The sequence below is a fragment of the Roseateles sp. P5_E4 genome, assembly GCF_054049255.1.
In genome coordinates, this window is the sequence record NZ_JBFUMS010000017.1 from 1 (window position 1) to 109439 (window position 109439).

Sequence of the window (109439 nt, forward strand, 5' to 3'; positions counted from 1 at the left end):
AACGCAATGGAGCCTGTACTGCCTAGTTCACAACATCGAAAAGCTATCGAAGGCGGGGTTCGGGCAATCCGGGGTTCAGTAACCGGACAAGCAGACGACACAATTGAGGTCAGGCAGGCGCGCAGGCGCCATGGAACCGAAAATTCAGCCCATGTCACCGATGAAGTCACCGACTCGATTCAACAGCCATTCATGCGGGCTGCACGGCAGGAGTGCTTGCGGATACAGGGTTTTTGGACAGCCTCGTTATGCGTCCTGAGATCAAACGCCTCTTGCTGCTGGGGCCGTTGCCTGCGGAGTCCGATGCCACGGTCGAGCATGTACGCCAATTTGAAGGAGTGCTTCGCTCCGTCGCTAAGCCTGTGTCAAATGAAGAGGCCCGCGCTTTGGTCAAACTGTTTGGGCAGGACAACTGCTTTGGCCTTGCATGGTCGCTTCTTCATCTGATCGAGTCCGCACCAGCTTGGCCTTTAGTGGATTGCTTGGCGAACTTGGACAATGAATGGGTGGCATCTCTGAGAGATCGAGCGGTTCGTGGAGGGGTGCTGTGATGCGGCGAGCTACACGCGTCGCAACGCATAACCTTTCGCTGCAGCGGACGGCTTCGCCGCCCGCTGACTTCTGACGTTATGCAGCTTGAGAATTTCACCGAAGGTTGGGACCCTGTGCATGTTGGGGTCGAAGGTGCCACGCTTTCTATTGGCGGCATCAATCCGTGGCTGCACATCCATGACTGGAAGCGAGTTCAGCAAGATTGCATCGTTGTGCCGCATCCCTCCTATCGGCAAGAGCGCCATCGAGCGTGGGTTTACGAGGTCTCCTCGAATGGAAAGACAACACGCTTTGCGGCAACCGAACTCTCGAACGGTGTTTGGGGCTTTTATGTGCCGTGCCATGCCGCTGCATAACCGGTTGCTCAAGCGGACCTGCGCCAGCTACGCTGGCTGGTCCGCTTAGCGCCAACGTTAGGTTGCTTCAATTCACTTCCAATACTTCAATGAACACTCGGTATTTCTTGCTTGCTGTTTCGTTGGCACTGACCGCATGCGCTGCGCCAAACATTTCGCGAGACTTTTCACTTGAAAAGTCTTCGTCCACCGGCGTCGCTACGGGCAGCATTACTTACGATGGCGGCTATGCCGCTTACCGCCTGCACGTGGAAAACAAGGTTGGCGGCCAGAAGTTCCTAATCGAGCACGGTAGTTCGCAAACTCTCAACCTCAGCCTTGCGTTCAAAGGCGAGGATCCCAATCGAGCACTTGGCAAGAAGGGCTCGCCTTTCGCCATTGAATTGCCAGCGGGAATTTACATTGTCAAATCCTGGCAAGTTAGCCAAGGCATGGCAAATGTTTGGTCCACCGCGCCTACCGGAATTGAGTTCGAGGTCAAGCCGCGTGAAGCCATTTATTTGGGCGGCTTCTATTTCCGTGAAACATCAAGGTTTGGTCGCGCGGTTACGGCCTCGACGGTGACGCTGTCCGATCAATCGACCCGCGATCTGCCCGCAATCCGATCCGAGTTTTCTGCCTTGGCAACAGTTCCGCTAACGCAGTCGCTGTCTACCGGAGCAAAGCTTGAAAATATCGGTGGCGCAAGCGATGGCAAGATTAGCATTCCCATTTTCATTCCAGTCGTTCGTTGAGGCAGCAAGCAACCTCTCAAGAAACACCCACCAAATAGTTGATCTGCAAAGAGGTTTCAGGCGGTCTGTGCCACGGGCACGATCTGCATGCCGAGTTGCTCAGCCCGCTGCCGCAGGTTCCTGAGCACCCGCTCCCGGTAGCGCTCCTCGAAGGAGTCCTGACCCGCATCGGTGTACTCCTGGCCTTTGCTGAGCATCGCGTAGATCAACCGCGCCAGCTTGTGAGCTGCCGCCGTCACCGCCTTGCCCTTGTCCATGCGCGCGCACAGCCGCCGGTAGTAGGCCCCCGAGCGCCGACTGGCTGGAGCGCAGCCCGGTTGTTGAGGTGAGCGTTGCGAACCCCAACACGATCAGCGCCTCCGGGTCTGTTGGGGTTCAGTACCCACAGCGAGTGATTGCCGCGACGGCACGCAGTGTGCTTGTGTGACGGCATGGACCGAACTTCAACAGAACCGCCCGTTCACACCTGGCTTGATGACGGCCATGCACTAATAGCGGGCTCGTTGTTCGTCGCCTTGGGCCTCACCATGTTTGCACATGCCGGCCTGCTGACGGGAGGGGTCGCGGGAGTTGCCTTCCTCGCCAGCTACACCAGCGGCCTCAGTCTGGCGCTGTGCTTCTTCGCCTTCAGCCTGCCGTTCTTCCTGCTGTCCTGGCAGCGCCTCGGCAGAGAGTTCACGCTCAAAAGCCTCCTTGCCGTCTCGCTGGTTTCCGCCTGTACGGCGTTGGCACCCAGGGTGGTCCGCTTCGAGTTCCTGAACCCTTGGGTGGCCGCGGTACTTGGTGGCTTTCTCGTCGGATTCGGCCTCCTGGCCCTGCTTCGTCATCAGGCGAGCGTCGGCGGCGTCAATATCGTGGCGCAGTGGCTCCAGCAAACCAAGGGTCTGAGTGCAGGAAAGATTCAGATGTCGGTCGATGTCCTGGTTGTGCTTGCAGCGCTTTTCACCGTGCCGCCCGTTCGGGTTCTGCAGTCAGTCGTTGGCGCCGTGGCCATCGGCGCCATCCTCACACTGAACCACAAACCCGGCAGGTATCTGGGCGTGTAGACAGAGCGCCGTCCCCGGCTTCACCGTGTCGACGTGCCCGACCGGGAAGCCGCCCACCGCTGGGCCGCCAAGATCGCCGCCGCCTGCCGCTGCGCGCAGGACGTGCGCGAGTTCATGCCGCTGCCGCCGGAGGTGGCGGCGCGCCTGAGCAAGGCTTGAACGCGGGCGCCGCTCAGGGCGCCGCAATGCCGTCGATTCGGTCCAGGCGGACGACGATGCGGCCGTGCTGCTGGTTGCGCAGTTCCACCCAGCGGCCCGGCTCGATGCGCGTCACGGCGCCCGAGATCGCCTGCCCGTTCACATAGAGCGTGATACCGCGCTTGTCCTGCAGCGCTGCGTTGAGCGCCTGCTCGATGCCTTGCTCGGCATCCGCCGCATGGGCCAGGCCCGAAGTGAAGGCGAAAGCGACAACAAGTGCGGCAAGCACATGGCGAGCAGAGGATGCTTGGAAAGGTTGTGAAGGCATGACGGTCTCCTGGAACTAAGGCATCGCACTGTGCCTGCCGCCTGTCGCGCGGCGGTTTCAGGCCGGACGGGCGTTTGTTTCGTTTGTTCATGTGCCCACGAGGGCCGTTGACGACCGCGATGCCGGAGGGCCAGTCGCAATGCTGGATTGACGCTCGCATCCCCCGCGGCAATCCTCAACCGAGAGGACACCGAGCCATTGCGCCGCCTTCTAGGGGTTGCTGGGCCACCAGGGCGGGCGGAGCCTCGCAGCGTCGACTGCAAAGGAGCCGCGATGACACTTGCCGCTTGGAGATGCCTGCTGGCCGCCGTGCTGGCGACTGCCCTGCATTCGGCGCGAGCCGACGTTGTCACGGACTGGAACGTCACGGCGCTCGGCCTCACGGCGTCCAGCACGCCGCAAATCGAGATGCGTGCCTTGGCTCTCACGCACGTCGCCATGTTCGACGCCATCAACGCCATCACGCGCACGCACCAGGCCTACATGAGTCCCGCCCCCGCGGCACCGGCCGGCGCATCGGCCGAGGCGGCGGCGGCATCGGCGGCACATGCAGTGCTGGCGTCGATCTACCCGCTGCAAAAGCCTGCACTCGACGCCGCGTTGCAGGCGTCGCTTGCCAAGGTGCCCGATGGCGCCGGCAAGAGCGATGGCAGCGCCCTGGGCCGCCAGGTCGCCGAGCAATGCATCGCCATGCGCAGCAGCGACGGCTGGAACGCCCGCGTCGTCTACACGCCAGCCACCGCCCGAGGCAGTTGGCAGCCGGCGCCGCCCTCGATGGGCGGCTTTGCCTCGATCCACTGGGCCGAGGTCAAGCCCTTCTTCCTCAAATCAGCGGCGGAAGTGACGGCGCCCGGCCCGTTGGCGATTGACAGTGTGCAATACGCCAAGGAACTCGACGAGGTGAGGCGCCTGGGCGGGCGCAACTCCACCGAGCGAACTGCCGACCGGACGGCGGCGGCCATCTTCACGCTGATAAACGGCGGCCAGATGTGGAACGCCGCCGCGCGCGCCGCCGCCACCGCCAAGGGCACGTCGACGCCGGAGAACGCCCGGATCTTCGCCATCATCAACATGGCCGCGCTCGACGCCGTGATCGCCAGCTGGGAGGTCAAGCGCAAGATGGGCACCTGGCGCCCGGTGACGGCCATCCGCGCCGCTTCGAGCAATGCGGACCCGACCTGGGAGCCGCTGATCAACACGCCGCCGCACCCGGACTACCTCTCCGGCCATTCGGCGACGTCAGGCGCCTGGTCCAGGTCGCTTCAACTGCTGTTCGGCAACGACGGCGTGCCCTTCAGCGCCACCTTCAACAACGCGCTGACGCGTCATTTCAGCAGCTTCTCCCAAGCGGCGACGGAGATCGAGAACGCCCGGATCTGGGCAGGCATTCACACCCGCACGGCTGACGAACACGCCACGGCTCTCGGCCGGCAGGTCGCGGAACTGGCCGTGCAACGAGGAATGCAGAAGCTGCCATGAAGCGATCCCCGCGGCTTGAATGAGCGCGATGAGCGCGCACTCGCTTGAGGCGATCAGCACCGTGATCTGAATCAGCGACCCGTGCCCGCCGCGCGCGTGATCTGCACCTGCACCTCGCCCACGCCGGCGAACACATGCCGCGACTGCTGGCCGATGCGGATGTCGTGCACGCCGGTGATCATGCCGGTCGAGATGACGTCGCCGGCGCGCAGGATCTCGCCCTGCTGGGCCCGCTTGTTCAGCGTGAAGGCCAGCGCGCCGAGAGGCCCTGGCTTGATGGCGACCTTGCCGGTGCCGACCGACTGGCCGTCGATGAAGGTCTCCACATTGATGGTTTCCAGCTCGCGCCAGTTGGCAATCTCGGCACCAACGACGACGCCCCAGTTGTTGCCGAAGTCGGAGATGACTGCCCCCGGGCCGATGTCGTTCAGCGTCGCCAGCGGGCTGCTGGCGACTTCCACGCCGATGTGCATGGACTTGACCAGCGGGGCGACGGTGTCGGCCGTCCAGTCGGCTTTGCCTGCCGGCGCATCAGCCGCGACGACGATGACGACTTCGGCCTCGACCGCCGCAAAGCCGCCTTCGAAGACCGGGCATTGCGCGGCAACACCTTGCGCCACGTGGTGGACGTTGGCGGCAAAGGCGGGCCCGATGAGGCGCTCTTCAGGGAACTGCGCCGCGAACGCCGGGTTCACACGAGCGACCTTCCAGCCCTTGACCGCATCGGGCCAGCGCGCGATGGCGGCGGCCTGGATGGCATAGGCCTCGGCCAGCGTCGCGGGCGGCGTGCCGGGGTAGGCTGCGATCGCAAGGCCGGCGGCGCGGGCGGCGGTGAAGGCTTCGGCGATTTGCTGGGTGGCGCTCATGAAGTTCTCTCTGTGCGCCGACCGGCGCGGTGATGCATGCGGTCGGCAATGTACCGCGCAAAACGAAACATGGTTTCACTTCTCGGGAGAGCGGTCCTATCCCGCCTGCTCCATGCGCACCGCGAACAGCGCCAGCTCGACATCATTGCGCACGCCGATCTTCTCCAGCACCCGAGCGCGGTAGGTGGACACGGTATTGGGCGAGAGCACCAGCTGTTCGGCGATCTCGCCCACGCTGCGGCCGGCCGCCAGCAGCTTGAAGACCTGGTATTCGCGGTGCGACAGCAGTTCGTGCAGCGGCTGCGTGTCGTCCGCCTGCCGGCCTCCGCCCGGCCCACCCGCGCCGATGGCGCCGGCCAGCTGCTCGGCCACGCTGGGCGTGATGAAGAGCTTGCCGCGGGCGACGCTGCGCACCGCGTCGATCATCTGTTCGCTGTCCGCGCTCTTGTTCAGGTAGCCGGCCGCGCCAAGCTTCAAGCTGCGCACGGCGTATTGGCGGTCGGGATAGGTGGACAGCATCAGCACCGGCAGCTTCGGGAACTCGGACTTCAGCGCCTTCAGGATGTCCAGGCCGTCGCGCTGGGGCATGGCGATATCCAGCAGCACGACGTCGATCCCGCCGGCGCGCACGCGCTGGATGGCGTCGGGCCCGTTGGCGGCCTCACCGACCACTTGCACGTCCTCGGCTTCAGCCAGCACCTGCTTGATGCCTTGGCGGATGATCAGGTGGTCGTCGCAGATCAACACACGGATCATTTGTCCTCCACGGGCCGAGCGCCGGGCCGCTCCCAAGCCGGCCCGTCCGGGCGATGTGCTTGCCGGTCAATCCGGCAAGCATCGCCGTCCCCCCGGGGGCTGAGGCCGGACATAACGCGCCCAGTGGGCGCGTTGTGCCTGCCGAAGCGCTGCGGCCACTGGCCGCAGCGCGGTCCCGGCCAAGGTATTCCTTGGACGAGGGGCTTCATGCTTGCTCCAACGGCATGACGAGCCTGACGGTGGTGCCCCGCCCTGGAAAACTCTCGATGCCGACCCGCCCGCCGAAGTGTCCCGCCCGCTCGCGCATGCCCAGCACGCCGTAGCTGCGCGCATCGTTGAGCGCCTCGGGCGCCGCGCCCACGCCGTCGTCGCGCACCTGCAGGTAGAGCACCGGTCCCGGCGGCGCGTCCACGTCGAGGCGGATGGCGACGTGCCGCGCCCGCGCGTGCCGGGCGATGTTGGACAGCACCTCCTGGAAGATGCGGAACACCGCGATGGCCAGGCCCCCTTCCGGCGGCACCACGTCGGCGGCCACGTGCATCTTGAAGTCGACCTGGCGCTCGTCGCTGCCGGTCAGTTCAAACTCCTGGGCCTGCCACTCCAGCGCCGCCCACAGGCCCTGGTGGTCCAGGATGCTGGGGCGCAGGTCCGTGATGATGCGGCCGACCGAGTCGACCGCCGTGTCCACCAGGCCGCCCATGCGCTGGCACTTGTCCACCATGGGCTCACGCTGTGTCGCATCGCCGACGCGGCGGGCCAGCCAGTCCAGGTCCATCTTCAGCGCGACGAGCAGCGAGCCAAGTTCGTCGTGGATCTCGCGGGCGATGCGCTTGCGCTCGGTCTCGCGCACCGCCTCCAGGTGGTGGGCCAGCTCGCGCAGCTCGGCGGTGCGCCCCGCCACGCGCTGCTCCAGCTCGTCATGGCTGGCGCGCAACAGCGCCTCGGCCTGGCGGCGCGCCGAGATGTCAACGAAGGTGACGACGGCGCCCTGCACCTCCCCGGCTTCGATGACGGGATAGCTCGAATATTCGGCGGGGAAAGCGCTGCCGTCGGCCCGCCACAGCACCTCGTCGTCAATGCGGCATGGTTCGCCACGGCGAAAGGCGTTGAAGATGGGGCAGTCGCACTCCGGATAGTGGGCACCACTTTCTCGCGAGTGGTGGATCAGCTCATGCATGTTGCGGCCCAGCACCTGTTCCGTGCGCCAGCCCAGGGCCTCGCAGGCGGCACGGTTGACGAAGGTGCAGCAGCCGGCCATGTCGATGCCGAAGATGCCTTCACCCGTGCTTTCCAGCAGCAGCGAGGCGGTCGAGGGGTGGTCAAGGGCAAACGGCATGCTCATGAGATTAGCAAGCAGCGCGCCACTCAATGCCTTGGAACGAATAAGGAAATAAGAAAACTGTCCTTCCGCGAATAAGAGACTTTGGGCACCCTCTCGGCTTTCGTTCACCCGACGGCCCAGTCATGCCCCCTTTCCTGCCCACCCGCCGTGCCCTGGTCGCGCTGATGGCCGCCACGGCTGCCCTGCCCGCCCTGGCCTCGGACGCGACGCTGCTCAATGTCTCCTACGACGTCGCCCGCGAGCTCTACAAGCAGATCAACCCGGCCTTCGTTGCCGCGCAGAAGGCCAAGGGCCAGGCCGTGACCGTCAACCAGAGCCACGGCGGCTCCAGCAAGCAGATCGGTGCCGTCATCGGCGGCCTGGAGGCCGACGTCGTCACGATGAACCAGGCCACCGACGTCGACCAGCTCGCCAGCGCCGGCCTGACGCCGGCCGACTGGCGCAGCCGCTTCCCGAACAACGCGGCGCCCTATTCGTCGACGATGACCTTCCTCGTGCGCAAGGGCAACCCCAAGGGCATCAAGGACTGGAGCGACCTGGCCCGCCCCGGCGTGCAGGTCATCATCCCCAACCCCAAGGTCACCGGCAACGGCCGCTACAGCTATCTGGCCATCTGGGGCAGCGTCATCGCCACCGGCGGCAGCGAGGCCCAGGCCAAGGAGCTGGTGACCAAGGTGCTGACCAACGTGCCGGTACTGGACGGTGGCGGCCGCGGCGCAACGACGACCTTCACGCAGCGCGGCATCGGTGACGTGCTCGTCACCTTCGAGGCCGAGGTCGAACTGATCGAGAACGAGTTCGGCAAGGGCCAGTTCGAGCAGGTCAACCCCAGCATCTCCATCGAGACCGACGCGCCGGTGGCCATCGTCGACAAGGTCGCGGCCAAGAAAGGCAGCGCGGCACTGGCCAAGGCCTACCTCGACTTCCACTGGAGCCCGGAAGGCCAGGAAATCATCGCCAAGAACAACTTCCGTCCGCGCGACCCGGCCATCTTCAAGAAGCACGCACAACGCTTCGCCAACATCAAGCTCTTCACCGTCGACCAGACGCTGGGCGGCTGGGCCAAGGTCAGCAAGACCCACTTTGCCGACGGTGGCTCGTTCGACCAAGTCATGGCCGGGATCAAACGCTGATGGCCTTGTTTCTCTCGGCACGCCGCCGCGTGCTGCCCGGCTTCGCGCCGACGCTGGGCTTCACGTTGTTCTACCTGTCGCTGATCGTGCTGGTGCCGCTGGCCGCGGTGTTCCTGAAGTCCTCGGGCCACGGCTTCGATGCTTTCTGGGCCGCCGCCACCGCGCCGCGCGTGATGGCGTCCTACAAGCTCAGCTTCGGCGCCTCGCTGCTGGCCGCGCTCATCAACCTCTTCTTCGGCCTCATCCTGGCCTGGTGCATCGTGCGCTATGAGTTCCCGGGCAAGAAGCTGGTCGATGCGCTGATCGACCTGCCCTTCGCCCTGCCCACGGCCGTCGCCGGCATCGCCTTGACGGCGCTGTACGCACCCAACGGCTGGGTCGGCGCCCTCTTCGCCAAGTACGACATCAAGATCGCCTTCACGCCGCTGGGCATCCTGCTGGCGCTGATCTTCATCGGCCTGCCCTTCATCGTGCGCACGGTGCAGCCGGTGCTGGAGGACATGGAGACCGAGTTGGAAGAAGCCGCGGCATCACTCGGCGCCCAGCGCTGGACGACCTTCCGCTATGTCGTGTTGCCCACGCTGCTGCCCGCCTTGCTGACCGGCTTCGCGCTGGCCTTCGCGCGTGCCGTGGGCGAGTACGGCTCGGTGATCTTCATCGCCGGCAACATCCCCATGGTCAGCGAGATCACGCCGCTGATGATCATTGCCAAGCTGGAGCAGTACGACTACGTGGGCGCCACGGCGATCGCGGCCGTCATGCTGATCGTCAGCTTTGTGCTGCTGCTGGCCATCAACGGCCTGCAGGCCTGGAGTTCGCGCCGGGGAGGAAAGCGATGAGCACGGCTTTGCACCTCGCACCACCGCGTGCCCGCGCCAAGTATCAGGACAACCCGGCCACGCGCGAATCGCCCGCGGTGCGTTTCACGCTGCTGGCGCTGGGCCTGACCTTCTTCGCCGTCTTCCTGCTGCTGCCGCTGGTGGCCGTGTTCACCGAGGCGCTGCGCAAGGGCTGGGAGGTGTACTTCGCGTCCATCGCCGAAGAGGAAACCTTCTCCGCCATCAAACTGACGCTGATCGCCACGGCCATCGCGGTGCCGTTGAACCTGGTGTTCGGCCTGAGCGCGTCGTGGCTGATCGCCAAGCATGAGTTCCGCGGCAAGCAGCTGCTGATCACGTTGATCGACCTGCCCTTCTCGGTCTCACCCGTCGTGGCCGGCCTGATGTATGTGCTGATCTTCGGCGCCCAGGGCTGGTTCGGCCCCTGGCTGCAGGCTCACGACGTGAAGATCATCTTCGCCGTGCCTGGCATCGTGCTGGCGACCGTCTTCGTGACCTTCCCCTTTGTCGCCCGCGAGCTGATCCCGCTGATGCAGGCGCAAGGGCGCGACGAGGAAGAGGCGGCCACTGTGCTCGGCGCCAGCGGCTGGCAGACCTTCCGCCGCGTCACACTGCCCAACATCAAATGGGGCCTGCTGTACGGCGTCATCCTGTGCAATGCACGCGCCATGGGCGAGTTCGGCGCGGTGTCGGTCGTCTCTGGCCACATTCGCGGCCTGACCAACACGCTGCCTTTGCACGTCGAGATCCTCTACAACGAATACCAGTTCGCGGCCGCCTTCGCCGTGGCCTCGCTGCTGGCGCTGCTGGCGCTGGTGACGCTGGTGATCAAGCAATTCATCGAGTGGCGCGCCAGCCAGTCGTCGCACGGGAGCGAATGATGGGTATCCAGGTTCAGAACATCCACAAGAGCTTCGGCAACTTCACCGCCTTGGGTGACGTGTCGCTGGAATTCCCGACCGGCGAGCTGGTGGCTCTGCTCGGCCCGTCGGGCTGCGGCAAGACGACGCTGCTGCGCATCATTGCCGGCCTGGAGCAGGCCGACCGCGGGCGCGTGCTGCTGGACGGCCAGGACGCTTCCGACACGCATGTGCGCGAGCGCCAGGTCGGCTTCGTGTTCCAGCATTACGCGCTGTTCCGCCACATGACGGTGTTCGACAACGTCGCCTTCGGCCTGCGCGTGAAGCCCAGGAAGCAGCGCCTGCCCGAGACCGAGATCAGGAAGCGCGTCACCGAGCTGCTCAAGCTCGTGCAGCTGGACTGGCTGGGCGACCGCTTTCCGCCCCAGCTCTCGGGCGGCCAGCGCCAACGCATCGCCTTGGCGCGTGCGCTGGCCGTCGAGCCGCGCGTGCTGCTGCTGGACGAGCCCTTCGGCGCGCTGGACGCCAAGGTGCGCAAGGAGCTGCGCCGCTGGCTGCGCCGCCTGCACGACGAGCTGCACATCACCAGCATCTTCGTCACGCACGACCAGGATGAAGCCCTGGAAGTCGCCGACCGCATCGTGCTGATGGACCACGGCCGCGTCGAGCAGGTCGGCACGCCGCAGGAGGTCTACGAGCGCCCAGCCACGCCTTTCGTCTACGGTTTCCTTGGCGCGGTCAACCGCTTCGTCGGCCACTCACGCGGCGGTGTGCTGCACATGGGCGAGCACCAGTTGCCGCACCAGGGCGCGCATGGTGACGGCGAAGTGCAAGCCTATGCACGGCCGCATGAACTCCAGATCCTGACCGACGAGTCGGCGCACGGCTTGTCGGCCACCGTGGAGCGCGTGCTGTCCTTCGGCGCGAGCGCGCGTGTCGAGCTGATCGGCCCGGATGGCCAGCCGCTGGAGGCAGAGCTGACGCGCGAGGAGGCGGACACGTTGCGGCTGCAAGGCGGGCAGCGCGTGAAGCTGAGCGCGGCACGGTTGAGTCTGTTCGAGGCCGGCGCGGGCATCTAGGGGGTCACCCCCGCCGGCTGTCCGCTTGCTGGTCGGGTTTGCGTCCGTCCAGGCAAGGGTCAGCGTCGACGAAGTCCGCCGGCGGGCCCTGCCAGGAGCCCGCCATGCCCATCCCCGCCCTGCAGCGCCGCCTGATCGGCCTCGCCGCCCTCGCCGTCCTCGGCGTCTACCACCTCACCCGGCCTGCTCACGCCTGTGGGCTCCCACGCCCTGCATCGGCCGTCGTGCCCGAGTCCGCTGCCAGTGCCGCCAAACGCCGAAACGACACGGCGCTGCGGTTCGATCCGCCCGCAGCCGGGAAGCTGCGTCCGACCCGGGCCGATTACGAGGACTGCATCGATCACCCTTCACTCGACGGCCTGGTCACCGATTGCTCAGCGCTGCTGCCCGAAACGCCAGCCAAGCCCGCGCGCCCGGCCAAGGCCCGCTGAGCCGCGCCGCACCCGGCTGGCATATTCGGCCCGCGCATGCGCTGCTGCGCATTGCTTCCTTCCTTGATCGCAGGGCGCTGACCACACTGGGGGTTCCACTGTTCAAGGAACACCCAATGAGCATCACCGCCATCAACGTGCGCAACCAGTTCCGCGGCACGATCAAGGAAATCATCGAAGGCCCGGTCGTCTCCGAGGTCGACGTCCTCACCCGCAACGGCGACATCGTCACTTCGGTCATCACGACACGCTCGGTCAAGGACCTGGGCCTGGAGGTCGGCCGCGAGGTCGTCGCCCTGGTCAAGTCCACCGAAGTGTCGATCGCGACGCTGTAAGCCATGGCCTACCAGCCGCCGCGCGTTCTCATCATCCCGGGCCTGCACGACAGCGGCGCGGCACATTGGCAGACCTGGCTGCAAGGGCAGTACCGCGACGCCCGCCGCGTCACGCAGCGCGACCCCAGCAAACCCGAGCTGGAGCGCTGGGCCGAGCGCATTCAGCGCACGCTGGAAGTGGCGGGTGAAGGGGAATGGCTGGCCGTGGCCCACAGCTTCGGCTGCCTGGCGCTGGCGCGCCACCTGGCTGACCACCCTGACTCCCCCATTCGCGAGGCCCTTTTCGTTGCCCCGGCCGAGCCTGACAAGTTCGGCATCGCCGAGTCGCTGCCCCACCATCGCCTGCCGCGCCGCTCGCGGCTGATCGCCAGCAGCACTGACCCGTGGATGAGCGCCGCCAGCGCCGCGCGTTGGGCGCACCGTTGGGGAGCGAGTTACAGCAATCTCGGCCCGGTCGGGCACATCAATGCCGAGGCCGGCTTCGGGCCCCTGCCGCTGGCCAAGAGCTGGATCGAAGCGGCCCGGGCGCGCGCCGCTGCCGAGCAGCGGCCGCGCCATGCCGAGTTCCGCGAGTGGGCCTTTGCCATCTGAAGTGGCGGCTCGGCAGCCGAGAGTTCAACAGCCGTGGACGAGGAACTCGACCCGCCGGTCGAGCGCGTCGGACAGGTCGTCGCGGCCGTTGCCGATCAGCGCCTGCCTGGAGCCGACGCCACTGCTGGCCAGTCGCGGCGTCAGCTTGGGTGCCACCCGCTTCAACTCGCCCGCGACCATCTCCGCGCGCATCAGCGAAATCCTTTCGTTCACCGGCTCGGCGCCGCTTGCGCTCGTGTGGCCGACCACGTCCAGGCAACTCGGCCGCGCCGCAGCGCGGCGGCCGATCTCGCTCATCCACATCGCATAAGGCAACGCCGTGGTGCCCGGCGGCGACCAGATCGCCGCGGTGCCGGGCTTGAACAGCACCTTCACGCCCAGCCGCTTCTGGTCGAGCCCTTGCTCGACGATGTCGCCGAAGGCCTTGGCCGCCGCCGACCGCTGGCCGAGCCGCATCCGCGTGAGGTACAGCCCGGTGTGCACGCGCAACTGGTTGCCGCCGGGGCTGGCCAGCGCCGTCTCGAACAGCGTGGCGGCTTGCGCATAGCGCTTGGCGGCATAGGCCTCGCTGGCCTCAGCGATGGTCGCAGCCGTCACGATGCGGTCGATGTACAGCGGGTGGATGGCGTCGCCGGGCTTGGTGCCTTGACAGGTGCGCACATAGCCGGTGGTGGCATCGTCCGGCGCCCAAGCCGGTGAATCGGCGAACAGCGGCAACGGCGTCGTGTCTACGCCCTCGGGCAGCGCGAAGGCCAGGCCTTTGCTGACCAGCTTGCCGGTCTTCAGGTCCGCCAGGGCCAGGCAGATCCGGAAGGCTTCGCGCCTGCCCTCGCTCTTGCGCTCGGCATTCACGCCGGTGAAGGTCCCGGTCAGGATCAGCGGCCCGCGCACGACGTTGACCGGGTTGAACGGCTTGACGTTGTAGCGCGGGTACTGCTGGCCGATCAGCTTGACCAGTTGCGCGCCCAGCGTCTGCGTGGCATTCGATTGAAGCCCGGTCACACCGTCCACCAGAGGGTCGATCACCAGCTCCCGGGCCTCGGCCGGCTGCGCATCGGCGAGCAAAGCCGTGGCGGCGCGCAGCACGGCGGCATCGAACGGCAGCGTGGGGGGTGGCACCGGCGCCGGCGGCGGTGCAGGCACGGCGGCCGGGACCGGCGCTGCCGCGGGGGCCGTGGCAGCGCCGGGGGCACCGCAAGCGCCCAAAAGGCTCATGAGGCTCACGGCAGCCAACACCGCCAGCCGCCAGCCGGCCCTGGCCGGCCGGACCTGGAAGACAAAACTGCCGCGTCTGATTCGATGCTGTGTCATGGCGCGCTCGCGTCGGGCCTCGGGAGCCGCAAGCGTATCGCGCCTGCGCGCCCTAGCCGAGCGTTGACTTGAATACCGCCAGCGTCCTCTCCCAGGCCTGCTGCGCCGCCGCGGGGTCGTAGCGTGGCGTCGTGTCGTTGTTGAAGCCGTGCTGGGTGCCGGCGTAAACGAACTGCTCGTAGCGCACACCCGCCGCCTTCAATGCGGCTTCATAGGGTGGCCAGCTGGCATTGACGCGCTCGTCGTTGCCGGCGTAGTGCAGCAGCAGCCGCGCCTTGATGCGCGGCACGTCTTCCAGCGCCGGTGCGGCGCCGTAGAAGGGCACGGCCACGGCCAGCTCAGGCACCTGCGTGGCCACATGGTTGGTCAGCGAGCCACCCCAGCAGAAGCCGACCACGCCGACCTTGCCATTGGCATCCGGCAGCGCCAGCAGCCCGCGGGCGGCAGCGACGATGTCTGCACGCGTCTTGCCGGCGTCGAGCTTGCCGAAGAGCTCGCGCGCCTTGTCCTCGTCGCCCGGGTAGCCGCCCAGCGGCGCCAGTGCGTCGGGCGCATAGGCCACATAGCCGGCGAGCGCGGCACGGCGGGCGATGTCCTCGATGTGCGGGTTCAGGCCGCGGTTCTCATGCACGACGAGCACGGCGGGCAGCTTGCCCGCGGCACTTGCCGGCTTGGCCAGATAGCCCTGCACCTTGCCGTTGCCTTGCGGCGACTCGAAGGCCTGGCGGCGCGTCACCAGGCGCGGGTCATCTGGCTTGACTTGCTGGGCCGCGGCGAAATTGGGGCTGAGTGTGGCCAACAGCGCAGCGGCACCAGCCGGGCCACCGGCAAAGCTGGCGGCCTGCTCAAGAAACCCGCGCCGGCTCAGGTCGCCGTGCACGTAGCGATCGAACAAGGCCCAGGCCTGGGTCGGAATGGCTTCCTTATGCATGCATTGACTCCTTGGATGCCGGCCAACTGTAGGCGTACCAAAACCGCCTGACACCACCACGAAGTGCATAACGATATGGCGAATGGTTCGACGACAGAAGTGATCGCTGTTCGCAAAATCGCCTCGCATGAACTTCCAGCAACTCCGTTCCGTCCGCGAAGCCCAGCGCCGCGGCTTCAACCTGACCGAAGTCGCGCAGGCCCTGCACACTTCGCAACCCGGCGTCAGCCGCCAGATCCGCGAGCTGGAAGAGGAGCTGGGCATCGAGCTCTTCGTGCGCGTGGGCAAGCGCCTCACAGGGCTGACCGAGCCGGGCGAGCACGTGCTGCCCGTCATCGAGCGACTGCTGCTGGAAGCCGAGAACCTCAAGCGCGCGGCCGATGACTTCGCCCAGGCGGGCAGCGGCCGCCTGCGCATCGCAGCCACGCACAGCCAGGCGCGCTACGCGCTGCCGCCCGCCGTGCGCGACTTCCGCGCCCATCACCCCGACGTCAGCCTGCATCTGCAGCAGGGCTCGCCCCAGCAGATCGCCCGCCTGCTGCTCGATGGCGAGGCCGACGTGGGCATCGCCACCGAGGCGCTGGCGCAATACCCTGAACTCGTCGCCCTGCCCTGCTACCGCTGGACGCACTCGGTCGTCGTGCCGCCCGACCACCCGCTGCTCGATGGCCCGCTGACGCTGGCCCGCCTGGCCCAATTTCCTATCGTCACCTACGAGCCCGGCTACACCGGCCGCTCCCACATCGACGAGGCCTTTGCCGCGGCCCAGCTGCAGCCCCACATCGTGCTGAGCGCGATGGATGCCGACGTCATCAAGACCTATGTAGAGCTGGGCCTGGGCGTGGGCATCGTCGCGGCCATCGCCTTCGACGAGGAGCGCGACCGCCATCTGCGTGCCATCGATGCCCGCCATCTGTTCGAGGACAACATGACGCGCCTGGCCGTGCGGCGCAGCGCCTATCTGCGCGACTACATCTACGAGTTCATCCAGACCTTTGCTTCGCCGCTCAAGCGCGAGGTCGTCGATGCGGCCCGCCACGAGCTGCCGACCGTGGCGGCTGAACCCGTGCTGGCCTGGTCGAAAGCCGCATGAGCTTGCGCGCTCTTCTTCTTTGCCCGCTCCTGCCCTGATCCCTAGAGTGAACCGCCTTACCCCTAACTCAAACACCATGCGCCGCCTTCTCACCGCCCTCTCCTTCGCTCTCGCCGCCACCGGCGCCTTTGCGCAGACCTCGCTGCTGAACGTCTCCTACGACCCGACGCGGGAGCTCTACCAGGACTTCAACAAGGCCTTCGCCGCGCAGTGGAAGGCCAAGACCGGCGAGACCGTCAGCGTCAAGGCCTCGCATGGCGGCTCCGGCAAGCAAGCCCGCGCCGTCATCGACGGGCTGGAGGCCGACGTCGTCACGCTGGCGCTGGCCTATGACATCGACGCCATCGCCGACCACAAGCTGCTGCCCCTGGACTGGCAGAAGAAGCTGCCCAACAACGCCAGCCCCTACACCTCCACCATCGTCTTCCTGGTGCGCAAGGGCAACCCGAAGAAGATCAGCAACTGGCCCGACCTGGCGCGCAGCGGCGTCGACGTCATCACCCCCAACCCCAAGACCAGCGGCGGGGCGCGCTGGAACTACCTGGCCGCCTGGGGCTATGCGCTGAAGAACGGCGGCACGCCCGACTCGGCCAAGGACTTCGTCAAGCGCATCTACGCCAACACCAAGGTGCTGGACTCGGGCGCACGCGGCTCGACGACGACGTTTGTCGAGCGCGGCATCGGCGACGTGCTGATCGCCTGGGAGAACGAGGCCTACCTGGCCGTCAAGGAGCTCGGCCCGGACAAGTTCGAGATCGTCACGCCCAGCGTGTCCATCCTGGCCGAGCCGCCGGTGGCCATCGTCGACAAGGTCGTCGACAAACGCGGCACGCGCAAGCAGGCCGAGGCCTATCTGAACTACCTCTACAGCCCCGAGGGTCAGGAGATCGCGGCCAAGAACTACTACCGCCCGCGTGACGCCAAGGTCGCTGCCAAGTACGCCAAGCAGTTCGGGCCGGTCAAGCTCTTCACCCTCGACGAGTACTTCGGCAACTGGCGCCAGGCCCAGAAGGCCCACTTCGACGATGGCGGCGTGTTCGACCAGATCTACGCGCCGGGTTCGAAGTAAGCGCACCAAGTCGGTCAGAAGCGCATGTGGTCGACCACCTCCGGTGGGTAGTGGCGCAGATAGGCCCGCCGGAGCGCCCCTTCGGCGACGGCCCGCTCGAACATCTGCACCAGCAGCACCAGGTCGGCGGCGTCGAGATTGCGCCTGGCCAGATAGACACCGTTCTCCATCAGCGGCAGGGTCTCCAGCAGCTCGATGCGAAAAGCCGTCTGCGACAGCGGCATCCGTGGCGCCAGGTCCAGGGCACCCTGGCCGGTCACGTGGGGCAGCAGCGTGAAGTCGGCGCGGCCCGCTCGCAACATGCGGCTGAGCGCCTCGATGTCGGGCACGATGTCGGCACGTTTGTCCGCCAGCAATTGGTCGACGAAATCGCCGTAGGCCTGCCCGAAGTAGTAGCCACGCACGAAGATGCCGCGCAGGCTCTTGTCGGCCAACAGCCGACTCAGGTCGGCCGGCACCGGCGCGTGCGTGCGTAGCGTCGCCACGGCCACGCCCTGGCGACTCAAGGGTACGAAGAGATGGGTCTGATCGCGCTCGGGTTTGCGCAATGCCGGCAAATAGAGATCGCCATCCTGCGCCTCGAACACCGTTCGCGCGGCGCGCGCGCGGGGCACGACGCTGAAACGGAACTCGCAGCCAAGCAGCGCGCCGCGCTCGCGCAGCAGTTCCGGCAGCACGCCCTCGACGCGCTCATCTTCGACGAACACCAGCCGTCCCGCTGGCGACACCGGCACGTCAATCGCACGCGAACAACCCGCCTCGGCAGCCGGAGCGAACAACCCGGCTACCGCAAGCACCAGCCCTACCCTGAGCGGAACTCGACGACCGCTTTGCATGCGCAAACAGTAACGGCTGCGTGCGTTGACAGCAAGCCCGGCAAGTCCAGGGCCATGCATCCGCTGCACGCCGGGTGGCCGGTGAGCCGCCCGGCGCTGCCCAACGATGCTCAGCGGCGTCGACGCTGCCAGGTCACCCCGCCCAGTGCGGCCATGCCGGCCAGCAACAGAGCCGACGGCGTTGGCTCCGGCACGGCCGCGGTCGTCAGCGTCACGTCGTCAATGAAGCTGGCCGCCACAATGTGGCGGGCACCGGTGTCTGGCATGTCTTCGAAATAGCACCGCCTCGACACAAAGGGCGGCAAGGACGCGGTCCAAGACCACAAACCAGCAACATGACGGCAGCCGACAGACACATTAGGGGGGCGGCGCGTCTGCTAGCCTGCCGGGGTCAACGCCGGGCCGCGACCGACCGTTGGCCCGGACTCAGCCCGAAAGGCCCGCCCGCCATGACAGCCTTGCCCCGTCTCGCGCTTTGCACCGCCGCATTGCTGGCCGGCTGCGCCGCTGCGCCAATCCAGGCGCCCACGGTGGGCAGCCACAGCGCAGCCGCCGACACGCTGTGGTTGGATCGCTTGAGTTGGGGCGCCAGCAGCGCCGATCTCAGCCAGGTCCGCCGCCAGGGCCGCGAGGTCTGGCTGGAAGCCCAGCTCCAGCCTCGCATCCCGGGCGCACTGCCAGAAGCCGCTCAGGCGCAAATCCAGGCTCTCGCCGTCACCCAGCAGCCGTTGTTGCCCCTGGTGCAGCAGATGGAAGCCCAGCGCAAGGCCGCCGATGCACTGACCGACGACATGGCCAAGGCGGAGGCGCAGAAGAACTACCAGCAGGCCCTGACCAAGCTGGCCCGCGAGGCGTCGACGCGCCAGCTGCTGAATGCCCTCTACTCGCCCAACCAGGTCCAGGAGCAGATGACCTGGTTCTGGTTCAACCATTTCAACGTCCACCAGTACAAGAGCAACCTGCGCGTCATGGTGGGCGACTACGAGCAGGGTCTGCGCGAACGCGCGCTCGGGCGCTTTCGCGACCTGCTCGGCTACACGGCCCACCACCCGGCCATGCTGCGCTACCTCGACAACGAGCAGAACGCCGCCAACCGCATCAACGAGAACTACGCCCGCGAGCTGCTGGAACTGCACACCCTGGGCGTGGGCGGTGGCTATAGCCAGAAGGATGTGCAGGAGCTGGCCCGCGTGCTGACCGGGCTGGGCGTGAACCTGACCGACAACAAACCCAAGCTAAAGCCCGCGCAGGAGGCGCAATACCGCCGAGACGGGCTGATGGAGTTCAACCCGGCGCGGCACGATTTCGGCGACAAGCAACTGCTCGGCGTCACCGTCAAGGGCCAGGGCGAGGCCGAACTGGACCAGATGTTGGACCTGCTGGCCAAACACCCGAGCACGGCCCACTTCGTGTCGCGCAAGCTGGCCCAGTACTTCGTCGCCGACGAGCCGCCGCCGGCGCTGGTGGAGCGCATGGCGGAGCGCTGGCAGCAGAGCGATGGCCGCATCGCCGAGGTGCTGCGTGCCATGGTGGGCTCGCCCGAGTTCGAGGCGTCCCTGGGCCGCAAGTTCAAGGACCCGACGCATTACGTCGTCTCGGCCGTGCGCCTGGCTTATGCCGACAAGGTGGTGCTGAACACCGGCCCAATGATCGGCTGGCTCTACCGCCTCGGCCAGGCGCCCTACAACCGCCAGACGCCCGATGGCTATGCACTCGACGAAAGCGCCTGGGCGGGGCCCGGCCAGATGACGACGCGCTTCGAGATCGCGCGCGCCATCGGCAGCGGCAGCGCCGGCCTCTTCAAGGTCGAGGGCGAGACCAAGGACAGGCCGGCCTTCCCGCAGATCGCCCACCCGCTGTACTACGAAGGCATCGCGCCGCGGCTGGCCGCCGCCACGCAGCAGGCGCTGGGTCAGGCCACGTCGCCACAGGAATGGAACACCTACCTGCTGGCCTCCCCCGACTTCATGAACAGGTGACGCCATGAACCGACGCCTTTTGCTCCAGCTCGGCCTCGCTGGCCTTGGTACGGCCGCCCTGCCCACACAACTGTGGGCCGCAGCAGCCGACACGCCGCGCCTGCTGGTCGTCTTCCTGCGCGGTGCCTATGACGCGGCCAACCTGCTGGTGCCCACCTCATCCAGCTTCTACTACGAGGCCCGGCCCAACATCGCCATCGCCAAGACGGCCGCGCTGCCGCTGGACGCGAGCTGGGGCCTGTCGCCCGCGGTGGCCGACAGCATCCACCCGCTTTGGCTCAAAGGCCAGGCCGCCTTCGTGCCCTTTGCCGGCACCAACGACACGACACGCAGCCATTTCGAAACCCAGGACCACATCGAGTTGGGCCAGGCCGACGAGGGCAGCCGTGACTTCCGCAGCGGCTTCATGAACCGGCTGGCCGGCGTACTGGGTGCGGGCTCGCCCGTCAGTTCGAGGTTGGAAGCCATGGCCTTCACCGACCAGGTGCCGCTGATCCTGCGTGGCAATCTGCCGGTGGCCAACCAGGCACTGCGCGACCTCGGCAAGCCGGCCATCAATGCCGCCCAGGCCCAGGTCATCGCCGGCATGTACGCCGGCACACGCATGGCCAACACGGTCAGCGGCGGCTTCGAGGTGCGCGACGAGGTGTCACGCGAAATGGCCGGTGAAATGGAAGCGGCCAGCCGCGGTGCCATTGCCGCCAAGGGCTTTGCGCTCGAAGCACGGCGCATCGCACGGCTGATGCGCGAACGCGTGACCCTGGGTTTCATCGACGTCGGCGGCTGGGACACCCATGTGGGCCAGGGCGGTGCGACCGGCCAGCTTGCCACCAAGCTCGGTGAGCTCGGCCGCGGCCTCGCGCTGTTTGCCGACGAGATGGGCCCGCAGTGGAACAACACCGTGGTGGTGGTGGTCAGCGAGTTTGGCCGCACCTTCCGCGAGAACGGCAACCGCGGCACCGACCATGGCCACGGCAGCGCCTACTGGGTGCTGGGCGGCGGCGTGAAGGGCGGGCGGGTGATGGGCGAACAGGTGGAGGTCAAGGCCGCCACGCTGTTCCAGAACCGCGACTACCCGGTGCTCAACGAGTACCGGGCGCTATTTGGCGGCCTGTTCAAGCGTATGTACGGCCTGAACGACGCGCAGCTGGCCGCCGTCTTTCCCGGGGCCAGCGCGCGCGATCTGGGCCTGGTTTAAGCCTTGCTCAGTCGGGCGGCAACCGTCTTGATGCGCTCGCCGAAGGCCTTGGCCGTGGCGAAGTCGCCCGCGGCCATTTCGTCCGTGGAGGCGTCGCTGGGCGAGACCGTCATCAGGCCGCCGAAGGACGCGACGTAGTTGATGTCGTCGCGCGTCGAAGCCTTCTTGTTGGCCGGCATCATGCCCGTGCCCACCCACAGCATGGAGTGCTGCTGGCTCAGCGTGAAGAAGTAGTGCAGCGTCGACAGCTTGTCGCCGTTCATGGAGGCGCTGTTCGTGAAGCCGGCGGCCAGCTTGTCCTTCCAGCCCTGGCCGAACCAGACCTTGCTGGATGCGTCGGCAAACTTCTTGAACTGCCAGCTGGCCGCGCCCATGTAGGTGGGCGAACCGAAGACGATGGCGTCGGCCGCGGCCAGCGCTTCCCAGTCTGCGTCCTTCAAATTGCCTTCGGCGTCGATGGCGATGAGCTGGGCGCCCGCGCTCTCGGCAACGGTCTCGGCGATGCGCTTGGTGTGGCCGTAGCCGGAGTGGTAGACGACAACGATCTTGCTCATGGAGGAATTCCTCTGTGGGTGGGGGATAAGAAACTCAGGCTGCCAGGTCGAAGACGAGGACCTCGGCATCATGGCCGGCCGTCAAGGCGAGGCGCGATGTTTCGCGAATCTGCAAGGCATCACCGGTTGCCAGGTCTTGTCCATTCACGCTGAGCGCGCCGCGCACGACGTGCACATAGGCAAGGCGACCGGGCGCCAGTTCAAGTTCCGCTTGCTCGGCGCCATCGAACAGGCCCGCATACAGCTTGGCATCGGCATGGATGGTCACCGAGCCTTGCGAGCCGTCGTTGGCCGCGACGAGACGCAGCCGGCCGCGCTTGGAGTCGGCGTCGAAGTGCTTCTGCTCATAGCTCGGCGCGATGCCGCGGGCGTCAGGTTGGATCCAGATCTGCAGGAAGTGCGTCGTTTCGTCCTTGGCATGGTTGAACTCGCTGTGCATCACGCCGGTACCGGCGCTCATCCGCTGCACATCGCCGGGGCGGATGACACCAGCGTTGGCACCACCGGCCTCGCCGTTGCCCATGCTGTCCTTGTGCGCCAGTTCGCCGGAGAGCACGTAGCTGATGATCTCCATGTCGCGATGGCCGTGCGTGCCGAAGCCCTTGCCAGCAGCGACCTTGTCCTCGTTGATGACACGCAGCGGCCCGAAGCCCATGCGGGCCGGGTCGTAGTAGTCGGCAAAGGAGAAGCTGTGGAAGGACTTCAGCCAGCCGTGGTCGGCGTAGCCGCGGTCACTGGACTTGATCAGTTGCATCACTGGGTTTTGCATGCTGGCTCCTTGCTTGTTGGCGATGGACTCAATGTAGGAGCGACCGTCGTATCCGGGAGTCGGCCTGCGTTGAGGACATCATTCAAATAGACTGAACGCATGCCGAATCCTCAGGACAAACGCCGCGCACTGACCCCGGAAGCCCTGTCCATGATGGACACCATCGCCCGCACGGGCAGCTTCGCCGCCGCGGCTCGCGAGATGGGTCGGGTGCCGTCGGCGCTGACCTATTCCGTGCGCCAGCTGGAAGACGCGCTCGACGTGCTGCTCTTTGACCGCAGCTCCCGCCAGGCCGTGCTGACAGCGGCCGGCCAGGAGCTGCTGCACGAGGGCAGGCGCCTGCTGCAGGAACTGGACGCCGTGGCCAACCGCGTGCGGCGCATCTCCACCGGCTGGGAAAGCGAGTTGACGCTGGCCGTCGATGACGCCGTCGCCCGCCGGGCCCTCTTCGACCTCATGGAAGCCTTCTACGCCGAGAAGATCGACGGTGGCGGCCCACCGCCGACCCGGCTCAAGCTGCGCGTGGAGGTACTGGCCGGCACCTGGGAGGCCTTGCTGCATGGCCAGGCCGACATAGCAGTCGGTGTACCGGGGCAGCTGCAGAACAGCGGCATTCACTGTGAGTTCGCGGGAGAGCTGGAGTTCGCCTTCTGCATTGCGCCCCACCATCCGCTGGCCAGCCTGCCCGAGCCGCTCAGCGCAAGCCAGATCGCCGAGCACCGCATCGTTGCCGTGGCTGACAGCGCCCGGCTGATGGCGCCGCTCAGCGTCGGTCTGCTGCCAGGCCAGGACGTGCTGACCGTGCCATCGCTGGCCATCAAGCTGGAGGCCATGATGCGCGGCCTGGGCTGCGGCTCCCTGCCCGTGCCCATCGTGCGCCGTCATATCGAGGCCGGCCGCCTGGTGCGCAAAACCACCTACGAGGGCCACCGCACCGGCAAGATGCATTACGCTTGGCGCGACACCGGTCCCGCACCGGGCAAGGCGCTGGCATGGTGGCTGGACAAGCTGCGCAGCGAGACGACGCGCAAGGCACTGCTCGAACAGCACGAGGGGCTGCTGCTCTGATGAGCTATCGAGGCCGATTCGCGCCCTCGCCCACCGGCCCGCTGCACGCCGGCTCGCTGGTGGCGGCGCTGGCGAGCTGGCTGGATGCCCGCGCCCACGGCGGCGAGTGGCTGGTGCGCATCGAAGACGTCGATGGCCCGCGCTGCCCGCCGGGCATGGACGAGGTCATCCTCGACCAGCTCGATGCCCTCGGCCTGCGGCCCGACGAGCCGCCGGTCTGGCAGTCGCACCGCGGCGAGCTGTATCAAGCCGCGCTGGACCGGCTGATTGCCTCCGGCCATGCCTATGGCTGCGCCTGCACCCGCGCCGAGATCGCAGCGGCAGCCGGCCCCAAGCCCAGGCATGGTGAACTGATCTATCCCGGCACCTGCCGAGATGGCACCCACGGCCGGCCGGTGCGGGCATGGCGCTTTCGCGTCGCGGGCCGCATCAACTGGCAGGACCGCCGGCTGGGCGCGCAATCACAAGACCTCGAAACCGAAGTCGGCGACTTCATCCTCAAGCGCGCCGACGGCCTCTGGGCCTACCAGCTCGCCGTCGTCGCCGACGATGCCGAACAAGGCGTCACCGACATCGTCCGCGGTGAGGACCTGGCCGACAACACGCCGCGCCAGATCGCGCTGCAACGAGCACTTGGCTTTCCGACACCGCGCTATCTGCACACGCCGCTGGTGCTGGCGGTGGACGGGCACAAGCTGTCCAAGCAGAACGGCGCGGCGGCCATCGACCTTGCCGACCCTGCCGGGCGGCTGCGCGATGCCGCGAGTCGGCTGGGGCTGCGCTTGCCGGACGGGATGAACAGCGCCGAGGAAGTACTGACGGGCTCGGTGTCGAAATGGGAAGCGCTGGTGAGGGAATCAGCGGGCGAACGTTCGAGTTGAGACGCACAAGCTGGCGCGCCGAGCAGGAACAGGCTCAACCTTCCGACAACTGGCTCCACACCGGCCTGACCTCAATCGTGGCAACTGCAGCCATCGGGTGTTTGGCTGCGACCTCGACGGCGATGTCCAGACTGGCGCATTGGATGAGTTCATACGCGCACATTTGTTCGCGCGAGCGCGAGAACGGCCCTGAAGAGGGGCTGATCCTTCCATCCCTCACGCGCACGGTGACAGCCTCAGAGGCTGGCCGCAGTGGGTTGCCCTGGACTCGAATACCGCGAGCCTCCATCGACTTGATCCAGTCCATGATCTCCGCAACGAGGCGCTCCGTAGGTGCAAACCCGTCGTCGTGGGCGATGATGAGCAGATAGTTCATGCGTCTCTCTCAGAAGCGGCAGGGCAAAGGCGCCCTTCGACACGACGAACAAAGGGCTGAGCAATCGACACCAAGACCTCCCAGGCGACGAAACAGCCGCCTGGGCCAGGAGGCGACAATCCGGGGCTTTCCCCACAGCAAGGATTTCCCATGAACACCACGCCCACCGGCCTGCAGTTTGACGACACCGTCGAAGGCGATGGCAAGCAGGCAGCGGCCGGCCATGACGTCACCGTCCACTACACCGGCTGGCTCTGGGTCGACGGCGCCAAGACCGACAAGTTCGACTCCAGCAAGGACCGCGGCGACCCGTTCGAGTTCGAACTCGGCGCCGGCATGGTCATCCGCGGCTGGGACGAGGGCGTGCAGGGCATGAAGATCGGTGGCAAGCGCACGCTGATCATCCCGGCCGAACTGGGTTACGGCGCGCGTGGCGCCGGCGGCGTCATCCCGCCGAATGCGACGCTGTGCTTCGAGGTCGAGCTGCTGGGCCTCGCCGGCGGCCCCGAACATGTCGAGCTGAACCTGCACACCACCTCCAGCGGCCTGCAGTACGAGGACCGCGTGGTGGGCGACGGCGCCGAAGCCGCCAAGGGCCAGCGCGTGTCGGTGCACTACACCGGCTGGCTCTACAAGGACGGCATGCGTGGCAAGAAGTTTGATTCCAGCAAGGACCGCGGCCAGCCCTTCAAGTTTCGCCTCGGCGGCGGCGAAGTCATCCAGGGCTGGGACGAAGGCGTGCAGGGCATGAAGGTCGGCGGCACGCGCATGCTGGTGCTACCGCCCGAGCTGGGCTATGGTGCCCACGGCGCGGGCGGCGTCATCCCGCCGAACGCGACGCTGCTGTTCGAGGTCGACCTGCTGGCGGTCTGACCCGAAGCCATTTCAAGCGACGGCAGGCGACTGACAAGCGCCTGTCATTCGCGGATGCTTTGATCCAGCCCGTTCACGAACCCAGATCACATCATGTCGATTGACCAACGCCGCTTCCCTCGCGTCGAGTTCTTCCTGGTGCCCGACGAGCACGAACAGCTGCCGGTCTGGGTCATCAAGCCCGAGGGCCTGGCCGAGAAGCGCGGCGGTGTCGTCGTCAATCTCAGCGAGGCCGGCCTGCAGATCCTGGCCGCGGCCGAGCCGCCGCTGGATGCCCAGCACTACGAGTTGCGCCTGCTGCTCGGCGAGGACGAGGGCGTGCCCCTCTTCAGCGCCGAGGTGCGCCGCGTCTGGACGCGGCCGCTGAGCCGCATCGTGCAGCTCGGCGGCTTCGAGTTCGAGTCGCCCAACTCCCAGGCCGAGGAGTTCCTGCTCGCGCAGACCGCGCAGATCACGGCGCGCAAATGGGTGCGCTGCGTGCTCGTGGAACGCATGACAGCCCTGGCCTGAATCCCTTCGCGTCCAGCCCCCTGGCGAGCGGGGCTGGACTGGGTTAGCGTGGTCGCGGGGCAGGTTTGCCCCGCCATTGCCCACGTCATGCTCGAAACCGACCACCTGCTGCGCTACTGGACCGACAGCCAATGGGCGGCCAACGTGCTGATGCTGATGCATCTGCTGGGCGCCATGGTGCTGGGCCTGTTGCTCGGCTATGAGCGGGCCTACCACGGCCGTGCCGCCGGCATGCGCACATACGCGCTGGTCTGCATGGCGTCCTGCGCCGTGACCATCCTCGTCGGCTACCCCGACCAATGGTTCGGCGGCCACATGGCCGGCGGTTCGCTGCCGCAGTTCACCGACCCGACGCGGGTCATTCAGGGTGTGGTGACGGGCATCGGCTTCCTGTGCGCCGGCGTCATCATGCGCGAGGGCATGAACATCTCGGGGCTGACGACGGCGGCGTCGATGTGGGCGGCATCGGCCATCGGCATCGTGCTGGGCATGGGCTTCTATTTCGCCGCCATCGCGCTGACGCTGCTGTGTGCGACGTTGATGATGTGGGGCGCCAAGCTGGAGAGCCGCCTGCCCTCCCACCCGGCAATAGCAGTGACGCTGCGCGGCGAATCGGGCCGGCGCTTCACGCAGGCCGAGCTGGCCGAGTTCGCCGATGGCCTGGGCTACCGCTTCGCACCCGGCTCGCTGAGCATCGAGAAGCAGGGCGACCATGAAGAGTGGCGCTTCGTCTGCACGGCCAAGCAGAACTTCAAGGGGCAGACGCTGTGCCGCTTCACTGACCGGCTGCATGAGCTGCCTGGCGTGGCCGGATACCGCGTGACCCACGCTCGCAACTAGAGCAGGCTGACCGCCGCCAGATTGAGCAGCGAGGTCTCGCGCATCAGCCGCACGAAGTCGGCCAGGAAGGGCTTGGCCGCGAGCCCTTCGGTGCTGACGGCGTAGAGCCGCCCGGTCAGCCCGCCCTCCCCGATGCGTTGGCGCGCCACGTAGCCGCGCGCCAGATAGCCCTCCACCGCCCACAGCGGCAGCGCCGCAATGCCGCGGCCGCTGGCAACCAGCTGCAGCATGGCCACCGTCAGCTCGCTGGTGCGGCGCGGCGGCGTGATGCCTGCGGGCTGCAGCACGCGGCGCACGAGGTCCAGCATCTCGTCGGGCACCGGGTAGGTGATGAGGGTGTGGTCAGCAAAATCGAGCGCTTCGAGCCAGGGCTTGGCCAGCAGCGCATGGCCCTTGGGCAGCAGCGCAATGATCTCGAAGCTGAACAGCGGGTGCACGACGACGCCGGTCTCGTCGGCGTCCACATCCGACACGATGGCCAGCTCGGCGCGGTCCTGGTGCAGCAGGCCCACGGGGTCGGCCTGGAAGCCGGAGACGATGTCCAGCTCCACCTCCGGCCAGCGGCCGCGGAAGGCGTCCATGGCCGGCATCAGCCAGTCGAAGCAGGTGTGGCATTCCACGGCGATGCGCAATTGGCCGGCCGAGCCGTCCACCAGCCGGCGCACGTCGCGATCGGCCTCATCGACCTGGGTCAGCACGATGTCTGCCAGCTTCAACAGCCGCTGCCCGACCGCGCCGAACACCAGCGGGTTGCTCTTGCGGGCGAACAGCTCGGCGCCGTAGTGCTCCTCCAGGGCCTTGAGCTGGTGGGATAGGGCCGACTGCGTCAGGTTCAGCAACTGCGCCGCTCGGGACAGATTGCCGGCCTCGCGCAAAGCAACCAGGGTGCGCAGATGGCGCAGTTCGAGCGGCGTTTGCATGAGCGGAACTTGTGATGATTCAGAAAACGTTTCGTTTGAATCATAGTCATGAAGTGCCGATCATCACGAATCGCTTTCAGCATTGTTCGATTCATCATGATCAAGACTCATATCCTCGGCTTCCCGCGCATGGGCGAGCACCGCGAACTGAAGACGGCGCTGGAGCGCCACTGGCGCGGCGAGCTACCCGCCACCGAACTGGAGGCCCAGGCCGCCGCGCTGCGCGCCCGCCATTGGAAGCTGCAACAGGACGCGGGGCTGGACCATGTCACCGTCGGCGACTTCGCCCTCTACGACCATGTCGCCCACCTGATCCAGCTGTTCGGCTGCGAACCGGCCCGCTTCGGCTTCAACGGCCAGGAGACCCCGCTGCAGCGCTATTTCGCGATGGCCCGTGGCATCACGACGACCCATGCCCACACCGAGGCCTGTGGCTGCAGCGGCACGCACGTCGATGGCGTGCCCGCGCTGGAGATGACCAAGTGGTTCGACACCAACTACCACTACCTCGTCCCCGAGTTCGACAGCGCGACCGAGTTCAGCCTGAACGCCGAGCGCCTGCTCGCCGAAGTCGATGAGGCCATCGCCCTGCCAGCCAGCCCCAAGGTCGCGCTGCTCGGGCCAGTCAGCTTCCTGTATCTGGGCAAGAGCAAGCAGGAAGGCTTTGACCGGCTGGTGCTGCTCAAGCGCCTGCTCCCCGCGTACGAGCAGCTGCTGACCCGCCTGGCCGCCCGCGGCGTGACCTGGGTGCAGTTGGACGAGCCCATCCTCGGCCTGGACCTCAGCCCAGCCTGGCAGGACGCACTGCGCCTGGCCTATGCGCGCCTGGGCGTCGTCGGCCAGCCCCTGCTGCTGGCCACCTATTTCTCGCCGCTGGGCGACAACCTGGCGCTCGCCTGCGAACTGCCCGTCGCCGGCCTGCATGTGGACGCCGTCCGCGCCCCCGAGGAGCTGCTGCCCGTGGCCCTGCGACTGCCGCTGGACCGTGAGCTGTCGGTCGGCATCATCGACGGCCGCAACATCTGGCGCAGTGACCTCGACCAGGCGCTGTCACAGCTCAACAAGGTCCGCGAACTGCGCGGCGGCCGGCTGTGGGTGGCGCCGTCCTGCTCGCTGCTGCACGTGCCCTTCAGCCTGCGCCACGACGCAGCGCTGGACACCGAGCTGCAAGGCTGGCTGGCCGGCGCCGTCGAGAAGCTGGACGAGCTGCGCGTACTCAAGCGCGCGCTGTGGGGCAGCGAAGCGAGCGTGGCCCGTGAACTGGCCGAGTCGCGCATTGCCCGCGCCAACCGTGTCACCAGCCGACGCGTGCGCAACGGCACCGTCGCGGCCCGTCTCAAGGCCTTGCCGACCGATGCCGATCAGCGCCGCTCACCCTTCCCCACCCGTCAGGCCGCACAACGCCAGCGCCTGCGCCTGCCAGCCTTCCCGACGACGACCATCGGCTCCTTCCCGCAAACGGCCGAGATCCGCGCTGCCCGCGCCGCCTTCAAGCGCGGCACGCTGGGCGACGTCGCCTACCGCGAGGCCATGCAGCGCGAAATCCAGCTCGCGGTCAGCAAGCAGGAATCGTTAGGCCTGGACGTGCTAGTACACGGCGAGGCCGAGCGCAACGACATGGTCGAGTACTTCGGCGAGCAGCTCGCCGGCTTCGCCTTCACGGCCAACGGCTGGGTGCAGAGCTATGGCTCGCGCTGCGTGAAGCCGCCGGTGCTGTTCGGCGACGTGTCGCGCCCCAAGGCCATGACGGTGGACTGGACCGTCTTCGCGCAGAGCCTGACGGCCAAGCCCATGAAGGGCATGCTGACCGGCCCCATCACCATCCTGCAATGGTCCTTCGTGCGCGACGACCAGCCGCGCGCCACCACCACGCTGCAGATCGCGCTGGCCATCCGCGACGAGGTGGCCGACCTGGAAGCTGCTGGCATCGCCGTCATCCAGATCGACGAACCTGCCATCCGCGAAGGCCTGCCGCTGCGCCGCGCGGCATGGGGCGCCTATCTCGCCTGGGCGACGCGTGCCTTCCGCGTCTCTGCCAGCGCCGTGCGTGACGACACGCAGATCCACACCCATATGTGCTACTCGGAGTTCAACGACATCCTGCCCGAGATCGCAGCCATGGATGCTGACGTCATCACCATCGAGACCAGCCGCTCCGACATGGAACTGCTGCGCGGCTTTGGCGACTTCCGCTACCCCAACGAGATCGGCCCTGGCGTCTACGACATCCACTCACCGCGCGTGCCCGACGCGGCCGAGATGCTGCGCCTGCTGCGCAAGGCCGCCGAGGTCATCCCGGCTGACCTGCTCTGGGTCAATCCCGACTGCGGGCTGAAAACGCGGGGGTGGCCGGAGACGGAGGCGGCGCTGGCCCACATGGTGGCGGCGGCGCGCGAGCTGCGGGCGGAGGCGACGCCGGCCTGAATGCTCAGTGCTCGGCCTTCTCCTGAGGTTCGGCCAGCATGTCGGCGTGACGGTGGACGATCTTCCATTCGCCGTCTTCGCGACGGAACACCTCGGTGACACGCAGCGTCATCGACAGCAACTCGTCCTTGCCTTTTATCTGCACCCTGGCGTGCTGCAGGCCGGTCCAGTAGCCAACCTCGTGGTCGGCCGCGCTGTGGAAGATCTCAAAGCGGCTGCTTTGCGTGCCCTCGTCGAAGGCCTCCGCATCCTTGGCCTGGCGCTCCTTCACGGCCACCGCGCCGCGCACATGGCCACCGCCGGGGGGAAAGAAGCTCGCCTTGCCGTGCGCGGCAGCCAGCGCCAGGAAGTTGTCCGGCTGCCCGCGCACGTAGTCGAGCGAGGCGACTTCTCTCGCGTGCAGAAATTGCGTGAAAGATTCGGTCATGACGGCTCCCGAGGCGACGACGCATTCACTGTGCAGCCCAGTGCATTCACCCACTGCCGGAGCGGCCTGCATCGCCCCGTAGGCCAAGGCCTACTCGATGGCCGGATAGTCGCCGAGGCCGTCCGGCCAGGGCGTCAGGATCTCGAAGCCGTCGGCCGTCACGGTCACCATGTGCTCCCACTGGGCCGACAGCGAGTGGTCGCGCGTCACCACCGTCCAGCCGTCGTTCAGCTCGCGGATGCCGGCGGCGCCCGCGTTGATCATGGGCTCGATCGTGAAGATCATGCCCTCCTGCAGCTTCAGACCTTCGCCCGGGCGGCCAAAGTGATTGACGTGCGGGTCGTCGTGATAGACGTCGCCGATGCCATGGCCGCCGTACTCGCGCACGACGCTGAAGCCGGCCGCATGCGCAACTGTCTGGATGGCATGGCCCACATCGCCTAACGTCGCACCCGGGCGCACCTGGCGGATGCCGGCGCGCAGCGCCTCATAGGTCGTGTTGACTAGCCGGCGTGCCAGCACATTGGCCTCGCCAACGATGAACATGCGGCTGCTGTCGCCGAACCAGCCGTCCTTGGTCAGCGTCACGTCCACATTGACGATGTCGCCCTTCTTCAGCCGTTTGTCCTTGGACGGAATGCCGTGGCAGACGACGTGATTCGGCGAGATGCAGGCTGTCTTTGGGTAGCCGTGATAGCCGACGTTGGACGGGATGCACTTCAGCGTGTTGACGATGTAGTCGTGGCAGATGTCGTCCAGCTCCTCGGTCGTCACACCGGGCACGACATGGGGCTTGAGCATGGCCAGCACCTCGGCGATGAGGTGCCCGGCCTCGCGAGCCTTGGCGACCTCGGCGGGCGTGCGCAGTTTCAGGCTCTTCATGCCCGGGCCCCCTTGGCCTTGGGTGCCTGAGCCCAGCCGGCCAGGCGCGCCAGGTCCAGCCCGCCCTCCTGCTCGGCGCGGATCAGCAGCTGGCAGATCTCGCTGTGGCTCAGCTGCGGGTGCAGTTCGGCCAGCATGCCGATGCGCATCCAGTGCTCGGCCTGGGCATTGATGGAACGCGACAAGGCCTGGCTCGCAACGCGCAGGCTCTCGTGCATCGGATCGGAGATTTTGACGATTCCCATGCCGCGACTATATACGCTTCGTATACGAAACGTATATCACTCAGGCTTGGGCACCACCACCGTTTCGTAGGCGCTCAGGAACTCGGGCGGCATGCGCCGCGGCTTGCCGCTGCTGATCTCGATGCACACCAGCAACCACCGGCCGCGCACCAGCGTGACGCCGTCACTCGCGCGGCGCAGTTGGAAGCGGCGCTCCATCGTCAGCTTGCCGTCGCTGTCGGTCAGCCATGTGCCGAGCACCAGGGCCTCGCCCTCGAACGAAGGCAGCAGGTAGTCGTAGTGGCCTTCGCGAATGGCCATGGCGCGGTCCTGGCGGCGGTAGTCGTCAAGCGACAGGCCGAGCGCCTCGGAATGCGCCCAGCCGGCCTGCTCGCACCATTGCACATAGACGGCGTTGTTGGTGTGGTCCAACCCGTCGATGTGTTCGGCCGCCGGCGTCAGCGCCAGCGTGAACGGGGACGGGTAGTCCCAGTCATTCATACACGGAGACTTCCGGCCGGCGCGCCAGCACCGCGATGGGCGGCGCCCAACGCTCGCCGCGCGGCTTCTTGCTCGTCACCAGCGTGATCTCGCTGGGCTCAAACACCTCGACGTTGTGCGTGATCGGCGTCGTCAGCAGGTATTGCGCGCGGGTCGAGCGCAGGAAGTGCCCGACGAGCTGGATGTTGCGCACGTCCAGGTGGGCGAAGGGTTCGTCGATGAAGACGAAGCCGCCCGGCGTCTCGTCGTCTTTCATCAGGCCCACGAGCAGGATCAGGCTCTTCAGCACCTGCTGGCCACCCGAGGCCTCGCCGTCGTTCAGCCCCACCTCGCCCTTGCCGTCAAAGTTGAACTTGACCTGCAGGCCGGCCTGGGCGAGCACGGTGTCGTCGTTGTCCAGGTGCGGCAGCACGGCCTCGGCGGTAACGCCGGCCAGTTCGCCCAGCTCGGCGACGTTCTTCTTGTAGCGGCGCACGGTGGCGCGCATCACGTCGATGTAGCGCTCGCGGGCGTTGAAGGCGGCGATGCGGGCCAGCTCGTTGCTGGCGCGGCGGTCGCTGAGCTGGGTGTCCTGCTCGTGCACCTGGGCCGACATGCGGGCGTGACGGTCCACGACGCTGGCGTCGACCTCCCAGTGGCCGCCTTGCAGTTCCTGGTCGACGTGGTGGGCGCGGATCTCGGCCTGGCGGGCGTTCTCGAACTCGTCACGCAGCGCGGCCAGCGCGATGGGCGTGACCCAGGACTTGGGGAACTGGCTTTTCTGCGTGCGCGACTGACGCGATGCCGCACGCAGCGCCTCGCGTTTGGCCTCGTGCTCACGCACTCGGCCCGAAGCTGAGCCCTCGCCGTCGCGCAGCGCGATCTGCGCGGCTTCATAGGCCTGCTCGCTGCGCGTGGAGTCGCGCAGCATGCGGTCGTGCTCGCTGTCCAGCGTGCTCATGCGCGTGGACGCTTCGGCGCGCGCTTGGCGCAGCACCGGCAGGCGCGCGCGGGCTTCGGCGAATTCGTCGGAGCGTTCGCTCAATTCCTGCGCAGCCTTATGCCCAACGGCTGCGCGCTGCACGTCCTTGAACTGGCGTTCGACTTCCGCCTGCGCCTTGGCGATGCGGCTCAGCTCACCGTCCCAGCGGGCCAGCTCGGCCTCCAGCGCACCGCGGCGCGAGTCCACGGCCGACGCGCCGAACTGATGGTCGCGCGGCTCGACGAAGACGCTGCGGCCGCCGCGGCCGTCGCGGTAGTAGGCGTCGGTCGTGATCCATTCGCCGCCAGCCTTGGCGCCCTCTTCCGTCGACGTGACGCAGCGGATGCCGCCCAGCTGGCGCACCAGCCAGGTCGGCAGCGGCGCACTGACGTTCAGCGCCGCCAGCAGCGAGCCGGCCGGCGCCTGGCCTGCGGCCTGCGTGTCGGCGACGACGTAGTGGCGGTAGCGCTGCTTCGCCGCAATGTCGAAGGCGCGGCCTTCGTCGCTGCGGTGCTTCAGCACGACGACCCAGCGCGATGGGCGCAGCAGGCCTTCGGCGGCGGCGCGCCAGGTTTCGTCGGCGATGTCGACGCTGTCGGCAACGAGGTGGTGGGCGATGCCCGCGTCGTCCAGCGCGCGCTTCATCGGCGCGACCTCGGGCGGCGGCGGGGGCAGGCGCTTGCCGCTCAGCTCGCCCAATGCGGTCTGCGCGCGGGCGGCCTTGTCGCTGGCACGGGTGTAGTCGGCGCGCAGGCGCTCGCGTTCGCCGGCCAGTTCCTGCATGCGCGCCGTCAGCGCGGCGGCATCGGCCTCCACGTCGGCCAGCGCCTTCAGTTCGTCCTCACGCTTGACCAAGGCCTCGGCGGGCCGCTCGGCTTCGCGCGCCGAGTCGAACGCGGCGCGGGCCTCACGGCGTTCGCCGTCCAGCGCCTTCATGCGCTCCTTGGCCGCTTCCTGCGCCGTGAACAAACCATGCAGCGCCGCGCGCTTCTCGGTCAGCACCTTCACGTCACCCGAGGCAAACAGGCGCTGGCGGTGCAACTCGCGCGCATCGCGGGTGATGCGTTCGCGCACCTCGCTCCAGCGCAGCACGGGCAGCACTTCGGTGGCCAGGCGCTCGCGCTCCTGGATCTTGAGCTGGTACTGGCGGTGGCTGTTGACGCGGTTGGCCAGGTCGCTCAACTGCGCCTGCGTGTGCGCCAGCTCGGCACCGGCCTGCTCGACTTCCTTGCCCAGCTGTTGCTGGTGGCTGCGCGCCTGCTCGTAGCGGTCCAGCACCTCCTGGTCGCCGAACACCTCGAAGACGAGGCGCAGCAGCTCCTTAGGAGAAAGCTCGCAGAGCCGGTCGGTCTGGCCCTGCTCCAGCGCCAGCACGCGACCGATGGCGCGCGTGAGGCCGGCCGCTTCCAGCCGCTTCTTCCACGCCTCGATGCCCAGCCAGTCGCGGTCGCCTTTTTCGGCCAGTTGCTCGATCTCATGCGCACCGTCGAGGATGGTGTAGCGGCGCACCCAGTCGCCACCGTGGCGCTCGATGCGGCAGGCCAGCGTCACTTGGTCGCCGTACAGCAGCGACGAAGCGAATGGCCGGCTGCTGTTCTGGCGCGAGCGCGGGCGGTTGTCCACCAGCGCGCGCAGCCAGGCCGTCTCGGCGTTGGCGTGGCGGGCGTAGGTCTTGTACGTGCGGCCGCCGGAACACTCCAGGCCCAGCAGCGTGCGCATGGCGTCCAGCAGCGTGGTCTTGCCCGAGCCGTTGGGGCCGGCGATGGTGATGATGGCGCCGTCCAGCGGCAGCGTGACGCGCTGGCAGTAGTCCCAGTGCAGCAGTTCTAGCGATTGCAGGTGGAACATCAGTCGTCGATATGTTGTTGTTCTTCTTCACGCGGCAGCGCGTGGCCGGCGCGGGCGAGCACGTCGCCCATGGCGCCATCGAGGATGCGCGGCGCCAGCAGGTCGTAGTCGATCAGCAGGTCCAGCAGCGGCCCCTCGGCAATGTCCTCGCCGCGGCGCGTGATGAAGCCGTGGCGCTCCAGCAGCTTGAGGTTGGTGTCCAGCCGCAGCTTCTTGCCGAGCTGGTCGCCAAAGTCCGCCAGCAGGCTGCGGTAGCTGATCAGCGGCGCGACGCTGGCGGCCTGGGGCAGCGGCTTGTCGGCCGCGAACATCTCGCCCTGGCCGGCGTGGATGGCGTCGCTGCGCGCGACCTGGCGCTGGCGCTTCGGCAACACGATGAGCGACCACAGCACCACCAGCAGCGCCACGCCATCGCGCGGCAGATCGAGGTTGTTGTTAGCGGCCAGGCCCATCTCGCCGAACACGGCGCTTTCGGCCGGTCGCACGAGGGCGACGGCGATGTGGTCGGCGTGCACGTTGTCCACCACCTTGAGCCCGACGGCCCCCAGGCGCTGGCCCAGCAGGGTCCACAGCTCGGTGTCGATCAGCGCGCGGCGCACCAGCGGGTGGCTGCGCGGCAGCCAGCGCCGGGCCAGCAGTTGCGCCGCCAGTTGGGCGACGTCGTCGAGAGGTTGGCTCATGAAGAAGAGGCTTCAGGTGTGAGGACGCCGCGGCTCATCCATTTGACGAACTCGTCGTCGACGGGGCCTTGTTCGGCGGACCAGCGCACGCTCCACGGCTGGCGGGCCATGTCGCCGGTGGCGCCCTTGAGGTGACGCGCCTGCGCGTCGCCCAGCAGTGGCAGCAGCTGGGCGCGGTAGGCGGCGCGCGCGTAGCTGTCACCCAGCACGGCGGGTGACAGGTCGCGTTCGATGGGATCAGTGGCCGCCCAGGCCGTCAGCAGCGCCTGCATCTGGTCCATGTCAGGCGGCAACTGCATGACAGCCAGCTCGCCCGTCGGCGCGGCCTGGCCTTGCGGCAGCGCGGCGATCTCGGCAGGCTTGGGGCGGTCGCGCTCGAACTCGGCCTCGGCCGTGTCGACGAGGTCGTGCTGCGACACGAGCACGGGGTGCACCGGCCGCTCCCAGCCATCAGCCAGCAGTTTGGCCAGGTCGCCCTGGCTCTGCAGCCAGCGGCGAACATCGGTCGTCGTGATGCCGGTGGAGCCGAGCGTCACACGCTGGCGGTCGGCTTGCTGCAACGCGCGGTTGAACTGGCTGGCCATCGCCAGCAGCCGCGCCTGCGCCAGGCCCAGCTCGCGGGCCAGGCGCTCCAGACGGGCATCGCCGGCGGCTTCGGCCTGGGCAATGATGGCACCCAGCGCCTCGCCAGCGCGATCCACCAGCGTCAGCGCCTTCTCGAAACGGGTGCGTGCGCGGCGCAGCGCGAACTCGCTGCCGCTGGCGATGGCATCGGCAAACTCGTCGTACAGGCGTGAGAGTTGGGCCAGCAGATGCTGCAGTTGCGCAGGTTGCAAGGTGCCGAGCTGATGGGCGCCGGCCACGCCAGCCAGCAGCGAGGCCAGGTCGCCGTCGGGCGCCTGCTCCTGCGTCAGCGGCTGCAGCAGGCCCACGAGCTGCTGGGCCAGCGGCGTGACGGCATAGGTCTGCGCGGTCGCGTCCCAGGCCAGCAGGTCGGCCTCGCGCAGGCGCTTGAGCACGCTGTCCAGCACCTCGTCGCGCAGCACGTGGAAGGCCTGGTTCAAGGCCTCGCGGGTCAGGCGCGACTCGCGCAAAGCCAGCAGCTCGAAGAACACCCACAGCCGCAGCCGCGTGACGCCCGCCGGGCCCTGGAACAGCGCCCGCAGCGCGACCTGCAAGGAGTCCTGGCGTTCGAGCTGCCACCACAGCAGCGCATCCGCCGGCGCGGCGCCGTCGCGGAAGTAGTCCTCCACGCGATCGGGGCGCGCGGTGTCGTCGGTGTCCAGGGGTGTCGTCAACATGGGGCGCGGATTATCGACGRGCCCTGAAGCCGCCAAATTAGGTGGTGTCGAGGGGTTTGACAGTCGACAGTCGCCGTCGGACAAGCTCATCACCAATTTCAATATCGACATCGGCTCGGCCCTGGGCACCAACGACGCTTTCGTCGGCTTCACGGCCGCGACCGGCTCGGGCTACCAGAACCACGACATCCTGAACTGGCGGCTGGCCAGCGACACCTCCATCACCACCGATCCAGGCCGTCTGCCCGAGCCGGCCGACCTGGCGCTGCTGAGCCTGGCCGGCGTGACGGCCCTCGCAGCCTCCCGGCGTCGCCGCGGCGGCTGACGTTCGGCTTTTGCGAACGCCGGCATCAAGCCGACTGAACCCAGGCCCGCGCAAGCGGGCCTAGTCTTATGGGCATGCAAACCCCTCGCCTGCCCAGCTTCTTCCTCTCCCACGGCGGCGGCCCCTGGCCGTTCATGGACGGCGACTACCGTCGCGCCCACGCCAGGCTTGAGACCTCGCTGCAAGCCCTACCGGCCACATTGCCGGCCAAGCCGAAGGCCATCCTGATGATCTCGGCCCACTGGGAAGAGGCCGCCTTCACTGTCATGACCTCGCCCGCACCGGGCATGCTCTACGACTACGGCGGCTTCCCGGCCCACACCTACGAGGTGGTCTACCCGGCACCGGGCGATCCGGCGCTGGCCGAGCGTGTTGTCGCACTGATCCAGGCCGCCGGCCTGCCCGCCGCCCGCGACGCCCAACGCGGCTTCGACCACGGCGCCTTCTGCACGTTGGTACCGATGTACCCCGACGCCGACGTGCCCGTCGTGCAGCTGTCGCTCAAGCGCGGCCTGAACCCGGTCGAACACATCGCGCTGGGCCGCGCCCTGGCGCCGCTGCGCGACGAAGGCGTGCTCATCCTCGGCAGCGGCTTCAGCTTCCACAACCTGCGCCTCTACGGCTCGGCCGGCCGTGAGCCGTCCGCCGCCTTTGATGCCTGGCTGCAGTCCACCCTGCCCTCTCCGGCCGGCCGTGCTGAGCGCCTGCAGGCCTGGGCCCAGGCACCCGCTGCCCGCCTGGCCCATCCGCGCGAGGAGCATCTGCTGCCGCTGATGGTGGCCGCTGGCGCCGCCGAGGGCGAGACCGCCGCCTGCCACTATCACGAGACTGAATTCATGGGCGGCGTGACGGCGTCGAGTTTCCGCTTCGGATGACTCGCCGTGCAGGCCTGATCGCGAGGAGCGCCTGGGTGCTAGATTCGCCCACGCCGCTTCCTCGCCACAGGTCCTTATGAAACCTCCTCACGTCCTTGCCCTGGCTTTTGCGTTCGCCGCCCTCCCCGCGTTCGCGGCGGACGCACCGAAACCCATCCGTGCCCTGCTCATCACCGGCGGCTGCTGCCACGACTACGGTGCGCAAAAGGACCTGCTGAAATCGGGCATTGAGGCGCGCGCGAACATCGTCGTGGATCAAATGCACAGCGACAACACCACCGGCAGCCCCCCGCTGCCCCTCTTCGGCAACCCCGACTACGCGCGTGGCTACGACGTGGTCATCCACGACGAGTGCGCAGCCGACCCGCGCGACCCCAGCTCGTTCAAAAGCGTCTTGAAACCCCATCTGGACGGCATGCCCGGCGTCAATCTGCACTGCGCGATGCACAGCTTTCGCTCTGGCGACTACACCCAGCCGGTAGCCCGCGGTGCGGACAACGCCCAGTGGTACGAATACCTCGGCCTGCAATCGACCGGCCACGGACCGAATGAACCCATCGCGATCACCTTCGTCGACAAGGATCACCCGATCACGAGGACGCTCGACGGTTGGACCACCGTCAATGAGGAGCTCTACAACAACGTCCAGATCCTCGATGGCAAAGCGCTCGCAAAGGGCAGGCAGATCGTCAAGCAAAGCAGGCGGCAGCCCGACGGCAGCGTGACCGAAGAAGCACAGGCCGTCGAAACGGTCGTCGTCTGGACGAACGAATTCGGTCCAAAGAAGACGCGCGTGTTCAGCACCTCACTCGGTCACACCACGGCCACCGTCGCTGACGCCCGCTATCTGGACCTGGTCACCCAGGGCATTCTCTGGGCCACCGGCAAAGTCGACCAACCCGGCTACGCCAAGAAGAAGTAAGGCCACTCGCTGCTCCACTTCAAGCCATGACGCAAGCCCTGATCGATGCCCTGGTTGCCTGCCACCGTGACGGCAGCCGCTTGAGTGCCGCCGACTGGACCCACGCCGTACGTGACGAGGCCGATGCCTATGCCGTGCAAGACGGCATCGCCCGGGCGCTGGACTGGCGCTTCGACCGCTGGAAGTCCGGCGGCGCCAGCGCCCAGGGTCCGTTCAGCCATTCGCCAGTCAACCCCGTCCCCGGAACGTCACTGCTTGGCGTCGAGGCCGAGGTGGCGCTGCGCATTGACGCGGATGGGAGGGCGCAATCCATGTGCGTCGCTGTTGAACTGGTCGCCTCGCGCTGGCAGGAAGGGCTGGACGCGCCTGCCTTGCTGCGCATGGCCGACCACCAATCCAATGCCGGTCTGCTGCTCGGTGCCTGGCAACCCTATCGCCCGTTGCGGTGGGCTCAGCTCGAATGGCGTCTCAGCCTCGCCAGCCAGCCCGACGTCGTCCGCCGCGGCGGGCATTCCCTGGCCGATCCGGCCGCCGTATTGCCGACCTGGTTGCGCCATGCCACGCGCCATGGCGCTACCGTGCCAGCCGGCACCATCGTGACGACCGGCGCCTGGGGCGGGTTGCATCCGCTGACGGGTGCGGCCCGCGGCACGCTGGCCTTCGAGGGCCTGGGCGAACTCAGCTTTTCAGTAGCGGCGTGAAGATCGCGACGAAGGCCGCGATGTTGAGGATCACCGTCAGCCAGTAGATGCGCCGGAACGACGGCTTCACGTTCTTGTGGTGCAGCAGTTGCTGGGCGAGCAACGCGCCCGGCCAGCCGCAGGCCAGCGACAGCCCATGCAGGGTCTTCTCGCCCACGCGCCAAGCTCCCTGCCTGGCGGCCCGCTTGTCGAGCGCATAGACGATGAAGGTCGCCATGCTCATGGCGGAATAGATGCCCCAGAGCCAATTCGGCAAGCCCCAGAGGAGATGGCAGGCCAGTACAAAGCCGGCAAAGGCCGGCACCAGCAGCAGCACACGGCTGCGATCGCGCGGCGCTGCGGGCGGCGGCGGCGCCTTGATAGGCCGCACGGCCAGCGCCCTCGGCTTGCCCTGGGCGTCAGAACCCGCATGGAAGCTCAATCGCTCACCCACCACCGGCCGCTGGGCGCGGGCAGTGAAGGCCTGGATGTGGACAAAGAGGCGGGCCGCGCCGCCATCCGGCGCGATGAAGCCATAGCCCTTGGCGTCGTCCCACTGGATGAGGGTGCCGGTCTGTCTGTCGCTGGAACTGGTCATAAAAAAAGGGCCCGCACAGCGGGCCCTCCATCATCGCCGGGCGGCAGATGCCGCCGCGGGATCAGCGGCCGAAGCCACCCTTGCGCGGGCCGCTCGGCGGGCGGCGGTCGCCGAAGGCCGGCTTGGCGCCGAAGCTGGGCTTGCCGGCCGGCTGGAAGGAGCGCTCGCCGCGCGGCGCGAAGCCACGGTCGTCACGGGGCTGGAAGCCGCGATCATCACGCGGTGCGAAACCACGATCCTCACGCGGAGCAAAGCCGCGGTTATCACCCTGCGGCGCAAAACCGCGATCTTCACGGGGAGCAAAGCCACGGTTGTCGCCTTGCGGGGCGAAGCCACGGTCATCGCGCGGCGCAAAGCCACGGTCCTGGCCGCCAGAACCATGATTGAAAGGCTTGCCACCACCGTGGAAGGGGCGGCTGCCCTCTTCACGACGGAAAGGCTTGTTGCCGAAGCCAGGGCGGCCGCCACCGAAGTGGCCACGCGGGCCGCGGTCGTCGAAGGAACCAGCCGGGCGCGGCGGGAAGATGCGCGGCTCTTGCGTCTTGGGCTCAAGACCGGCGATCTGCTGCACGGGGATCGTCTGCGTCGTGAATTGCTGGATGCGGCGGATCATGGACACGTCGTCGCGCAGGCCCAGCGTGATCGCCAGACCCTGGCGGCCGGCGCGGCCGGTGCGGCCGATACGGTGCACATAGTCCTCGGCCTTCATCGGCAGGCCGTAGTTGATGACGTGGCTGATCGTCGGCACGTCGATGCCGCGGGCCGCGACGTCGGTGGCCACCAGCACGCGCACTTGCTTGCTGCGCAGAGCCTGCAGCACGCGGTTGCGCTTGCCTTGCGGCATCGCGCCGTGCAGCGGTGCCACCGAGTGGCCGATCTCGGCCAGGCGCTCGGCCAGCCAGTCGGCGTCACGCTGGGTGCTGGTGAAGACCACCGCCTGCTCCATCTCCGGCAGGGCCAGGATGGATTCCAGCAGCTGGTCCTTGTGGTGGGGGTTGTCGGCCCAGTGCAGGCGCTGCTCGATGTTCTCGTGCGTGTCGGTGTGGTTGGCGACCTCGATGCGCTGCGGATCCTTCAGCAGGTTCTGCGCGAGGCGGCCGACGTGGCCGGCGAACGTGGCGCTGAACATCACGGTCTGGCGCTCAGCCGGGGTATTGCCGGCGATCATCGTGATGTCGTCGATGAAGCCCATGTCCAGCATGCGGTCGGCTTCGTCCAGCACCAGCATTTCGACATTGCCCAGCACGCACTTGCCGGAGTTGATGTGGTCGATCAGGCGGCCGGGGGTCGCGATCAGGATGTCCAGCGGGCCCATCAGCTGGCGGATCTGCAGCGGGTAGGGCATGCCGCCCAGCACGGTGGCGACCTTCAGGCCCGGGATGAAGCGGCCGTAGGTCTGTGCGGCCTTGGCAACTTGCATGGCCAGCTCACGGGTGGGGGCCAGCACCAGGATCTTGGGGCCATAGACCTTGCCCTTTTCGCGCTTCTTGCTGTCGTCGCCACGTGCGGCCAGGATCTTTTCCAGCGCCGGCAGGATGAAGGCAGCGGTCTTGCCCGAGCCCGTGCGCGCCGAGACCATCAGGTCCTTGTTGGCGATGGCAGCGGGAATGGCGAGCGTCTGCACGTCGGTGGCGTTCTCGTAGCCGGAATCTTTCACGGCCTTCAGGACCACTTCGTTCAGGCCCAGGGTATCGAAACTCATGTCGTTCTTTCAGTCAAAAGCCCGTCCATGCCGCCCGAAAATCAGTGAGGGCGGACACGCAGGCGCTGAACAGACCATGCCGTTCAGCAGTCAAAGTCGCTGGGAGAAAGCTCGTGTCGGGCGGCTCGGGCTGCTGGTTGCAGTCGGGTGCGGCACGGGGGAACAGTCAAAGCGACGGCTTCATCGCCGCCGACCGATCCACGAGGGGTGTTCGAGAAGCCGTATGAACTACGGGCCGAACGAGGTCAGAGGAGACGTACGAAGCTCGGTTGGAACCGAGCGAAGCCGCGACTGTAGCACAGATCAGGGTTTTCACGGAAGCCACCCCTGAGGCGCGGGTGTGCGCTCTGGCACACTTGCGGCCCGGGTCGGCAGAACACCCAGGCCTTGCCGCGCGGCACCCGCCGCGAGCTGAACCTGCCACGCATACCGCCTTCGTTCACGTGGACCTCGCGTGCGCCCTGGCTGCAAGTCGGCAAGCCCAGCCTCTTTCGTCGTTGGCGTGCGCATGGAGTGCCATCATGGCCCGTGAATCCCTGCCTCTCGTCGTGGACGACCTGTCCACTTTCACCAAGTCCCTGCGCACGCAGTTGCTGGCGCACCCCGCCACGCCGGGCCACCAGACGCTGCTGAACATGCTGGCTCGCGCGGCCGGGCATCGCAATCTGCAGATGCTGAAGGCGCGTCCGCCGGTCCTGCCGCGGACCACCACCCCTGCCCGTGCGGAACACAGCGACATCGTTCGCCGCACGATGCGCCTGTTCGACGATCAGGGCCGGCTGCAGCGCCTGCCCGTCAAGCGCTCGCTGCAGTTGATGGCCCTGTGGGGCCTGTGGATGCGCTTCGACGCCAAGCGGCCCTACCGCGAGCGCGAGGTCAACCAGATCCTGACGGCCTGGCACTGCTTCGGCGACTACTGCACGTTACGCCGTGATCTCGTCACCCAAGGCCTGATGGCGCGCACGGCGGACAGCTCGGTCTACACCAAGCTGCCAGCGCGGCCGGGCGAGGACGCGATGGCGCTGATGCGGGCCTTACGTCAACTCGGCAACTAGCCAGCCGCGCAGGCTGTTGAAGAAGGCCAGGCCCTCGGCACGGGCCAGATCCTGCCGGGTCAGCCGTGCTTCCTTGAGACGGCCCAGGGCCAGCAGCTCAGCACGCAGCACGCCGGGCAACACCCCGGCGGCCAGCGGCGGTGTGAGCCACTGGTCGTCAAGCCGCAGGGCAAGGTTGCCGAAGCTGCATTCGGTCAGCTCGCCCGCCTCGTTCCAGAGGATGACGTCGAAGGCTTGGGCTGGCTTGTCGAAGGCATACAGCTCGCGGCGTGTCGTCTTGTGGGCCAGGAACTCGGCACTGGGACCGAGCGTGGGAATGGGCTGATCGGCCAGCGCCAGCAGCACCGGCTCGGCCATCGGAGTGAAGGCGGCCAGCGTGTGATGCAGGCGCCCCTCGGCGTCGCCGGTCAGGCGCAGGCGCCAGCTGCCTCGCGCGTGGGCCTCCGCCACTGCCTTCAGGTGGGCCCGCGCCTCGGCCAGCGAGAAGCGCAGGCCGAAGTGGCGCGCCGTGCGCTGCATGCGGGCCAGGTGAGCGTCGCCGCGCACCGCCACGCCGCCCTCCAGCCGCAGCGTCTCCAGCGCCTCGACGGGCGCCTCGGCGCGGGCCAGGAAGCGCGACTTGGCCCGCCATTCGGCGATTTCGGCAGCAGGCTCACTGTCCAATGTGATGGCGCTGCCGATGCCACAAGTCAGCGCCTCGCCGTGGAACTCGACAGTGCGGATGGGCACATTGAAGGTGGCAACGCCGCCGGGCTGGATCAGGCCCAGCGCGCCGCAGTACCAACCCCGCGCCGTCGGCTCCAGCTCGCGGATGATCTGCATCGCGCGGATCTTGGGCGCGCCGGTCACCGAACCGCAGGGGAAAAGTGCCGCGAAGGCATCGGCCAACGTCAACCCGCCGCGGCTGACGGCCGTCACGGTGGACGTCATCTGCCAGACCGTTGGCAGCGCATGCAGCTCGAACAGACGCGGCACGCGCACGGTGCCGAGCTGAGCGACGCGGCTGAGGTCATTGCGCAGCAGGTCCACGATCATCAGGTTCTCGGCGCGCTCCTTCTCGCTGGTGCGCAGGTGCGCCTGAGCCGCCTCGTCGTCGACACGGTCGCGGCCGCGCGGCGCCGTGCCCTTCATGGGCTGGGCCGCCAGCAGCCAGCTCGCCTTGGCACCGGGCACGGGACGCCAGTCGAAGAAGAGTTCGGGTGACACGCTGGCCGCGCCGGCTTCGCGCAAGAACAGGCTGAAGCCGCCGGGCTGGCTGGCGTGCAGGGCGAGGAAGAGCTGCTCGGCGTCCAGCGCGCCGGCCGCCGCGCGCAGCCGGGTGGTCAGATTGACCTGGTAGCAATCGCCGTCACGGATGTAGGTGCGGATGCGCTCGATGGCTGCCGTGCCGTCCGGTTCGGCGTCATTCCAGCCCAGGAAGCCGCTGTAGGCCGGAGGCAGCTCCGGCCAGGGCTCAGGGGGCGACTCGTAGACAGCGAACTCGGCCAGCGGCGCGGTGGCGCCGTGCGTCTTCAGTGCGGTGTCGAAAGCCGCGGCGGCCTCGTAACGCAGCCCCCCAAGCACCCAGGCGCCGGCTCGTGCCGCGGCTTCGGCCTCGGCGATGACGCCATGCACCTCATCCAGCCGCGTCGCCCGCAACCAGCGCGTCGGCGGCGTGGCCCAGCAGCCGCGCAGCCGCTCGCCGTCCTCGCGGGCCAGCGGGTGGCGGGGGAAGTCGAAAGCGGCGTGCAGCAAGCGCCGTGCGGCCCGGTCAGGCCAGGTTCAGGAAATGAGTGCGGTAGTGGACGAGCTCGTCGATGGACTCGTGGATGTCGGCCATGGCCGTGTGGGCCTGGGCCTTCTTGAAGCCCTCCAGCGCCGCCGGCTTCCAGCGCTTGGCCAGCTCCTTCAGCGTGGACACATCCAGGTTGCGGTAGTGGAAGAAGCTCTCCAGCTCGGGCATGTAGTTGGCGAGGAAGCGGCGGTCCTGGCAGATGCTGTTGCCGGCCATCGGGCTCTTGCCCTTGGGCACGTATTGCTTCAGGAAGGCGATGGTCTGGGCGGCGGCCTCGGCCTCGGAGACGGTGGAGGCCTTGACGCGGTCGATGAGGCCGCTCCTGCCATGGGTACCCTTGTTCCAGGCATCCATCGCGTCCAGCGTCGCGTCGCTCTGATGCACGGCGAAGACAGGGCCTTCGACGCGCTTTTCGAGGTTGGCGTCGGTCACGACGACGGCGATCTCGATGATGCGGTCGGTGTCGGGATACAGCCCCGTCATTTCGAGGTCGATCCAGATCAGGTTGTTTTCGCTGAGGGCAAGGGTGTCGGACATGCTGGGCTCACTCTGAAGATGCGGAATTCTCGCAGCCTAAACTTGAGGCTTATGTCTCCCCTGCTGTTGTCCCTTGCTTTTGCGGCCGCGCTCGCCGCCTCGACCCTCGTCAAGTTCTGGCTGTCCTCTCGCCAGATCCGCCATGTCGCCGCCCATCGCGGCCAGGTCCCGGCAGCCTTTGCAGGCAGCGTGACGCTGGTGGCTCATCAGAAGGCGGCGGACTACACCGTCGCCCGCTCCCGCTTCGGCCTGCTGGCCCTGGCCTTCAATGCGGCCGTGCTGCTCGGTTGGACGTTGCTGGGCGGCCTGAACGCTCTGAACAGCTGGGCGCTGGAAGCCAGCCGCATGCTGCCCGAAGCTTGGCAAGGCATGGGCTACCAGCTCGGCCTGGTCGCCGTCTTCGTGCTGGCGGGGTCGCTGCTGGACCTGCCCTGGGAGCTGTGGTCCACCTTCCGCATCGAGCAGGCCTTCGGCTTCAACCGCACGACGCTCAAGCTCTTCTTCGCCGACATGGCCAAGGGCCTCGCCGTGGGGGTGCTGATGGGCCTGCCCATCGTCGCCCTCATTCTTTGGCTGATGGGCGCGGCCGGCCCGCTCTGGTGGCTGTGGGCCTGGGGCGCGTGGATGGGCTTCAACCTGCTCATCATGGTCATCTACCCGACCGTCATCGCACCGCTGTTCAACAAGTTTGAGCCGCTGACCGATTTGGCGCTGAAGGATCGCGTCGAGAAGCTGATGGCGCGTTGCGGCTTTGCGGCCAAGGGCTTGTTCGTCATGGACGGCAGCCGACGCTCGGCGCACGGCAATGCCTATTTCAGCGGCTTCGGCCCGGCCAAGCGCGTGGTCTTCTTCGACACGCTGCTGACCAAGCTCAACGGCAGCGAGGTGGAGGCCGTGCTGGCCCATGAGTTGGGCCACTTCAAGCACAAGCACATCACCAAGCGCATCGTGTTGATGTTCGCCATGAGCCTGGCCGGCTTTGCGCTGCTGGGCTGGCTGGCGCAACAGCCGGCCTTTTACCTGGGCCTGGGTGCGACGCCGAATCTCGACGCACCCAATGACGCGCTGGCGCTGATCCTCTTCCTGCTCGCCGGCCCGGTGTTCGGCTTCTTCGTGACGCCGCTGGCGAGCCACTTCTCGCGCCGCGACGAGTTCCAGGCCGACGCCTATGCCCGCGCCCAGGCCAGTGGCGCCGACCTGTCCTCGGCCCTGCTCAAGCTGCACGAGGACAATGCCGGCACGCTGACGCCGGACCCGGTCTACGCGCGCTTCTACTACTCCCACCCACCGGCCGCTGAGAGGCTTGCAGCGCTTGGGGCCTCTTGAGGGCTCGGAGGTCGGATGCGTTGTCACTCAAAAGCCCGCGAGCAAGGCGCGATGCCGAAGCTGGGGTCGCCCCCAGCGAGGCTTCGCAACGCCGCGCGCGGGTTTTTGAGTGCCAACCCTTCGGGAGAGGGTCTGCGCGGGCGCATGGCGTCGTTGCGCGCCTGGCCTGGGCACGAGCCCAGGCGGCGTCGCACGCCTAGCCCTGCACCCGCGCAGACCCTCTCGCACCGATCTCCGAGCCCTCAAGAGGCCCCTCTCATGAACGATCTGCTGCTTGCCCAATGTGACCCCAAGGCCCCGCTGATGGATGCCGACACGCGCAACCGCGTGCTGGCCGCCTTGCCCGGCTGGCTGCCCGACCCCGAGAACAAGCTGATCGGCCGACGCTTCGGCTTCGCGAACTTCTACCAGACCATGGCCTTCGTCGACGCGGTCGCCGAGATCGCCCATGCGCAGGACCATCACCCCGAGATGCTGGTCGGCTACGACGCCTGCACGGTCAGCTTCACGACGCATTCGCGCGGCGGGCTGACCTTGAATGACGCGATCTGTGCGGCACAAGTGAGCGCCTTGCCCGAAGCGACCGGTACATGAGTAAATTCCAGGCGCTGGACCTGGGACTTGTCGTGCGCGGCCATGGCCGCCACTACATCGTCGAGGACTCGGAGGGCAAGCGCTTCGTCTGCCACCCGCGCGGCAAGAAGAGCGAGGCTGTCGTTGGTGACCAGGTGCGCTTCGCCGATTCCGGCGATGAGGGAGTCATCGAAGCCGTCGAGCCTCGGCGCAATCTGCTGTTCCGCCAGGACGAGTGGAAGACCAAGAGCTTCGCAGCCAACCTGGACCAGCTGCTTGTCCTCATCGCTGTCGAGCCGGTGTTCAGTGAGAGCCAGCTCACGCGCTCCCTGATCGCCGCCGAGTCCGCCGGCATCAGCATGGCCATCGCGCTGAACAAGACCGACCTGCCGGGCACCGATTCGGCCCGCGAGCGCCTGGCGCCTTATCGCGCCATGGGCCTGAAGATGTTCGAGGTCGCGCTGAAGGCCGACCCCGAGGGCTCCCGCGCGACGCTGGACCCCTGGCTGGCCGGCCAACGCACCTTCGCCCTCGGCCCCAGTGGCACGGGCAAGAGCACGCTGATCAACCTGCTCGTGAAAGACGCCAAGGCCCAGATCGGCGAGATCTCGCAGGCGCTGAACTCCGGCCGCCACACGACGACGACGACGCAGTGGTACTGGACCGACGAGACACGCACGACGGCGCTGATCGACTCGCCCGGCTTCCAGGAATTCGGCTTGCGCCAGATCGACGCCGCCGAGCTGTGGCGCTACATGCCCGACCTGCGCGAGCACGCCAACTGCCGCTTCGCCAACTGCAGCCACATCCACGAGCCCGACTGCGGCGTGCGCGCGGCGGTTCAAGCGGGGCTGATCAGCGCCAGCCGCTATCGCATCTACGGCGAGATCCTCGAAGAGCTGCAGCGCAAGACCTGGTGATGCGCGGCGCACTCGCCTTCAGCGCCCTGGCCTTGCTGGCCGGCTGCGCCACGACCGTCGCCCCGCCTCCAGCCGCCGAAGGCTGGCAGCCGCTGGCCCTGCCCGGCAAGAAGCTCACCCAGTACAGCTGGACGGAGAAGGACGGCCGCCCCGCGCTGGAAGCTGCTTCGGACCGCTCGGCCAGCATCTGGCGCAAGCGGCTGGAGCCGGCGCCGCCCAACGTCGGCGAGGTCAGCTTCTCGTGGTGGGTGCAAAGCCTGATCCCGGGTGCCAATGTCTCGGACATCGACCACGAGGACGCCGTCGCCCGCGTCATCTTCGGCTTCGCCGGCGACATCGACAAACTGCCGCTGCGCACGCGCATGAAGTTCGAACTCGCGCAGGCGCTGACCGGTGAGGTGCCGCCCTATGCGACGCTGATGTATGTCTGGGACAGCAAGCTGCCGGTGGGCACCGTCGTCATCAACCCGCGCAGCGACCGCATCCGCAAGATCGTCGTCGACTCCGGCCCGGCCGAGCTGCGCCGCTGGCGCGAGCATCGGCGCGACCTGGCCGCCGACTTCCGCCTGGCCTTCGGCGAGGCGCCGGGCCCGTTGACGTCGATGGCCGTCATGACCGACAGCGACAACAGCCGTGCGTCGGCCCGCACCTGGTACGGACCCGTGGAACTGAAATAGCTCAGCGCTGGTCGGGTGAGCGCAACGATAGTGGCGCGGCGTCGTGCACTTCACGCGCTTCGACGTCCACCACTTCTCCCGCCGGCTGGCGGCGCTGCGCCCACGGGTTCTTGTTGACACGGAACTGCAGATTCGGCTTGCGGCCGGTCAGCAAGCTGACGAGCAGGAAGGCCAGGAAGGCCAGCACGGCGATCAGGAAGAGACCGAGGCCGATGAGGGCGCCGGTGGCGATCATCAGCAGGCGCAGAAGCAGGCGGAACAACGACATGCCCTTATTCTGAACGCTGAAGGCTTGCGGGGACCGTGACAATCGTCACCCACCCTGCTCCAGAAACGCCCGTACAGCGGCGGCGGCGGCCCTGGGGGTGGCCTGGAGCAGCCCATGCGGCCCCTCGAGGCCGACAAATTGGAGAGACGGCAGCGCTCGTTGCAGGTCCATCGCGACATCGCGCGGAACGAGGAGGTCTTGACGCGCCTGAAGGTAAAGCACTGGCGCTCGAACCTGCATGAGTTGCTGGATGACGTCGACCTTCATCACGGCCTTGAGTCTGGCGCGCAGCACCGCTGCGGGCAACGCCGCGAGGGCCTGTGCGAGCAGCTTGCGCGACTCGGCCGGCGCCTGCCCGCCCAGCATCACACGCGACGAAACCACGGCCGGCATCGACGCTGGAGAAGGCAGGCCGCCCATAAACCTGCTGAGCCAGGACAGCCCTGGGCGAGGATTGCGAACGAAGGTGCAACACAGGATCAACGCCTGCACACGCGGACCCAGTTCGCTCGCCAACTGGATGGCGACAGGCCCCGAGAAGGACTCGCCCAGCAGCACCAAAGGCCCGCTAGGCGGCAATGCCGCGCGCGCCAGCGACGTCAGCTCCTCATAGCCCAGCCGTGCATCCGCTGGATAGCTCAGGACGATCACCCGCCAATCGGCAGGCAGCTCGCGGATCAAGGGTTGAAACAGCTTGCCGGTGCCGTCCATTCCGGGCAGCAACACCAGCGTCGTCATGGGCGAGCCGTCAACCCCGCCCGACAAACGGCATGCTCGTCGCCATCACCGTCATCGTCTGCACATTGGCCGACAGCGGCAGGCCGGCCATGTAGACGACGGCGCGGGCCACGTCCTCGACGTCCATGCGCGGCTCCACCGCCATGGTGCCGTTGGCCTGGAGCACGCCACGCGTCATCTTCTCGGTCATCTCGGTGGCGGCATTGCCGATGTCGATCTGGCCGGCTGCAATGTCGAAGGCGCGGCCGTCCAGGCTCAGCGACTTGGTCAGGCCGGTGATGGCGTGCTTGGTGGACGTGTAGGGCACCGTGTTCGGCCGCGGCGCATGGGCCGAGATGGAGCCGTTGTTGATGATGCGGCCGCCGCGCGGCGATTGCGCCTTCATCAGCGCGAAGGCCGCCCGGGCACAGAGGAAGCTGCCGGTCAGGTTGGTGTCGACGACTGCGCGCCATTGCGCCACCGTCAGCTCATCGATGGGCACGGCCGGCGCGGAGATGCCGGCGTTGTTGAACAGCAGGTCCAGCCGGCCGAAGCGCTCGCGCAGCGTCGCGAAGGCGGCGTCGACCTGGGCCTCGACACAGACATCGGTCTGCAGGGCCAGCGCATCCGGCAGCGTCTCGCGCAGGGCCGCCTCGCGACGACCCATCAACGCCAGCGTCCAGCCCTCGGCGGCCAGAGCGCGGGCCACGGCCCTGCCGATGCCGGAGCCGGCACCGGTGACGAGAGCGACCTTCATCAACGACCGCTCGGCGACACCAGGGTGCGCTGTACCCAGCCGCTGAAGTTGGCGGCGTCGACCTTGACGAAGCCGTCCTTGACCTCGCCGGTGGCAACGAGTTCATCGCTGCGGTTCAGCGTGGCGACGACCTTGCTGTCGCGCGACGGGGCGGCGTAGGCCTTCACGTTGGAGATCTTGGCCACGAGCATCTGGCCCGCGGGAACGGGCGCGCCAGCCTGCGTGGAGGCGCCCGCATTCGCGTCGCCGGCGGCGCTGCCGGTGCGGATCAGGCTCTGCTGGTCGCGGATGCCCAGCACGATCTTGTTGTAGTTGTCGAGCAGGCTGGCAGCGATGAGCTTGCCTTCGGGCGTGCTGGTGTAGCCGCCCGCGGCGCCCAGCGCGCCGCCGCCGTAGCCCCAGCCGCCGATGGAGAAGTCGGTCTTGGTGGCCTTGCCTTCAGCGGCAGCGACCTGGATGCTGGAGCGCACGTCGGCGATCAGCAGGCTGGTGCTGGCCTCCTTGAATTTCAACCCGCCGGCGATGGCGCCAATGCCACCCAGCCGGTTGCCCAGCAGGCCACCAATGGCGCCGCCGACACCGCCGGTGTTGCTGGCAGCCACCAGCACATTGGGCGTCATGACGAAGTCGGCCGCCTGCATCTGGCCCTTGCCGACATTGGATTCCTGGCGCATCTCGCCGGCGGCGGCGAGATTGCGCTCCTGCTGCAGGTTCTGCATGGCCACGCCGCGCTCGACGACGTCAAAGCAGCCTGACTGCTGCACCATCATGCGCAGCAGCGATGCAGGGGAGCCCAGGCCGTAGTGCGACAGGTGGTTCCAGCCGTGCTGGGGCTCGGCCACGGCCAGCACGCCGAGCTTCTTGGGGCACTTCTCGACATTGGAGCCCGCCTCCTGGGCCTGCGCGGCCATCGCGGCAAAAGCCAGAGAAGCCAGCACGGCCCTGCTGAGCGTCTTGTTGTTCATCGTGATCCTCGCTTCGTTATCGGGTGACAGGGATTGTGCCCAGCGGGCGGTTCGGCTGGCGTCCCCATTCCGCGGGAATAGGGTCGCCTGGATCAGGGGCGCAGCACGAGCCGGTGCACGGTCTCGCCGGGCAGGAAAGGCAGGGCCTCGCCGGCCAGCCAGGCGGCATGGTCGCCACGGTAGAAAGGCGACATCGGGTGGCCGCTCTGGCCACCCGGGATGACGAGGATGCCGCTTTCCTCATGGCCGGGCGACACCACCATGCGCTCGCTCTGGCCATGGCCGTGGTTGTGCACGCGTGGCATGTGGCTGTCGCCGGCCATGCCCTGGGAGGCCTGGTCCAGCCAGCTTGAGAGCGCCGGCACGGCGACGCTCAGCGGGTGGCGCACGCTGGTGGGGTTGTCGGCGCCCCAGGTGGCTGCGGCGAGGCTGCCGTATTTGCTCAGCAGCTCCTGGCGGCTGTCGAGCACGGCGCGTTGCAGGAGCTCGGGCCAGGTCTTGAAGCTGCCTGGCAGGGTGTCAGGCCGCGCCGCCTGGATCAGCGCCCAGCCGGGCGTCTCGGGCACCAGCTTCAGGTCGGACAGCTTCGCGCCTTGCGCTTCCAACAGGCCAGCCAGCGGGTCGAAGATGTTTTTCAGCGCCTGCAGCCGGAAGGAGCGCACGAGCAGATAACCGACCGCGTCGGGTCGGGCCGCGTCGGCGCCCTTCTCGACCTCGACGCGATAGTCCGTCAGGCCGTTGGCAGTGACGAAGTCGGGCGTCAGCACCTGCTCCAGCAGCAGCTTGCGCCAGCGCTGATGGAAGAGCGCGCGGTGGTCGAGCTGGATGGCGTGCAGGCCGGCCTCGTCGAACTTGTCCTGGGCGCGCAGGTCATCGCGGATCTGCTGGGCGCGAGCGCCGAGATCCCAGCCACCGTTGCCGAGCAGCTTCATCGCCTCGCCACCGACCATGCGCGAATTGGCCGTCCACAGCCGCCCGTCGGCCGGGTCGACGATGCGCGGCTGCTCGGCCGCGCCAAGATAGCCCTGCCAGCGCGAGCGACCGTCGCTCCAGTCCTGGGGGCGGTCCATATCCTCGGCGCCGACGCGTTTGGGCATCGCGCCGATGACGGTCCAGGCGATGCGCCCGCCGGCGTCGGCCACCAGCAGGTTCTGGGCCGGCATGCCGGCGCCCGCGGCCAGTTGCACGGCCTCGTCGACATTGGCGGCTGTCTCCATGTGCATCAGGCGCAAATTCATGCCCTCGTGGTCATGGGCCACCCAGCGCAGCGCATAGGCCTGCCCGCTCGCTGCCTTTTGAGGCATGACGGGGCCCCATTCGCTTTCCAGCACGACATGGTCGACCGCGGCTTCGCCGGCGATCTCGATGCGCTCGACGGCACGTTGCAGCGGCTTCTCGGCGCCGCCGGCCAGGTAATGCGTGCCAGCGCCATTGAGCTTGAGCGCCACGACATCCGCCCAATCGGAGGTCGTGTTCGTGAAGCCCCAGGCCACGTGGCCATTGCTGCCGACCACCAGCAGCGGCGCGCCGGGCAGGGTCACCCCAGCCACGTCATGGCTGCCGGCCGCGTCCTTCCACTTCATGCGCGCCTTGAACCAGGTGCCGGGCGAGCGCAGGCCCAGGTGCATGTCGTCGGCCAGGATGGCCCGCCCGCCCGCGCCATGCGCGGCCGCGACGGCGAAGTTGTTGCTGCCGATGTCACGGGCGTCACGCAGGCTGCAGTCGCTGCAGGCCGTCTTGGCAGCGCGCAATGCGGCCGGCAGCGGCCCCGCTGGCAGGGGCACGGCAGTCACGCGGCTGTCGTCCATGGCGGCCTGCCAGTCGGCGCTGTGCTGAGTCAGGAAGGCATACCAGTCGTCCGGCACGGCCTCGCGCAGCAAGCCCGTGGCGACGTCGTCGCGGCCCTGGGCGCCCTGCAGGTCGAGGTACATGCCATAGGCGACGAGGACGGTGTCGGCCGCGACCCAGGGCTGGGGTTGCTGGCGCAGCAGCAGGTATTCGGGCGGGCGTGCGCCGAGGCCGGCCAGGCCAGCGTTGACGCCGCTCACGTAGGCGTCCAGCAGCGCGCGCTCATCTGCGGCCAAGGCCGCGATGCCGGCTTCAGCACGGTGGCGGAAGCGATGCAGGCGGCGCGACTTGTCCAGCGGCAGCGCCTTCGCGCCCACCAGCGCGGACAGCTCGCCAGCCGCGTTGCGGCGCATCAGGTCCATCTGGAAGAAGCGCTCCTGAGCGTGTGCGAAGCCCAGGGCCCGGGCCACGTCCAGGCGGTTCTCGGCCGTGATGGTCAGGTAGCCGCGCGCGTCGCGCTGCAACTCGGCCGGCGCACTCAGGGCGGCGATGGCACGTTCACCGTCGAGCTGGGCCAGGCTGCCACGCAGGGTCAGCCACAGCGCCAGAGCGAGCAGCAGCACGAGGGCCAGCAGGGCAAGGAGGATGCGCTTGAGCCACCTCATCAGAATGTCCCCGGGTAGCCGCCGCCGTCGAGCAAGATGTTCTGGCCCGTCAGGTAGGCGGCTTGGGCGCTGCACAGCATGGCGCAGATGGCGCCGAACTCGGCGGCGTTGCCGAAGCGCCGCGCGGGAATGGCCGCGCGGCGCCTGGCCGCCAGTTCATCCGCGCTGACGCCCGCCTTGGCGGCGCCGGCGGCGAAGCCCTTCTTCAGCCGGTCGGTATCGAAGGCACCCGGCAGCAGGTTGTTGATCGTCACGTTGGCGCCGGCCAGGCGCGGTTGGCGGGCCACGCCGGCGACGAAACCCGTCAGGCCGGAACGCGCGCCGTTGGACAGACCCAGCGTGTCGATGGGCGCTTTGACCGCGCCCGAGGTGATGTTGACGATGCGACCGAAGCCGCGCGCAGCCATCGCATCCACCGTCGCCTTGATGAGCTCGATGGGTGCCAGCATGTTGGCGTCCAGCGCGGCGATCCACTGCTCGCGGCCCCAGTCGCGGAAATCCCCGGGCGGCGGGCCGCCGGCGTTGTTGATGAGGATGTCCACCCGCGGGCAGGCCGCGAGCGCCGCTGCTCGGCCCTCAGAGGTGGCAATGTCGCCGGCCACCGCGCGCACCTCAGCGTCAGGGTTCAGGGCCCGCAGCGCATCAGCTGTCGCCAGCAACTCGGCCTCGCCGCGTGCCGTGATGACGACGTTGACGCCCTCACCCACCAGCGCCTCGGCACAGCCTCGGCCCAAGCCCTTGCTCGCCGCGCAGACCAGCGCCCAGTGGCCTTTCAAACCCAGATCCATGTCAGCTCCTCGATCGCCATGCGCGGCCTTGACAGGCCCGCATCATCGCGCGGTCGAGGGTGCTGCGCGCCGAGTTCAGCGCTTGAACTTGCCGTCCTCGCCCACGATGGACACGTCGGTGTACTCCAGGCCGCTGTGCTCCTTCTCGGAGTAGTGCACCTGCAGGCCGCCCAGGTCGATGCGGGCGCCGTCCAGCGCCTTGGCCAGGCTCTCGCGCGTGATCTCCTTGCCCGGTGCGCGCTTGAGGGCTTCGACGATCAGTTTCGCCGCGGCAAAGCCTTCAACATGGGCCGGCGTCAGCTCGTTGCGGCCGGCGGACTTGGCCAGGCTCAGCGCCTCCCGCACCATCAGGTTGGCCGTCGAGCGCTCGTAGGGGAAGAGCTGGGTCACGATGACCCCACGGCTGTCGTTGCCCAGCGCCTTCACGAAATCGGCCGCGGCGTTGTTGGACAGCGTGGCCACGTGCGCCGTGGAGCCGGCCGCGCGCAGCGCCTGCACGCCCTCCACAACCGCATAGGCCGGCCCGATCAGCACGACGGCCTCGATGCCGGCCTTGGCGATGGCCTGCATCGTCGGCGCGAGATCGGGCTTGTTGCGGTCAAAGCGCAGGTTGGACATGGCGCGCAGCTTGATGTCGTCCAGGCCCTTGATGGCGCCCTTGCCGGCGTCATTGCCGAAGGGGTCGTTGACCTGCACGATGGTGATGCGCTTGACGCCAATGCCGGCCAGGTGCTTGACCGCGCGTTCCGCCTCCTTCTGGTAGCTGGCGCGCAAGTGGTAGACCCAGGGCTGGACCGGCTCGCGCAGGCTGATGGCACCAGTGGCGGGCGCGATCAGCGGCAGCTTGTTCTCCTTCAGCACGGGCAGCAGGGCCTCGGTCGGGCCGGTGCCACGGCTCAGCATCAGCGCCAGCACACCCTGGTTGGCCAGGGACTTGGCCGCGGCCACGGCGGTCGCCGGGTCGTATTTGTCGTCCTGCGTGACGAGCTCGATGTTCTGGCCCTTGATGCCGCCCTGGGCATTGACCGAGTCAAAGTACAGCTTCGCGCCCTCGGCGCTCTCCTGCACGATGCCGGCCACGGGCCCTGAAAAGCCCGCCACCATGCCGATGCGCAGGGTGCTTTGCGCGAATGCGCCATTCATACCAATACAGGCAGCGAACAAGGCCGCCAGGCCAACCCAACGCTTCACTGTTTTTCTCCAGGACAAGCGCCACCGGGGCGCGTTTATGGCCGCGGATTGTGGGGCCAGCCCCCCCGCCCCCAGCAGCCCCTCTCCCCCAGGAAAAACCCGCCCTCCACCGGGTCTGAATGCGCATTTGCACCGCTTTTGGCGGGCCTACACTCTGGCCGCCTCGGTGCCGTGTTCGCGCTGCCAGCGCTCGTCTCCGCGCCGCCCATGCCGGAAAGCCCCTTGCCGCCTATCGCCTTGCCCCGCACGCCCGCACCTGCATACGGTTGGCAGCGCAGTTCCCTGACCTTCGCCGTCGTGCTGGCCCTGCTGCTGGGGCTGCTGCTGCCGACAACGGCCGTGTTGCTCTATGACGGCCAGAAGACCCGCGCCACCGCGATGGAGGACTTGAAGCGCGACCTGTCACGCGCCACCGAGGTGATGGCCCTGTCGCTGGCCGAGCCGGTCTGGCAGGTCTCGCCGGACCTGGCTGACCCCATGGTCAAGGCGCAGATGGACGATCCACGCTTCGTGTCGGTGCAGGTCGTCGAGCCGGCGTCGTCGGCCCCCTTCCTGTCGCAGCAGCGCGCTGGCGAGCAGGGCGACAGCGATCTGGTGCTGAGCCAGACCCGGCCCATCCAGCGCGACGGCCGCGAGATCGCCAAGCTGACCGTTCGCATGAGCGCCGCGCCGCTGCTGCAGGCCAAGCAGGCCGAGGTCTGGCGCACGGTCTGGCGCAGCATGCTGACGCTGACGCTGTCGCTGGCACTGATGCTGTGGGTGCTGCAGCGCTATGTGATGCGGCCCATGACCGAGCTGACCGGCTCAGCCGAGGCGCTGGCGGCCGGGCGGCTGGACCAGCCTTTGCGTGTGGCCGGCGCCGACGAGATCGCACGCGTGGGCGTGGCGATGGAGCGCATGCGCCAGGCCCTGCTATCGGCCTTCGAGGCGCTGCGCCAGCACAACGTGAACCTGGAAGAAACCGTCGCCCAGCGCACTGCCGAGCTGACGACCAGCAATGCCGAACTGTCCGAGGCGCTGGAAACGCTGCAGAAGGCGCAGCGCGAGCTGGTCGAGTCGGAGAAGCTCGCCTCGCTAGGCCGCCTGGTGGCGGGCGTTGCCCATGAGCTGAACACGCCGCTGGGCAATGCACTGACCGTGGTGTCGGCCCTGGACGACCGCTACAAGCAGCTCGAGGCCATGCTGTCGGGCAGCGTGCAGATGCGCCGCAGCACGCTGGAGGAACTGGCGCGCGACACGCGGCGCGGCCAGGACATCCTGCAGCGCAACGTGCAGAAGGCCGCCGACCTGGTGCGCGACTTCAAGCAGGTGGCCATCGACCAGACGGCCGACCTCAGGCGCGACTTCGACCTGGCCAAGGTCGTCGAGGACGTGCTCGTCATGGTCGAGCCCAGCTTCAAGCACACGCCCTTCGTCATCGACACCGAGCTGTGCCATGGCCTGGTGATGAACAGCTATCCCGGCGCGCTCGGCCAGGTGCTGACCAATCTGCTGATGAACGCGCTGCTGCACGGCTTCGACAGCGCGGCACAGGGGCACGTCAAGGTCTATTGCACGGCGCTGGACGAAGAGCAGGTCGAGCTCAGCGTGACGGACGATGGCCGCGGCATGGACGAGTCCGTGCGGCGGCGCATCTTCGACCCCTTCTTCACCACCAAGCTGGGCACCGGCGGCTCAGGCCTGGGCATGCACATCGTGCACAGCATCGTGACCAATGTGCTGGGCGGCCAGATCGAGGTGCGCTCCTCGCCGGGCGAAGGCACGCAGATGCTGATGCGGCTGCCGCTCAACGCACCGCAACGCGCCAGCGGCGAGCCGGCATAGGCTTACTGCGACGCGCCAGAGGCCGGGGCGGACGCCGCCTCGACCGCAGCGGCGACGGCGGCCGAAGCCGCTGCAGAAGCGGCAGGCTCGTGTCCACCCGTCACGTCATGCTTCTCACCGCTCAGGTCGATGTTGCCGCCGCTCTTGGTCAGGATGAAAAGCGCCAGCGCGGCAAAGGCGATGAAGCCGACGATCAACTTCCACATGCTCGGGTCTCCACAGGTTTGTACTGCGGCGCATTCTGGCGACCGAGGCTGACGCTCAACTGAAGGCGAAGGTCTCCCGGCGACCACCCTCGCCGCCGTAGCTCAACTCGTGGGTGAGGTCGCGAAAGTTGACGCGCAGCGCCGCCCACTCGCCGTGCTGCTGCCAGCGCAGGTGCAACTCGTCGTCGCCACTGGGCTCGACGCGGAACTCGCCGCAGAACGCCGGGTGCTGGTTGCGCAGCCTGATCAACTCGATGAGCCGGCGCACCACGGGGCGTTCGCAGTCGCGCGCGATCTCACCTTCGCTGTAGTGATGGCGGTTGATGTCGCGGCCGACCTGCGTGCGTGCCAGCAGGGCCATGTCGTTGTGGCCGGCCAGCAGGCCGACGTAGTAGACCTGCGGCACGCCGGGCAGGAAGAACTGGATGGCACGGGCCAGCAGATAGGCCGTCTCGTTGCGGCCCATCGCGTCGAAGAAGCTGCAGTTGACCTGGTAGAGGTCGAGATTGCTGGCCGCGGCCCCGGTGGCGCGCCGACTCTCGCCGCCGCTGGCCGCGTGGATGCGCTCCACCAGCGCGTCCAGCTCCGCGGGCGGCACGAGGCCGGGGTGGGCCGCGCGGTCGCTCGCGTCGGCACCGATGTCGATGATGCCGATGCCGTCGTGGGTGTCGAGCACGGTCAGCGCGTTGGTCGGGCGGATGTCGATCCAGCGCTTCAGCGCGGCGGCGGTGTGGAAGTTGAAGGCGTGCAGCACCAGTGGCGGCAGCGCGAAGTCGTAGACCCAGTCGACCCTGGCAGCGATCTCGATCTGGCGCTGGTGATAGGCGTGGATCTCGACGAGCACCTCGATGCCCAGCGCCCTCGCTTCGCCCGCGAACTCGGCGATGAAGTCGAAGGTCTCGGCCATCATGAAGCAGCTGCCGCCGGCCTTCTTGATGGCGTAGCCGACGGCGTCCAGCCGCACCATGCGAATGCCGTTGCTGGCAAAGGTGCGCAGGATGCCAGCGAGGTAGGCGCGGCCCTGGGGGTGGCGCACGGCGATGTCCACCTGCGCGGCAGTGAAGGTCGTCCACAGGATGCGGCGCTCACCGTTCTTCAGCGTGGCATAGGTCAGCGGCAGGCCGGGGCGGGGGCGGTAGACGGCCAGCAGGTCTCGCTCGCTGGCGCCCTCCGGGAAGACGGCGTCCAGCGTCAGGAACAGGCCCGCGTAGGCCGAGGCCTCGCCCTTCTCGGCGTAGTCGAGGAACTGCGGCGACTCGCTGGACATGTGGTTGACGATGACGTCGGCCATCACGTCCAGATCCTTGGTCAGCGCCTTGATGTCATCCCAGTTGCCCAGGCGCGGGTCAACCTGCGTGTGGTCGATGGGGTCGAAGCCGGCGTCGGCGCCATCGATGGCATGGAAGAACGGCAGCAGGTGCACGCCACCGAACACGCCGTGCAGTGGCGAGCCCGGCTCGCAGAGCAGCTTGTGCAACCGTGCCAGGTCGGCGCCGTCGCGCTGGCCGCCGAGGCGGTCGACATAGGTGATGAGCTGGACTTGGTTCTTCATGAGGACTTGGGACTCTTGACTGCCAGCACGCACAGCGCAGCGAGCGCCAGCAGCACGCCGGCCAGGCGAATGACGTTCTCGGGCCGGCCGCCCAGCAGGCCGTCGTAGAACAAGGGCAGGGTCACCGCCTGGATCAGCATGGGGATGACGATGAACATGTTGAAGATGCCCATGTAGACGCCGGCGCGCTCGGGCGGGATGCTGCCGGCCAGCAGCACATAGGGGTTGCCCATGATGGAACCCCAGGCCAGGCCAATGCCGACCATGGGCAGGAAGAGCCAGGTCTTGTCATGGATGCCGGGCAGCGCCCACATGCCGGCGGCCGCACAGGCGAGTGCGAAGGCATGCACCCATTTCGCGCCAAGGCGTTTGGTGAACGGCACCATCGCGAAGGCGGCGACGAAGGCGACGGCGTTGTAGAAGCCGCCGACCTGTCCGTTGAGCAAGGCCGCGTCGCGAAAGCCGGCGCTGTGCGGGTCGTCCGTGCCGAAGACCGTCGCGGCCAGCGTCGGCACGATGTAGATCCAGTAGCACATCATTCCGTACCACTGGCAGCGCCATCCACCACAGCCGCCGCATCGTGGCTGGCATGTCGCGCAGCGCGGCCCAGATCTCGGTGAGCGTCGCGCCCAGGCCATGGGGCAGCGCGCGCAGGCGGGCGATCTCCTCGGCCAGCAATGGCAGCTCCGGCACGCGGCGCACCGACCACCACACCGTCGTGAACGACAGCAGCGCGCCGATGACGAAGGCCAGCGTCGTGACGACCGGGATACCGTTGGCGCCCAAAGCGTCCTTGTTCATCCCGAAGGCAACGAGCAGGCTGGGCGTGAGGTAGGCCAGCGTCTGCGCCAGGCCGGTGAACGAGGCCTGCGTGAGAAAGCCGCTGGCGTGCTGCTCTTCGCGAAGCCGGTCGCTGACGTAGGCGCGGTAGGGCTCCATCGTCACGTTGTTGGCTGCGTCCAGGATCCACAGCAGGCCGGCCGCGAACCACAGCGCAGGGCTGAAGGGCATGGCCAGCAGGCCCAGCGAGCAGATCAGCGCGCCGATGAGGAAGTAAGGCGTGCGCCGGCCCAGGCGGTGCGTCGTGCGGTCGCTCATGGCGCCGATGAGGGGCTGCACCAGCAGGCCGGTGATGGGGCCGGCCAGCCAGAGGTAGGGCAGGCTTTTGCCGTCGGCGCCCAGCATCTGGTAGATCGGGCTCATGTTGGCCTGCTGCAGGCCGAAGCTGAACTGGATGCCGAGGAAGCCGATGTTCATGTTCACGATCTGCGTGAACGACAAATGCGGCGACAGGTGGGGCTTGTTCATCTCATTCCTCGGCCGGCAGCGCGTGCAAGGCCTCGCGCCAGGGGGCCAGCGCTGCCGGGTCTGGCGGCAGCGGACCGCGCACGCCGCAGATCATCGCGGCGTAACGGTTGGCCAGGTGCAGGGTCGCACCCAGGTCACGACCCAGCGCCAGCCCGGCCAGCAACACCGCCGTGAAGCCGTCGCCGGCGCCGACGCTGTCGACGAAAGCCGGCTGGGCCACGCCCTCGCCTGTCGCCAGCACGCGGCCGTGCTCGCCGTGCAGCACGTAGCCGGCGGCGCCGCGCGTCAGTACCAGGCCTTGCAGCGCAAAGCGGGCCATCAGCGCCGGCAGCGTGGGCTCGAACCAGGTGAGCAGGCAGCCGAGTTCGTCCTCGTTGAGCTTGACCCAGTCGGCCAGCATCAACACTTCAGCGGCCAGTTCGGGCGTGTCGGTGCCGGGGCGCAGATTGAGATCCAGCAGACGCGGGCCGGCCATGCGCTTGACCGTGGCGCGGATGGCTGCGCGCGAGACGGCGTGGCGCTGGGCCAGGCTGCCGAAGTAGACGATGCCGGCGTCACCCACGGCCGGCGCTTCGAGGTGGTCCCAGGCCGCGTCGACATGGATCTCGAAGCGATGGCCGCCGCCCGCATCCTCATGCACGCTGACGCGTCCAGTCGCACGGGTCGTATCGCGCTGGATGCCGTCGATGGCGAGGCCGTAGCGCGCTGCACTTTCCAGCACGAGGCGGCCCGCCGCATCATCGGCACCGACGCGACTGACGAAGCGCAGCGGCACATCCAACGCGGCCAGCGAGCGCGCCACGTTGAAGGGCGCGCCCCCGGCGACCGGGCCGTCGTGGAACTCGTCCACGAGGGCCTCGCCCAGTACCAGGATGGGACTCATCGCGCTCAGAAGCTGTAGCGCAGCGAGGCCTTCACGGTGCGGCCCGTGTAGGCACGCGCGGCGCCGCGGCCGTCGTTGCTCTCGGTGTAGGCCAGCTCGTTGAAGAGGTTGTTGGCCGCCAGCGAGAGCGTCGCGCGGTCGGTGAGCGCGTAGCTGGCAAACGCGTTGACGACGGTGTAGGCCGGCAGCGTGATGGTCAGCGCACCGGTGGGGCCATCGTCCAGGCTCTTGGACGTGCCGACGATGCTGACGCCGAAGCTCAGTGCATCGTTGAGGTTGACCGTGGGCGTGAGCTGGTAGACGACCTTGGCCTGGCGCTTGGGAGCCCGGCCGTCGGCCTGCTTCGCGTCGGTGTAAGTCAGGCCGCCCAGCACGCTGACGACGCCAAAACGGGCCGAGCCTTCCAGTTCCAAACCGTTGCTGCGGTAGCTGTTGGCCTTGGCGACGATGGGGTTGGTCGTCACGTCGACGTTGACCTCGTCGGTCTTGGCGTGGAAGAGCGTGGCAAACAGGCTCATGCCACCGCCGCGGATCTTCACGCCGGCTTCCGCCTGCCTGACCTTGTTGGTCGGGATGGTCGGGCTCTTGCCGTTGACGAGGTTGGGGTTGTTGAAGAAGGTGATGCGGTCGGCGTTGTAGGCAGCGCCGTCGGAATAGCGGGCGAAGACGGACAGATCCTTGCTCAGCGCATAGTTGCCACCCAGCGAATACGAGGTGCGGCCGAAGTCGTAATCAATGGCGTTGGGCTTGGTCAGGTCGTAGCTGACGCCGGCGTTGGACTGGTAGTAGGCGCCGCTGGCCTTCTGGTTGTCGCGGCGCACACCGATGTCGGCCGACAGCGGGCCGGCCTCGTAGTTCAGCACCACGTAGGGTGCGTTGGTCGTGTACTTGCTGTCCTGCGTGTTGCTGCAGCAGCCGCCAAAACCCGGCGAGCCGTTGACGACGCCGGGCACGTTCAGCACGCGGGCGCCCTCGCCGCTGGCCGACAGCGAGTACTGGTTGAAGTTCCACGTCAGGTCCAACTGCTGCACCGAGGTGTACAGCCCGGCCACAGCGCTGAGCTTGGCGGCGCCGCCGAGCTCGAAGTCACGCGAGAACTTCAGGTCGTTGGCCATCAGGCCGGCGTTGTCGACCTTGGTGTTGAAGACGACGGCCGTGAACTTGTTGCCTGTGTAGGCCGCACCGGCATCGGGGCCAGTGGCCAGGGTGGTGCCGGCCGGCGCGGCGGCCACGTCGTCGCCTGGGAAGATGCCGATGAAGCGACCCGAATTGCGGCTCCACGAGAACTTGTTCTGCAGGCGAAAGCCACCGCCGGCGTCGAGGTCAAGGTCGGCGCCGAAAGCGTCGCTCCTGGCAGTGAGGCCGTCGCGGATGTTGCTGGTGGCGCGGCTGTTGGTGTTGGTCAGCGTGCTGTCCAGCGGCCAGGCGACGTCGTAGAAGGCGGCGCGGCGCGGGTCCAGGCCGGGAATCTCCTGGATGCTGCCGTTCACGTACTTCACCGGCGTAGGCATGAAGGTCGGGCTGTGGTCATCCAGGTGCTTGAGGCTGAAGCGCACATAGCTCTTGCCCTCCAGTTCGAAGGTGACGTTGGCGCGCACCTGACCGCCGTTCTCGGTGCCGTCGGCGCCTTTGCGGCCACCGTCGCCCACGCGGTAGAAGCCGCCGATGAAGAAACGCGTTTTGGCCGCCAGGCGACCGCCGTAGCCGAAGTCGACTCGGGTCTGGTCGAAGTCCAGGCCCTTGGTCAGCTGCAGGCTGCCACCGGGCTCCAGGCCGGTCTTGCCGATGAAGTTGATGATGCCGCCGGGCGCACCGGTGGCCAACAGCGCGGCCGAACCGCCGCGCACGACCTCCAGGCGCTCGAAGCCGGCGTCGGCGCGCATCCAGGTGTCGGGCGTGGCGAAGGCGATGTCGCCGAACTGCAGCACGGGCAAGCCGTCTTCCTGGAACTGGATGTAGCGCGCGCCGCCGGCCGAGACCGGGATGCCGCGCACGGCGACGTTGGCGTTGGACTCACCGCCGCTGGCCTCGGCGCGGATGCCGGGCACGCCCCGGAGCAGGTCCGTGGCACTGGCGGCGGTGACGGCCGCGACGCCTTCGCTCTCGATGGTCGAGATGGCCACGCTGGAGCGCATCTTGGACTTGGCCGTCGAAGTGCCGGTGACGACGACGGCGTCGAGCTTGAGGCCGTCGGCCGATTCAGCGGCGGTAGCGGCGACCTGTTGGCCTTGCGCGGCCACGCTCAACAGCGCCAGGGCCACGGCGGCGGACAGGGGTTGCAGAGACGGACGGCGGCTGGACCGCGCGGCGGTCGGATGGGGGCTGGGCATGGAGTCTCCTGGTGTCGGTGTTTGAGCGCCCTCTGCGGGGCGAAGCGGCTTGGCCGCCCTGTCGAGCGCCGATCCGTGCCGCCATTCTGCGTCGCCGTCGTTTGTTTTGCAATCGATTGCATTTCAGTAGAAACACGTATTCGACAAACATCATTGGTACTGATATTTGACAGAATGAAAACGATAGGCAGCCGTGCTCCGACCCACAGCTGCGCTGACCGGGCGGCGCGGGCCGCGCGGTCAGGGTGCTGCCGTCAGGCGTGGGGAGCGCTCTCGCGCAGCGTCAGGTAAACCGGCATCGTGCGCGGCCCGGCGCGTTCGCCACGCAGCTGGCCCAGCAGTGCTTCCACCAGCTCAGCACCCGCTTCGGCCACCGGTTGGTGGACGGTGGTCAGCGGCGGGTCGCAGTAGGCGGCCAACGGCATGTCGTCGTAGCCGATGACAGCCACATCGCCCGGCACGCTGCGGCCCACGGCGCGCAAGGCCTGGATGGTCAGCAGCGCCAGCACGTCGCTGCAGCAGACGACGCCGTCGAAGCCACGCTGTGCAGAACAGAACTCGCGCAGCACTTCGGTCGCCACGCCGGGCTCGAAGGGCGCGGCCAGCTCCAGCGCGGGGTCGACGTCCAGGCCCGCCTCACGCAGCGCCTGGGCGTAGCCCTGGCGGCGCAGCCAGACCTCGGGCAGATTGGCGTCGCCCACGAAGGCGATGCGGCGTCGACCCAGTTGCAGCAGATGACGCGCGGCCAGCGTGCCGCCCAGCACGTTGTCGCCACCCACGCTGCAGTAGAGCTGCTGCGGCATCTCGCCGCCCCAGACGACCAGCGGGAGCTTGCGCGCGGCCATGTCGTTGAGCTGGTCGTGGTGGCGCCATTGGCCGATGAGGACGACGCCAATGGCCTTGCCGGAGTCGAACCAGTGCGAGGCCAGGTCCAGCCGCTCGGCGTCGACGCGCGACAGCAGCATGTCGTAGCCGCGGTCGGTCAGCGCGTCGGCAATGGAGCCGACGATGGACAGGAAGAAGGGGTCGGAGATGTGCTGGCGGGATTTGGCGTCGTAGGGCACGACGACGGCCACCGTCTTGTTCTCCTGCAGCCGCAGATTGCGCGCACCGAAGTTGATCGAGTAGTTCAGCGAGCGGGCCAATTCGGCGACGCGCTGGCGCGTCTCGGCATTGACGAGCTCGCTGCCGTTCAAGGCCCGAGACACCGTGGACACCGACACGCCGGCCAGGCGGGCGATGTCGACCATCTGCAGCCGGCGTTGCTCACCAGCGCTGCTGTCGGAAGGGTCTTTGGACTTGGGCATCAGCGGCATCGTCGCAGGGCAGACTGCCATCGACAAGCAGGGCTAGCCAGAACGAAAAAGGCCGGCATGAAGCCGGCCTCGTGTAGACATCCCGGGAACTCCCCGGGAAAAACATGATCAGTCGCGGGCGTAGATGTCCACGTCCTTGGTCTCACGCACGAACAGCACGCCGATGACGAAGGTCGCCGCCGCGATGATGATGGGGTACCAGAGGCCGTGATAGATGTTGCCGTTCTGCGCCACCATCGCGAAGGTGATGGAGGGCAGCATGCCGCCGAACCAGCCGTTGCCGATGTGGTACGGCAGGCTCATCGAGGTGTAGCGGATGCGGGTCGGGAACATCTCCACCAGCATGGCCGCGATCGGGCCGTAGACCATGGTCACGTACAGCACCAGCACGAACAGGATGGCAATGACCATCGGCACATTGGCCTTGGCCATGTCGGCCTTGGCCGGATAGCCGGCAGCCTTCATCGCTTCGCCCAGCTCCTTCTTGAAGCCGGCGATGGCCTTGGTACTGGCTTCGTCGAACTTGTGCTCGGTCAGCTTGGTGGCGGTCGGGACGGCGATTTCCTTTTCGCCGACCTTCACGACCGTTGGTGCACCTGCGGGAGCCTCGATGGTCTCGGAGCTGGCCGACGACTGGGCCAGAGCACGCTTGGCAATGTCGCAGGCGCTGGTGAAGTCCACCTCGCGTGCCAGCGGGCTGCCCTGGAAGGAGCAACTGGCCATGTTGGTGGTCAGCGTGACCTTGGCGGTCTCCTGGGCCCTGGCGAGGTCGGGGTTGGCCGCAGCGGTCAGGGCCTTGAACAGCGGGAAGTAGGTCAGCGCGGCGAGCAGCAGGCCGGCCATGATGATGGGCTTGCGGCCGATCTTGTCCGACAGCGTGCCGAAGATGACGAAGAAGGGCGTGCCCAGCAGCAGCGAGATGGCGATCCAGATGTTGGCCGAGGTGAGGTCCACCTTGAGCACCGACGTCAGGAAGAACAGCGCGTAGAACTGGCCCGAATACCAGACCACGCCCTGGCCGGCCACCAGGCCGAAGAGCGCCAGCAGCACGATCTTCAGGTTCTTCCACTGGCCGAAGGATTCGGACAGCGGTGCCTTGGAGGTCTTGCCCTCCGCCTTCATCTTCTGGAAGGCGGGCGATTCGTTCATCGACAGGCGAATCCACACCGAAACGCCCAGCAGCAGGATCGACACGATGAAGGGAATGCGCCAGCCCCATTCGCCGAAGTCCTTGTCCGACATCGAGTTCTTCACGCCGAGGATGACCATCAGCGACAGGAACAAGCCCAGCGTCGCCGTCGTCTGGATCCACGAGGTGTAGGCGCCACGCTTGCCGTGAGGGGCATGCTCGGCCACGTAGGTGGCGGCACCGCCGTACTCACCGCCGAGGGCCAGGCCCTGCAGCAGACGCAGGCCGACCAGGATGACCGGGGCCGCGGCGCCGATGGTCGCGTAGGTGGGCAGCACGCCGACGATGAAGGTCGACAGGCCCATGATCAGGATGGTGACCAGGAAGGTGTACTTGCGGCCGATCATGTCGCCGAGGCGGCCGAACACCAGCGCGCCGAAGGGGCGCACGATGAAGCCGGCGGCAAAGGCCATCAGCGAGGCGATGAAGGCCGCGCTGGGATCCAGGCCGGCAAAGAACTGCTTGGCGATGACGGCCGCCAGCGAACCGTAAAGGTAGAAGTCGTACCACTCGAACACCGTGCCCAGCGAGGAGGCGAAGATGACCTTCTTCTCCTCTTTGGTCATCGGCGTCGCGGCCGTCGAAGTCGCAGTTGCCATTGATATGTCTCCATCAGTTGTCGGGCCGCCCCACAGGCTTCCCTCACCGCGACTATTCACACCGCCTCTGACCGTGTTCTGACGCCAGTCTGAATCGAGGCTGACAAACTCCGCAGGAACCCGCAGTCAGCATTTCTCAATGCGAGATCAGATGACCCTCGCGGGTAAATCCTGAGACGTTTTGAATCATGTCTGCCGGCCTGCATGCCGGCAGTCCTTCGCGAGGCGTCGAACAAGCCGCAGGGCTTGTTCTTGGTCCGCGCTCAGTGTTTCCGGGTGATGCCGGGCCGGGCCTGGGCCGCCGATTCCCAAATGCCGCTGCGAAACCAGGGGTCGTCCTGCAGCGCTGCGCGCAGCATCGGCAGCGCATCCTGGCCCCAGAACAGCCGGCCTTCGAACTCGACGGTCGGCACGCCGAAGACGCCCAGGGCCAGTGCCGCCTCGGTCTCGCTGCGCAGACGCTGCTTGACGGCCTCGCCGGCCGGATCCTGCGCGGGCGCAAGGCGTTCGGTCAGCGCGGCGATGCGGGCGGCGTCACTGGCATCGGCACCGGCGCCACGCCAGACGTGATGAAACAGCTGCTCGACGACCCAGCGCCCCGGCGTGTCGCCCGGCTGCCCTTGCGGCGCCGTACAGGCCCAGGCCAGCCGCAACAGCGGCAAGGGGTTGAAGGGATGCTGGGCCGGCGGATCCAGCACGAGGCCCTGGGCATGCGCCAGCCAGGCCACCTGGCGGAAGGTCCAGCGCCGCTTGGCCTCGATCTCGGCTGGCCCCTTCTGGCCCAGGGCCTGCAGCAGGGCCGCAAACAGGATGGGCCGGTAGACGACCTCGACGCTGTGGCCCGCCAGCGCTTCGGGCAGGGCCTCGAAGGCGAGGGCTGCGTAGGGCGAGATGGGGTCGAAATAGAAGGTCAGCCGCTTCATCGATCCTGTTCCTCGCTGTGGGGCCAGGGCCCCAGCCAAAGGCCGTGGCGATGCATTTCGACGCGCCTCTCGGGCAACTGGTCGAGGATGTGGCGCTGCACGGTCTCGGGCGCTCCGCCCCAGCCGGCAATCTCATTGATGCTGCGCCCGCAGCCGCGGCACCAGCCGCTGGCCGCGTCCATCTGGCAGACGTTCACGCACGGCGACGCGGCGACGGCTTTCATGCCTGGACAACGTCGATGACGGGCGCGCCCGTCAGCTTCTCCAGCTCGCCGGGCGTCAGCTTGAACACGCCGTTCGGGTGGCCGGCCGCGGCCCAGATGATGTCGAAGCGGAACAGCTCGCGGTCGATGAAGAGTTGAGGGGGTGCCGCGCCATCACTGGGTGCGAAGCCGGCCGGTGACACGCCACCGATGGAGAAGCCGGTGCGCGCCTTGACGAAGTCGGCGTCGGCGCGGCCCAGAGCGCCCGTGTGGGGCTTGAGCTTGGCCTCGTCGACACGCCTGTCGCCCGAGGTGATGACGAGGACGGCCGCGTCATCGGCCTTGCGGCGGAAGACGACGGACTTGGCAATCTGGCCCAGGGTCACGCCCAGGGCGTCGGCGGCCTCCTGGGCGGTGCGGGCCGCAACGTCCAGCCACAGCGGCCGGTGGGGATGGGCCAGGGCCGCAAGTGCGGCGCTGACGCGCTGGAAGCCTTCGGGCCGGGGATCGGTGTCTGCCATGGCCACGATTGTGTCGCGGCCAGCGCCGGCAGTTCGATCAGTCGTGGCCCTTGCCCTTGCCATGCCCCTTGCCGTGGCCCTTGCCTTTGCCGTGATCCCCGCCCTGGTCGTTGTCGTTCTGCGGCCGGGCATAACGCTCCTGGTACCAGTCCTCCTTGACGAAGTAGACCGGCACGCCACAAGCGTTGTACTGGGCGCAATGCTTCTCCCAATGCTTCTGGTGGCCCGGCGGGATGCGCATATAGACGGGCGCGACATGCACGGGTTGGCGCTGCACCCAGACAGGCTGAGCCATCATGACAGGCGGCGGCGCGGTGTTGCCGATGTCGATGCGGCCGTAGAAACCAGGCTGGCCAATCTGCACCGACACACCGACGTCGGTGGCCTGGGCGGCGCCAGCAATCAGCAGCAGCGTGATGAGGGGCAGGATCTTCTTCATGGTGTCTCCTTGCTTCAGGCCAGGTTTCAAGCTTAAGGCAGCGTGAAATCGAAATCGTAGAAATGCTGGTGGCCTTCAACGCGGATGTTCATGCGGCCCACCAGGCCGGCCAGTGCACCGGTCCCGGAGTCTGGCACAACGGTGATGGCGAGGCTGGGCGTGCCGCGCTCCATCAGGCCGTGATGCACGAGGGCGAAGCTACCCTCGCGGCCCTCCAGGCTGCCGGTCACGGTCTCCAGCGCCACATAGGCCGCCGAGCCGGCGATGCTGCCGTGCGTGGCCAGCATCTGGCCGGCGCCACGGGCCTCGAGGGCGCCGCGATATTGCTTGTCCAGCACCATGCGGCCGAGGGCCGGACTTGCCGCCTCGGCAGCCTGGGCCGTCATCCCCACCGTGAACTCACCGCTGACCGTCGCCATCACCACTCTCCTTCGAGCCGGGCCGGCTCGCCAACGCCGATTCGACCACGGGCTGCCCCTCGGCGGCGAGGGGTGTGAACAGCGGCTTGGCGACCCGCACGGGGATGACATCCAGTCGGGCCTGCAGCACCGTGTAGTCCTCGCCGCCGCCGCGGACGGCACTACGCCAGCCCACGAAGCCAGGGGCACGGCGCAGCCGGAACTCGAAGCCCACGTCGGGCGCCGGATCGTCGGCGTGCGGACGGGCGCGGTAAGCGAGGCCGCCCACCTCGGGCTCGGGGCCGTCCAGCAGCTGCGTCAGCGCGCCGAGGATGCAGCCGTCGCCGAGGATGTCGAGGAAGAACCGGTCGGACTGCAGGCGCGGCTTGAAGTCCGGGGCGCCAGGGTCGATGCGGGGCTCGCGCTGCTTGTGCGGCGCCGGCGTCGTCTCGCCGCTGGCCAGGTCGTGGCAGTCGCCATGGTCGAGATAGGACAGGCGCACGCCCTGCAGGTTGAAGGCCGGCAGCGCGGCGTCGCGTGTCGCGTCGCCGAGGTCGACAAGGACGGCGCCGCTGCCGCCGATGACCTCGAGTTGCCCGCCCTTGATGACGACGGCCGCGTTCTCGTCCACACCGAGGCCCAGGCGGCAGCCCAGGGACTGCAGGGCCGGCAGCATGCGGCCGATGCGGCCGCGCTTGAGGAAATGCTGGTCGATCAGCAGGTCGGGGCCGAGGAAGGCCAGGCCCCGGTCGTATTCCAGGCCCGCCCGCCACTGGCCCTTGAGAACGGCCAGGCTGTCCATCGCATCGCGGAACATCATGCGGCTCATGACCGCGGCACCGGCACTGGTGCCAGCGATGACGCCGCCGCGCTCGAAGACCTGGCGGATGGCCGCCAGCATGGCCGTCGGCTCGCCGCCCGGCTGCAGCGTGTCGACGATGAGCTCCTGGGCGCCACCGGAGAAGAAGACGGCGCGGCAGGCAGCGACGCGGGCGATCAGGGCCGTATCGTGCAGCGTTCCCTGCAGATCTCCCTCTTCTAGATTGGGGGCGACGGGAATGATCTCGGCGCGCGCGCCGCAGCGCTCCAGCGCGGCGGCGATCTGGGCCGCAACGCGCTCGGGCTCATAGGCCGCGGTCGGGAAGACGGCGATGGACGCACCGGCGCCCCCGGCCTCGTCGACGATGCGCTGCCAGACGGCGTCGCTGTCAGCTTTGAGCGCGCCGCCGATGACGATGACGGTGCCGACGGGGGAGTGGCTGGGCAAGATGGGTGCCGGGCTGGCGCAGTTCACGAGCCCGACATCTTGGCAGGCTCCCGCGCAATCCGACACCGGGTCAGGCCCGAGGAAAAGCAACGCTTGTGACCAAGCGCTGCAACCGGCTGCCGATTCACTGGCCTGAGGGCGCCGACGCTGCGGGAACGCTCGTGGCGGGCAGGCTGGTCGCAGGCTTGGGCGGCCCCGACCAGCCGCCATACAGCGGCATCGGCAGGCGCACGGGGCTGATGTCGAGGTAGAGGTTGGTGACCGTGAACTGTTCGCCGCCGAATTCCTCGGTGCTCCAACCCAGCGAGTCCGAGCCCTTGTAGAGCCGGAACAGGAAGCCGAGCTCGGCCAGCGGGTCGTTGGTGCGCGGCAGCACGTCGAAGGCCAGGCCCTTGACCTCCTTGCGCACGCTGTCGATGAGGCGTGTCATCGCGTTGGAGATGGTCGAGTCGCCCATCATGTCGAGGTGGAAGACATCGTCGATGTAGCTCGGCTTGAAGTTAGGCGACTCGGCGTCGTGCAACTCGCCGCGCAGCTTGGGCGCCGACGGCGTCGCCGAGCGCGCGCGCAGGTGGTAGCGGTCGCCGTGCTCGAGGTAGGACAGGCGAGCGCCCTGCACGTTGAAAGCGCCCAGCGAGGGATCGCTCTTGGCCTCGGTGAGGTCCACGACCAGACAGCCGCGGTCGCCGATGACCTCGATCTCGTCACCGCGGATGATGGCGGCGGTGTTCTCGTCCACGCCCAGGCCGAGCTTGTAGCCCTTGGCCATCATCAGCGGGATCATGCGGCCGAAGCGGCCGCGCTTGAGGAAATGCTGGTCGACGAACAGATGAGGGCCGACGAAGCCCAGCCCGCGATCGATCTGCTTGCCATCCGAAAAGCGGCCCTTGAGGATGTTGATGTTGCTGGGCGGGTCACGGAACATCACAGTGCTCATGATGGCCGCTCCGGCCGAAGTGCCGGCGATGACGCCGCCCTTGCGGTAGACGTCCCAGATCGCCTCCAGCATGGGCGTGCTCTGGCCACCGGGCTGCAGCACATCGACGATGCGCTCCTGCACGCCGCCCGTGAAGAAAATGCCCTTGGCGGCCTTGACCTTGGCGATCAGGGCCGGGTCGCGCACGACCTTGCTCAGGTCCACCCACAGGAACTTGGGCGCCACCGGCAAGGCCTCGGCCACCGCGCCTCGGCGCTGCAGCAGATCCACGATCTGCTTGGCGCTGGCCTCGGGATCCTCACTGGCAGTGCCAAAAACGACGAAGCGCGCGCCCTTGCCGCCGGCCAGTTGAACGATGCGTTGCCAGACCTCTTCGTTGTCGGCCTTCAGTGCGCCGCCGATGGGCACGGCATAGCCGCGGATGGCGGGCTCGGACTCGGGCAGCGGCTGCAGCGCCCCTGAGGCCTGTGCCGGACCGGCTTGAACGGCCGACGCGGCCTTGGCGGGCGCCGGTGCCGCAGCGCGTGGTGCCGATGCCGAGGCCGGCGCCGACGGACGCAGCAGCCTGAAGCCTTGCGGCGCGCTCGCCGCCGGTGCCGTCGCCGGCGGAGCCGCCTGTACGCCCATGGCTGCCGCCATTGCCGCCACACCGGCCCAGATCCATGCCCTCATGCCCACACCCCTCCTTGGTCAGACCGCGCATGATGACAGAGCGCCGATGACCGTTCGCCCCTAATTCGAACGACGAGGGCGTGGCGCGCACGAGACGAATCGCCGGCTTGGAGCCCGGCAGCTAGCGCCGCCGTGCCTAGACTCGCCCGAACCACGGAGAGCCGCCCATGAAAACCCCCTGCCCTTCCCGCATTGCCGTCACTGCTGCTGCAGCGGCCCTGCTTGCGCTGAGCTGCGCTGCCCAGGCCCAGTCGACGCTGGAGCGCGTCGAGATCACCGGCACGGCGATCAAGCGCATCGAGGGCGAGACAGCGCTGCCGGTGCAGGTCATCACGCGGGGCGAAATCGACAAGGCCGGCGTGACGACGGCCGCCGAGCTGATCGCCCGCATCAGCGCCAGCGCCAACAACCTGACCGACGGCGGCAGCGTGGCCTATGGCGGCTTCCGGGACCAGATGGGCTTCAACGCCGCCAACCTGCGCGGCCTGGGCGTGTCGTCCACCCTCGTGCTGCTGAACGGCCGGCGCGTGGCCAACTTCGCCTCGCCCGGCGACGCGGCCGGCGTGGACCTGAACAGCATCCCGGCCGCCGCCATCCAGCGCGTCGAGATCCTGCTCGACGGCGCCTCGTCGCTGTACGGCTCGGACGCCATCGGCGGCGTCATCAACTTCATCACCCGCAAGGACTTCTCCGGCATCGAAATCAACGCATTGGCCGGCAGCACCACCGAAGGCCACGGCGCGGCCAAGCGCTCGGCGACCGTGGCCGGTGGCTTCGGCGACTTCGGTCGCGACGGCTTCAATGTCTTCGGCGTCATCGACGTGCAGAAGACCAGCAGCCTGAACGCGTCCAAGCGCCAGTTCATCAAGGACCTGGACATCCCCGGCCGGCTGCCAGACCTGCTGTCCAGCGCGAGCTTCCCCGGCAATATCCGGCTGTCCAACTACCAGCGCGACACGCTGATCGGCGAGGGCTACAGCAGCAACGGCAGCACGGTCATCGACTCCAAGACCGTCAACCCGGCCGCCGCCGCGGGCTGCAACCCGCCCGCCAGCCTCTACCTGCCTGACGGCATTGGTGGCGCGGACGGTTGCACCTTTGACTACATGCGCGATATCGAGCTGTATCCGAAGTCGAAGAAAAGCAGCATCTTCGGCCGCGGCATCTTCAACCTCGGTGGCGGCCACCAGGCCTTTGCCGAGGTGTCGCTGGCAAGGGCTCGCACCCTCTACACCGGCACGCCCAACCGCGTGGACGCCGACATGGACGTTTCGCGCGTGCCGGCCTTTGCAGGCAGCGCGCTGAACAGCCTGGACGCCGACGACGAGGAACGCATCATCACCGTGCGCACCCGCCTGTCCGAAGCCGGCCTGCGCACCAGTGAGCTGGTGTCGACCACCCAGCGGGTCGTGGCCGGCATGACCGGCCTGGTGAGCGGCTGGGACTATGAGTGGGCACTGAACCACAGCACCAGCAAGGTCTCCGACCGGGACTTCCAGGGCTACCTGAACGAGCAGATGATCCTGGACGGCTTCGCGAACGGCACGCTGAATGCCTTTGGCCCCTCCAGCGCCGCCGGCCTGGCGCTGTATGAGAAGTCGCAGATCCGCGGCGAGGTGCGCCACGCCACCGGCAACATGGACAGCCTGGACTTCAAGGCCTCCAAGGCGCTGACGAAGCTGGCGGGCGGCGACCTGGCCGTGGCCATCGGCGGCGAGTACCGGCGCGAGAAGCAGAACTACCACCAGTCCGACGCGCTCAAGCAGGACCTCATCCTCGGCGAGACCACGCAAGGCCCCGACTCCGACTTCGGCAAGTCGCGCAAGGTCGGTGCCGTGTTCGGCGAGCTCAGCGCGCCCATCACCAAGCAGCTGGAGCTGTCGGCCGCGCTGCGCTATGAGCACTACCAGGTCAGCGGCGGCGCAGCCAGCCCCAAGCTGGGCCTGAAATACGTGCCGATGCCGGAGCTGCTGCTGCGCGCCTCGATCGGCAGGGGCTTCCGCGCGCCCAGCCTGTCGGACCTGTACCGCCCCGTCACCGAAGGCAATTCGGCCACGCTGGTGGACCCGGTCTGCCTGGCAGCCGACCCCACCAATACGCCCACCGACTGCTCGGACATCTGGGTCACGCGCAACTTCAGCAATGCCAAGCTCAAGCCCGAGAAATCGCGCCAGTTCTCGCTGGGCATCGTCTTCGAGCCCCGGCGCGGCGTCAGCCTGAATGCCGACTACTGGAACATCGAGAAGACCAACCTGATCAGCACACTGGGCGTGGACGTCATCCTGGGCAACCTGGCCAAGTACGGCAGCCTGGTCCACCGCGATGAAGACGACGCCATCGAGGCCGTCGACCTCTTCAAGGAGAACCGCGGCAAGCAGCGCATCTCCGGCCTGGACCTTGGCGTGAACCTGAGCGGCCTGAAGACCGACTTCGGGCAGTTCGGCCTGCGCATCAACGGCACGCTGACGCTGAAGTCGCAGCAGCAGACCGGCGACGGCGACCCCTTCGTCAGCAACCTGGGCGTCTTCATCAACGACGGCGTCGTGCAGCGCTGGCGCCACACGGTCAGCCTGGATTGGGAAACTGGCCCCGTGTCTATGACGTTGTCCAACAGCTATCTGCAGGGCTACAACGACCAGCACATCATCGGCAAGCCCGATCGCAAGGTGTCGGCCTATTCGCTGTGGAACATGTCGGCCGGCTGGGAGGCCAGCAAGTCGACCACCCTGCGCGTCGGCGTGCAGAACATGCTCAACAAGGCGCCGCCGTTCTCGCAGCAGGCCTGGTTCTTCCTGTCCGGCTACGACCCGAGCTACACCGACTCGCGCGGGCGCTACATCTACGCCAGCTTGAAGTACGCCTTCAGGTGACGAGGTTTCTCACCCAGTCCGGCAGGGCAATGGCCTTGTCGGTCTGGGCGTCGAACCACAGCGTCGTCGCGCCGCCCTCGGCGCAGATGACGCCGGGTTCGTCGGCGCGCTCCAGCGTGATCCAGGTCTCGAAGCTGGTGCGGCCCGCGTCGCTGACGTAGTGGCTGGCCAGCACCTCGCCCGGGCATTTAAGCTGGCGATAGAAGTTGCAGAAGGCGTTGACGATGACCGGCCCCTGCCCGCCCGGATTGGGCGCGGCGCCGATCTGCGTCAGCCAGTCCACACGCGCGATCTCCAGGTAGCGGAAATACAGCGTGTTGTTGATGTGGCCCATCGCATCCATGTCGCCCCAGCGCATGGGAATGCGCACCTCATAGGTGAGCTTCTTGTCGACAGGGACGAGATACCTCACGGCGTGATGCCGAGGTCAGCGGCGATGCGGTTGACGAGGCTGCGCAGCGCGGCGACCTCGGCGCGCAGCAAGGCGATCTCTTCATCGCGCGGTTGAGCGAAGGCCGCCGCTTGCTCTACGGACGCGACCGGGCCGCACAGCAAGTGGGCCCAGCGTGCCTCACGGGCACCCGGTGCCCGGGGTAGCTTGACGGCCATCGGCTGCTCGCGCTCAGACAGCTCCTCCAGAAAGCCCTCCACCGACGACACATCGGCAAAGCGGTGCAGCCTCTCGGTGTTCTGGCGCAGTTCGGCCGCCGTCTGCGGGCCGCGCAGCATCAGCTGGGTCAGCAGCGCCATCGCGGCGCCGGGCACGCCCATGCCGCGCGCAAAGTTGTGCTCGTAGCGCACGACGCGGCTGCCGCTGACCGTCGTGACCAGGTGCAAGGCCTTCAGTTCCTCCACGGTGGCCAGCACCCCGGCTTCGCTGACGTCCATGACCGGGTCACGCGCCGTTTTCTGGTTGCAGCCCGAGGTCAATGCATTGGCCGACAGCGGATAGCTGTCCGGTACGGTGCTTTCCTTCTCGACGAGAACGGCAAGGACGCGGGCCTCCAGCGGGGTCAGGTCTCGCTTCAACATCAAACTCCGAAGCCGTCGTCAGCCTGGATCACTGCACCGTTGATGAAATGGCTTTCGGTGGCGCACAACATCAGCAGTGACGTATCCAGATCCTTCGGCTGGCCGACGCGCTTCCTGGGCAGCATGTCGACCAGCTTCTTGCCCTGCTCGGTGCCCCAGTGGTGGTGGTTGATCTCGGTGTCGATATAGCCCGGGCAGATGGCGTTCACGTTGATGCCGTAGCGGCCCCACTCCAGCGCCATCGCTCGCGTCATGTGGATGACCGCGGCCTTGCTCATCGCATAGACGCCAATCTGGCCGAGCACACGCAGGCCGGCCATGGACGCGACGTTGACGATGCGCCCGCCGATGAAGGTGCCTGGCGCCGAGCCGCGCGCGCGGGCCAGCATGCGCTTGCCCACCTCCTGCGCGACGAAAAAGGCGCCGCGCGTGTTGGTGTCCATCACGTAGTCGTAGTCGTTCTCGGTGACGTCGGTGAGGCGCTGCGTCGTGGACACGCCGGAGTTGTTGATCAGGATGTCCAGCGTGCCGACTTCGGTCTCCGCGTGGGCCACCGCGCTCTTGATGCTGGCCACGTCGGTCACGTCCAGCTGCACCACATGGGCGTCACCGCCATTGCCTTCGATTTCGGCGCGCAGGTCCTTCAGCCGCTCGACTCGCCGGCCCGCCAGCACGACGCAGGCACCGGCCTGGGACAGGGTCCTGGCGAATTGCGCGCCCAGGCCGCTGGACGCACCGGTGATCAAGGCCACGCGGCCTTCGAGATTGATGGAGTAACTCATGGGACTGCCTTCCGAGTGGGTTGCGTCCATCCTACCGGTCTAGACCGCCCAACCTAAAAAAGCACGATCGTTCGATTCGCAATCCAGCCTCTCTAGAATCGCGCGCAATTCAAAAGCTGACGGAGAACCTGCATGACGTCCGAAGAGATCCTCGCCCAGTTCGGCCCCCGCGAGTCCATGGAATACGACGTGGTCATCGTCGGTGGCGGCCCGGCCGGCCTGGCTACGGCCATCCGCCTGAAGCAGCTCAAGCCCGATGCCAACATCGTCGTGCTGGAGAAGGGCTCTGAGCCTGGCGCCCACATCCTGTCGGGCGCCGTGATGGACCCGCGTGCGATGGAGGAGCTGTTCCCGAACTGGAAGGAACTCGGCGCGCCGCTGAACCAGGCCGTGTCCGGCGACGACGTGCTGTTTCTGTCCGAGACGGGCAGCCAGCGCACGCCCGACTGGCTCGTGCCTCGCAATTTCCACAACCACGGCTGCTACGTCATCAGCCTGTCCGACGTCGTCAAGTGGATGGCGCAGCAGGCGGAAGGCCTGGGCATCGAGATCTTCCCGGGCTTCGCCGCCGCCGAGGTGCTGTACGACGAACAGGGCCGTGTGAAGGGCGTGGCCACCGGCAATATGGGCCTGGGCAAGGACGGCGAGCCGACCGACCACTTCCAGCTCGGCATGGAACTGCTCGGCAAGTACACGGTGTTTGCCGAAGGCGCGCGCGGCCATCTGGGCAAGCAACTGCTTGAGAAGTTCAAGTTGACCGAAGGCAAGGACACGCAGACCTACGCCATCGGCGTGAAGGAGCTGTGGGAGGTTCCGGCGGACAAGGCCCAACCCGGCAAGGTCGTGCACACGGCCGGCTGGCCGATGGAGGGCGACACCTTCGGCGGCGGCTTCCTCTACCACCTGGAAAACAACAAGGTCACGCTGGGCTTCGTCATCGGCCTGGACTACGACAACCCCTTCATGAGCCCGTTTGAAGAGATGCAGCGCTGGAAGGCCCATCCGGCCATCCGCGCCCACATCGAAGGCGGCAAGCGCATCGGCTACGGCGCCCGCGCCATCAACAACGGCACGCCGCAGGCCCTGCCCAAGACGGTGTTCCCGGGCGGCTGCCTGATTGGCTGCGATGCCGGCTACCTGAATGCCGCGCGCATCAAGGGCAGCCACGCAGCCATCAAGAGCGGCATGCTGGCCGCCGAGGCGTTGGCACCCGCGCTGGACGCCGGCCGCGCCCAGGACGAGCTGACGGCCTACCCCGAAGCCTTCGAGAAGAGCTGGCTGAACGAGGAACTGCAGCAGACGCGCAACTTCAAGCTCTGGTTCAAGAAGGGCAAGACGACCGGCCAGCTGATGACGGGCATCGAGCAGTGGCTGCTGCCCAAGCTCGGCATCAACAACCCACCTTGGACGCTGCACAACCACAAGGGCGATCACCAGTCGCTGCGCCCGGCCGCCGAATGCAAGCCCATCAGCTACCCCAAGCCCGATGGCAAGCTGACCTTCGACCGCCTCTCATCGGTGTTCATCTCCAACACCAACCACGAGGAAAACCAGCCCGCCCACCTGACGCTGAAGAACAACTCGGTACCAGTGCAGGTCAACCTCGCCAAATACGCCGGCCCCGAAAGCCGCTACTGCCCGGCGGGCGTCTACGAGTTCGTGCCCAACGAGGGCGGCAGCGGCGAGCGGCTGCAGATCAACGCGCAGAACTGCGTGCACTGCAAGACCTGCGACATCAAGGACCCGACGCAGAACATCGTCTGGGTCACGCCCGAGGGCGGCGGCGGGCCGAACTACGCGGGCATGTAAGCCCTCTTGCAATGCAAGCACCCTGGCCGATAGACTGTTTTTTCATACAGCCATCAGCCAGGAGTCGGCGTGAGCAACGGAACCATCAGGGTCGGTATCGGCGGCTGGAACTTCGAGCCCTGGCGCGACAACTTCTATCCCAAGGGCTGGCCGCAGGCCCGTGAGCTGGAATATGCGAGCCAACGCCTGACGGCCATCGAGATCAACAGCACCTACTACGGCGCGCAGAAGCCCGCCACCTTCGCCAAGTGGCGCGATACGGCACCCGCCGGCTTCATGTTCTCGCTCAAGGCCATCCGCTTCGCGACCCAGCGCCGCGTGCTGGCCGACGGGGCAGACTCCATCAAGCGCTTCGTCGACAGCGGCATCGCCGAGCTCGGCGACAAGCTCGGACCCATCGTCTGGCAGTTGGCGCCGACGCACCGCTTCGACGCTGGCGATCTGACGGCCTTCCTGGAACTGCTGCCTGCTCAAGTCGATGGCCTGAAGCTGCGCCATGCACTGGACGTGCGCCATGCCAGCTTCCAGTGCCCCGAATACCTCGCGCTGGCCCGCCAGTACAAGGCCGCGACGGTGTTCACCGAGTCCGACGACTACCCGCCGATTGCCGAGCCGACGGGCGACTTCGTCTACACGCGCATCATGCGCACGCACTCGGAAGAGGCGCTGGGCTGCAAGCCCGAGGTCTTCCCGCAACTGGCTGGGTCGGCGCGCATCTGGAGCGAGGGCGGCGAGCCCGAGGGCGTGCCGCGCATCGAACCCGCACCCACGGCGAGCACGGCGCCGCGCGATGTCTTCGTCTACTTCATCAGCGGTGCCAAGGAGCGGGCGCCGCATGCCGCGATGGCGCTGCGCCGGGCGCTGGGCGAAGAGGTCCCTGTCTAAGCCTCCAATCGCGTCATCCATTCAGCCGTAGCGCGTTCTTCGGCCCGCTCGGAGGCCGCGAGCGCCTCGCGAATGCGCTGGCGTTCCACCGCCGCGCGGTTCTGGCTCATCTTGAGCTTGAGTTCCCAGCGCGTCACGCGGATGCGAAAGCCGACGATGGCACCCAGCAGCTTGCGCTGGTAGTCCTCGTTGAGGCCACGCCACTGCTCGGCGTACTCGGGCTCGAAGCGGCCGATAAGCCGCTTCAGCAGCCCATCCTTGTCGACCTGGCCGTCGATCAACTCGATGTCGCCATAGGCATGCAGTGCCGCATAGTTCCAGGTCGGCACGTTCTGCACCGCGTCATAGTGGCTCGGGCTGATGTAGGCGCTCGGGCCGCTGAAGACGGCCAGCAGGCTCTTCTGCTGTGACAGCCAACCCCAGTGCGGATTGGCGCGTGCCATATGGCCTTCCAGCACAAGGCCGTCCTGCTGCGGCACGACGACCAGCGGCAGATGGCTGCCGAAGCTCTCGCCCTGCGCATCCGGCCCGATCAGCAAGGCCAGCGGATGCTCGGCGATCAGGCGCAATGCATGGTCGAGGTCGGCAGACTTGAAATGGGCGGGCAGGTACACGGTGGCTCCAGCAAAACGAGGCTTCTATCATCGCCGCCATGCAAACCGAGGCCGCGCTGCGGACATTGAAACCCCTGAATACGGCGACTGACGAAGAGGTCGCCGCCGAGGTGCCCGTGGCGCTGACGGTCAACGACATCTCGCAGGCCGTCATGCTGGCCACGCCGGCCGATCTGGAGGACTTCGCCCTCGGCTTCGGCCTCGCGGAAGGTTGGTTCACGTCGCGGCGCGAACTGCTGGACGTCGAGATCGAGACCCGGCCCGAAGGCATCGAACTGGCCCTGACGGTGACCGCCGCCTGCGAGCAGCGCCTGAAGGTGCGCCGGCGCACCCTGGCAGGCCGCACCGGCTGCGGCCTGTGCGGCGTCGAAAGCCTGGCCCTGCTTGGCGCGCTGCAACCCGCCGCCGTCAGCGCGCCAACGCTGGCCCCGCAGGCGCTGGACCGGGCCCTGGCCGCCCTGCCCGCCGCGCAGGTGCTGAATGCGCGCTGCGGTGGCCTGCATGGCGCGGCGTGGTGCCTGCCCAGCGGTGAACTGCTGCTGGTGCGCGAGGATATCGGCCGCCATAACGCACTCGACAAGCTGACCGGCGCCCTCGCCCGTCGCGATACCGATCCGCGTGAAGGCTTCGTGCTGATGTCCAGCCGGGCCAGCTTCGAGCTCGTGCACAAGACGGCGATGGCCGGCGTCGGCCTGCTGGCCTGCATGTCGGCTCCCAGCAGCCTGGCCATCGCGACGGCGCGCGGCCTGGGGCTGGAGCTCTGGGCCTTCGTGCGCGAGGGCCGCGCGACGCGCTACGCCTGACGGTCGCTCAGCGCCATCGGCTCTGACGTTCGGGTTTCGCCTTCGCCGGCCAGGAAGCAGCGAATGACGATCTGATCGCGGCCGCAGCGCTTGGCTTCGTACAAGGCGTCGTCGGCCGCGGCGTACATGGCCTCCGGCGTCAGGTTGGAGCTCGGCGCGGCCCACCAGGCCAGGCCGAAGCTGGCGGTCACAACGCGCTGAGGGCTGCCCTCGTGAGGCAGAGCCAGGGCGTGCAGGGCAGCGCTGAGCTGGCTGACGAAATGCTCGGCCGTCTCGGCCGACGTGGCCGAGAAGATCACGCCGAACTCCTCGCCGCCCAGGCGGAACAGCGCATCGGTCGAGCGCTTGAGGGAGTCCTTGAGCGTCTGCGCCAGGGCCTTGAGGACGGCATCGCCGGCCTGGTGGCCGTAGCGGTCGTTGTAGGCCTTGAAATGATCCACGTCGAGCATGCACAAGGCCACGGCCTGGCCGCGCTGGGCGCCGGCCAGGGCGGCCAGGCAGACATCATTGAAATGACGCCGGTTGAAGGCGCCGGTCAGGGCGTCGACGATGGCCAGGTCGCGCAACTGGCGGTTTGCCGCCTCCAGGGCGCGGGCATCGTCATACAGCCGCTGCTCGTCAGCCTTGCGGCGGGAGATGTCCATGTGCGTGCCGGCCAATCGCAGCGGGCGCCCCTGGGCGTCACGCTCGAAGACGCTGCCGTTGCTCTGCACCCAGACCCAGTGGCCATCGGCATGGCGCATGCGGAACTCGGCGGTGTAGCGCTCGTCCGCACCGCTGAAATGGCGCTTCATCGCCAGGTTGGACTCGATGAGGTCGCCGGGATGGCAGAGTCTTTCCCAGGTCGTGCTCGTCACAGGTTCGAGTTCGGCGCGGCTGCGGCCCAGCATCCGGGCCCAACGCTCGTTGATGTCGAGCCGGCCGGTGTCGATATGCCAGTCCCAGGTGCCGGCCGCCGTGCCGTCCAGCACGTTGGCCATGCGCTGGCGATCCTCGGCCAGGTCCGCCTCCGTCCGCTCCAGGTGGCGCCTGACGGCGAGGCTGCGCGCCACCGCCAACGCGACGAGCAGCGTTGCCAGGCTGCCTGCGGCCAGGACCAGTAGCGGTGTCCTGTCACCTTCCCCAGCCAGCACGCCGGGCCGGGGCCTGAGCACCAGTTGCCAGGGGCGCCCGCCCACGTCGATGCTCAGCGCCGTGTCGCGCTCGTCGGACTGGAAGGGTTCACCGCCGGCCGATGAATAGATGAGCCGGTGCTTCTCCTCCTGGTCGAAGACGAAGACATCCAGGCCATTGGCGTCGGCCCGCAGCGCCGCCTCGGCCATCAGCGTCGGGAGCTCGATGACGCCGGCCAGGAAGCCCGTCAGCTCGCGGCGACGCGCCTCGACGCCCGCCGGCTGCGTGATCCGGTAGACCGGCGCGGACACCGCGAAGCCGCTGATGGCGGCCGCCTGCTGGCCAAGCCGGATCAACGGAAATGTCTCGGACGCGATGGGCACGCCGGCATCGCGGGCGAGCAGCTTGGAGCGCATGCGGCGCGGGTCGAAGGCCATGTCCACACCAACGGCGGAGCCGTTCTCGGGCCAGGAATAGCGCACCGGCACATGCATGTCGCGCTCGCGCGCGGCGATGAGCCCATCGCCCTGGTATTGCGGCGCCGGCTCGACGACGCGATAGCCCGGTTGCTCCAGATTCGCCTGCCTCTCGAACTCAGCCAGCTGCGCATGCGGCACGACGGGCTGCCACTCCAGCAGGGTCAGGGCCGAGGAATCGGTGACCAGGCCGGCGCCATAGCGTGCGAATTGAGCGCGCGTCAGCCCTGGTTGGGCCGACAACATCCGGCTGGCCGCCTGCAGCGTCTCCACCACCTTCACCAATTGCAGGTCAAAAGCGCTGACGACGCTCTGCCCCATGGCGTTCAACAGCTCGCGCTGCTGGCCCTCAGCCTTCAGCGCCAGCGAGCGATAGGCGCCCACGCTGCCTGCCAGGCCCACCACCAAGATGAGCACGACCAGCGCCGCGTCTACGACCCAGGGCCAGAGCCGACGGTGCGAGGGGCTGTCCGGGCTCATTGCCGGGCCTCCAGCGTCGTCACGAGGCGCTCGTAGAACTGCCCCTGCTGGCGCAAGTACTGCGTCGGGTCCTTGACTGCGTGGATGCGGGCCGACGCGCTCAGCGCTTCGGTGCCGGCCTGCCACTCGGGCTCAGCAGCGACCTTGTCGAGCAGTGCGCGCCAGCGCAGAACGGCCTCGGCCGGCATGCCCGCCGGCCCGAGCAGCGCCGACCAGCCCTGCAACTGCTGCATATCGCGCAGGCCGAGCTCGGCGGCGTTCTGCAGTTGCGGCAGCGACCTCAGCCGCCCGTGGGCCGTCGTCATCAATCCACGCAGGGCGCCCGACTGCACGGCCGGCATGATGCTGCGCGCGGTGTTGCAGCTGAAATCCACCTCGCCGTTGAGCAGGGCCTGGGTGGCCAGTGAGTCCTGGCCGAAATGCACCGGCTTGGCCGCGTCGCCCGGCAGGCCGTTCAATGCCAACAGATAGCGCACGGCCAGGTTTTGCAGGGTGCCGGCACCGCCCGTGCTGTAGCGCAGCTGCCCTGGCGTCGTGGCGATGGCTGCCAGCAACTCGCGCATGGACACAATGGGCGTGCCGCTGCGAACGGCGCAGATGAGCGGCGCCTGGTCGAGCACGGCCAACACCGTGAAGTCACTCAATGGCGCGGCCGTGCGTGGCGACAGCGCCGGCAGGATGGCAATGCTGCCCACCCGGGCCAGCAACAGCGTCAGGCCATCGGGCGCGGCTTGCCTGACAGCTCGCCCTGCTGCGGCGCCCGATTCAGCCGTCAGATGGACGATCTCGAAGCCCACGCCGCCAACGCGTGTCGCGCTCTGGACGAAATTGCGCGCCGAGCCGTCGGCCTCACCGCCGGCCATGAAGGGCACGAAAAGCCGGACGGTGGTCGGCGACACCGGCAGAGCATGAGTGATGGGCTGCACGGCGCGCGCGGCCGCAGCGGCCAGCAGCGCCCCGGCAAGCACCAGCAGGGTAGCGAAGCCCTGCCTCACCCGATTTATTGTCTTGACCGCCACGTGGCGATCATAAATAACCGAATAAACGGGAGATTTGGCAAATTTGGACTTGAAACGATCAATTCGTGACGAATCGCCCAAAAGCGCCTGTTGAACGCCGAAAAGACAAAGCCCGTCACGAGGACGGGCTTTGATGTGTTTGGAGGAGACGGAGGGATTCGAACCCTCGATTCGCGTTTTAGCGCAAATACTCCCTTAGCAGGGGAGCACCTTCGGCCACTCGGTCACGTCTCCAGCACAGCCCCGCATTCTATACCAGTGCGGAGCAATCTCAGACAGAAATCAGGCCGCGGTAGCGGCTTCCTGATCGAGGTCGAAGGCCTTGTGCAATGCGCGCACGGCCAGCTCCATGTACTTCTCGTCGATGACGACGCTGGTCTTGATCTCGCTGGTCGAGATCATCTGGATGTTGATGCCCTCTTCCGACAGCGCGCGGAACATCTTGCTGGCCACGCCGACATGCGAGCGCATGCCGATACCAACGATGGAGACCTTGCAGATCTTGGGGTCGCCGACGACCTTGCTGGCGTTGGTGGCCGGGCCGACCGTGTTCTGCAGCAGCTCCATCGTGCGCGCGTAGTCGTTGCGGTGCACGGTGAAGGAGAAGTCGGTCTTGCCGTCGTGGGAGACGTTCTGGATGATGACGTCGATGTCGATGTTGGCCTCGGCCACGGGTCCCAGGATCTGGAAGGCGATGCCGGGCTTGTCGGGCACGCCGAGCAGCGTCACCTTGGCCTCGTCACGGTTGAAGGCAATACCCGAAACGACGGCTTGTTCCATGTTCTCGTCCTCTTGTTCGAAAGTGATCAGCGTGCCGGAGGCGGCCTCTTCAGTGATGTCGATGTCCCAGGGTGTGAAGCTGGACAGCACGCGCAGCGGCACGCGGTACTTGCCCGCGAACTCCACGGAGCGGATCTGCAGGATCTTGGAGCCGAGCGAGGCCATCTCCAGCATTTCCTCGAACGTGATGGTGCTCAGGCGCCGCGCCTCGGGCACCACGCGCGGGTCGGTCGTGTAGACGCCGTCCACGTCGGTGTAGATCAGACATTCGGCAGCCTTCATCGCCGCAGCAATCGCCACGGCCGACGTGTCGGAACCCCCGCGGCCCAGCGTCGTGATGTGGCCTTCCGGGTCGATGCCCTGGAAGCCGGTGATGACAACCACCTTGCCAGCGGCCAGGTCAGCACGCACGCGGACATCGTCGATGCTCTCGATGCGGGCCTTGGTGAAGGACGAGTCGGTGGCCACCGGCACCTGCCAGCCGGCATAGCTGACCGCTTCCAGCCCTTCGGCCTGCAGCGCAATGGCCAGCAGGCCGACGGAGACCTGCTCGCCGGTGGCGGCGATGGCGTCCATCTCGCGCATCACGGCTGGCGTCATGCTGGCCGGTGACAGCTCCTTGGCCAGGCCGAGCAGGCGGTTGGTTTCACCGCTCATCGCCGAGGGCACGACCACCAGTTGGTGGCCGGCGCGCACCCATTTGGCGACGCGCTTGGCCACGTTGCGGATGCGATCGGTGGACCCCATCGAGGTGCCGCCGTACTTGTGGACGATCAGAGCCATGTGTTTGAGCGAAGGCTGGAAGAGTGAGCTGCCGGGACGGATGCTCGCAAACCCCCGATTTTAAGCGGCAGTCCCACCTTCGCCTTCGCTCTGCGGCAAGGCTGCGTCCTCCAGCCAGCGCAAGGACAGCTTCGGCTCATCTTGATCGGCGAAGGCACGGGCGTCCATGCCAAGCCCGGCGACGGCAATGAGGCGCTGCTGCGCGTCAAAAAGCAGAGGCCCGCCGCGCCGCCACGGCGGCAGGCCGGCTTCCTGGCAGGCCTTCTTGAGGGCACGCTGCACAGAGACCGGGGCCCGTTGGAATTGCTCACCGCCGGCGCGAGCGCGCTGGGTCAGTTGGGCGAGTCGCGCCACCGCGATGCCGGGCGAGGCCGGCTCGACGAGCCATGCGCCCTGCCAGGCCGGCTGAGGATGCAGGCCGGGGCGACTCAGGTTCAGCATCGACGCAGGCGGCGGGGCGGCCGATTCGGCGGCCCAGTAGAGGCCGTCGCGATAGGCGTGCACGGCACCACCGGGCGCGGGCCAGGACAGCGTGGCGCCCGAATGCCATTCAGACCGCAGGCGCTCGACCAGGCTGGCCGGCACGCTCGCGTACCGCGACAGCCAGGCGCGTAGCGCGTTGCTTGCGCGGGCGGGCGACAGGCGGAACACGGCGGCCAGATCCAGCCGCTCGGCGGTCGCGAGCTCCGCAAGGTCGGATGCCGCGACTTCCGCAGCCAGTTCCTCAGCCTGCTGCGCCCAGCGCGCCGACTGGGCCAGGCCCGCCTCGGCCGCCGCAAAGGCCGGCCACAGCGTCTGGCGCAGTCGGTTGCGGGCATGGCGCGCATCGGCATTGCTCGGATCTTCTATCCAGCTGAGCCCATGCTGCTCGGCGTAAGCGCGGATGAGGTCGCGCGGCTGATCAAGCCAGGGCCGTGCCCAGCAGACGCCGTCGCGCCATTGCGCCCTGGGCATGCCAGCAAGGCCCGCCGTGCCGGCGCCGCGCAAAGCCTGCAGCACGAAGGTCTCGGCCTGGTCCTGTCGGTGATGGGCCAGCAGCAGCAGGTCGGCCCCCGCCGCAACAGCCATGTCGTGCAGGGCGCGATGCCGGCCCGCATGAGCCCAGGCCTCCACGCTGTCGCCGCGCGCCGGCGATCCGCTCAGCCACGTGCAGACATAGGCCGCTCCGAACTCATGCGCCACGCGCTCGCAATGCGCGACCCAGTCGTCGGCCTGCGGCTGCAGGCCGTGGTGGACATGAAGGGCAACGACCCTGCTGCCTTGCGCCGCGCGAGCGGTCGCATGCAACAGGGCCGTGGAATCCAGGCCGCCGCTGAAGGCGACGGCGACCGCATCACCTGTTCTTGGTGTCGCCGAATCGGCCATAGGCCTGCAGGCGCTCGTAGCGGCGGTCCACCAGTTCACGAGTCTTGAGGTCGCTGACCTGGCGCAGTGCGTCGCTCAGCGCGCGCTTCAGGTTGGACGCCATCTGCTTGGCGTCGCGGTGCGCGCCACCCACCGGCTCGCTGACGATCTTGTCGATCAGGCCGAGCGCTTTCAGGCGGTGAGCCGTGATGCCCAGGGCCTCGGCCGCCTCGGAGGCGCGTTCGCTGCTCTTCCACAGGATGGACGCGCAGCCCTCCGGCGAGATGACGGAATAGGCCGCGAACTGCAGCATCAGCACCTGGTCGGCCACGCCGATGGCCAGCGCACCACCCGAGCCGCCCTCGCCGATGACGGTGGCGATGATGGGCACTTCGAGCTGCGCCATCTCGAGGATGTTGCGGCCGATGGCCTCGCTCTGGCTGCGCTCCTCGGCACCGATGCCAGGATAGGCGCCCATGGTGTCGATGAAGGTGAAGACCGGTAGGCCGAACTTCTCGGCCAGCTTCAGCAGGCGCAGCGCCTTGCGGTAGCCCTCGGGGCGCGGCATGCCGAAGTTGCGCAGCGTGCGCTCCTTGGCGTCGCTGCCGCGCTGGTGGCCGATGACCATGCAGGCCTGGCCGTTGAAGCGCGCGATGCCGCCCACGATGGCTGCGTCGTCGGCGAAGTGACGGTCACCGTGCAGTTCCTGGAACTCGGTGAAAACTTCCGAGCAGTAGTCCAGCGTCTGCGGGCGCTGCGGGTGGCGGGCGATCTGGTAGACCTGCCAGGGCAGGACGTTGGCGTAGACCTCCTTGGTCAGCTGCTGGCTTTTCTTGGAGAGGCGATCGATCTCCTCGGAGATGTCGACCGCAGACTCGCTCTGCACATAGCGCAGTTCTTCGATCTTGGTCTCGAGCTCGGCGATGGGCTGCTCGAATTCCAGAAAATGTTTTTTGCTCAATGGATCCCCTCGTCCGGTGAGTACGCCGGCTGATCCCTTGACGGGTGTCTGTCGGCTTTGGAGCGTCCCGGCGTGCGGCCCGCTCTGGGTGGTTGAACAATGACCTCAATAGTCCACAGGCAGCGGGTCGAGGCTGCGCCAAATGTACCAAACCGCTACCGAACGGTAGGGTGCCCAGGCGTCGCCGACTTCGCGCGCCTCGGCGCGGGAGACAGGTTCGCCCGAAAAGTAATTCTGGCTGATGCCCTTCAACAAGCCGATGTCATCCAGGGGCATCACATTGGGGCGCATCAAGTGAAAAATCAAGAACATCTCGGCCGTCCACCGGCCGATGCCACGAATGGCAACGAGCTCTTCGATGATGGCTTCGTCGTCCATCTGCGCCCATTGGCGCACATGAACCTGGCCAGTGTCGAAATGTTCCGCCAGGTCGCGCAGGTATTCGACCTTGCGGGCGGACAGGCCGGCAGCGCGCTGCTCATCCACACCCAGGCCCAGCACGGCGGTCGGCTGGAATTTGGTCATCAGCGCGATCCAGCGGTTCCAGACCGATTGGGCGGCCTTGACCGAGATCTGCTGGCCGACGATGGAGCGGGCCAGCGTCGCGAAGGCGTCGCCGCGGCTCTGCAACCGCGCCTCGCCGAACTGCGGGATGAGCTTCTTCATGACCCGGTCGCGCTTGACCAGGTGCTTGCAGGCCTCGTCCCAATAGGCCGGGATCACTTCGGGCGGCATCAGCTCTTCACCCAGGTCGTGCCGTCGGCACCGTCCTTCAGCATGATGCCCTTGGCCGTCAACTCGGCGCGGATCGCGTCGGCACCCGCAAAGTCCTTGGCGGCCTTGGCGGCAGCGCGGGCCGCGATGCGCGCCTCGATCCAGGCCGCGTCGTCAATGCCCGAGCCGCCCTGCAGATAGGCGCGCGGCTCCTGCTGCAGGACGCCGAGCACGCCGGCCAGCGCCTTCAGCAAGCCGGCACGCTGGGGTGAGCGATCACGGTTGACTTCGTTGACGAGGTCAAACAGCACGGCGATGGCACCGGGCGTGCCGAAGTCCTCGTCCATCGCCGTCTTGAAGGCAGCGGCGCTGGGCTCGCTCCAGTCGACGGCGACTTCGGACGGCGGCACGGCGTCCAACGCCGTGTACAGGCGCGTCAGCGCGGCTCGGGCGTCTTCGAGGTGGGCATCGCTGAAGTTGAACGGCCGGCGATAGTGGGTGCGCAGCATGAAGAAGCGCAGCGTCTCGCCGTCGAACTTCTGCAGCACGTCGCGGATGGTGAAGAAGTTGCCCAGGCTCTTGGCCATCTTTTCGCCATCGACGTTCAGGAAGCCGTTGTGCAGCCAGTAGCGCGCGAAGGGGTAGCCCGCGCCCTCGCTCTGGGCGATCTCGTTCTCGTGGTGAGGGAACTGCAGATCGGTGCCACCACCGTGGATGTCAAAGCTTTCGCCGAGCAGCGCGCAGCTCATTGCCGAGCACTCGATGTGCCAACCCGGGCGGCCCTCGCCGAAGGGAGCTGCCCACTTGGCGTCCGCCGGCTCCTCGGCCTTGGCGGCCTTCCAGAGCACAAAGTCCAGCGGGTCCAGCTTGCCGTCGTCCACGGCCACGCGCTCGCCGGCGCGCAGGTCATCGATGCTCTTGCCGCTGAGCTTGCCGTAGCCTTCGAACTTGCGCACCGCGTAGTTCACGTCGCCAGTATCAGAACGGTAGGCCAGGCCACGCTCTTCCAGGCGCTCGATCAGCGACAGCATCTGCGGCACGTACTCGGTCGCGCGCGGTTCGTGGTCCGGGCGCAGCAGGCCGACAGCGGCGAAGTCCTCGTGCATCGCCGCGCTCATCTCTTCGGTGAGCTGGCGGATGGTGATGCCGCGCTCGACGGCACGCTTGATGATCTTGTCGTCGATGTCGGTGATGTTGCGCACATAGGTGACGCCGTAACCACTGGCACGCAGCCAGCGGTAGATGACGTCGAACGCCATGTTCATGCGCAGATGCCCCATGTGGCAGAGGTCGTAGACCGTGATGCCGCAAACGTACATGCGCACTTGGCCAGGCACGAGCGGTTGGAAGTCTTCGAGATCTCGGCTGAGGGAGTTGTGAACGCGCAGGGACATGAAAAACGAGGGCAGCAGCCACCAACAAGAAGCCCCGCACCGGGTCCGCCCAGGCGGGGCTCATAGAATGAATTCAGTATAGCGGCCGACCCTGACGCCGCCCCCCGCTACAACCCTCATGCGCCTGCCCTTCCCCACCCTCGCGTTGCCCTGCCTGCTGATCCTGGCGCTGGCAACCACGCCGGTTCGCGCCGACGACCTTGCCAGCGCCCAGCGGCTTTGGCTGGCCGGCCAGAAGAGCCAGGCCGTCGAGCAGGTCGAGCAGGCCCTGACCCGTCAACCTGATGATCTGCAACTGCGCTTCGCCCTGGGTGTCATGCGCATGGAACTGGGCGAGCCTGCCAAGGCGACGGCCATCTTCACCCGCCTCACGCAGGACTTCCCCGACCTGGCCGACCCCTACAACAATCTCGCCGTACTGCACGCGGCCGCCGGCGAACTCGACGAAGCCAAGGCCGCGCTGGAGCAGGCCCTGCGCCTGCATCCCGACCATGCCCAGGCCCAGGAAAATCTGGGCGATGTGTTGGTACGCCTGGCTCTGCGCGCCTACCAGCGTGCCCAGAAGTCGGCCCTGATGCCCAGCGACACGCTGGCCGGCAAGATCAACCGCACGCTGGCCCTGACCCGCGAATTGCGCACCCGCTAACCACTCGCCTCCCATGACCAAAATCCTTCCTCTCCTTCTCGCCGGCCTGCTGGCCACGCTGGGCGCCGAGGCCCAGACCGTCAAGCTGCAGACCACCGAAGGCGACATCCGCATCGAACTGAACGCCCAGAAGGCGCCCAAGTCGGTCGCCAACTTCCTGCAATATGTGAAGGCCGGCCACTACAACGGCACGGTCTTCCACCGCGTCATGGCAACCTTCATGATCCAGGGCGGCGGTTACGACACCAAGCTGAACCAGAAGCCGACCAAGCCGCCCATCCCGCTGGAGTCGCACAACGGCCTGACCAATGTGCGCGGCAGCATCGCCATGGCGCGCACCAACGACCCGAACTCGGCAACCTCGCAGTTCTTCGTCAACGTGGTGGACAACCCCATGCTCGACGGCGAACCGGACAATCCGGCCTCGGGCTATGCCGTCTTCGGCCAGGTCATCGAGGGCATGGACGTCGTCGACAAGATCCGCGCCGTCGAGGTCACGCCGCACGGCATGCACCAGCATTTCCCGGTCAAGCCCATCTTCATCACCAAGGCTCTCGTTGAGCCCGTCAAAAAATGAGCCAAGTCAAACTCACCACCAACCACGGCGACATCCTCATTGAGCTGGATGCCGAGAAGGCGCCGCTGTCGGTCGCCAACTTCCTGAACTACGTCCGCAAGGGCCACTACGACGGCACGGTGTTCCACCGCGTCATCAAGGGCTTCATGGTCCAGGGCGGCGGCTTTGAGGTCGGCATGAATCAAAAGCCCACCGAGGCGGCCATCCAGAACGAGGCCAACAACGGCCTGAAGAACGCCCACTACACGCTGGCCATGGCGCGCACCAACGCGCCGCACTCGGCCACGGCGCAGTTCTTCATCAACACGACCAACAACGGCTTCCTGGACTTCAAGTCCGAGAGCCCGTCGGGCTGGGGCTATGCCGTCTTCGGCAAGGTCATCGAGGGCAAGGACGTCGTCGACAAGATCGAGAAGTCCAAGACCGCCACGCGTGGCGGCCATGGTGACGTGCCGGTCGAAGACGTCATCATCGAGAAAGCCGTCGAGGTTTGATCCACACGCTGACGGCCCCGGCGCAGTGGCGGCAGATCGATCTGCTGTCGGACTTGCACCTCGGGCCGGACACGCCGGGCACGCTGGCCCGGCTTGAGCAGCACCTTGCGCAGACGCCCGCGCAAGCGGTGCTGCTGCTCGGCGACATTTTCGAGGTCTGGGTCGGCGACGACGCGCGGAACGAGCCCTTCGAGGCCCGCGTCGTACGCCTACTGCACGATGCGTCGCGGCGCCTGGACCTCTTCTTCATGCACGGCAACCGCGACTTCCTTGTCGGCGCGGAGTTGCTGGCGGACACCGGCATGGCCGCCCTGCCCGATCCCACGGTGCTCGATGCCTTTGGCCAGCGCTGGCTGCTGGCGCATGGCGATGCGCAATGCCTTGCCGACACCGCCTACCAGGCCTTCCGCCGCCAGGTGCGCTCGCCCGAATGGCAGGCCCAGGTGCTGGCGCAGCCGCTCGAAGCTCGCCAGGCGCTGGGGCGCCAGATGCGCGAAGGCAGCCGCGCGGCGCAAGCCGCGCAACTGATGGCCACCGACCTTGACGCCGAGGCTTGCCGCGCGCTGCTGAACGAAGCCGGCGCGACGACGATGATCCACGGCCACACACACCGCCCTGCCGAGCACGATCTGGGCGACGGGCTCAGGCGCGTCGTGCTGTCGGACTGGGACCTCGATGGCACCCCACCGCGCGGCGACGTCATCCGCCTGTCCGCAGCCGGTCTGCAACGCCTTTCCCTGTGATCCTGAAAGCTTTGCGCAACTGGCGTGAGCAACGCGCCGTCGAACGCCATGCGATTCCAGATGCGCTATGGCAGCTGACCCTGCTGCGCTACCCCTTCCTGGCCCAGCGCGGCGAGGACGACCTCGCCGAGCTGCGCCGGCTGTCGAGCATTTTCCTGTCGACCAAGGAGTTCCACGGTGTCGGCGGCTTCGAGGTGACCGACGAAGTCGCCGTCGCCGTCGCGGCCCAGGCCTGCCTGCCCGTGCTGCGGCTGGGCCTGTCCTGGTATGACGGTTTCGTCGGCATCGTCATGCATGAGGGCGAAGTCGTGGCGCAGCGGCGCTTTGAGGACGAGGACGGTGTCGTCCACGAGTACGACGAGGAGCTGGCCGGCGAAGCCATGGAAGGCGGCCCGCTGATGCTGACCTGGAATGCCATCGCCGTCAGCGACGACCCGGCCGAGTTCGGCGCGGACGCGGTCTTCAACGTCGTCATCCACGAGTTCGCCCACGTCATCGACATGCGAGATGGGCTGGCTGACGGCGCGCCCCCGCTGGACGCCGACGAACGCGAGCGTTGGACCACGGTCATCGACGCCGAATGGGAGAAATTCTGCGCCCGCATCGACGCCGGCGAGGAGACGCTGATCGACCCCTACGGCGGCGAGGCCGTCGAGGAATTCTTCGCCGTCGCCGTGGAGGCCTTCTTCGTCGCCCCGGCCGCCATGCGGGCGGAGGAGCCGGCGATGTACGAGCTGCTGGCCGGCTTCTTCAAACAGGACCCGGCTGGTTGAACGAAAAAGGGGACGCCGCAGCGTCCCTTTCCGTCTGAGCGCTGAAACTCAAGCCGTCGCCGGCTCCGCCTTGGGCTTGTTGTCCTTGGCCGGCTTGGGCGGCGTGGGCTGGATGTCCAGCACCGTCTCGCCCTTGTCGTCCACGTCCACGCTCAGGCGCCCGCCATCGACCAGCTTGCCGAACAGCAACTCGTCGGCCAGCGCGCGGCGGATGGTGTCCTGGATGAGGCGCTGCATCGGCCGCGCACCCATCAGCGGATCGAACCCCTTCTTGGCCAGATGCTTGCGCAGCGCGTCGGAGAAGCTGACCTCGACCTTCTTCTCCTGCAGCTGGCTTTCCAGTTGCAGCAGGAACTTGTCGACCACACGCAGGATGATTTCCTCGTCCAGCGGGCGGAAGGACACGATGGCGTCCAGGCGGTTGCGGAACTCCGGCGTGAACAGGCGCTTGATGTCGGCCATCTCGTCGCCCTGCTGGCGCGAGTTGGTGAAGCCGATGGTGGCCTTGTTCAGCGCCTCGGCACCCGCGTTGGTCGTCATGATGATGATGACGTTGCGGAAGTCGGCCTTGCGCCCGTTGTTGTCGGTCAGCGTGCCGTGGTCCATGACCTGCAGCAGCACGTTGAAGACATCCGGGTGCGCTTTCTCGATTTCATCGAGCAGCAGCACCGAGTGCGGCTTCTTTGTGACCGCCTCGGTCAGCAGGCCGCCCTGGTCAAAACCGACATAGCCCGGAGGCGCACCGATCAGGCGGCTGACAGCATGGCGCTCCATGTACTCCGACATGTCGAAGCGGATCAACTCGATGCCCAGGATGTAGGCAAGCTGCTTGGCGACCTCCGTCTTGCCGACACCCGTGGGGCCGCTGAACAGGAAGGAGCCCACCGGCTTCTCGGGCCGGCCCAGGCCCGAGCGCGCCATCTTGATGGCGGCGGCGAGCGCGTCGACCGCCGGGTCCTGCCCGAACACGACGCTCTTCAGGTCGCGGTCCAGCGTCTTGAGCTTGCTGCGGTCATCGCTGTTGACCGATGCGGGCGGGATGCGCGCGATCTTGGCGACGATGTCCTCGACCTCGACGCGCGTGATGGTCTTCTTCTGCTTGCTCTTGGGCAGGATGCGCTGGGCAGCACCGGCCTCGTCGATGACGTCGATGGCCTTGTCCGGCAGGTGGCGATCATTGATGTACTTGGCCGACAGCTCGGCGGCCGCCTGGAGCGCGCCCAGGGCGTACTTGACCGAGTGATGCTCCTCGAAGCGGCTCTTGAGCCCCTTCAGGATCTCGATGGTCTGCTCGACCGAAGGCTCGGCGACGTCGATCTTCTGGAAACGCCGGCTCAGCGCCGCGTCCTTCTCGAAGATGCCGCGGTACTCGGTGAAGGTGGTCGCACCGATGCACTTCATCGCGCCGCTGGACAGCGCCGGCTTGAGCAGGTTGCTCGCGTCCAGCGTGCCGCCCGAGGCCGCACCGGCGCCGATCAGCGTGTGGATCTCGTCGATGAAGAGGATGGCGCTGGGTTGGTCCTTCAGCGCCTTCAGAACCGCCTTCAGGCGCTGCTCGAAGTCGCCGCGGTACTTGGTACCCGCCAGCAGCGCGCCCATGTCCAGCGAGTAGACGACGGCGTCGGCGAGGACCTCAGGGACTTCGCCTTCGGTGATCCTCCAGGCCAGGCCTTCAGCGATGGCCGTCTTGCCCACGCCGGCCTCGCCGACCAGCAGCGGGTTGTTCTTGCGCCGGCGGCACAGCACCTGCACGACGCGCTCGACCTCGGACTCGCGACCGATCAGCGGGTCGATCTTGCCGTCCTTGGCCAGCTGGTTCAGGTTCTGCGTGAACTGCTCCAGCGGCGACGCCTTGGCGCTGCCGCCCTCGCCTTCCTCGCGCTCGCCTTCCTGGCTGCCGGGGGCCTGGCCCTCGGGGTTCTTGGGCGGCTCGGGATCGGTCTTCTTGATGCCGTGGGCGATGAAATTGACGACGTCCAGGCGCGTGACGCCCTGCTGGTGCAGGTAGTAGACGGCGTGCGAATCCTTCTCGCCGAAGATGGCGACGAGCACGTTGGCGCCGGTCACTTCCTTCTTGCCGCTGCCGGTGCTCTGCACGTGCATGATGGCGCGCTGGATGACACGTTGGAAGCCCAGCGTGGGCTGGGTGTCCACCTCGTCGCTGCCGCCCACCATCGGCGTGTTTTCCTTGATGAACTGCGTCAGGCTCTTGCGCAGGTCGTCCAGGTTGGCCGCGCAGGCGCGCAGCACCTCCGCGGCGCTGGGGTTGTCGAGCAAAGCGAGCAGCAGGTGCTCGACGGTGATGAATTCGTGCCGCTGCTGGCGTGCTTCGACGAACGCCATGTGCAAACTGACTTCAAGCTCTTGCGCAATCATGCGGCCTCCATAATGCACTGCAGGGGGTGGCCGGCACGCCGTGAGGCGGCCAGAACCAACTCCACCTTGGTCGCGGCGACGTCCTTGGTGAACACACCGCAGACCCCGCGACCCTCGTGGTGGATTTTGAGCATGATCTGCGTCGCCGTATCGAGGTCATGCCGGAAAAATTCCTGCAGAACCATGACAACAAACTCCATCGGCGTGAAATCGTCGTTCAGCAGCAGGACCTGGTAGAGCCGGGGGGGCTCGGTTTTCTGGGTCTGCCGCTCGACGACGACCGCGCCCTCGCCTTCGTCCTTGCCCGGCTTCAGAGGGGGCGCGGGCGGGGGCGGGGGCGACTGGTTTCGCGGTGAAAAGACGGGGAGCACAGGCATGTCGGGATTCTATCGACGGGGGCTTCCCCTCGCCGACCGCGGGCAGTTGGCGACGCTCCTGGAAATTGCAAGCGCAGGGCGGAAGGTTCTGAGGGTGAACCCGGCCGGGAAGGTCCCGAATTGACGCTTTTTATTGCGCTACCAGAATCTGCCTCCGCCTCCCCAGGAGGTGCCACAAAGAATGGAGACAAGATGATGGCACTGGGCAAAGTCAAGTGGTTCAACGATGCCAAGGGCTTCGGATTCATCGAGCCGGAAGCTGGCGGAGATGATGTCTTCGCCCATTTTTCAGCGATCCAGATGGAAGGCTTTCGGACGCTGAAGCAGGGCAGCCAGGTGCAGTTCGACCTGGTGCAGGGCCCCAAAGGCCAGCTTGCGCAGAACATCACGCCGATGGAAGCCGCACGCGCCGCCGAGCAGCAGCAACAGCCGCAACTGGCGTCCTGAGCTGAGCTCACAAATCAAAAGCCCCGTGGCCTGACGCCACGGGGCTTTTGCATTGGCGCCGCCGGGCTCGCGCAGCAAGCGCGCGCCCGGCTTGCTAGAGTTACGTGTTGCGCGCCGCCTCCTGGCGCTGTGTGCAGCACGGATTGCCATCTACCGGAACACGCTCATGACCGCCGAAAAGACCCAGATTGTTTACACGTTGACCGACGAAGCCCCCCGCTTGGCCACTGCCTCGCTGCTGCCGGTCGTCAAGGCCTTCGCGGCGTCGGCTGGGATCGACGTCGTCAGCAGCGACATCTCGGTGGCCAGCCGCATCCTGGGCCAGTTCCCGGAACTGCTGACCGAAGAGCAGCGCGTGCCCGACAACCTGGCCGCCCTGGGCAAGCTGACGTTGAAGTCGGAAGCCAACATCATCAAATTGCCCAATATCAGCGCCTCGGTGTCGCAGTTGAAGGCCGCCATCAAGGAACTGCAGGACAAGGGCTACAAGATCCCGGACTACCCCGAAAAGCCCGAGACGGATGAGCAGAAGGACATCCGCGCGCGCTACAACAAGTGCATCGGCTCGGCCGTGAACCCGGTGCTGCGCGAAGGCAACTCCGACCGCCGCGCGCCCAAGGCGGTGAAGGAATACGCCCGCAAGAACCCGCACCGCATGGACGACTGGAGCCAGGCCTCGCGCTCGCACGTCTCGCACATGCATGACGGCGACTTCTATCACGGTGAAAAGTCGATCACGCTGGACCGCGCACGCGACGTGAAGATGGAGCTCATCACCAAGAGCGGCAAGGCCATCGTGCTCAAGGCCAAGGTTTCGCTGCTGGACCGCGAGGTCGTCGACTCGATGTACATGAGCAAGAAGGCCCTGCTGGCCTTCTATGAGAAAGAGATCGAGGACGCGCGCAAGACCGGCGTGATGTTCTCGCTGCACGTCAAGGCCACCATGATGAAGGTGTCCCATCCCATCGTGTTCGGCCACTGCGTGCGCATCTTCTACCGCGACGCGTTCGAGAAGCACGCCAAGCTGTTCGACGAACTGGGCATCAACGTCAACAACGGCATGGTGGACCTGTACACCAAGATCGCCACGCTGCCCAGCGCCAAGCAGGACGAGATCAAGCGCGACCTGCACGCCTGCCACGAACACCGCCCCGAACTGGCGATGGTGGACTCGGCCAAGGGCATCACCAACTTCCATTCGCCCAACGACGTCATCGTCGACGCCTCCATGCCCGCGATGATCCGCAGCGGCGGCAAGATGTACGGCGCCGATGGCCGCCTGAAGGACGTCAAGGCCGTGATGCCGGAGTCGACCTTTGCCCGCATCTACCAGGAGATCATCAACTTCTGCAAATGGCATGGCGCCTTCGACCCGCGCACCATGGGCACGGTGCCCAACGTGGGCCTGATGGCCCAGCAGGCCGAGGAATACGGCTCGCACGACAAGACCTTCGAGATCCCGGAGGACGGCGTGGCCAACATCACCGATCTCGCCACCGGCGAGGTGCTGATGAGCCAGGACGTCGAGCAGGGCGACATCTGGCGCATGTGCCAGTGCAAGGACGCCGCCGTCCGCGACTGGGTCAAGCTGGCCGTCACGCGCGCCCGCAACTCCGGCATGCCGGTGGTGTTCTGGCTGGACTCCTACCGCCCGCACGAGGCGCAGCTCATCACCAAGGTCAAGATGTACCTGCATGAGCACAATACGACCGGCCTGGACATCCAGATCATGAGCCAGGTGCGCGCGATGCGTTACACGCTGGAGCGCGTCATCCGCGGCCAGGACACCATCAGCGCCACCGGCAACATCCTGCGCGACTACCTGACCGACCTCTTCCCCATCATGGAACTGGGCACCTCGGCCAAGATGCTGTCCATCGTGCCGTTGATGGCTGGCGGCGGCATGTACGAAACCGGCGCCGGTGGCTCGGCGCCCAAGCACGTGCAGCAGCTGGTGGAGGAAAACCACCTGCGCTGGGATTCGCTGGGCGAGTTCCTGGCGCTGGCGGTCAGCCTGGAAGACGTGGGCATGAAGACCAAGAACGCCAAGGCCAAGGTGCTGGCCAAGGCCCTGGATGCCGCCACCGGCAAGTTGCTGGACAACGGCAAGGGCCCCAGCCCCAAGACCGGCGAGCTCGACAACCGCGGCAGCCACTTCTACCTGACGCTGTACTGGGCCCAGGCCCTGGCCGAGCAGACCGAGGACGCCGAACTGGCGGCCCGCTTCAAGCCACTGGCCCAGACGCTGACCGCCAACGAGGCCAAGATCGCCGAGGAACTGAAGGCCGTCCAAGGCAAGCCGACCGACATCGGCGGCTATTTCCTGCCGGACGTTGCCAAGCTCGACAAGGTCATGCGTCCCAGCGCCACGTTCAATGCGGCGCTGCAATCGCTGGCCAGCTGATCGACCGCTGAACGAAGAAACGGGGCGCCATCGGCGCCCCGTTTTGCTTGCAACGCCTCATGACGCGTTGCGATTTCACGCTGGCGGGTATTCCGCAATGAAACAGCCAGCCCAACGACCAAAATATTTACTACAGTCTGATACCAGGCGTTTGCTCCTGCAAAGCTTCTGACAGGCGACACGTGAAGCACCACGGGTCGCCCCAAACCCCGGCCTGAGCGCCGGGGTTTCTTTTTGTGCACCTGGCAACAAAAGCCGGCGCCCTCAATGCGGCACGGGCTTGCGAAACGGATCCGGCACAGGATTCGGCTTCAACGCGCCACGGACCCGCTCCACGGCGGCAGCGGAATCCTTGTCATCGACCGACACGATCAGCCGCAGCCAGCTAGCCTTGTTGAGGTCCGTCTCACGACGAGTCCAACACCACACCTGTGCACCGCGCTCACCCGAACGGTCAGCCAGATACACCTCGTCGAAGTCCGCCCCCTCGTAGATGAGGAGCTGATTTTCGTCAACGTAGGTGTTGATGTAGTCCGGCATGCCCAAAGTCTAGGCGTTCGGGGCGAAACCGTGTCACTCCATCTGGTCAATCATCACCTGCCCGAACCCGGAGCACGACACCTGCGTCGCGCCGTCCATCAGGCGCGCGAAGTCGTAGGTCACCTTCTTGCTCAGGACGGCCTTCTCCATCGCGCTGATGATGAGGTCAGCGGCTGCTATCCAGCCCATGTGGCGCAGCATCATTTCGGCCGACAGGATCTCGGAGCCGGGGTTCACATAGTCCTTGCCGGCGTACTTCGGCGCCGTGCCGTGCGTGGCCTCGAACATCGCGATGGAGTCGCTCATGTTGGCGCCCGGGGCGATGCCGATGCCGCCCACCTGCGCGGCCAGTGCGTCGGAGATGTAGTCGCCGTTCAGGTTCAACGTGGCGATGACGCTGTACTCGGCCGGGCGCAGGATGATCTGCTGCAGGAAGGCGTCGGCGATGCTGTCCTTGATGGTGATGTCCTTGCCCGTCTTCGGGTTCTTGAACTTGCACCACGGGCCGCCATCGATGGGCTGGGCGCCGAACTCCTTCTGAGCCAGCGCATAGGCCCAATCTCGGAAACCGCCCTCCGTGAACTTCATGATGTTGCCCTTGTGCACGATGGTGACGCTGGGCTTGTTGTTGTCGATGGCGTACTGGATGGCCTTGCGCACCAGGCGCTCGGTGCCCTCCCGGCTGACAGGCTTGATGCCGATGCCCGAGGTGTTTGGGAAGCGGATCTTCTTGACGCCCATTTCGTCCTGCAGGAACTTGATGAGCTTCTTGGCCTTGTCGCTCTCGGCCTCGTATTCGATGCCGGCGTAGATGTCCTCCGAGTTCTCGCGGAAGATGACCATGTCGACCTTGTGCGGCTCCTTCACCGGGCTGGGCACGCCGTCGAAATACTGCACGGGGCGCAGGCAGACATACAGGTCCAGCTCCTGGCGCAGGGCGACGTTCAGCGAGCGGATGCCACCGCCGACGGGCGTGGTCAGCGGCCCCTTGATGGAGACGACGTATTCCTTCACGGCCTGCAGCGTCTCTTCGGGCAGCCACACATCGGGGCCGTACACGCGAGTGCTCTTCTCGCCGGCGTAGACCTCCATCCAATGGATCCTCTTCGCACCGCCGTAGGCCTTGGCCACCGCCGCGTCCACCACCTTGAGCATGACGGGCGTGATGTCCAGGCCGGTGCCGTCGCCTTCGATGTAGGGAATGATGGGCTGGTCGGGCACGTTCAGCGTGAAGTCGGCGTTGACGGTGATCTTCTGGCCGCCTTCAGGCACCTTGATGTGTTGGGACATGACGTGTGGGCTCCGCGCAAGAGACGAGACTAGGAAACGAAACCCGGCGAGTTTATGGCCGGCTCAGCAGGCCAGCAGGAGCCGCTGCCACACGCCGTGCACCAGCCCCCACGCCGCCCCCGCGGCCAGCATGAGCCCGGCCAGGCGCAGCGCCAGTACCTCACCACCCGTGCCCCGCTTGAGCAGCCGCGCCCGCCACAGCGGCGCGATGACGAGGCCCGGTGTGCTGGCCAGCGCAAAGCCGGCCATCGCCACGGCACCGCTCAAGGGCGAGCCTGACAAGCCGGCCAGCAGCAGCGCCGCATGCAGCAGCCCACAGGGCATGGCCACCCAGGCGATGCCGGTAGCGAAGGCATGGCGCGGCTGAGGGCGCCAGCGCATGGCGCCCAGCCACGCCGGCACGCGGCCACGCACCAACAGCGTCAGGCYGAACAGCAGCAGTGCCGCCTGCAGCAAGGCCCAGGCGGGCTGCAGCAGCGTCACGCTCTGCGAGACACGTGCGAGCGCCTGGGCGGACGCTGCCGCCACCGCACCCCCGGCGGCATAACCCAACAGTCGGCCGGCCAGCAGCCGCACGGGCCGGTGCCCCGCGGCGAGGGCGCAAGGCGCACTGCACATGGCCGCGCAGTGCGGCATGCCTGCCAGCCCCATCAGCGTGGCGGACAGGACCAGGGCCGCATCCATCAGATGATCTTGGAGAAGCGCTCGCGGCTGGCGTCGGCCTGCAGGTAGCGATCAAAGACCGACGCGACGGCGCGCACGAAATACCAGCCCAGCGGCGTGACCTGCAAAGCGTCGGGTTGCCGCTCGACCAGGCCCTGGTCGGCCAGCCGGGACAAGCGCTCCAGCTCCGGCGCGAAGTAGGTGGCAACGTCGACGAGATAGGACGCCGCGATGGACTCGAACTCCAGCCGGCCCTGGCACATCAGCGCCATGATGACGGCGCGGCGCAACAGGTCGTCGCGGGTCAAAGCCAGGCCGCGCTGCACGGGCAGCTGGCGCTGGTTCAGCGCATCCTCATACTCGGCCAGGGTCTTGGCGTTCTGCGCATACGTTGCGCCGACGCGGCTGATGGCCGAAACGCCCAGGCCGATGAGATCGCAATCAGGCTGCGTCGAATAGCCCTGGAAGTTGCGGTGCAGCAGGCCCTGGCGCTTGGCCACGGCCAGCGGGTCGTCGGGCAGCGCGAAATGGTCCATGCCGATGTAGGCATAGCCCTCGCCCAGCAGCGCGCTGATCGCGCCTGACAGCATGGCCAGCTTGTCACCCGCCGGCGGCAGCAACTCGGCGACGATGCGGCGCTGCGGCTTGAAGCGCTGCGGCAGGTGGGCATAGGCATACATCGCGATGCGGTCGGGCCGGAGCTCGGCGACCTGGGCGATGGTGCGCGCGAAGGACGCCGGCGTCTGCAGCGGCAGGCCATAGATCAGGTCGACGCTGATGGAGGCGAAACCCAGCTCGCGCGCCCCGCGCATCAGGGCCGCGACAGAGGCCAGCGGCTGCACGCGGTGCACGGCCTTCTGCACGGCCGGGTCGAAGTCCTGCACGCCGAAGGACAGGCGGTTGAACCCGAGCCGGCGCAGGTGCGCCAGGCGCGCCAGGTCGACCGTGCGCGGGTCCACCTCAATGGACAACTCGGCGCCAGGCAGCAGCTTGAAGCGCCGGCGCAACGCATCCATCAGCACGCTCAGTTCAGTGTCCGACAGAAAGGTCGGCGAGCCACCGCCCAGATGCAGTTGCGAAACGGGCGCGTGGCCACCCAGGGCCTCGGCCACCAGGTCCATCTCCAGGTTCAACGCGGCCAGATAGGGCTGGGCGCGCTCGTGGTGCTTGGTGATGATCTTGTTGCAGGCGCAGTAGTAGCAGAGCTGCTCACAGAACGGGATGTGCACATAGACCGACAGCGGCTGGGCCGCGCCGCGCTGTGCCAGGGCCTGCAGGTGCTGGGGTGCCTGGTAGGCCTCGACGAAGCGGTCGGCCGTCGGGTAGGAGGTGTAGCGCGGGCCGGCCACGTCGTGGCGCCTGATGTTGGCGTCAAGGAGGTCGGGGTCCAGCGGTCTTTCGGTCACAGCAGCCATGCGGCAACTGTGCCGATACCGCGGCTCGCCGGCCTTGATCCAGGTCAAGCGCGCAGTGCCGGCCCGGTCCAAGAATGCCAACCCATGAGTCTTCCCTGCCCCACCGCCGCGCTCGAGCCGCTCAAGGTCGCCTGCGCCAGCTGCAATCTGCGCGAGCTCTGCCTGCCTGTGGGCTTGCGGGCCGCCGACCTGACCCGCCTGGATGGCCTCGTCGCGATGCGACGCAGCGTGCCGCGCGGCGGGTATCTGTTTCGCAACGGCGAGAGCTTTGAAGCGTTGTACGCCGTGCGCACCGGCTTCTTCAAGACCCGCGTCGGCAGCGAGGATGGCCGCGACCAGGTCACCGGCTTCCAGATGGCCGGCGAGCTGCTCGGCCTGGACGGCATCAGCAGCGACCGTCACCACTGCGACGCCGTCGCGCTGGAGGACTCGTCCGTCTGCGTCATCCACTATTCCCAGCTGGAGGAGCTGTCACGCGAATTCAGCGTGCTGCAGCACTCCTTTCACAAGATCATGAGCCGGGAGATCGTGCGCGACCACGGCGTCATGCTGCTGCTCGGCAATATGCGGGCCGAGGAGCGCCTGGCGGCCTTCCTGCTGAACCTGACCCAGCGCCTGCAGGCACGCGGCTTCTCGGCATCCAGCCTCGTGCTGCGCATGACGCGCGAAGAGATCGGCAGCTACCTCGGCCTGAAACTGGAAACCGTCAGCCGCACCTTCTCCAAATTCCAGGAGGACGGGCTGCTGGAGGTCAAGCAGCGCCAGCTGCGCATCCTCGACCAGGCCGGGCTTCAGGTCTTGGTGAACAACAGCCGCTGCTGAAGCCAGACGAAAAAAGGCCCTGCGGGGGCGCGCAGGGCCTCGAGATCGAGGAAACGGCGGTCAGCCGACCTTGATCTCGTTGCGCACTTCCTTCACGCCGGGCACGGCCTGAACCAGCTTGATGGCCTTCTGGGCCAGGTCGGCGCTGGGTGCCGCGCCCTTGAGCACGACCACGCCAGCAGCGCTGCTGCTCACGGTCAGCGGCAGGGCTGCCAGATCCTTGTCCTGCTGCAATACGGCCTGGGCCTGGCTGGCAATCGTCGTGTCGCCGGCGGTTTGCGCCTGAGCAACCTGTTCGGCCGGGGCCGGCGTCGCCGGTGCTTGGTCAGCGGCAAAGGTTGCAGTGGCACTACCAGCCATCAAGGCGGCAGACAGCAGTCGGGCGAAGGTGGATGTTTGTCGCATGCAGATCTCCTGAGGATGCGTGAATCGAAAGCGATACCGGGGGGCACCACGAACAGGTTCAGCGCAAGGCCCGTGCCAGTTTCAAATTTCCTCAGCAGATCAACGACTTAGGACAAAACCCGGCGCGACGGGGCCCCTCAGCAACGACAAGCACGGGCCTTTTTGTCGCCGGGCGGCGACGCCGCATGGCGATGCCGGCCTAAGTGCTTGATTCATCTGACGGTTTTCTGTCGCCCGAATCCGACGCGGCAGCTAGGGGGTCGGCGCGAAAGAGCTGCGGATCCAGCCCGTGCTTCTGCATCAGGCGATAAAACTCGGTGCGGTTGCGGTCGGCCAGGCGCGCGGCCTCGGCCACATGGCCCGAGGTCAGCTTCAGCAATTGATTGAGGTAGTCGCGCTCGAAGCGCTGCTTGGCATGCTGGTAGCTCAGCACCTCCAGCGACGGCGTCTGCAGCGCGCGCTGCACCTGGGTCAGCGACACCAGCGGCGCCATGGCCAGCACGCAGACCTGTTCGACGACGTTGTAGAGCTGGCGCGCATTACCCGGCCAGGGCGCGGTCACCAACGCCTCCAGCGCATCCGGCGCAAAACCCTTGACCGGCCGGCGGTGCCGCTCGGCCAAGGTCTGCAGGAAGTGCTGGGCCAGCAGCGCGATGTCCTCGCGCCGCTCCGACAGCGGGGGCAGGCGCAGCTGCACGACATTGAGCCGGTAATAGAGGTCGGGGCGGAACTGGCCCTCGGCCATGGCGAGCTCCAGGTCACGGTGGGTGGCGGACAGCACACGCACGTCCACCGCCACCGCCTCGTTGCTGCCCACCGGCCGCACGACACGTTCCTGCAGCACGCGCAACAACTTCACCTGCAAGGCCAGCGGCATGTCGCCGATCTCGTCCAGAAAGACCGTGCCGCTCTGCGCCGCAGGGATCAGCCCCTGGCGCTGTGCCTGCGCGCCGGTGAAGGCGCCCTTCACATGGCCGAACAGCTCGGATTCCAGCAGCGCCTCGGGGATGGCGGCACAGTTCACCGCGATGAAGGGCTTCGCTGCGCGCGGGCTGGCGCGGTGGATGGCGCGCGCCAGCAGCTCCTTGCCGGTGCCGCTGTCGCCCGAGATCAGCACGCTCGCGTCGGTCGCTGCCACCAGCCGCGCCTCGGACAGCACCTCGGCCATGCGCGGGCTGCGGCTGATGATCTCGCTGCGCCACGCAGCATCGCCGTCAAGCGGCGCCGGCCCCGTCACGTTCACCCGCAGCGCCTGGTTGATCTTGTCCAGCAGCCCCTTGCCATCGAAGGGCTTGGTCAGATAGGCATGGGCGCCACGCGTCGTGGCCTCGACGGCATCGGGGATGTTGCCGTGGGCGGTCAGCAGGATGACCGGCAGCGACGGGTGCCGGGCGCGCACCTCGTCGAACAGGGCCAGGCCGTCCAACCCCGGCAGGCGCACATCGGTGATGACGAGGGACGGCAGCCGCACGGCGAGGTGGGCGAGCGCGGCTTCGGCGCTGGCCACGGCCTGCACGGCATGGCCGGCAGCGGTCAGCCGCATCGTCATCAGGCGCAGCAGGTCGGCGTCGTCGTCGACGAGGAGGATGGTGGCTTGCGTGGTCATTGCTGCCCCTTTATCGCGGAGCACCGGGCTTGCCCGGCAGGGTCTGCTCGATGGCCTTGAGGGCCTCGAGCTTCTCGTTGAGCTGCTCGTTGCGGCGCTGGCTCTCGCGCAGTTGCTGGCTGAGCTTGTCGATGTTGTCCTGCAGCCGCCGCTGCTCGGCCAGGCGGGTGGCCATCAGCGTGGCCAGCGGCTTGATCGGTTCGGCCGACGCGTCGGTCGCATTGGCGATCAGGTCGAGCTGCGCCGCAGCCTGGGCTTGGTCTGCGCTGCTGCGCCCCTGGTTCAGGGCCAGCGCCTTGCGCAGATCCTCGGCATAGCCGACCAGCGCCTTCAGATCGTCGACCTGCGGCGGTGGCGCGGGCAGCTCCGGGCAGACAGGCGCAGGGGGCGGCGGAGCCGGCACGGGCGCTGGCGGGGCCGTCTGGCAGGCGGCCAGCAGCAGCAATAAGCCAATCTCAAGCAGTCTTCGCATGGGGTATCTCAATCCGGAAATGGGCACCGCCTTCGCTGGCCAGCAGCCGGCAGCTGCCGCCGTGGGCCTGCACGATCTCGCGCACGATGGACAAGCCGATGCCACTGCCGCGGCGCGCACCGGGCGCCTGGTTGCGGCCTTGGTAGAAGGGGTCGAAGATGCGCTCGGCATCCTCGGCTGCCACGCCGGGACCGGCGTCGATGCAGTCGATGCAAAACTTGCGGTCGTCCTGCTCCAGGGTCAGCACGATGACGCCCCCGGGCGGGCTGAAGCGCAGCGCGTTGGCCAGCAGATTGGCCAGCACGATGGCCAGCTTGGCGTCGTCGACAAGGGCGTTGCAGGCTGCGGCGTCGATGCGTACCTGCAGGCCCCGGGTCTGCCAGAGCAGGCGCTGTTCATCCACCACACGCGCCAGCAACGCCTTGAGGTCGGTCGCGCGGCGCTGCAGTTGCTGAGAGTTGGAGGCCAGCGTCTGGTAGCGCAGCAGGTCCTCGATCTGGCCTTGCAGGGCGGCGCTGTTGTCGCCGAGGATGCGCACGATCTCGGTCTGATCCGGCGTCAGCGGRCCGGCAACGCCCTCGCGCAGCAGGGCCGCGCCTTCGCGGATGGAGGCCATCGGCGTTTTCAGCTCATGCGAGATGTGGCGCACGAAGCGCGTCTTGTCCGACTCCAGCGTGGCCAGGCGTTGGCGCAGCCACTCCAGCTGGCGCCCGAGCCGGCGCAGGTCGGCCGGGCCGCGCACCTCCACGGGCTCGTCGAAGCGGTTGTCGCCCAACCGGCCGATGGCCGCCTCGACATGGGCCAGCGGCCGCAGCAGCCAGTGTCCAAAACCCAGCGCCAGCAGCACGGCCAGCGCGATGGCGCCCAGCACCAGGGCGCTGATGAGGCGGCGCTGCTGCTCCAGTTCGGCCAGCACCGCGTCACTGCGGCGGTCCACGGCGCGCTGGCTCTGCTCGGTCAGGGTCTCGTTGAGGCCGTGCAGGCGCGCGAATACCGGTGTCAGCCGCCGCAGTGCCGTGGAGCGAGTGCGGGTCGGGCCTGGGTTCTGCAGCACCTCCCAGGCCGCTTCGGCCTGCCTGCCCCAGTCGGCGAACAGCTGCTTCGATGCCGGCTCGGTCAGCGTGCCGGCCAATGTCGCCTGCGTGGCCTTGGCGTCTGCCCAGGCGGCCTGGAAGCGTTCGCGCAGGCTGGCGTCGTCGAGCACCAGGAACTGCCGCGCACTGCGCTCCATGGCCACGGTGCGTTCGGACAGCCGCTGCACCTGGGCGCTCAGACTGGCGGCGTCCTGCGCGGCTTCGCGGCTCTGCAGGGCGACATGCTCGAGTGCGAACATGGCCTGGGCCGCCGCGCCGCCCAGCAGCGCCGTGATCAGCAAAAAGGCGGCCAGCAGGCACTGGTGGAAGGACAGCCCGCGCAGGCCACCGCCGCGCGGGCGTTGCCAGGTCGGTTCGGGTGCGGAGGAGGCAGCGGCCAGCGTGGCGGAGGACATCTTGGGCGCCGCATCCTAGGTGCGCAAACGGCACGTGATCGGACCTCGCCGGCTGGCTTTGCATCACGATGCAACCGGCCTGCCGCCATTTGAAAAACAGTCATGCTGCGGCGCAACAAACCGAGCGTAGGATGGCTGTCCATGCGTCCTCAAGTCCTGATCATCGGCTGCGGCTTCGGCGGCCTGGAGGCGGCGCGTGCCCTGCGCACCGCCGACGTCGACATCACCCTCGTCGACAAGACCAACCACCACCTCTTCCAGCCCCTGCTCTACCAGGTGGCCACGGCGGGCCTGTCGGCGCCGTCGATTGCGGCGCCCATCCGCCACCTCTTCCGCGGCCAGCGCAATGTGACGACGCTGATGGGCGAGATCGTCGCCATCGACGCCACCGCGCGAACCGCCACGCTGAAGGATGGCGCCACGCTGCGCTGGGACCACCTCATCGTCGCCGCTGGCGCCACGCACAGCTATTTCGGCCGCGATGACTGGGCCGAGCACGCGCCGGGGCTGAAGACGCTGAGCGACGCCTTCGAGATTCGCCGCCGCGTGCTGCTGGCCTTCGAGGCCGCCGAACGCGAAGCAAATGGCGAGGACGATCCCGTCCAGCGTGCCGCCCTGCTGCAGTTCGTCGTTGTCGGCGGCGGGCCGACCGGGGTCGAACTGGCCGGCACCTTCGCCGAGATCGCCCGCCACACCTTGCCCGGTGAATTCCGCCACATCGACCCACGACAGGCGCGCGTGCTGCTGGTGGAGGGCAGCCCGCGTGTGCTGCAGGCCATGCCCGAGAGCTTGAGCGAACGCGCCCGCGAGCAACTGGGCGCACTCGGCGTGGACGTGCGCCTGAACGCCCGTGTGACCGGCATCGACGCCCAGGGGCTGGACATCACGACGCCAACCGGCCCGGAGCGCCTGCACAGCCGCTGCGTCGTCTGGGCCGCCGGCGTGGCGGCCTCGCCCTTGGGCCGTGCGCTGGCCGATGCAACCGGCTGCACGCTGGACCGCGCCGGCCGTGTGGTCGTCGAGCCTGACCTGAGCTTGAAGGGCCAGGCC

At 67.4% G+C, this 109439-nt stretch carries 111 protein-coding genes, 1 tRNA gene and 2 pseudogenes (1 of these 114 running past the window's edge); 46 read left to right on the forward strand and 68 right to left on the reverse strand.

Annotated features, from left to right (window positions below; genetic code table 11):
* Window positions 1-629: 629 nt before the first annotated feature.
* On the forward strand, window positions 630-908 hold the full coding sequence (locus tag ACXJLH_RS25925; RefSeq protein ID WP_457447237.1) for a hypothetical protein: 279 nt from the start codon (window positions 630-632) through the stop codon (window positions 906-908).
* Window positions 909-997: 89 nt separating this feature from the next.
* The gene (locus tag ACXJLH_RS25930) at window positions 998-1642 is read left to right on the forward strand and encodes a hypothetical protein (protein WP_457447239.1); all 645 of its coding nucleotides are present in this window, start codon (window positions 998-1000) and stop codon (window positions 1640-1642) included.
* Window positions 1643-1698: 56 nt separating this feature from the next.
* Here ACXJLH_RS25930 and ACXJLH_RS25935 read toward each other — a convergent pair whose 3' ends face one another.
* Entirely contained in the window at window positions 1699-1899 is a 201-nt protein-coding gene (locus ACXJLH_RS25935; protein WP_457447241.1) for a hypothetical protein, read from the reverse strand.
* 174 nt (window positions 1900-2073) lie between these two features.
* Here ACXJLH_RS25935 and ACXJLH_RS25940 point away from each other — a divergent pair, with 174 nt between their 5' ends.
* Window positions 2074-2688: a YitT family protein gene (locus ACXJLH_RS25940; RefSeq protein ID WP_056197583.1), complete on the forward strand. Its 615-nt coding sequence runs from the start codon at window positions 2074-2076 to the stop codon at window positions 2686-2688.
* 33 nt (window positions 2689-2721) lie between these two features.
* Entirely contained in the window at window positions 2722-2847 is a 126-nt protein-coding gene (locus ACXJLH_RS25945) for a hypothetical protein (RefSeq protein ID WP_457447243.1), read from the forward strand.
* Window positions 2848-2860: 13 nt separating this feature from the next.
* On the opposite strand, the gene ACXJLH_RS25950 is transcribed toward ACXJLH_RS25945, so the two are convergent.
* Window positions 2861-3154, reverse strand: a complete 294-nt coding sequence (locus ACXJLH_RS25950; protein ID WP_457447244.1) for a hypothetical protein — start codon at window positions 3152-3154, stop codon at window positions 2861-2863.
* 273 nt (window positions 3155-3427) lie between these two features.
* Here ACXJLH_RS25950 and ACXJLH_RS25955 point away from each other — a divergent pair, with 273 nt between their 5' ends.
* Complete coding sequence (locus ACXJLH_RS25955) at window positions 3428-4633, forward strand: vanadium-dependent haloperoxidase (RefSeq protein WP_457447246.1); 1206 nt, start codon at window positions 3428-3430, stop codon at window positions 4631-4633.
* A 71-nt stretch (window positions 4634-4704) separates the two neighbouring features.
* Here the strand turns inward: ACXJLH_RS25955 and ACXJLH_RS25960 are convergent, their stop codons facing one another.
* The 3 genes from ACXJLH_RS25960 to ACXJLH_RS25970 all read right to left on the reverse strand — a co-directional run bounded on the left by ACXJLH_RS25960 (window position 4705) and on the right by ACXJLH_RS25970 (window position 7591).
* A complete protein-coding gene (locus ACXJLH_RS25960; protein ID WP_457447248.1) occupies window positions 4705-5499 on the reverse strand; it encodes a hypothetical protein in 795 nt (264 codons plus the stop codon).
* A 96-nt stretch (window positions 5500-5595) separates the two neighbouring features.
* Entirely contained in the window at window positions 5596-6255 is a 660-nt protein-coding gene (locus tag ACXJLH_RS25965) for a response regulator (RefSeq protein WP_457447250.1), read from the reverse strand.
* 205 nt (window positions 6256-6460) lie between these two features.
* Window positions 6461-7591: a sensor histidine kinase gene (locus tag ACXJLH_RS25970; RefSeq protein WP_082532764.1), complete on the reverse strand. Its 1131-nt coding sequence runs from the start codon at window positions 7589-7591 to the stop codon at window positions 6461-6463.
* 128 nt (window positions 7592-7719) lie between these two features.
* Between ACXJLH_RS25970 and ACXJLH_RS25975 the strand changes: the two genes are divergently transcribed.
* From ACXJLH_RS25975 to ACXJLH_RS26005, 7 genes are all read left to right on the forward strand, one after another.
* Window positions 7720-8730, forward strand: a complete 1011-nt coding sequence (locus ACXJLH_RS25975; protein ID WP_457447251.1) for a sulfate ABC transporter substrate-binding protein — start codon at window positions 7720-7722, stop codon at window positions 8728-8730.
* On the forward strand, window positions 8730-9569 hold the full coding sequence (cysT, locus tag ACXJLH_RS25980; protein ID WP_457447253.1) for a sulfate ABC transporter permease subunit CysT: 840 nt from the start codon (window positions 8730-8732) through the stop codon (window positions 9567-9569). Before ACXJLH_RS25975 ends, cysT begins: the two co-directional genes overlap by 1 nt.
* On the forward strand, window positions 9566-10450 hold the full coding sequence (cysW, locus tag ACXJLH_RS25985; protein WP_056197600.1) for a sulfate ABC transporter permease subunit CysW: 885 nt from the start codon (window positions 9566-9568) through the stop codon (window positions 10448-10450). Before cysT ends, cysW begins: the two co-directional genes overlap by 4 nt.
* Window positions 10450-11508 (forward strand): sulfate/molybdate ABC transporter ATP-binding protein, encoded by a 1059-nt coding sequence (locus ACXJLH_RS25990; protein WP_056199536.1) that lies wholly within the window; start codon window positions 10450-10452, stop codon window positions 11506-11508. The genes cysW and ACXJLH_RS25990 overlap by 1 nt, the downstream gene beginning before the upstream one ends.
* Window positions 11509-11612: 104 nt before the next feature.
* Complete coding sequence (locus ACXJLH_RS25995) at window positions 11613-11939, forward strand: hypothetical protein (protein ID WP_056197602.1); 327 nt, start codon at window positions 11613-11615, stop codon at window positions 11937-11939.
* A gap of 116 nt (window positions 11940-12055) precedes the next feature.
* On the forward strand, window positions 12056-12274 hold the full coding sequence (locus tag ACXJLH_RS26000) for a TOBE domain-containing protein (RefSeq protein WP_056197604.1): 219 nt from the start codon (window positions 12056-12058) through the stop codon (window positions 12272-12274).
* Window positions 12275-12277: 3 nt separating this feature from the next.
* Window positions 12278-12865 (forward strand): RBBP9/YdeN family alpha/beta hydrolase, encoded by a 588-nt coding sequence (locus ACXJLH_RS26005; RefSeq protein WP_457447254.1) that lies wholly within the window; start codon window positions 12278-12280, stop codon window positions 12863-12865.
* A gap of 24 nt (window positions 12866-12889) precedes the next feature.
* Here the strand turns inward: ACXJLH_RS26005 and ACXJLH_RS26010 are convergent, their stop codons facing one another.
* Window positions 12890-14176 carry a hypothetical protein gene (locus ACXJLH_RS26010; protein WP_457447256.1) on the reverse strand — a complete coding sequence of 429 codons (1287 nt, stop codon included), beginning with the start codon at window positions 14174-14176 and terminating at the stop codon, window positions 12890-12892.
* Window positions 14177-14228: 52 nt separating this feature from the next.
* On the reverse strand, window positions 14229-15107 hold the full coding sequence (locus ACXJLH_RS26015) for a dienelactone hydrolase family protein (protein WP_457447258.1): 879 nt from the start codon (window positions 15105-15107) through the stop codon (window positions 14229-14231).
* A gap of 127 nt (window positions 15108-15234) precedes the next feature.
* Between ACXJLH_RS26015 and ACXJLH_RS26020 the strand changes: the two genes are divergently transcribed.
* Window positions 15235-16200, forward strand: a complete 966-nt coding sequence (locus ACXJLH_RS26020; RefSeq protein ID WP_457322221.1) for a CysB family HTH-type transcriptional regulator — start codon at window positions 15235-15237, stop codon at window positions 16198-16200.
* Window positions 16201-16276: 76 nt separating this feature from the next.
* Entirely contained in the window at window positions 16277-17269 is a 993-nt protein-coding gene (locus ACXJLH_RS26025; protein ID WP_056197613.1) for a sulfate ABC transporter substrate-binding protein, read from the forward strand.
* A gap of 14 nt (window positions 17270-17283) precedes the next feature.
* Here the strand turns inward: ACXJLH_RS26025 and ACXJLH_RS26030 are convergent, their stop codons facing one another.
* Together ACXJLH_RS26030 and ACXJLH_RS26035 are read right to left on the reverse strand one after the other, a co-directional pair.
* Window positions 17284-17976 (reverse strand): hypothetical protein, encoded by a 693-nt coding sequence (locus ACXJLH_RS26030; protein ID WP_457322223.1) that lies wholly within the window; start codon window positions 17974-17976, stop codon window positions 17284-17286.
* Window positions 17977-18215: 239 nt separating this feature from the next.
* Complete coding sequence (locus ACXJLH_RS26035; RefSeq protein WP_457447259.1) at window positions 18216-18371, reverse strand: PEP-CTERM sorting domain-containing protein; 156 nt, start codon at window positions 18369-18371, stop codon at window positions 18216-18218.
* Window positions 18372-18554: 183 nt separating this feature from the next.
* Here ACXJLH_RS26035 and ACXJLH_RS26040 point away from each other — a divergent pair, with 183 nt between their 5' ends.
* Window positions 18555-20084 carry a DUF1800 domain-containing protein gene (locus ACXJLH_RS26040; RefSeq protein WP_457447261.1) on the forward strand — a complete coding sequence of 510 codons (1530 nt, stop codon included), beginning with the start codon at window positions 18555-18557 and terminating at the stop codon, window positions 20082-20084.
* Between the two features lie 4 nt (window positions 20085-20088).
* Window positions 20089-21282 (forward strand): DUF1501 domain-containing protein, encoded by a 1194-nt coding sequence (locus ACXJLH_RS26045; RefSeq protein WP_056197618.1) that lies wholly within the window; start codon window positions 20089-20091, stop codon window positions 21280-21282.
* On the opposite strand, the gene ACXJLH_RS26050 is transcribed toward ACXJLH_RS26045, so the two are convergent.
* Together ACXJLH_RS26050 and ACXJLH_RS26055 are read right to left on the reverse strand one after the other, a co-directional pair.
* Window positions 21279-21836, reverse strand: coding sequence for a flavodoxin family protein (locus tag ACXJLH_RS26050; RefSeq protein WP_056197620.1), 558 nt, complete (start codon window positions 21834-21836; stop codon window positions 21279-21281). The genes ACXJLH_RS26045 and ACXJLH_RS26050 overlap by 4 nt on opposite strands.
* A 34-nt stretch (window positions 21837-21870) precedes the next feature.
* Window positions 21871-22593 (reverse strand): pirin family protein, encoded by a 723-nt coding sequence (locus tag ACXJLH_RS26055; protein WP_457447365.1) that lies wholly within the window; start codon window positions 22591-22593, stop codon window positions 21871-21873.
* Between the two features lie 111 nt (window positions 22594-22704).
* Here ACXJLH_RS26055 and ACXJLH_RS26060 point away from each other — a divergent pair, with 111 nt between their 5' ends.
* Window positions 22705-23673: a LysR family transcriptional regulator gene (locus tag ACXJLH_RS26060; protein WP_457447263.1), complete on the forward strand. Its 969-nt coding sequence runs from the start codon at window positions 22705-22707 to the stop codon at window positions 23671-23673.
* The gene (gene gluQRS, locus ACXJLH_RS26065; protein ID WP_457447265.1) at window positions 23673-24554 is read left to right on the forward strand and encodes a tRNA glutamyl-Q(34) synthetase GluQRS; all 882 of its coding nucleotides are present in this window, start codon (window positions 23673-23675) and stop codon (window positions 24552-24554) included. Before ACXJLH_RS26060 ends, gluQRS begins: the two co-directional genes overlap by 1 nt.
* 34 nt (window positions 24555-24588) lie before the next feature.
* Here gluQRS and ACXJLH_RS26070 read toward each other — a convergent pair whose 3' ends face one another.
* Complete coding sequence (locus ACXJLH_RS26070) at window positions 24589-24930, reverse strand: YciI family protein (RefSeq protein WP_457322231.1); 342 nt, start codon at window positions 24928-24930, stop codon at window positions 24589-24591.
* A 150-nt stretch (window positions 24931-25080) separates the two neighbouring features.
* Between ACXJLH_RS26070 and ACXJLH_RS26075 the strand changes: the two are divergent.
* From ACXJLH_RS26075 to ACXJLH_RS26090, 4 genes and pseudogenes are all read left to right on the forward strand, one after another.
* Window positions 25081-25425 (forward strand): annotated as a pseudogene (locus ACXJLH_RS26075) (FKBP-type peptidyl-prolyl cis-trans isomerase); the annotation flags it as partial.
* Window positions 25426-25455: 30 nt separating this feature from the next.
* Complete coding sequence (locus ACXJLH_RS26080) at window positions 25456-25803, forward strand: FKBP-type peptidyl-prolyl cis-trans isomerase (protein WP_457322246.1); 348 nt, start codon at window positions 25456-25458, stop codon at window positions 25801-25803.
* 93 nt (window positions 25804-25896) lie between these two features.
* The gene (locus tag ACXJLH_RS26085) at window positions 25897-26313 is read left to right on the forward strand and encodes a PilZ domain-containing protein (RefSeq protein WP_056197633.1); all 417 of its coding nucleotides are present in this window, start codon (window positions 25897-25899) and stop codon (window positions 26311-26313) included.
* 87 nt (window positions 26314-26400) lie between these two features.
* Complete coding sequence (locus tag ACXJLH_RS26090) at window positions 26401-27153, forward strand: MgtC/SapB family protein (RefSeq protein ID WP_457355196.1); 753 nt, start codon at window positions 26401-26403, stop codon at window positions 27151-27153.
* On the opposite strand, the gene ACXJLH_RS26095 is transcribed toward ACXJLH_RS26090, so the two are convergent.
* Entirely contained in the window at window positions 27150-28073 is a 924-nt protein-coding gene (locus ACXJLH_RS26095) for a LysR family transcriptional regulator (protein ID WP_457322235.1), read from the reverse strand. The two genes, ACXJLH_RS26090 and ACXJLH_RS26095, sit on opposite strands and share 4 nt — an antisense overlap.
* 96 nt (window positions 28074-28169) lie before the next feature.
* On the opposite strand from ACXJLH_RS26095, the gene metE reads away from it, so the two are divergent.
* On the forward strand, window positions 28170-30497 hold the full coding sequence (gene metE, locus ACXJLH_RS26100; protein WP_457447267.1) for a 5-methyltetrahydropteroyltriglutamate--homocysteine S-methyltransferase: 2328 nt from the start codon (window positions 28170-28172) through the stop codon (window positions 30495-30497).
* 4 nt (window positions 30498-30501) lie between these two features.
* Here the strand turns inward: metE and ACXJLH_RS26105 are convergent, their stop codons facing one another.
* From ACXJLH_RS26105 to ACXJLH_RS26135, 7 genes are all read right to left on the reverse strand, one after another.
* Entirely contained in the window at window positions 30502-30924 is a 423-nt protein-coding gene (locus tag ACXJLH_RS26105; protein WP_457447269.1) for a YybH family protein, read from the reverse strand.
* Window positions 30925-31014: 90 nt separating this feature from the next.
* On the reverse strand, window positions 31015-31806 hold the full coding sequence (gene map / locus ACXJLH_RS26110) for a type I methionyl aminopeptidase (protein ID WP_457447271.1): 792 nt from the start codon (window positions 31804-31806) through the stop codon (window positions 31015-31017).
* Entirely contained in the window at window positions 31803-32051 is a 249-nt protein-coding gene (locus ACXJLH_RS26115; RefSeq protein ID WP_056197644.1) for a ParD-like family protein, read from the reverse strand. Before ACXJLH_RS26115 ends, map begins: the two co-directional genes overlap by 4 nt.
* Window positions 32052-32087: 36 nt before the next feature.
* Window positions 32088-32531, reverse strand: coding sequence for an acyl-CoA thioesterase (locus ACXJLH_RS26120; protein ID WP_056197645.1), 444 nt, complete (start codon window positions 32529-32531; stop codon window positions 32088-32090).
* Window positions 32524-35340, reverse strand: coding sequence for an ATP-binding protein (locus ACXJLH_RS26125; RefSeq protein ID WP_457447273.1), 2817 nt, complete (start codon window positions 35338-35340; stop codon window positions 32524-32526). The genes ACXJLH_RS26120 and ACXJLH_RS26125 overlap by 8 nt, the downstream gene beginning before the upstream one ends.
* Complete coding sequence (locus ACXJLH_RS26130) at window positions 35340-36020, reverse strand: hypothetical protein (RefSeq protein WP_457447274.1); 681 nt, start codon at window positions 36018-36020, stop codon at window positions 35340-35342. Before ACXJLH_RS26130 ends, ACXJLH_RS26125 begins: the two co-directional genes overlap by 1 nt.
* Window positions 36017-37321: a hypothetical protein gene (locus ACXJLH_RS26135; protein ID WP_457447276.1), complete on the reverse strand. Its 1305-nt coding sequence runs from the start codon at window positions 37319-37321 to the stop codon at window positions 36017-36019. Before ACXJLH_RS26135 ends, ACXJLH_RS26130 begins: the two co-directional genes overlap by 4 nt.
* Here ACXJLH_RS26135 and ACXJLH_RS26140 point away from each other — a divergent pair.
* The 4 genes from ACXJLH_RS26140 (at window position 37320) to ACXJLH_RS26155 (ending at window position 40144) form a co-directional block, all read left to right on the forward strand.
* On the forward strand, window positions 37320-37646 hold the full coding sequence (locus tag ACXJLH_RS26140) for a PEP-CTERM sorting domain-containing protein (RefSeq protein WP_457447278.1): 327 nt from the start codon (window positions 37320-37322) through the stop codon (window positions 37644-37646). The two genes, ACXJLH_RS26135 and ACXJLH_RS26140, sit on opposite strands and share 2 nt — an antisense overlap.
* A 74-nt stretch (window positions 37647-37720) precedes the next feature.
* Complete coding sequence (locus ACXJLH_RS26145) at window positions 37721-38521, forward strand: DODA-type extradiol aromatic ring-opening family dioxygenase (protein WP_457322132.1); 801 nt, start codon at window positions 37721-37723, stop codon at window positions 38519-38521.
* 76 nt (window positions 38522-38597) lie between these two features.
* The gene (locus ACXJLH_RS26150; protein WP_457322134.1) at window positions 38598-39443 is read left to right on the forward strand and encodes a ThuA domain-containing protein; all 846 of its coding nucleotides are present in this window, start codon (window positions 38598-38600) and stop codon (window positions 39441-39443) included.
* 26 nt (window positions 39444-39469) lie between these two features.
* Window positions 39470-40144 carry a 2-keto-4-pentenoate hydratase gene (locus tag ACXJLH_RS26155; RefSeq protein ID WP_457447280.1) on the forward strand — a complete coding sequence of 225 codons (675 nt, stop codon included), beginning with the start codon at window positions 39470-39472 and terminating at the stop codon, window positions 40142-40144.
* Here the strand turns inward: ACXJLH_RS26155 and ACXJLH_RS26160 are convergent.
* Window positions 40122-40721 carry a DUF1294 domain-containing protein gene (locus ACXJLH_RS26160; protein WP_457447282.1) on the reverse strand — a complete coding sequence of 200 codons (600 nt, stop codon included), beginning with the start codon at window positions 40719-40721 and terminating at the stop codon, window positions 40122-40124. The two genes, ACXJLH_RS26155 and ACXJLH_RS26160, sit on opposite strands and share 23 nt — an antisense overlap.
* 61 nt (window positions 40722-40782) lie before the next feature.
* On the reverse strand, window positions 40783-42423 hold the full coding sequence (locus tag ACXJLH_RS26165; RefSeq protein WP_056197662.1) for a DEAD/DEAH box helicase: 1641 nt from the start codon (window positions 42421-42423) through the stop codon (window positions 40783-40785).
* A gap of 521 nt (window positions 42424-42944) precedes the next feature.
* Here ACXJLH_RS26165 and ACXJLH_RS26170 point away from each other — a divergent pair.
* Window positions 42945-43478 carry a DUF2087 domain-containing protein gene (locus ACXJLH_RS26170; RefSeq protein WP_457447284.1) on the forward strand — a complete coding sequence of 178 codons (534 nt, stop codon included), beginning with the start codon at window positions 42945-42947 and terminating at the stop codon, window positions 43476-43478.
* Here ACXJLH_RS26170 and ACXJLH_RS26175 read toward each other — a convergent pair.
* Window positions 43458-45212, reverse strand: coding sequence for a chorismate-binding protein (locus tag ACXJLH_RS26175; RefSeq protein ID WP_457447286.1), 1755 nt, complete (start codon window positions 45210-45212; stop codon window positions 43458-43460). The two genes, ACXJLH_RS26170 and ACXJLH_RS26175, sit on opposite strands and share 21 nt — an antisense overlap.
* Window positions 45213-45228: 16 nt before the next feature.
* A complete protein-coding gene (orn, locus tag ACXJLH_RS26180; protein WP_056197666.1) occupies window positions 45229-45789 on the reverse strand; it encodes an oligoribonuclease in 561 nt (186 codons plus the stop codon).
* A 51-nt stretch (window positions 45790-45840) separates the two neighbouring features.
* Between orn and ACXJLH_RS26185 the strand changes: the two genes are divergently transcribed.
* The 4 genes from ACXJLH_RS26185 to ACXJLH_RS26200 all read left to right on the forward strand — a co-directional run bounded on the left by ACXJLH_RS26185 (window position 45841) and on the right by ACXJLH_RS26200 (window position 49285).
* Window positions 45841-47115 carry a M48 family metallopeptidase gene (locus ACXJLH_RS26185; protein ID WP_457447287.1) on the forward strand — a complete coding sequence of 425 codons (1275 nt, stop codon included), beginning with the start codon at window positions 45841-45843 and terminating at the stop codon, window positions 47113-47115.
* A gap of 258 nt (window positions 47116-47373) precedes the next feature.
* The gene (locus ACXJLH_RS26190) at window positions 47374-47709 is read left to right on the forward strand and encodes a 4a-hydroxytetrahydrobiopterin dehydratase (RefSeq protein ID WP_157281616.1); all 336 of its coding nucleotides are present in this window, start codon (window positions 47374-47376) and stop codon (window positions 47707-47709) included.
* The gene (gene rsgA / locus ACXJLH_RS26195; RefSeq protein ID WP_457447289.1) at window positions 47706-48608 is read left to right on the forward strand and encodes a ribosome small subunit-dependent GTPase A; all 903 of its coding nucleotides are present in this window, start codon (window positions 47706-47708) and stop codon (window positions 48606-48608) included. The genes ACXJLH_RS26190 and rsgA overlap by 4 nt, the downstream gene beginning before the upstream one ends.
* Window positions 48608-49285 (forward strand): DUF3047 domain-containing protein, encoded by a 678-nt coding sequence (locus ACXJLH_RS26200; RefSeq protein WP_457447291.1) that lies wholly within the window; start codon window positions 48608-48610, stop codon window positions 49283-49285. Before rsgA ends, ACXJLH_RS26200 begins: the two co-directional genes overlap by 1 nt.
* A gap of 1 nt (window position 49286) precedes the next feature.
* Here ACXJLH_RS26200 and ACXJLH_RS26205 read toward each other — a convergent pair whose 3' ends face one another.
* The 7 genes from ACXJLH_RS26205 to ACXJLH_RS26235 all read right to left on the reverse strand — a co-directional run bounded on the left by ACXJLH_RS26205 (window position 49287) and on the right by ACXJLH_RS26235 (window position 56424).
* A complete protein-coding gene (locus ACXJLH_RS26205; RefSeq protein WP_457447293.1) occupies window positions 49287-49553 on the reverse strand; it encodes a hypothetical protein in 267 nt (88 codons plus the stop codon).
* A 45-nt stretch (window positions 49554-49598) separates the two neighbouring features.
* Window positions 49599-50291, reverse strand: coding sequence for an alpha/beta fold hydrolase (locus tag ACXJLH_RS26210; protein WP_457447295.1), 693 nt, complete (start codon window positions 50289-50291; stop codon window positions 49599-49601).
* Between the two features lie 10 nt (window positions 50292-50301).
* Window positions 50302-51027 (reverse strand): SDR family oxidoreductase, encoded by a 726-nt coding sequence (locus ACXJLH_RS26215; protein ID WP_457447297.1) that lies wholly within the window; start codon window positions 51025-51027, stop codon window positions 50302-50304.
* Window positions 51027-51992, reverse strand: a complete 966-nt coding sequence (locus ACXJLH_RS26220) for a CsgG/HfaB family protein (RefSeq protein ID WP_457324088.1) — start codon at window positions 51990-51992, stop codon at window positions 51027-51029. Before ACXJLH_RS26220 ends, ACXJLH_RS26215 begins: the two co-directional genes overlap by 1 nt.
* Window positions 51993-52084: 92 nt before the next feature.
* Window positions 52085-54445: a penicillin acylase family protein gene (locus ACXJLH_RS26225; protein ID WP_457447299.1), complete on the reverse strand. Its 2361-nt coding sequence runs from the start codon at window positions 54443-54445 to the stop codon at window positions 52085-52087.
* Window positions 54445-55233, reverse strand: a complete 789-nt coding sequence (locus ACXJLH_RS26230; protein WP_457447301.1) for an SDR family oxidoreductase — start codon at window positions 55231-55233, stop codon at window positions 54445-54447. The genes ACXJLH_RS26225 and ACXJLH_RS26230 overlap by 1 nt, the downstream gene beginning before the upstream one ends.
* A 75-nt stretch (window positions 55234-55308) precedes the next feature.
* Complete coding sequence (locus tag ACXJLH_RS26235) at window positions 55309-56424, reverse strand: ABC transporter substrate-binding protein (protein ID WP_457447302.1); 1116 nt, start codon at window positions 56422-56424, stop codon at window positions 55309-55311.
* 237 nt (window positions 56425-56661) lie between these two features.
* On the opposite strand from ACXJLH_RS26235, the gene ACXJLH_RS26240 reads away from it, so the two are divergent.
* Complete coding sequence (locus tag ACXJLH_RS26240) at window positions 56662-58248, forward strand: sensor histidine kinase (protein ID WP_457447304.1); 1587 nt, start codon at window positions 56662-56664, stop codon at window positions 58246-58248.
* A 2-nt stretch (window positions 58249-58250) separates the two neighbouring features.
* Here ACXJLH_RS26240 and ACXJLH_RS26245 read toward each other — a convergent pair whose 3' ends face one another.
* The 15 genes and pseudogenes from ACXJLH_RS26245 to ACXJLH_RS26315 form a co-directional block, all read right to left on the reverse strand.
* Entirely contained in the window at window positions 58251-58454 is a 204-nt protein-coding gene (locus ACXJLH_RS26245; protein WP_056197689.1) for a hypothetical protein, read from the reverse strand.
* Window positions 58455-58509: 55 nt separating this feature from the next.
* The gene (gene gtfA / locus ACXJLH_RS26250; RefSeq protein WP_457447305.1) at window positions 58510-60006 is read right to left on the reverse strand and encodes a sucrose phosphorylase; all 1497 of its coding nucleotides are present in this window, start codon (window positions 60004-60006) and stop codon (window positions 58510-58512) included.
* The gene (locus tag ACXJLH_RS26255; RefSeq protein ID WP_457447307.1) at window positions 60003-60644 is read right to left on the reverse strand and encodes an MFS transporter; all 642 of its coding nucleotides are present in this window, start codon (window positions 60642-60644) and stop codon (window positions 60003-60005) included. Before ACXJLH_RS26255 ends, gtfA begins: the two co-directional genes overlap by 4 nt.
* Window positions 60625-61314: pseudogene (locus tag ACXJLH_RS26260) on the reverse strand (MFS transporter); the annotation flags it as partial. The pseudogene ACXJLH_RS26260 and the gene ACXJLH_RS26255, both read right to left, overlap by 20 nt.
* A 1-nt stretch (window position 61315) precedes the next feature.
* Entirely contained in the window at window positions 61316-62197 is an 882-nt protein-coding gene (locus ACXJLH_RS26265; protein ID WP_457447309.1) for a PfkB family carbohydrate kinase, read from the reverse strand.
* Window positions 62198-62202: 5 nt separating this feature from the next.
* Complete coding sequence (locus ACXJLH_RS26270) at window positions 62203-64527, reverse strand: TonB-dependent receptor (protein ID WP_457447311.1); 2325 nt, start codon at window positions 64525-64527, stop codon at window positions 62203-62205.
* 254 nt (window positions 64528-64781) lie between these two features.
* Window positions 64782-65834 (reverse strand): LacI family DNA-binding transcriptional regulator, encoded by a 1053-nt coding sequence (locus ACXJLH_RS26275; protein WP_457447313.1) that lies wholly within the window; start codon window positions 65832-65834, stop codon window positions 64782-64784.
* Window positions 65835-65951: 117 nt separating this feature from the next.
* Window positions 65952-67631 (reverse strand): MFS transporter, encoded by a 1680-nt coding sequence (locus ACXJLH_RS26280; protein ID WP_457447315.1) that lies wholly within the window; start codon window positions 67629-67631, stop codon window positions 65952-65954.
* A gap of 263 nt (window positions 67632-67894) precedes the next feature.
* Window positions 67895-68554 (reverse strand): DsbA family protein, encoded by a 660-nt coding sequence (locus ACXJLH_RS26285; RefSeq protein ID WP_457447317.1) that lies wholly within the window; start codon window positions 68552-68554, stop codon window positions 67895-67897.
* Entirely contained in the window at window positions 68551-68778 is a 228-nt protein-coding gene (locus ACXJLH_RS26290) for a DUF1289 domain-containing protein (RefSeq protein WP_056197704.1), read from the reverse strand. Before ACXJLH_RS26290 ends, ACXJLH_RS26285 begins: the two co-directional genes overlap by 4 nt.
* Complete coding sequence (locus ACXJLH_RS26295; protein WP_056197706.1) at window positions 68775-69278, reverse strand: YbaK/EbsC family protein; 504 nt, start codon at window positions 69276-69278, stop codon at window positions 68775-68777. The genes ACXJLH_RS26290 and ACXJLH_RS26295 overlap by 4 nt, the downstream gene beginning before the upstream one ends.
* A 37-nt stretch (window positions 69279-69315) precedes the next feature.
* Window positions 69316-69717, reverse strand: a complete 402-nt coding sequence (locus tag ACXJLH_RS26300; protein WP_056197707.1) for a hypothetical protein — start codon at window positions 69715-69717, stop codon at window positions 69316-69318.
* A 32-nt stretch (window positions 69718-69749) separates the two neighbouring features.
* Entirely contained in the window at window positions 69750-70136 is a 387-nt protein-coding gene (locus tag ACXJLH_RS26305; RefSeq protein ID WP_457447320.1) for a DUF3224 domain-containing protein, read from the reverse strand.
* Window positions 70117-71382 carry a cyanophycinase gene (locus ACXJLH_RS26310; RefSeq protein ID WP_457447321.1) on the reverse strand — a complete coding sequence of 422 codons (1266 nt, stop codon included), beginning with the start codon at window positions 71380-71382 and terminating at the stop codon, window positions 70117-70119. The genes ACXJLH_RS26305 and ACXJLH_RS26310 overlap by 20 nt, the downstream gene beginning before the upstream one ends.
* A gap of 124 nt (window positions 71383-71506) precedes the next feature.
* On the reverse strand, window positions 71507-72991 hold the full coding sequence (locus ACXJLH_RS26315; protein ID WP_457447323.1) for a cyanophycinase: 1485 nt from the start codon (window positions 72989-72991) through the stop codon (window positions 71507-71509).
* A 167-nt stretch (window positions 72992-73158) separates the two neighbouring features.
* Between ACXJLH_RS26315 and ACXJLH_RS26320 the strand changes: the two genes are divergently transcribed.
* A complete protein-coding gene (locus tag ACXJLH_RS26320; RefSeq protein ID WP_457447325.1) occupies window positions 73159-75861 on the forward strand; it encodes a TonB-dependent receptor in 2703 nt (900 codons plus the stop codon).
* Here ACXJLH_RS26320 and ACXJLH_RS26325 read toward each other — a convergent pair.
* Genes ACXJLH_RS26325 through ACXJLH_RS26335 form a run of 3 tightly spaced genes read right to left on the reverse strand, consistent with a single transcriptional unit; the run spans window position 75854 to window position 77675 of the window.
* Window positions 75854-76273, reverse strand: a complete 420-nt coding sequence (locus tag ACXJLH_RS26325; protein ID WP_457324012.1) for an acyl-CoA thioesterase — start codon at window positions 76271-76273, stop codon at window positions 75854-75856. The genes ACXJLH_RS26320 and ACXJLH_RS26325 overlap by 8 nt on opposite strands.
* The gene (locus ACXJLH_RS26330; protein WP_457447327.1) at window positions 76270-76893 is read right to left on the reverse strand and encodes a YceH family protein; all 624 of its coding nucleotides are present in this window, start codon (window positions 76891-76893) and stop codon (window positions 76270-76272) included. The genes ACXJLH_RS26325 and ACXJLH_RS26330 overlap by 4 nt, the downstream gene beginning before the upstream one ends.
* Complete coding sequence (locus ACXJLH_RS26335; protein ID WP_056197721.1) at window positions 76893-77675, reverse strand: SDR family oxidoreductase; 783 nt, start codon at window positions 77673-77675, stop codon at window positions 76893-76895. The genes ACXJLH_RS26330 and ACXJLH_RS26335 overlap by 1 nt, the downstream gene beginning before the upstream one ends.
* A gap of 132 nt (window positions 77676-77807) precedes the next feature.
* Here ACXJLH_RS26335 and ACXJLH_RS26340 point away from each other — a divergent pair, with 132 nt between their 5' ends.
* Window positions 77808-79484: a 4Fe-4S dicluster domain-containing protein gene (locus tag ACXJLH_RS26340; protein WP_457447328.1), complete on the forward strand. Its 1677-nt coding sequence runs from the start codon at window positions 77808-77810 to the stop codon at window positions 79482-79484.
* Between the two features lie 69 nt (window positions 79485-79553).
* Complete coding sequence (locus ACXJLH_RS26345; protein ID WP_457447330.1) at window positions 79554-80369, forward strand: DUF72 domain-containing protein; 816 nt, start codon at window positions 79554-79556, stop codon at window positions 80367-80369.
* On the opposite strand, the gene ACXJLH_RS26350 is transcribed toward ACXJLH_RS26345, so the two are convergent.
* Complete coding sequence (locus tag ACXJLH_RS26350) at window positions 80366-80983, reverse strand: FMN-binding negative transcriptional regulator (protein WP_056197727.1); 618 nt, start codon at window positions 80981-80983, stop codon at window positions 80366-80368. The genes ACXJLH_RS26345 and ACXJLH_RS26350 overlap by 4 nt on opposite strands.
* Before the next feature lie 38 nt (window positions 80984-81021).
* Here ACXJLH_RS26350 and fdhD point away from each other — a divergent pair, with 38 nt between their 5' ends.
* A complete protein-coding gene (gene fdhD / locus ACXJLH_RS26355; RefSeq protein WP_457324876.1) occupies window positions 81022-81786 on the forward strand; it encodes a formate dehydrogenase accessory sulfurtransferase FdhD in 765 nt (254 codons plus the stop codon).
* Here the strand turns inward: fdhD and ACXJLH_RS26360 are convergent.
* The 8 genes from ACXJLH_RS26360 to cysS all read right to left on the reverse strand — a co-directional run bounded on the left by ACXJLH_RS26360 (window position 81777) and on the right by cysS (window position 90850).
* Entirely contained in the window at window positions 81777-83855 is a 2079-nt protein-coding gene (locus ACXJLH_RS26360; protein ID WP_457447332.1) for a diguanylate cyclase domain-containing protein, read from the reverse strand. The genes fdhD and ACXJLH_RS26360 overlap by 10 nt on opposite strands.
* Window positions 83852-84850 (reverse strand): tripartite tricarboxylate transporter substrate binding protein, encoded by a 999-nt coding sequence (locus tag ACXJLH_RS26365; protein WP_457447333.1) that lies wholly within the window; start codon window positions 84848-84850, stop codon window positions 83852-83854. The genes ACXJLH_RS26360 and ACXJLH_RS26365 overlap by 4 nt, the downstream gene beginning before the upstream one ends.
* Window positions 84851-85014: 164 nt before the next feature.
* Window positions 85015-85108, reverse strand: a tRNA-Ser gene (locus ACXJLH_RS26370).
* A 48-nt stretch (window positions 85109-85156) separates the two neighbouring features.
* On the reverse strand, window positions 85157-86437 hold the full coding sequence (locus ACXJLH_RS26375; RefSeq protein WP_457325667.1) for an aspartate kinase: 1281 nt from the start codon (window positions 86435-86437) through the stop codon (window positions 85157-85159).
* 60 nt (window positions 86438-86497) lie between these two features.
* Window positions 86498-87802, reverse strand: coding sequence for a tRNA lysidine(34) synthetase TilS (gene tilS, locus ACXJLH_RS26380; protein ID WP_457447335.1), 1305 nt, complete (start codon window positions 87800-87802; stop codon window positions 86498-86500).
* Complete coding sequence (locus tag ACXJLH_RS26385; RefSeq protein WP_056197740.1) at window positions 87771-88742, reverse strand: acetyl-CoA carboxylase carboxyltransferase subunit alpha; 972 nt, start codon at window positions 88740-88742, stop codon at window positions 87771-87773. The genes tilS and ACXJLH_RS26385 overlap by 32 nt, the downstream gene beginning before the upstream one ends.
* A 105-nt stretch (window positions 88743-88847) precedes the next feature.
* The gene (locus tag ACXJLH_RS26390) at window positions 88848-89477 is read right to left on the reverse strand and encodes a DNA-3-methyladenine glycosylase family protein (RefSeq protein WP_056197741.1); all 630 of its coding nucleotides are present in this window, start codon (window positions 89475-89477) and stop codon (window positions 88848-88850) included.
* The gene (gene cysS, locus ACXJLH_RS26395; RefSeq protein ID WP_457447337.1) at window positions 89477-90850 is read right to left on the reverse strand and encodes a cysteine--tRNA ligase; all 1374 of its coding nucleotides are present in this window, start codon (window positions 90848-90850) and stop codon (window positions 89477-89479) included. Before cysS ends, ACXJLH_RS26390 begins: the two co-directional genes overlap by 1 nt.
* Window positions 90851-90968: 118 nt before the next feature.
* Here cysS and ACXJLH_RS26400 point away from each other — a divergent pair, with 118 nt between their 5' ends.
* From ACXJLH_RS26400 to ACXJLH_RS26420, 5 genes are read left to right on the forward strand one after another with little or no spacing between them, the layout of a single operon-like run.
* Window positions 90969-91496 (forward strand): tetratricopeptide repeat protein, encoded by a 528-nt coding sequence (locus ACXJLH_RS26400; RefSeq protein WP_056197745.1) that lies wholly within the window; start codon window positions 90969-90971, stop codon window positions 91494-91496.
* A gap of 13 nt (window positions 91497-91509) precedes the next feature.
* A complete protein-coding gene (locus tag ACXJLH_RS26405; protein WP_457447339.1) occupies window positions 91510-92073 on the forward strand; it encodes a peptidylprolyl isomerase in 564 nt (187 codons plus the stop codon).
* On the forward strand, window positions 92070-92567 hold the full coding sequence (locus tag ACXJLH_RS26410; protein WP_056197749.1) for a peptidylprolyl isomerase: 498 nt from the start codon (window positions 92070-92072) through the stop codon (window positions 92565-92567). The genes ACXJLH_RS26405 and ACXJLH_RS26410 overlap by 4 nt, the downstream gene beginning before the upstream one ends.
* Entirely contained in the window at window positions 92564-93310 is a 747-nt protein-coding gene (locus tag ACXJLH_RS26415; RefSeq protein WP_457447341.1) for a UDP-2,3-diacylglucosamine diphosphatase, read from the forward strand. Before ACXJLH_RS26410 ends, ACXJLH_RS26415 begins: the two co-directional genes overlap by 4 nt.
* On the forward strand, window positions 93310-94083 hold the full coding sequence (locus tag ACXJLH_RS26420) for a M90 family metallopeptidase (RefSeq protein WP_457447367.1): 774 nt from the start codon (window positions 93310-93312) through the stop codon (window positions 94081-94083). Before ACXJLH_RS26415 ends, ACXJLH_RS26420 begins: the two co-directional genes overlap by 1 nt.
* Window positions 94084-94131: 48 nt before the next feature.
* Here ACXJLH_RS26420 and clpA read toward each other — a convergent pair whose 3' ends face one another.
* Both clpA and clpS read right to left on the reverse strand, forming a co-directional pair.
* Window positions 94132-96459, reverse strand: coding sequence for an ATP-dependent Clp protease ATP-binding subunit ClpA (gene clpA / locus ACXJLH_RS26425; protein ID WP_056197757.1), 2328 nt, complete (start codon window positions 96457-96459; stop codon window positions 94132-94134).
* Window positions 96456-96836, reverse strand: coding sequence for an ATP-dependent Clp protease adapter ClpS (clpS, locus tag ACXJLH_RS26430; RefSeq protein WP_056197758.1), 381 nt, complete (start codon window positions 96834-96836; stop codon window positions 96456-96458). The genes clpA and clpS overlap by 4 nt, the downstream gene beginning before the upstream one ends.
* A gap of 195 nt (window positions 96837-97031) precedes the next feature.
* On the opposite strand from clpS, the gene ACXJLH_RS26435 reads away from it, so the two are divergent.
* Both ACXJLH_RS26435 and ACXJLH_RS26440 read left to right on the forward strand, forming a co-directional pair.
* Entirely contained in the window at window positions 97032-97283 is a 252-nt protein-coding gene (locus ACXJLH_RS26435) for a cold shock domain-containing protein (protein WP_457355327.1), read from the forward strand.
* Between the two features lie 166 nt (window positions 97284-97449).
* Window positions 97450-99687, forward strand: a complete 2238-nt coding sequence (locus tag ACXJLH_RS26440; protein WP_457447343.1) for an NADP-dependent isocitrate dehydrogenase — start codon at window positions 97450-97452, stop codon at window positions 99685-99687.
* Between the two features lie 264 nt (window positions 99688-99951).
* Here ACXJLH_RS26440 and ACXJLH_RS26445 read toward each other — a convergent pair whose 3' ends face one another.
* The 4 genes from ACXJLH_RS26445 to hemN all read right to left on the reverse strand — a co-directional run bounded on the left by ACXJLH_RS26445 (window position 99952) and on the right by hemN (window position 103595).
* Window positions 99952-100227, reverse strand: a complete 276-nt coding sequence (locus ACXJLH_RS26445) for a hypothetical protein (protein ID WP_056197762.1) — start codon at window positions 100225-100227, stop codon at window positions 99952-99954.
* Between the two features lie 33 nt (window positions 100228-100260).
* The gene (icd, locus tag ACXJLH_RS26450; RefSeq protein WP_457447345.1) at window positions 100261-101517 is read right to left on the reverse strand and encodes an NADP-dependent isocitrate dehydrogenase; all 1257 of its coding nucleotides are present in this window, start codon (window positions 101515-101517) and stop codon (window positions 100261-100263) included.
* A gap of 63 nt (window positions 101518-101580) precedes the next feature.
* A complete protein-coding gene (locus ACXJLH_RS26455) occupies window positions 101581-102201 on the reverse strand; it encodes an urease accessory protein UreH domain-containing protein (RefSeq protein ID WP_457447346.1) in 621 nt (206 codons plus the stop codon).
* Window positions 102201-103595 carry an oxygen-independent coproporphyrinogen III oxidase gene (hemN, locus tag ACXJLH_RS26460; RefSeq protein WP_457447348.1) on the reverse strand — a complete coding sequence of 465 codons (1395 nt, stop codon included), beginning with the start codon at window positions 103593-103595 and terminating at the stop codon, window positions 102201-102203. Before hemN ends, ACXJLH_RS26455 begins: the two co-directional genes overlap by 1 nt.
* An 84-nt stretch (window positions 103596-103679) precedes the next feature.
* Here hemN and ACXJLH_RS26465 point away from each other — a divergent pair, with 84 nt between their 5' ends.
* Complete coding sequence (locus ACXJLH_RS26465) at window positions 103680-104417, forward strand: helix-turn-helix domain-containing protein (protein ID WP_056197767.1); 738 nt, start codon at window positions 103680-103682, stop codon at window positions 104415-104417.
* 60 nt (window positions 104418-104477) lie between these two features.
* Here the strand turns inward: ACXJLH_RS26465 and ACXJLH_RS26470 are convergent, their stop codons facing one another.
* From ACXJLH_RS26470 to ACXJLH_RS26485, 4 genes are all read right to left on the reverse strand, one after another.
* On the reverse strand, window positions 104478-104822 hold the full coding sequence (locus tag ACXJLH_RS26470; RefSeq protein WP_056197769.1) for a BON domain-containing protein: 345 nt from the start codon (window positions 104820-104822) through the stop codon (window positions 104478-104480).
* Window positions 104823-105021: 199 nt separating this feature from the next.
* Entirely contained in the window at window positions 105022-106428 is a 1407-nt protein-coding gene (locus ACXJLH_RS26475) for a sigma 54-interacting transcriptional regulator (protein ID WP_457324943.1), read from the reverse strand.
* Window positions 106429-106438: 10 nt separating this feature from the next.
* A complete protein-coding gene (locus tag ACXJLH_RS26480; protein WP_457447349.1) occupies window positions 106439-106900 on the reverse strand; it encodes a hypothetical protein in 462 nt (153 codons plus the stop codon).
* A complete protein-coding gene (locus ACXJLH_RS26485) occupies window positions 106884-108389 on the reverse strand; it encodes a sensor histidine kinase (protein WP_457447351.1) in 1506 nt (501 codons plus the stop codon). Before ACXJLH_RS26485 ends, ACXJLH_RS26480 begins: the two co-directional genes overlap by 17 nt.
* Before the next feature lie 141 nt (window positions 108390-108530).
* Between ACXJLH_RS26485 and ACXJLH_RS26490 the strand changes: the two genes are divergently transcribed.
* Window positions 108531-109439, forward strand: partial view of an NAD(P)/FAD-dependent oxidoreductase gene (locus tag ACXJLH_RS26490; protein ID WP_457447352.1) — the 5' portion only. It continues 429 nt past the right edge of the window; 909 of the gene's 1338 nt are visible here — the first part of the coding sequence; it begins with the start codon at window positions 108531-108533; its stop codon lies beyond the right edge, outside the window.

What these genes read in the sequence shown, in the direction of transcription:
- ACXJLH_RS25925 (WP_457447237.1), top strand. Translation starts at nt 630, where the DNA reads ATGCAGCTTGAGAATTTCACCGAAGGTTGGGACCCTGTGCATGTTGGG.
- ACXJLH_RS25930 (WP_457447239.1), top strand. Translation starts at nt 998, where the DNA reads ATGAACACTCGGTATTTCTTGCTTGCTGTTTCGTTGGCACTGACCGCA.
- ACXJLH_RS25935 (WP_457447241.1), bottom strand. Translation starts at nt 1,899, where the DNA reads ATGGACAAGGGCAAGGCGGTGACGGCGGCAGCTCACAAGCTGGCGCGG.
- ACXJLH_RS25940 (WP_056197583.1), top strand. Translation starts at nt 2,074, where the DNA reads ATGGACCGAACTTCAACAGAACCGCCCGTTCACACCTGGCTTGATGAC.
- ACXJLH_RS25950 (WP_457447244.1), bottom strand. Translation starts at nt 3,154, where the DNA reads ATGCCTTCACAACCTTTCCAAGCATCCTCTGCTCGCCATGTGCTTGCC.
- ACXJLH_RS25955 (WP_457447246.1), top strand. Translation starts at nt 3,428, where the DNA reads ATGACACTTGCCGCTTGGAGATGCCTGCTGGCCGCCGTGCTGGCGACT.
- ACXJLH_RS25960 (WP_457447248.1), bottom strand. Translation starts at nt 5,499, where the DNA reads ATGAGCGCCACCCAGCAAATCGCCGAAGCCTTCACCGCCGCCCGCGCC.
- ACXJLH_RS25965 (WP_457447250.1), bottom strand. Translation starts at nt 6,255, where the DNA reads ATGATCCGTGTGTTGATCTGCGACGACCACCTGATCATCCGCCAAGGC.
- ACXJLH_RS25970 (WP_082532764.1), bottom strand. Translation starts at nt 7,591, where the DNA reads ATGCCGTTTGCCCTTGACCACCCCTCGACCGCCTCGCTGCTGCTGGAA.
- ACXJLH_RS25975 (WP_457447251.1), top strand. Translation starts at nt 7,720, where the DNA reads ATGCCCCCTTTCCTGCCCACCCGCCGTGCCCTGGTCGCGCTGATGGCC.
- cysT (WP_457447253.1), top strand. Translation starts at nt 8,730, where the DNA reads ATGGCCTTGTTTCTCTCGGCACGCCGCCGCGTGCTGCCCGGCTTCGCG.
- cysW (WP_056197600.1), top strand. Translation starts at nt 9,566, where the DNA reads ATGAGCACGGCTTTGCACCTCGCACCACCGCGTGCCCGCGCCAAGTAT.
- ACXJLH_RS25990 (WP_056199536.1), top strand. Translation starts at nt 10,450, where the DNA reads ATGGGTATCCAGGTTCAGAACATCCACAAGAGCTTCGGCAACTTCACC.
- ACXJLH_RS25995 (WP_056197602.1), top strand. Translation starts at nt 11,613, where the DNA reads ATGCCCATCCCCGCCCTGCAGCGCCGCCTGATCGGCCTCGCCGCCCTC.
- ACXJLH_RS26000 (WP_056197604.1), top strand. Translation starts at nt 12,056, where the DNA reads ATGAGCATCACCGCCATCAACGTGCGCAACCAGTTCCGCGGCACGATC.
- ACXJLH_RS26005 (WP_457447254.1), top strand. Translation starts at nt 12,278, where the DNA reads ATGGCCTACCAGCCGCCGCGCGTTCTCATCATCCCGGGCCTGCACGAC.
- ACXJLH_RS26010 (WP_457447256.1), bottom strand. Translation starts at nt 14,176, where the DNA reads ATGACACAGCATCGAATCAGACGCGGCAGTTTTGTCTTCCAGGTCCGG.
- ACXJLH_RS26015 (WP_457447258.1), bottom strand. Translation starts at nt 15,107, where the DNA reads ATGCATAAGGAAGCCATTCCGACCCAGGCCTGGGCCTTGTTCGATCGC.
- ACXJLH_RS26020 (WP_457322221.1), top strand. Translation starts at nt 15,235, where the DNA reads ATGAACTTCCAGCAACTCCGTTCCGTCCGCGAAGCCCAGCGCCGCGGC.
- ACXJLH_RS26025 (WP_056197613.1), top strand. Translation starts at nt 16,277, where the DNA reads ATGCGCCGCCTTCTCACCGCCCTCTCCTTCGCTCTCGCCGCCACCGGC.
- ACXJLH_RS26035 (WP_457447259.1), bottom strand. Translation starts at nt 18,371, where the DNA reads ATGCCAGACACCGGTGCCCGCCACATTGTGGCGGCCAGCTTCATTGAC.
- ACXJLH_RS26040 (WP_457447261.1), top strand. Translation starts at nt 18,555, where the DNA reads ATGACAGCCTTGCCCCGTCTCGCGCTTTGCACCGCCGCATTGCTGGCC.
- ACXJLH_RS26045 (WP_056197618.1), top strand. Translation starts at nt 20,089, where the DNA reads ATGAACCGACGCCTTTTGCTCCAGCTCGGCCTCGCTGGCCTTGGTACG.
- ACXJLH_RS26050 (WP_056197620.1), bottom strand. Translation starts at nt 21,836, where the DNA reads ATGAGCAAGATCGTTGTCGTCTACCACTCCGGCTACGGCCACACCAAG.
- ACXJLH_RS26060 (WP_457447263.1), top strand. Translation starts at nt 22,705, where the DNA reads ATGCCGAATCCTCAGGACAAACGCCGCGCACTGACCCCGGAAGCCCTG.
- gluQRS (WP_457447265.1), top strand. Translation starts at nt 23,673, where the DNA reads ATGAGCTATCGAGGCCGATTCGCGCCCTCGCCCACCGGCCCGCTGCAC.
- ACXJLH_RS26070 (WP_457322231.1), bottom strand. Translation starts at nt 24,930, where the DNA reads ATGAACTATCTGCTCATCATCGCCCACGACGACGGGTTTGCACCTACG.
- ACXJLH_RS26085 (WP_056197633.1), top strand. Translation starts at nt 25,897, where the DNA reads ATGTCGATTGACCAACGCCGCTTCCCTCGCGTCGAGTTCTTCCTGGTG.
- ACXJLH_RS26090 (WP_457355196.1), top strand. Translation starts at nt 26,401, where the DNA reads ATGCTCGAAACCGACCACCTGCTGCGCTACTGGACCGACAGCCAATGG.
- ACXJLH_RS26095 (WP_457322235.1), bottom strand. Translation starts at nt 28,073, where the DNA reads ATGCAAACGCCGCTCGAACTGCGCCATCTGCGCACCCTGGTTGCTTTG.
- metE (WP_457447267.1), top strand. Translation starts at nt 28,170, where the DNA reads ATGATCAAGACTCATATCCTCGGCTTCCCGCGCATGGGCGAGCACCGC.
- ACXJLH_RS26105 (WP_457447269.1), bottom strand. Translation starts at nt 30,924, where the DNA reads ATGACCGAATCTTTCACGCAATTTCTGCACGCGAGAGAAGTCGCCTCG.
- map (WP_457447271.1), bottom strand. Translation starts at nt 31,806, where the DNA reads ATGAAGAGCCTGAAACTGCGCACGCCCGCCGAGGTCGCCAAGGCTCGC.
- ACXJLH_RS26115 (WP_056197644.1), bottom strand. Translation starts at nt 32,051, where the DNA reads ATGGGAATCGTCAAAATCTCCGATCCGATGCACGAGAGCCTGCGCGTT.
- ACXJLH_RS26120 (WP_056197645.1), bottom strand. Translation starts at nt 32,531, where the DNA reads ATGAATGACTGGGACTACCCGTCCCCGTTCACGCTGGCGCTGACGCCG.
- ACXJLH_RS26125 (WP_457447273.1), bottom strand. Translation starts at nt 35,340, where the DNA reads ATGTTCCACCTGCAATCGCTAGAACTGCTGCACTGGGACTACTGCCAG.
- ACXJLH_RS26130 (WP_457447274.1), bottom strand. Translation starts at nt 36,020, where the DNA reads ATGAGCCAACCTCTCGACGACGTCGCCCAACTGGCGGCGCAACTGCTG.
- ACXJLH_RS26135 (WP_457447276.1), bottom strand. Translation starts at nt 37,321, where the DNA reads ATGTTGACGACACCCCTGGACACCGACGACACCGCGCGCCCCGATCGC.
- ACXJLH_RS26145 (WP_457322132.1), top strand. Translation starts at nt 37,721, where the DNA reads ATGCAAACCCCTCGCCTGCCCAGCTTCTTCCTCTCCCACGGCGGCGGC.
- ACXJLH_RS26150 (WP_457322134.1), top strand. Translation starts at nt 38,598, where the DNA reads ATGAAACCTCCTCACGTCCTTGCCCTGGCTTTTGCGTTCGCCGCCCTC.
- ACXJLH_RS26155 (WP_457447280.1), top strand. Translation starts at nt 39,470, where the DNA reads ATGACGCAAGCCCTGATCGATGCCCTGGTTGCCTGCCACCGTGACGGC.
- ACXJLH_RS26160 (WP_457447282.1), bottom strand. Translation starts at nt 40,721, where the DNA reads ATGACCAGTTCCAGCGACAGACAGACCGGCACCCTCATCCAGTGGGAC.
- ACXJLH_RS26165 (WP_056197662.1), bottom strand. Translation starts at nt 42,423, where the DNA reads ATGAGTTTCGATACCCTGGGCCTGAACGAAGTGGTCCTGAAGGCCGTG.
- ACXJLH_RS26170 (WP_457447284.1), top strand. Translation starts at nt 42,945, where the DNA reads ATGGCCCGTGAATCCCTGCCTCTCGTCGTGGACGACCTGTCCACTTTC.
- orn (WP_056197666.1), bottom strand. Translation starts at nt 45,789, where the DNA reads ATGTCCGACACCCTTGCCCTCAGCGAAAACAACCTGATCTGGATCGAC.
- ACXJLH_RS26185 (WP_457447287.1), top strand. Translation starts at nt 45,841, where the DNA reads ATGTCTCCCCTGCTGTTGTCCCTTGCTTTTGCGGCCGCGCTCGCCGCC.
- ACXJLH_RS26190 (WP_157281616.1), top strand. Translation starts at nt 47,374, where the DNA reads ATGAACGATCTGCTGCTTGCCCAATGTGACCCCAAGGCCCCGCTGATG.
- rsgA (WP_457447289.1), top strand. Translation starts at nt 47,706, where the DNA reads ATGAGTAAATTCCAGGCGCTGGACCTGGGACTTGTCGTGCGCGGCCAT.
- ACXJLH_RS26200 (WP_457447291.1), top strand. Translation starts at nt 48,608, where the DNA reads ATGCGCGGCGCACTCGCCTTCAGCGCCCTGGCCTTGCTGGCCGGCTGC.
- ACXJLH_RS26205 (WP_457447293.1), bottom strand. Translation starts at nt 49,553, where the DNA reads ATGTCGTTGTTCCGCCTGCTTCTGCGCCTGCTGATGATCGCCACCGGC.
- ACXJLH_RS26210 (WP_457447295.1), bottom strand. Translation starts at nt 50,291, where the DNA reads ATGACGACGCTGGTGTTGCTGCCCGGAATGGACGGCACCGGCAAGCTG.
- ACXJLH_RS26215 (WP_457447297.1), bottom strand. Translation starts at nt 51,027, where the DNA reads ATGAAGGTCGCTCTCGTCACCGGTGCCGGCTCCGGCATCGGCAGGGCC.
- ACXJLH_RS26220 (WP_457324088.1), bottom strand. Translation starts at nt 51,992, where the DNA reads ATGAACAACAAGACGCTCAGCAGGGCCGTGCTGGCTTCTCTGGCTTTT.
- ACXJLH_RS26225 (WP_457447299.1), bottom strand. Translation starts at nt 54,445, where the DNA reads ATGAGGTGGCTCAAGCGCATCCTCCTTGCCCTGCTGGCCCTCGTGCTG.
- ACXJLH_RS26230 (WP_457447301.1), bottom strand. Translation starts at nt 55,233, where the DNA reads ATGGATCTGGGTTTGAAAGGCCACTGGGCGCTGGTCTGCGCGGCGAGC.
- ACXJLH_RS26245 (WP_056197689.1), bottom strand. Translation starts at nt 58,454, where the DNA reads ATGTGGAAGTTGATCGTCGGCTTCATCGCCTTTGCCGCGCTGGCGCTT.
- gtfA (WP_457447305.1), bottom strand. Translation starts at nt 60,006, where the DNA reads ATGAAGAACCAAGTCCAGCTCATCACCTATGTCGACCGCCTCGGCGGC.
- ACXJLH_RS26255 (WP_457447307.1), bottom strand. Translation starts at nt 60,644, where the DNA reads ATGGCCTGGGCGCGACGCTCACCGAGATCTGGGCCGCGCTGCGCGACA.
- ACXJLH_RS26265 (WP_457447309.1), bottom strand. Translation starts at nt 62,197, where the DNA reads ATGAGTCCCATCCTGGTACTGGGCGAGGCCCTCGTGGACGAGTTCCAC.
- ACXJLH_RS26270 (WP_457447311.1), bottom strand. Translation starts at nt 64,527, where the DNA reads ATGCCCAGCCCCCATCCGACCGCCGCGCGGTCCAGCCGCCGTCCGTCT.
- ACXJLH_RS26275 (WP_457447313.1), bottom strand. Translation starts at nt 65,834, where the DNA reads ATGCCCAAGTCCAAAGACCCTTCCGACAGCAGCGCTGGTGAGCAACGC.
- ACXJLH_RS26280 (WP_457447315.1), bottom strand. Translation starts at nt 67,631, where the DNA reads ATGGCAACTGCGACTTCGACGGCCGCGACGCCGATGACCAAAGAGGAG.
- ACXJLH_RS26285 (WP_457447317.1), bottom strand. Translation starts at nt 68,554, where the DNA reads ATGAAGCGGCTGACCTTCTATTTCGACCCCATCTCGCCCTACGCAGCC.
- ACXJLH_RS26290 (WP_056197704.1), bottom strand. Translation starts at nt 68,778, where the DNA reads ATGAAAGCCGTCGCCGCGTCGCCGTGCGTGAACGTCTGCCAGATGGAC.
- ACXJLH_RS26295 (WP_056197706.1), bottom strand. Translation starts at nt 69,278, where the DNA reads ATGGCAGACACCGATCCCCGGCCCGAAGGCTTCCAGCGCGTCAGCGCC.
- ACXJLH_RS26300 (WP_056197707.1), bottom strand. Translation starts at nt 69,717, where the DNA reads ATGAAGAAGATCCTGCCCCTCATCACGCTGCTGCTGATTGCTGGCGCC.
- ACXJLH_RS26305 (WP_457447320.1), bottom strand. Translation starts at nt 70,136, where the DNA reads ATGGCGACGGTCAGCGGTGAGTTCACGGTGGGGATGACGGCCCAGGCT.
- ACXJLH_RS26315 (WP_457447323.1), bottom strand. Translation starts at nt 72,991, where the DNA reads ATGAGGGCATGGATCTGGGCCGGTGTGGCGGCAATGGCGGCAGCCATG.
- ACXJLH_RS26320 (WP_457447325.1), top strand. Translation starts at nt 73,159, where the DNA reads ATGAAAACCCCCTGCCCTTCCCGCATTGCCGTCACTGCTGCTGCAGCG.
- ACXJLH_RS26330 (WP_457447327.1), bottom strand. Translation starts at nt 76,893, where the DNA reads ATGTTGAAGCGAGACCTGACCCCGCTGGAGGCCCGCGTCCTTGCCGTT.
- ACXJLH_RS26335 (WP_056197721.1), bottom strand. Translation starts at nt 77,675, where the DNA reads ATGAGTTACTCCATCAATCTCGAAGGCCGCGTGGCCTTGATCACCGGT.
- ACXJLH_RS26340 (WP_457447328.1), top strand. Translation starts at nt 77,808, where the DNA reads ATGACGTCCGAAGAGATCCTCGCCCAGTTCGGCCCCCGCGAGTCCATG.
- fdhD (WP_457324876.1), top strand. Translation starts at nt 81,022, where the DNA reads ATGCAAACCGAGGCCGCGCTGCGGACATTGAAACCCCTGAATACGGCG.
- ACXJLH_RS26360 (WP_457447332.1), bottom strand. Translation starts at nt 83,855, where the DNA reads ATGAGCCCGGACAGCCCCTCGCACCGTCGGCTCTGGCCCTGGGTCGTA.
- ACXJLH_RS26375 (WP_457325667.1), bottom strand. Translation starts at nt 86,437, where the DNA reads ATGGCTCTGATCGTCCACAAGTACGGCGGCACCTCGATGGGGTCCACC.
- tilS (WP_457447335.1), bottom strand. Translation starts at nt 87,802, where the DNA reads ATGGCCGATTCGGCGACACCAAGAACAGGTGATGCGGTCGCCGTCGCC.
- ACXJLH_RS26390 (WP_056197741.1), bottom strand. Translation starts at nt 89,477, where the DNA reads ATGCCGCCCGAAGTGATCCCGGCCTATTGGGACGAGGCCTGCAAGCAC.
- cysS (WP_457447337.1), bottom strand. Translation starts at nt 90,850, where the DNA reads ATGTCCCTGCGCGTTCACAACTCCCTCAGCCGAGATCTCGAAGACTTC.
- ACXJLH_RS26400 (WP_056197745.1), top strand. Translation starts at nt 90,969, where the DNA reads ATGCGCCTGCCCTTCCCCACCCTCGCGTTGCCCTGCCTGCTGATCCTG.
- ACXJLH_RS26405 (WP_457447339.1), top strand. Translation starts at nt 91,510, where the DNA reads ATGACCAAAATCCTTCCTCTCCTTCTCGCCGGCCTGCTGGCCACGCTG.
- ACXJLH_RS26410 (WP_056197749.1), top strand. Translation starts at nt 92,070, where the DNA reads ATGAGCCAAGTCAAACTCACCACCAACCACGGCGACATCCTCATTGAG.
- clpA (WP_056197757.1), bottom strand. Translation starts at nt 96,459, where the DNA reads ATGATTGCGCAAGAGCTTGAAGTCAGTTTGCACATGGCGTTCGTCGAA.
- clpS (WP_056197758.1), bottom strand. Translation starts at nt 96,836, where the DNA reads ATGCCTGTGCTCCCCGTCTTTTCACCGCGAAACCAGTCGCCCCCGCCC.
- ACXJLH_RS26435 (WP_457355327.1), top strand. Translation starts at nt 97,032, where the DNA reads ATGGCACTGGGCAAAGTCAAGTGGTTCAACGATGCCAAGGGCTTCGGA.
- ACXJLH_RS26440 (WP_457447343.1), top strand. Translation starts at nt 97,450, where the DNA reads ATGACCGCCGAAAAGACCCAGATTGTTTACACGTTGACCGACGAAGCC.
- ACXJLH_RS26445 (WP_056197762.1), bottom strand. Translation starts at nt 100,227, where the DNA reads ATGCCGGACTACATCAACACCTACGTTGACGAAAATCAGCTCCTCATC.
- icd (WP_457447345.1), bottom strand. Translation starts at nt 101,517, where the DNA reads ATGTCCCAACACATCAAGGTGCCTGAAGGCGGCCAGAAGATCACCGTC.
- hemN (WP_457447348.1), bottom strand. Translation starts at nt 103,595, where the DNA reads ATGGCTGCTGTGACCGAAAGACCGCTGGACCCCGACCTCCTTGACGCC.
- ACXJLH_RS26465 (WP_056197767.1), top strand. Translation starts at nt 103,680, where the DNA reads ATGAGTCTTCCCTGCCCCACCGCCGCGCTCGAGCCGCTCAAGGTCGCC.
- ACXJLH_RS26470 (WP_056197769.1), bottom strand. Translation starts at nt 104,822, where the DNA reads ATGCGACAAACATCCACCTTCGCCCGACTGCTGTCTGCCGCCTTGATG.
- ACXJLH_RS26475 (WP_457324943.1), bottom strand. Translation starts at nt 106,428, where the DNA reads ATGACCACGCAAGCCACCATCCTCCTCGTCGACGACGACGCCGACCTG.
- ACXJLH_RS26480 (WP_457447349.1), bottom strand. Translation starts at nt 106,900, where the DNA reads ATGCGAAGACTGCTTGAGATTGGCTTATTGCTGCTGCTGGCCGCCTGC.